Here is a 111,411-nt window from a genome sequence, read left to right on the forward strand (position 1 = left end):
CAGTGGCAGCCGGGCTCGGTGCAGCGGATCGGGGTGATCGGGCCGAGGATGCTTTCGTCAGCGGCGCTTGTGGTGTCGGTCATGGGGTGTCTCCTGGACGTGGGTGGCGGGGTGGTGGCGGTGGCCCGGGGCGGGTGTCGCCCCGGGCCGGGGTGGGGTGGGTCAGGCGGTACGGTGGTGCGGCGCCCGACCGGCTTCGACCCGGTCGGGCGTACTGCGTGTCACGTCATGCACTAGCCGGAGTCACAGGCGCCGTCTGCTTCGTCGAACATGGGCAGCAGGTCGACGCCGTCGGGGATGGCCTGGCGCAGCGGCTTGTTGAACCGGGTCAGGTAGACGTGGTCCTTGCCGAGCGCGTCGCGCCGCTTGTTGAGGAGGTCTTCGAGCTGGCACGACTTCTCGAAGAGCTCGGGCTCGTTGCGGCGCATGTCGTGCCAGGTCTCGGGCCGGTGGAACGGGCAGAAGTAGCAGCTGCTCTTCGGCGGAACGGGCAGGCCGGCGTCACGGATGATCTGGGCGCAGTCGGTGCGGCGGAGGCCGAGGTCGAGGAGCGGGTAGACGATCTCCTCGTGCGGCTCGCACCGCCGGTTGTTCGCGCGGTGGATCTCGTCAAGGCTGATGCCGATCCCGATGGTGGCCGGGTTGTCCTTCGTGGCGCCGCGGCGCTTCAGCTCCCGGCCGATCACCTTGATCTTGAAGTCGGCGGTGCAGGACCGGGTACCGGGCGCCCCGTTGGACATACGCACCGGAATAGCCAGCGAGCGGGAGCCCTCCTTCGTGAGCTGGCCGTGAAGCGTGCGGGTCTCGCCGCTGCGGACCATGACGCGGTCGAGGAGCACGAGTTCGATGCCGTGCTCTGCGGCGTAGGGGCGGGCGTACTCGTCGAGGTAGCGCAGGGTGGCGGGGTGCTCGCTGTCGTCGCCGACGTTCGCCATGAGGAAGGTGCGGAAGTCGATGCGGCCCTGCGCGGCGAGGACGAGGAGCGCGGTGGACTGGACGCCGCCGCCGTAGCTGATCGAGCGCACAGGGGGTGCTATGGCTGGTGCGTTCACGGTGCTGCTCCTGGTGAGGTCGAGTTGCCCGGGGACGGGTTGCGGAAGGCGCTGAGTCACGCGGGCTGCTGTGTCGCTTGGTGGGCTGCCGTGCGGGCCGGGTGCACGTCGTGCCGGCGGATATGGGTTCCGCTGTGGCTGGTGCACAGCTGGCCGGGCTGGCTCCGGCAGGTGGGGCAGGCCACGGCCAGGGCGGGGAAGTGGGTTGGGCGGTTGGGCATCGGGTGCTCCTGAGTGTTGGTGAGGGGGCTGGTTGGGGTGGGTTATGCGGCGGGGTGCCGGGGGGTGTCTGGGTGGCTGCCGGTGGTGGGGTCGCAGCCGAGGTGGGTGTCGTATCCGCGGTTGGCCCAGTCGGTGTTGAGGGGGGTGTTGCAGATGGTGCAGAGGGGGGTGTTGGGGGGTGTTTTTTCTCCCCTGTCTCCCGCACCTCCCCCCTCCCTAGAGGGGGAGCGGGGGGAGGGAGGTGTCTGTGTGCCCTTCCCCGGGCCTCCCCCGGGGTTTGGGGGGATGTTTGACCTGGGGTTTTGGGTGGGCTCCCCGGAACTCCCCCCAAGATCGGGGGGAGTTTGGTTGAAAGTTGAAGGGGGGAGGTCTGGGGGGAGGTCATTTCGGGCATCCTGCGCCTCGTCGAACGTGCCCTTCCGCTTGCGCTGGCGGACCGCTTCCTCGACCTTGTCCTTGCGCAGCTGATAGCCCGCGTCAGCGATCTCCTTGCGGATCCGGGGCACGCCCCACTCGATCGGGATGCGCCGCTGATCGAGCCACCTGACGATCCATTCCGGGGTGCCCTCGGCGGGCGGTCGCTCCCGGGAGTCGAAGGATTCGAGGACGACCGAGGTGACGGGCCGGCCGTCGGGCTTGTACTCGCCGTCGAGGCTGACGACCTTCAGCCCGAACTGGAGGTCGCTGCCTTCCTCGCTGTCCTTCTGCTTGCCGACCTTCATCGTCACGACGATGTTGGAGGCGTTGTCGCCCTTCTTCGAGACGTGCATCTCGGACTGGAGGGCGCCCTTGGCGGCGGAGGCGCCGCGCCCGTGCTCGCCGATGTGCCCGGTGTGGTGGATGAGGAGGACGCACGCTTCGGTGGCCCGGCGGAGGTCGTCCATCCGCTCGATGACGATGCCGAGCTCCGTGTTGGAGTTCTCCTCGACGCCGACGGACACGCGGGCCTGGGTGTCGATGACGATCATCGCGGGCTGGAGGCGGCGCATCGCCTCGATGAGGGTGTCCCACTCGGGGCCGCGGGCCTGGACGGGGCGGGGCAGGAAGAGAACGCCGGTCATCTTCAGCCCGTAGTGCTTCTCCCAGGCGCGTACGCGCTGGCGGATACCGCGGGCACCCTCGGCGACGAGGTAGACGACGGTGCCCTGCTTGACGTACTGGCCGTGCCACTTCATGCCGGTGCCGACATGGCCCGCGATGTCGATGGTGACGAAGGACTTCATGTGCCCGGACGGGCCGATGATCCGGGCGAGGGTGTCCATGTGGAGGAGGTCCCCGACGAGGGGTTCCAGGGTGGGCATGTTGTCGAGGCTGGACGCGTCGAGGAGCTCGGCGAGGAGTGCGTCGGCGGGGTCGCCGGAGCGGCCGGCGGCACGTTCCTTCTGGAGCTTGAGGTAGTCGTCGATGAAGGTGACGGCGCCGCCGGGCTCGGCGTCGGGGGCGGTGGCCTGCTGGACGATGCGCCGGCCGAGGTCGGCCTCGGCGCGGAGGTCTGCGGCTTCGCGGACCTTCTCGGCCCAGTACTCGGGGTCGCCGCCTCCGGCGTGGTCGGCGACCTGGGTGATGTAGGTGAGGCCACCGGCGCGGGTGAGGTGCTTGCGCTTCTCCAACTCGATGCGGAGGGAGATGGGGGTGATGGGCGCGCCGGTGTCGTAGAGGTGGCCGAGGGCGTCCCAGATCAGTTCGTGGGCGGGGCGTGCGAAGTCGGAGCCCTGGAGGATGGTGCGGACGGCGGGGATGTAGCGGGGTGCGAGTACGCACCCGCCGAGAACGTCGAGCTCTGCCTCCATGTCGGCCCGGGCGGGACCGTCGTGGTCTGCCTGGTCGCGCGGGTTCATGTGGCGGACGTTCTCCACGGTGGCGGCTCCTGGTTCAGAAGAGAGTGCTGGGCTCGGCCGGCGGGCACTGGTGGTCGGTGACGTGGGGGTGGGGGCAGTCGGCGGGGTGTGGGGTGTGGATCCAGGTGAGCCGCGGTGGGGTGCGGTCGCTGGTTCGCAGGCACCAGATGAGCCGGTGTGGGGTGCGGAGCGCGGTCTGTTCGGCGGCGGTGAGGGGGGTGCCGTCGGTGGAGACCTTGAGGGCGATGGTGTTGCCGACCCATTGGGTGATGAGGGGGGCGGAGCAGGAAGGGCAGCGGGAGTCGGCGCTGCCCTTCCTGCTCGCGCGGGGGGCCATGTCAGGTGGCCGGGGTGCCGTTCATGACCGGCTGGTCGATGTCCTCGCCGATCGCGGTGACGACGTCGGCGAACGCCTTGGTCCGGATGTCGCCCGGGCGCTCCAGCTTGTAGCCGAGCTGGAGCCCGTTCGCGCCGATGCGGTACCGGAGGCGGGCAGTGAGCCGGTAGCCCTCGGACCCCTCGAAGGGGACGAGGCCGATGGTGAACACCTCCGGGACGGCGAGCTGGCCCTTCTGCCCGGCCTTCGCGGTGCCGGTCTCGACGTACTGGAACTGCCGCTGCCCGCTGCTGAGTCGGCTCGCGGACTGGAACTCGACCTTGCTGGTGGCCTGGAAGGACTGGGCGATCTCCAGCATCTCGGCGGCCGACGGTTCCAGGAGCTCGGGGAGGTGGTCCTCAAGGAACTCGGCGAACGTCTCCTGGTCCATGAGCTTGCCGTCGCGGGCTGCCCACTGCTTCCACGTCTCGGTCTCGCGGAGGGAGAGGCGGAGGACGTGCTGGTTGAAGCGGGGGGCGTCGGCCTGGTGGGCGTCGAGGACGGCTGTGACGGTGAGCCGGTCGGCGTCGGCGTACACCTCGCTGTCGGGGTCGGCGTGCTTCTCGAAGTAGGCGTGGAAGGACGCGGCGTCGCGGACGGTGGTGGTGCCGGTCTTGCGGTCGGGCGCCTGCGCCGGGCCGGTGAGGTCGACTTCCTTGATCCCGGTCGGGGTGTGGAAGGCGTAGTAGTTGCCGGGCTCCAGCTTGGCCGGCGGGGCGGAGCGGAGCGCGGTGTCGACGATGGTCTGCGCTTCGCCGTTGGTGGAGGAGAGCTCGGTGTAGGTCATGGTCAGGCGTCCTTGAAGGTCTGGTTGGCGGGTGCGGTGCGGAAGTCCATGGCCATCTGGCGGGGGTCCTCGCGGACGGGCAGGCCGTCGTCGTCGAGGAAGTAGAGGGACTTGACCGGGGTGGGCTTCGGAGCCTTGACCGCGGACTCGACACCGATCGGGAGCGGCGCGGACTCGACGCCGTTCGCGGGCGGCTCGACGACGATGGTGATCGTCATGGAGCCCTTCTTGCCGTGGGCGCGGACGGCCTCCAGCAGAATGTGGAACTCGGTGCTGAGCTCTTCCTCGGTGCGGCCGTTGAGGTGGGAGGCGAGGAACGCGGCAACGGGCGCGGTCTCGGTGATCTCGCCGGTCTCGGGGTTGGTGCGCTCGGTCATGCGGCTTGGGCTCCCTGCTGGTTGGCGCTGCTCGGGTGGCAGCTGGTCGAGTGGGTGATGCGGATGGTCTGGGTGAACGCGGTGACCGCGGCGGCGCCGACTACCGGGCCTTCGACGGTTCGGCAGAGCAGGCACTCGTACTTCGCCTTGGGGTGCTCGGCCCAGGTGCCGCCCTTGAGCTGGCGGCCGAGGGCGACGGTGAGGACTCCGGTGATCTGCCGGCCGCCGGGCAGCGGGTAGCCGCTCATGCCGCGATCTGGTCGGGCGCCTGGTCCGCGGCCGGGGCGGCGGCCTGTCGGCGCATCGCTCCGTCGGCGAGGTGCGTGCCGGTGATGCAGCCCTTGATGCCGCAGGTGACGGAGATCCGTCCCTCTGGTTCGCGGTGGTGGGTGAGCAGCCACGACACCTGACGCGGGGTCCGATTGCGGTTGTTGTAGGCGAACGAGCTGTGCTGGAGGAGCCAGCGGGTGTGGCCGTCGGCGTCGACCTCGCTGCGCTCGGCGAAGAGTTCGGCGACGGGGCGCCCCTTGCCGCGGGGGTAAAGGACGGCCTCGATGGCCTGCTCGCGCGTCATGGTCCGGTTGTTTTCGACGCGGCGCTGGACGCGGTGGCGCTCCTGCTCGGTGAGCCCGCCCCAGATGCCGTACGGCTGGCGGGTGTTGAGGGCCCAGGTGCGGCAGGTGGCGATGACGGGGCAGCGGGCGCAGATGGTCTTGGCGTGGTCGATGACGGGGACCCAGCCGCCGGTGCTGCCGTCGGGGAAGAACTGGGAGGGCTCTTCGGTGCGGCAGGCGCCGTGGGCCATCCAGGTGGGACGTGAGCTGTCACTCATGCGGTGCCTCCGAAGATCGCGTCGTAGGTGGTGGAGAGCTGGTCGCGCATCGGCTTGTCGGCGACGCAGGCGGGGGCGATGCACCCGGCGAAGTCGCAGCAGGCCTTGACGTAGCCGACCGCCTCGCGGCCGTACCGGAGTTGGAAGGCGACGGCGCGCGCCGAGTAGCGGACGCCGCGGTGGGTGAGGACGGGGGTGCCGGAGTGGTTGACCGGGCCGGTCCACCGCATGTGGGTCTGGCCGGCGGCCTGGGCGTATGCGGCCCAAGCACCCGCGAGGGTGGGTGCCGAGGCCGGGGTGGGCGGCAGTCCGAGGTGGCGGCGGTGGAGGGCGGCGGTGCGCTTGGACACGCCGAGCTCGCGGACGATGGCCCGGTCGGAGAGGTCGGCGAGCAGCAGGGCGACGACGTCGGGGCGGAGATTCACTCGGCCACCGCCACGGTCTCCGGCCAGGCGCACCCGGCGAGCGCCTTCAGCGCACGCTCGGGAGCCTCGGCGAGAGGGTGCCCGAGGTGGTGCAGGCCCATGGCCAGCGCCGTGTACGCGTCGGCCTGGTCGTACCGGCCGACGCCCTCGGTGTGGTGCCCGTACCGGTCGGCGACACCGGAGCGAACCTCGCCCTTGGTGGCGTTGCCGCGGCCGGTCGCGAACATCTTCAGCGAGCTCGGAGGGACGACGCCGTACGGGATGCGGTGCCGGTAGCAGTACTGGCGGACCAGGATCCGCAGGCCGGCCAGCTCCTCATGCCCGGCCATCGCGCCGTGCCCGAAGGACGGGCCCTCCATGACGACCAGGTCGGCGGCCTTGATGAAGTCGCCGACGGCGGTGGCCAGGTAGTGGAGGCGGTCGTCGCCGCGCCGCTTCGTGCGGACGATGTCGGTCCAGCCGACCCCGGCCACCCCGGTGCAGGTGAGGGAGAGGTCGAGGCCGATGACGAGGGGGCGGGTGGACACCGCGGCCGGGCGGGTGGTGGTCAGCCCGGCCGCGGGGGTCTGGTCGAACAGGGTCTGCGCGGTCACGTCAGGTCCCCCCTTGTGGCGAGCGGCCGGTCCGAACGGCGGTGCTGCCACATCGCGCCCTCCTCGACGGCCGGGGTGGTGATGCCGCAGGCGTCGTCGAGGCGGGCCTGAAGCCGGTCTGCGCGGCGGGTTTCGGCGGTGAGTGCCTGCCGCAGCTGGGCCACGGTGCGGGCGAGGCGGGCGATGCGCCCGGTGTAGGTGAGCGCGTCCCGGAGCGGGGCCGGAGGCCGTACGGCTTCGAGCTGCTCGGAGAGGTGGACGTTGCGGGCGGCGGTGCGCTTGGCCGCGCCGAGGAACTCGGCGGCGTCCTTGCGGGCGGCGTCGCGCTGCTCGGTGAGGGCCTCGACGCGGACCTGGAGGTCGGCGATGCGCTGCCGGTTGCGGGATCCGAACATCACGCTTCGCTCCTCTGCGCGGGGAGGATCAACGGCCACGAGCCGTCGATGACCTTGTCGGGGGCGCCGCCCTGTTCGGGCGTGGCCTTCGTGCGGAACCACGCCTGGAGGCTGGCCTGCTGCTCGGCCCGCCAGGTCTTCTGCGCGGCGAACAGCTGGCGCGGGCCGAGGTCGTTGAGGCGCGGGTACTTCGCGAACTGGGCCTCGGCGATCAGCAGCGCGGCCAGGGCGTCGGCTTCGGCGGTGTGCCAGTCGGTGAGGTCGACGCCGTACCGCTCGGCGGTGGGCTTCAGCTTCCGCATGCCGGTGCCCTTGACGTACCGGTCGACCTGCTTGTCGATGACGTGCGGGTCGACCAGGGTCGGGAGGGTGGCGCCGAGGCGGTCGCCCATCATCGGCAGGCCGTGGCGGGCCAGCTCGAAGTTGAGGACGGTCCAGTCGTAGGCGGTGTTGAACGCCACGAGCGGCATGCCGTATTCGATGGCCCGCGCCATGGTCTCGGCGATCTCTGCGAGCGCGGCCTTCGGGTCCTGGCCGTCGGCCTGGACCATGGCGTCGGTGATGCCGTGGACCTCGGTGGTCTCCGGCGGGATCGGGATACCCGGGTTGATGAGCCACGTCTGGACGCGGTCGGGGGAGGCGCCGCCCCGGGCGACGAGCGCGGCGGTGACGATGCGGGCCTCGGTCGGGTCGGGGGCGGTGGTCTCGGTGTCCCAGCCGATGCGGCGGATATCGAGGAAGCTCATGCCTGGCCGCCCTTCAGCGTGGTGAGGAAGGTGCGGAGCGCGCCGGCCGACGCGGTCGCGGGGAGCTGGCCGCCGTTGGCCTTGGCGAACTCGGACTCGACCTCGTCGGTCGTCATGCCGTGCACCCCGGCGGCAGCGATGATGCGGAACCACAGGTCTTCGACGTCGTCGTCGTGGACGATCTCGGCGTCGACTGCCCCGTCCTCGTCCGGCGGGGCGTCGCCGTAGTCGGCCGGGTTGAGGATCCGCTGTGTGTCGTCCGGGTGCGGGCTGTCCTGCCCGGCCTCGGCGTCCGCCTTGGCCTGCGCCTCGGCGGTCTTCAGCACCGCAGCGCGGGCCTTGAACATGGCGGCTGTTGCGTCGTCGAGGTGACCGGCCTGGTTCGTTTTCGTCCAGAGCGCGCCGACCTCGGCCGCCGTGGTTGCCTGCGCAGCGAGCGCCGCGTAGTCAGGGCGTCCGCCGGTGATCGCGACCCGCTCGGGGCCGGACGCCACAGCCCAGGTGCCGGTGACGTCCCCGGCCATCAGCGCGGTCGGGGTGATCTCCACGTCCAGCGTTGGGACCATGAACCGGGCCGGTCCCTCGTCCCGCTGGACCAGCTTCTCCTCCATGCCGAGCCACCCGGGGACGTATCCGCCGGCCTGCGCCAGCAGCTCGGCCGCCGGGGGCAGGGTGACGGCGGCGTTGTAGCCCTTCGAGACGAGGAGCCACTGGCCGAGGGCCGGGACGTCGCGGAGCATTACGTTCACGCGGGTGGTGATGGAGCACTGCCGGTTGCCCGGGTTGCACATGCAGGGCCGGTCGGACTTCTGCTCGGTCTGGCCGTCGCAGCGGCGTTGGCACTTCGATCCGGCGTACAGCTCGTACCACTGGGACACGGAGTTGCGCGGGGGGATGAGGACGGGGAGCCGGTTGGTGGTGGAGTACACCTCGAACTCGGCGGGGCCGCCGCTGGCTGGGGTCCAGGGCTGGACCTCGCCGCCGTACAGCTCGGCGACGGAGGCGAGGATCTCGCGGGACGCGGAGGTGAAGCGGAAGTGGTTGAGCTTGGCGGGGCGGGTGTAGGCCTTGCCCGCCTTGGTCTTGCCGGCCACGACGTGGCCGATGCGGATCTCTCCGAGCTGACGCATTCGCATCTGGAGGTCGAGGATGGGCATCAGGCGGCCTTCTGTTCTGTGGCGGTGGGCAGGGCGAGGGCCTGGCCGACGACGGTCTTGGACAGGCCGGACACCCAGTCGGCGGCCTGCTGGACGATGCGGAACGCGGCGAACACGTCGTCGCCGCACGCGACGGGGATGAGCCGGTAGCCCTCCGGCCGGAGGTGGAGGACCACACCCGTGGAGTACGAGGCGGGCATCGGCACGGTGGATCCGTCGCGGAGCCACGCGACTTCGGCCTTGCGGTACGCGGACATCTGGAGCGACGCCTCGGGGTAGACGCCCTTGACGTCGAGCTCCCCGCCGGTCTTCGTGTCGCCCATGAGCAGCGTGTCCGCAGGGACGGTGGTGCCGAGGTAGGCGCTGAGCGCCTCGGCAATCAGTGGGGACCGCAGCAGGTAGTCCAGGGTCCCGGCGTACCCGGCGGTGCGGTTGCCGACGACCATCTCCGACGCCTCGAAGGTGACCTGCCACTCCTCGACGAACCGCAGGAAGTTCGCCAAGTACGGGGCCATCTCCTCGTCGTCGACCAGGTTGACGGGCATCGGCTCACCGAGGACGTGAGCCTCGATGATGGAGTGGACCGCCGACCCGATGTCCGCGCGCTCGTCCTTCTTCCGCAGCGGGGCGCGGCGCAACCAGTCGTACGTCTCGGTCCGGGTCTCCGGCCGCCGAGATGCGGCAACGAGCTGCGGCAGGTGAGCGAACGCGGTCTCGGCAACGAGGTTCGCGGCCCACCGGGAAAGGACGTCGCCCTTGGTGGAACCCTGCGACAGGATCGTGGTGACGCGGCGGTACTTCTCGCCGGTGACCTTGTCGCGGTACCAGCCCTGCGAGGGCTTGGGGATGCGGTCGGGGCCGGTGGGTGCCGGGGCTGCCTTGCGGCGGCGGCCGGCGGCCGGGGCCTGAGCCCCGGCCAGCGCGGTGTTCGTCATGACGAGACCTCCGTCATGCAGTGCCGCTCCCAGCCCGCGACGAACGTGTCGAGACTGGCGTCCGGCGTCGTCATCCCCAGGCGCTTACCGCACTGGCAGGAGCCGTGCATCTCGCAGTCGCCGTACTCGACGATCAAGGCGTGACCGCCCGCGAGAGTCTCGCGGAAGTCGGGGTCGGGCGGGGTCTCGCGGGGCTCCTTGTCGGCGCGGCCGAGGAGAGCACTGGCCCCGGTCTCGTCGTATCCGGCGCGCTGGAGAGCGGCGAGGATCTCGGTGCGTGCGCTCACAGCTGGCCTCCAGCCGGGGTGTAGACGCGGCGGCCGTCCCGGTCGTCGGCGGTGAGGACCCCGCGGGCGACGAGCGCCCGCAGGTCCTTCCGCGCGGTGTTCCGGTGGCAGGAGAACGGCGACGCGGCGAGCGCGTGCTCGGCGCGCTGCGTCGTCCACACACCGGGCGTTGCGGCGATGACTCGGGCGAGCCACACCCGCCGGGGAAGCGCGGCCATACCCTCGGTGCGGCCGGTGAACGCGTGGCCGTACGCGGCCTCGTGACGGGCGGCGATCTGCCGGGCGGCGTCGCGGCCGGCCCACATCTCACCGCGCTCGATCTGGCCGAGCACCCGCTGCTGGTCGGTCATGGGAGTCATGCCGCACCTGCCTCACGCTGGCGCGGCAGCGCGATGACCGTGCCCGCGCCGTTCGAGGAGAGCAGCAGCTCCGCCACCCGCTTCACCTGCGGTCCGTGCAGACGGAGGTGCGTTCCACCCAGCTGATCCAGTAGCTCATCGACGAGCCGGTCCCGCTGGTGCTCGGCGTGCGAGTCCTCGCGCGGGTTCGACAGGGCGTCGATCTCGCGGAGCTGGTCGCCGATCGTCTCGGGGTCCTCGGTGAACTGCTCGGCCAGCTCCAGCACCAGGTAGAAGAGGAAGTGGTCGAGGTGGAGGACGGCGCCGCCGGGGATACTGCTGACGTTGACGCGGGTGGGGCCGGAGTAGGCGCCGCCGAGGATGCGGGGGCGGGCGGTGGTGAGGAAGCGGAAGAACCGCATCGCACGGAAGATCTTCATCGGGTGCCTCCGAGGAGCATGAGGAGCGCGGCGGCCGTGAGCGGCAGAGCGCGAACGGCGCGGGGGGGCGAGGTGGGTGGCGTCGGCGAGGAGCAGCACCGGGATGGACCCGGCGGCGAACACCGACACGGCAAGGCAGATGAGTGCGGGCAGCGGGTGCGCCATCACGAACCACCAGGCCGCTGGACGAGCGGGATGTTGCGCTCCACGCGGAACTCGTCCACTGCCGCGCGGCAGCACACCGGCTCGCCCTCGACGCTGTGCTCGTCCTGGTTCGTCGAACCGTCGGCGGCCTCGTCCGCGGTGAGCGACTCGAACTCCGACCGGCAGTACGTGCAGAGCTCGATCTCGTCGGCGGTGAACGCGACGCTGAAGCCCGGCCACTCGTCCGCCAGCAGCTTTCGAACCGACGACCAGACGGCGAGGCGGAGCACCTCGGTCTCGTGCGCGTAGTCCGCAGCGGTCCAGTGCGGGTTGACGGGCGGGGTGATGATGAGGCGGCCGTTGATCCGTGCGGTCTTCTTCACAGCGCACCGCCCGACGCCGTCGCGTCGTCGAGGGGGCACCCGCCACGGTGCTCCGGGATACGACATCCGGTGTCGTCGGCCGGGGCCCCGCAGCTCGGGCACTCAGCGCTCTCGACATCGCGGGTGAGGATCCAGCGGCTCGCCTTCTGGTCCCACTCGATGTGCTCGTCAACGAGGGCGTTCAGTCCGGCAACCGCGCGCTCCCAGGGGGAACCTGCCTCCAGCTTGGCGACCCGGGCACGCAGCCGGGCGTTCTCGGTCTCCGTGTCGAGCAGCCGCTTCAGGACCGGGCCCATCCGCTCACCCATGTACGAGGTGAGGTTCATGCAGTACAGGTCCTCCCACGACGGGTGCTCGTGGTTCCGGACGTTCGCAACCGACTCAGCGAACGAGCCGATCAGCGCGTCCGTCGCGTGCTGCACGTTGCCGATCTGTACGGCGATCGCCTTGCGCTGCTCCGATGTCATCGGTGCCGGGCCGGTGTCCCCGGTCGGCATGGGCAGGGCGCCCAGCTCAGCCACCGCAGCCGCCAGCTCGTCGCGGGCGGTCACGCCGCCACCCGCGCATCCGTGCCAGCCGCGACGCCCTCGGCGGTGAGCAGCGCCCACGCCTGGACCTTCACGCCGTCACGCTCGGCGTTCGCCTCCGTGTACTCGCCCCCGTTGAGGTGCTTCTCGACCGAGACCACCAGGCCGAACTGGGCGGCGAACCGCAGGACCGCCGCCGGGTCGCGGTGGAAGTAGACCTTGATGAGCGGCGTGGCCGGCGCGAAGTGAGAGGCCTCGACGTTCACGCTCGTTGGCACGGCGGTGGTCTCGCTGAGCAGCGTCTCCGCCAGCGAGAGGGCGGCCATGTAGCTGTTGCGCTGAACCGGACCGGTGCTGGTCGGGCGGGTAAGATTGATGCTCACGGTGTCCTCGATCTCTGTGTGTTGAGGGTTTGCCGTTGGGGCGTCGGGCCGGGCATGGCCGGGCGCCCCTGTGGTTTCTGGGGGTCAGGCGGAGGCGAGCTGCGGCACGGCCGCGTCGGCGAACTCCGGGTCCTGCTCTGCCATCCACGCGGCGACCTCGACGAGGTCGAACCGCTTCTGTCGGCCGGCGAACGGGGTGACGGGCATCCCCTGGCTGATCCACTTCAGGACCGTCCAGTCGGAGACGCCGTAGTACGTCTCCAGCTGGGGCTGGCTCAGGAGGGGAAGGAGTCCGGCCGGAAGGGCGGTGAGGCGCTCAGTCTTCTTCGGCATCGGAGCTTGACCTTTCTACTGTCGCAGTCGAATGTGATGGCATGCGGCTGAACAGGCGGTGCATGCGGTCATCGAGGGCCTCGGTGATCAGCCACGCCGTCCGGAGCTCGGTGCGCTCCCGGGCGGTGGTGCCTCGGCCGGTGAGCCTGGCGATGGTGGCCGGGCTGACCCCCCGCCCGTCCGGGTCGACCTGCTTGGTCTTCTCGGAGAGGTCGTCGAGGGTCAGGTGCTGCCGCTTGAGTGCGTCGCGGAGTGGCTGGCCTTCGTCGGTGCGGGTCACCTTTGGCATGGTCACCTCGGGTTGTTGTTGACCACCTCGCTGCGAGGTGATGCGACAGTTCTACAGTCGCAGTCGCAGCCGTGTCAACGAGAACTTCCGAGAAGTTCCGAGATCTTCGGAGGCGGGTACCGATCTTCGAACGCCTGTTCTATGGTGGTTGGCATATGCAGGCACGCTGGCGTGTGACGGGGAGGTCACGCGCTGCATTAATACGCGCCGTGGTTCTACTTTTACTTGCGAAAAGTAGAGGCGGACGGGCAATCTTGAATCCGTGACCACCGACGATGCCCCCGGCGAGGACTTCGCGCAGCTACTCGCGCGCCTGAAGGACGAGTACGGCGTGAACGACAGCCACATCGCGTCAGCCATCGGCGTGTCCGTGTCCACCGTCAACACCTGGGTGCACCGCAAACGGCAGCCCCGACCCGACGCACTGCACAAGCTCGCCGCCAGGTACCCCAAGTTCACCGCGGACGAGATCTTTGCCGCCGCCGGCCGAAAGACCCTGGGCCCGCTCAGCCCCTCCGCCGAGGAACGCCTCCTCGAACTCTTCCGCGGACTCACCGCCGAGCAGCAGGAGATCAAGGAGCTGGAGCTCCGGGCGCTGAACGAGCACAACCGTTCCACCCTGTCGTGAGTCTCCGTTAAACGGAGTTACTCACTCCCCGTACATGACTGGGCATCAGGTCTGATCAAGATGGTCGCATATTCGACCATCAAGGGGTACGGTCGATCGCACGGCCGATGCCCTCCCCCTTCGGTCGCAGGTTCCTGTCCCTGCCTGCGTACACGGGGGTTTCCATGTGCATGCGCGTCCGCTTCGCTCCGATCGGGTTCCTGCCCCCCTTCGACGCGGCGACCCAGACGATCACCCTCCCGCCCGGCCTTGACGTGGCACACACCGTCACTGCCCTGCGGGCGGTTCTCTCCGAATTGGCAGTGCCGCAGCCCCGGTTCGGTGCAGTCTGCTTCTGCGGGGAGCCGCTCAACCTGAGCCCCCGCATTCCAGAGCAGCGGAGGAGTGACAACCAGGTGGTCAAGCATGGGTAGATCAGACATCTATCAGGTCGGCAGTCGCACGTGCGGTTGCGTCGACTGCATCGAGGAGTACCCGCCCACGCAGCACGGGCCGCGTCCGCGGCGGGAAACGTGCGCGGGCCCGTGGCGGGTCCGGTACCGGGCGGCGGACGGGAAGCAGCGGCAGAAGACCGTGGGCACCCGCAAGGACGCCGTTCTGCTGGCGAAGGGAGTGGGTCATGGCGCGTAGAGCGACCAACAACCCCCGGCAGCTGCGGAGCAAAACCTGCGGCTGCACCGAGTGCGTCGAGCAGTACCCGCCGGAACAGCACGGCATGCGGAAGCGAAGGCGCGACTGCCTCGGCTCCTGGCAGGCCCGCTACCGGGACCCGGCCGGGAAGCAGAAGGCGCGGAACTTCAAGAAGAAGGGCGACGCGGACGCCTTCCTCGACAAGGTTCGCACCCGCGTCCGCTCCGGTGACTACACCGACCCGAAGCGCGGCCAGATCACGCTCGACGACTGGTGGAAGCTGTGGTGGGAGGGGCAGCCAGAGCGGCGTACGACGACGGTGAACCGGAAGCTGTCGAACTGGAACGCCCACATCAAGCCCCGGTGGGGTGCGTGGCGGCTGTGCGACCTGGAGCACCAGGAACTCCAGACGTGGATCACGAAGGAGGTGAAGGGCTACCACACCCGCAAGAAGGTGCTGGAGCTCCTGCGCGCCGTGCTCCGCGCCGCCGTCCGTGACGGCCGGCGGATCCCCCACAACCCGGCCGCCGAGGTGGAGATTGGCGAGCCACCGAAGAAGCACGCCGACGATCTGCGTCCGCCGACCCGGGCTCAGTGTGCCCAGATCCGTGAGCACTGCCCGATGGCCTATCAGCCGCTGCTCGTGTTCCTGGAGGAGACCGGCATGCGGTGGGGCGAGGCGACGGGGCTGCGGTGGGGTCACGTTGACCTGGAGGGTGAGCACGCGAAGGTAAAGGAGGTGCTCAGTGAGGACAAGGGGACTCTGTTCCGGCAGGACGCGCCGAAGACCGAGCACGGTTTCCGTACGGTGCCGCTGACCCCGGCGGCGGTGGCCGCTGTTCAGACGATGGTCGACACGTGGCGTCCCACGGCGCGCGTCTCCCCCATCGGAGACGGCCGGAACCTACATCCCGAGGAGCTTGTCTTCCGCGGCCCGCAGGGTGGCGTGCTGACCCGTCACAATTTCCGGCGCACCTGGATTCCCGCCATCCAGGCCGCTGGCCTGGCCCGGGAGGTCGTGAGCAAGGAGACGGGGCGGACCGAGTGGTGGCCGCGGGTGCACGATCTGCGGCACGTGTTCGCCACCCGGCTCAAGGATCTAGGTGTTCCGGAGAGGGACGTGCAGACGGTGATGGGGCACGAGCGCGGGTCGAAGGTGACGTGGCTGTACCAGCACTCTGGAGAGCAGGTCGCGGCCGAGGTGCTCGCAGTGATGGCGCCGCCGACAGAGCCTGTTCGAACGCTTTCGGTGGTGCAGTCGGCGTGAGTCCACATCGAATCCACAATCCCCCCTCGGAAGTTCTCGGAAGGTCTCGGAAGTTCCTGTAGTTGCAGGTCAGCCCCCTAGTCTGAGCTTCTCGGAAGTTCTCGGAAGTTCTCGGAAACCCTCGCTTGCGGTTTACGTTTTCTCCTAAAGCGGGTGTCGCAGGTTCGAATCCTGCCGGGGGCACAAAGTGAAGGGCCGGTTCAGAGGCTTGATCCTCTCGAACCGGTCCTTTGTCGTGTGCGCGGCCGTGCCACGGATGGTGCCCAGGACGTACGCGAGCGCCGCTACATTCCTCGGATGAACATCGAGGAGCAGGTGAGCTGCGCGTTCTGTATGGAGACCACCGACATCGGCGTGTCCGGTGACGGCGTCACACTGGAGATCACGCGGGCCGGGGAACGGAGCAGGCAGTTCGTCTGGGCCCACCTGAGCTGCCTGGACGAGCGGCTCCACAGGCAGATCACCCGGGGGCCGTGGCTCGATGAATAGGTGAGCGGGACCATCACGGGTGCCAGGACGTGACGGTGATGCCAGACTCCCGGCATGGACATGGGGCGTGAGTCGCGGTGGGAGAAGGATGCGATGACGGTGGAGATCGTCTTCGCCCTGGTGACCGCTGCCGCCCTGGCCGCGGCGGTCTTCGCCGTCGCTCTGGCCCTGACTCTCGTCCTCGGCCTCTCCGGTCCGGCGTCCCGAGGCGTACTGACGGGGGGAGCCCTGGCCGGCGCGGCGGCCGGGCTGTGGCGTCTGGTGCGGGTGCTGTACCGCTTCGACGTGGAGCGCCGTAAGGGCCACTGACGGCAAGGCGGCATCGGTACTCGTTCAGCGGCTGAGGTGCTCGGGCGGACCGTGCGCATCGTCGCCTGAGGTTCCGACGTCAGTCCTCGTGCGGCAGTTTCGGGCGGGTGACCGGTACGACGGTGAGCAGGTCGTCCAGTCCCTTGAAGTCGTCGGGATTCGTGGTGAACAGGGGAAGCTCCTCGGCCACGGCGATGGCGGCGATCATCAGGTCGGCCACCCGGCGGCGCGGCTTGCGGCCCGCGCTGATCACCGCCGCGCAGATGCGGCCGTAGACGCGTGCGGCGTCGGCATCGAAGGGGATGGGGTCGAACTCGTTCTCGGCGCGCTGGAGGACGTCGAGCCTGCGGGCGCGTTCGACGTGTTCGTCGTAACCGCTCTGTTCGTCGTTGCGACGGACCTCGTGCGGGCCGGCGGACAGCTCCGCCAGGGTGATCGCAGTGATCGCCATCTGGTCCGGGAGTTCCTCCGGGACCACCCACCGGCGCAAGATCATGATGTTGGTATCGAGAATTCCTCGCTCGTACGTCGAGCGGTCAGCGGGCATAGGGGTCGTCCAGGTAGGTGTCCGCCGTTGCGTCCTGGTCGGCGCGGAAGGTCTCGGAGTCGACGCCCGGAGCCGTCCTGGACATCGCTGTGAACTCCTGGCGGGAGACGAACCGCCGTCGTCGCCGCAGCGGGATGAGCTCACCGACCGGGTGCCCGTCGCGCGTGACGGTGAACGACTGGCCGCCCTGTATCGCGTCCATGATCTCTCGGGACCGGTTGCGCAGATCCCGCTGGGTGATTTCGGGCTGAACGCTCATATCACCACCGTAGCACCCTGTGCCACCGTGTGGCACGAGAGCGTCCCACGCCTGCCGCGCCGGGCGGACGGGCGCCCTGACCGGTATTGCTGCCGGCGTGGACCCCGTCCGATGGCCTCCGCGGCGCACAAGGTACTGCCGGGCCTACCGGGCGTTCAGGGTGGTCTTCAGGCTCATCAGGCGCTCGTGCCATGTGCAGACCAGCTCGTGGAAGCCGCCCGCGCTCCGGCTGCGAGCCGAGTGCAGCCGGGACTCCGCGAGGTTCAGCCAGCCGCGCCGCCCGCTCTCGCCCGGGAACGGCACCGCCGAGTCGGCGAGTTCGGCGGCCCAGGTGATGGTCTGGCCCCGCAGGAAGGCGGTGTCGACCTTCTCGCTCCTGCTCTGGCTCGTCTCCATCACCCTGCGTCCGTCGAAGCAGTTGTACGCACGCCAGGCGTCGACCAGGGCCTCCCTCTGCCCCCGCCGCTCCGCGCTGAGGATGGAACGGCGCAGATAGAGACTTCCCAGGGACTTCAGGACGTCGGTATCCGTGAAGTTCTCCTCCAGCAGGTCGTCGACCGCGAACGAATCGGACGGGTCCGTGGTGTCGTCCCACTCCTCCGTGTCCGCGTAGGCCGTGTCCTCGACGCCGGGCTCCCCTCCCGCCGGCTCCGCCGTCCCGTTCCGTCGTTCGTTCAGATGGCGGCCCATGTTGCCGACGTAGTCGTCGCCGATGAGCTCGGAGAACTTCGAGTCGGCCAGATCCCAGTCGACCGGCCTGTCCAGTTCGAGGGCGATGCGCGCCGACAGCAGCGACACCCGGTGGGCCTGCGAGTGGAGCCCGGCCACCTGCTGGAGGTAGTCCGCCGCCGTGCGCAGCGCGGTCACCCGGGCCTCGGCGGGCATCCCCGGCTCGTGGAGCGCCTGGCTCAGCAGGCACTCCGAGGCGTCGATGAGACCACGGCGGAAGCGGTCCCCGTCCCGCTCCTCCCGGGCCACCTTGGCGTACAGCTTCGCCGCCTCGCCGTACTCCCAGATGTACCGGTGGTACTTGGCGCGGGCCCGGTCGACGTCCTGGTTCCGGGGGAACGCCTCCTTCGCCTCGTCCAGGAGCTGCCACACCGGCGCGTGGTCCACCTCCTGCGGATGCTTGGCGAAGATCGCGGTCCAGTGCTGGTACTCACGGGTGAGCCTGTAGCGGGCGTCGTACAGCCCCCATGTCTTGCCGTAGACCCGCTCGTGGGCCTGGAGCGTCTTGGAGCGGAGCCGGTGCACCTGGTCCGCCCGCACATGCTCGGGAGAGCGGCCCGTGTTCCATCGCGCGTGCAGGGCCATCGACTTCGCCGCGACCGGGAGGCTGCCCTCCCTGCGCCAGTCGCTGTCCAGGCACCAGAGGTGCAGCAGGGCCAGCAGCTGGTTGCCGTACCGCACCTCCTGGCCGCTCTCCAGCCAGGCGCGGACCTCCTCGACGGCCGCGGCGTACTCCGGGAGCAGGGTCCGTCCCCGGCCGCCACCGAACCAGTCCTGCTTGGTACGGAGCAGCCGGAGCCAGGTCCTGTACACCTGCCCGGAGGGGAACGCCTTCGCCACCTGACGGGCGATGTGGATACCGCGCTGGAGGTTCTGCCGTGCCGCGGGCAGGTCGTTGCGCTCCCGCAGCGCATAGGCCAGGAAGGCGTAGGCCTCGGCGAGTTCGATCATGTGATCCGCGTCGACGGCGCTGGCAGGACCGGTCTGCGCCGCGTTCCCCGTGTCCCGGCTCTGAAGCAGGGCGAGCACCTCCCGGGCGCCCGCGTACTGCAGCTCCGAGTCGGCGTGACGCGAGTGCACCTGGCGCAGGAAGCCGACGGCCTCGGACAGCAGGGACATCGCCCACTCGTCCCTGGGGCCCCAGGCCTCCTCCAGCGCGAACATGGTCTTCTCCGCGAGGTCCAGACGCTCCCGGTCGTCCCGGATCTCCTGCGCGTACGCGTGCCCGCTCATCAGGAGGTTGTGCGTCCACTGCTGGAGACGGTCGGGCATCCCGACAGCCAGCAGCGTGTTCTCGCGTGCGAGGCCGTACGCCGAACGCAGGGCCAGACGCCGCTCGCCCGCCGTCACCGCCGTCGCCCGGCGCAGCCCCGCCAGACGGTAGTTGAGCCAGTTCCGGGTCTGGCGCGCCCGTGCGTCCGGCGCCGGGGGCAGCGCGTCGAGGAGCCGCTCCACCAGCACGAGCGTCCGGCCGGCGCCCTCCCTGTCGTCGGCCGTGACCTGGGCGGCGCCCGTGTTGAGCGTCCAGGAGATGGACCAGAGCAGGTGGTTCAGCCGGAATTCGTCCCGGTTCTCGACGGCGGCCGCCAGTTGCCGCGCCAGCCTCTCCCGGGCGGGGACGATCTCCGCGAACACGCGGTACCGCCGCGCCCCGTGGAAGCCGCACTGGTCGACCGCGCGCAGCACGTGCCAGGGCGTGGCCTCGCCGCACGCCTCCAGCAGGGACACGGCGTACTCGAAGACGGCGAGGAACCTCGTCCCCGACTCGGGATCCGACGCCGAGGCGCGGGAGGCGAGGTTGAGGCGCCCGGCCGCGGCGTACAGCTCGCCGATGCGCTCCCACGGCCGCAGGTCCCCGCCGCTCGCGGAGGACCCCGGGCCGCCCGCCTCGGAGGTGACCGGGACGGCTGCCGTGTCCGGCGGGACGGACGTCAGCCCGGCGGGCGGGGCCGCGTCGATCGTCTGCGCCACCGGAAGCAGGAGCGCGTCGGTGTACTGGCTGTTGACGTACAGGCCGAGCAGATAGCGCAGCCCCGCCAGCGCGTCGGGGACATGGCAGTCCAGCCATCCCGTCGCCCTGCGCAGCACCTCGATGACCTGCGGCACCTCTTCCGAGGACCCGTCGGCCCGCCCGTCCGGCAGCACCGCGGACGCGAGCAGCCGGGACGCCGCCGTGAGCCGCTGGTCGAGATCGTCGAGCGCGCCGCTCACTCCGGTCTCGGCGGCGGAACGCACCGTACGACGCAGTTCGGACCTGAGCGCCTCCCGGCTGACCGGACTGATCTCCAGGCAGGGCACCGGGGGTGCGGCGTCGGCGGCCGGCCGCCATGGCACGAGGACGCCCTTGTTGAAGAGCACCCGCAGCACGTTGTGGGGCAGGCCGACCACCTGCAGGACGTCGACGGGCAGAGGCAGGTCGTTCATCACGCCCCATACGGTGAGGACGGCGTGCGCCTCGGTGCTCTCCGCACTCTCCAGCATGGACCAGGCCTTTTCCAGTGCACCGGCGATGGTCGGCTCAGCGGCCTCCATCAGCGCCTTGTCGAAGTCCTCGGGCGGGACTTCCTGTGCCGCCCCGGAGGCCGTGTCACGCCCTGCGAGGAAGCTGTCGAAGTCGTCGTCGCGGTGGTCACTGGCCACCAGACGGACGGCGCGCTCGACGATCCCGGGGCGGCGGACTATCTCGTCGTAGCTGACGAGTTGCAGCGCCTCGACGTCCGTGACGAGATTCTCCGCGGTGAGCCAGTCGCCGATCAGCCGCAGCGCGTCGGGTGTGGTCAGCGCGGGTACGGGGAAGGGCTGCGGGCGCCAGCGCCCCTCGTCGAACTCGACGGGATCGGTGCTCTCCACGATGACCGCGGCCCGCTTGAAGACATCGTGCCTGAGCAGCTCGTCGAGCTCATGCTTGAGTTCGGTGCGGCCCAGATCGATCTGGGAGGCCTTGATCACGAGGATCAGGCTCCTGCCCTTGACCTGCCGGGGCAGCACGAGGTCGAGCAGGCGATCGGTCCTGGGCTCGGAGACCGCCGAGATCTCGCTGTCCTCCAGGGTCTGGTGCAGCGCTCGCGCGATCGCCTCCATCAGGGGTCTCTCGGCCGCCGAGCTGGGCTCGATCTCCAGCACCACGGGCGGGAGGGACAGCTGGCTCCAGGTGTCCGACTGCGCGACGAGCGCGGTGAGCAGGGCGGACTTGCCCACCTGCTCCGGGCCGGTGACGGGCAGGACGCGGCCCGTGCGCACCAGCCGGCCGGCCTTGCCCAGCAGCTCGTCGCGGCCGATGAAGGGAGTCGGCATCGGCAGCGGGTCCGGGCCCAGATACCGGATCTTCTCGGCGCGCGAGGAGCCCCGGGCACCATCGCTCGACGGCGGCCCCGAGAGCTCGGCGGCCTCGTAGGACTCCACGTACCCGCAGTTCTTCACCCAGGGCAGCTCGCCCACCGGAGAGCTGTTGGTGACCGGCGGGGGATACCCCTCATCTTCGAGCAGCACGGTGATCCGGGCCAGGAGCTGCGCCGGGCTCCAGAACTCCTGGTCGGCGGGGCCGCCCTTCGCGAGGCAGCTGATGAGGGCGCGGCCGAAGGCCGTGAACTCCTGCCCCTGGGGCGACTTGGCCGTCCTGTTCGCCTCGCAGGCCGCGATGACATGGCAGCCCTCCGGCGGTTCACCGGCGACGTGCTGCTCGAAGGGCAGAGAGCCCATGGCCAGCCCGGCGTGGCAGCAGTCGATCAGCACGATCTTGCTCTTCGCGCGTCCCGAGTTCACCGCCTCCATCAGCTCGGCGAAGTCGAGCATGGTGCTCGGCTCGCCGGCCTTGGAGTACGGGAGCGGCAGCAGGAGCCGGCTCTTGCCGTTGACCCCGTGACCCGCGAAGTAGAGGACGAAGGTGTCCTCGGCCGCCTGGGAGGCCTCCCGGACCACTTCCAGCAGTTCCTCGCGGGTGCAGTCGTTCGCCATGACCAAGTCGCTGTGGCCGAAGCTGATCCCCCACACGTCCTGATCGCGCAGCAGACCCCTGATCTGCTTGGCCGTGCGCTCGACCGCGTCGAGATCGGTGAAGGCGCCGTCGGTGAAGGTGCCGGACGCGATCAGAACGGCTCGCGATGCGTCGGCCCTGGGCAGCTCGGTCGTCATGAACTACTCCAGCGAACCGCGCAGTTCACGAAGAGCGGCTTCGGCGGTCTCGGGATCGCGCGCCTCGATGGTCACCGTCCTCGTGCCGTCGGGAGCGTCGACGCGCTCGATCCGGAGCGCCGGCCTGTCCTCCACCGGGCGGGGGTCGTTCCCCGATCTCCAGTAGTCGATGATCGACTGCGCCAGTACGCCGATGAGCCCCGAGTCGATCGTGAACTGCAGGCAGTCCATGAGCAGCCCCATGTCGCCGGGGCGCGTGGGCGCGTGCTCGCGCGCGATCAGCACACGGCGCAGCGCGCGTTCCGATCGGAGCCACTCCTCGAGCGCCTCCAGGTCGTGCGCGTTCGCGTCCACAAGACGAAGCTGGATCTGCACTTGCCCCCCTGAGCCACGATCCGTCAAGTACCGAACGTTACCAGCCGAGATGCGGCATGAGAGCTGCTTCACATCGTTTTCCGGCCACCGGGGGGGCGGCCACCGGACGGGCGTACGGCGGCCGGAGAACCGCCTCCGCGCATGACGTGGTGCGTCAGCGGCAGGACGCCTTGACCTGCGCCGCCGCGTGGTGCGCGCCGACCAGCGCCGTGTCGCCCCAGTCCCGGCCCCGGTCGGTCAGATGCACGGCAAAGGTGTCGCCCTTGACCGGGTAGGTGCCGACGGCGACGGCGCTCCCCCGGTGCTCGGGCTGGCGCACCGAGAAGCCCGTGTAGGCGGAGTCCGGGTCGTGCGGGTCGGAGAGGACCCGGTAGACGGAGGGGTCGCCCGCCACGTCCTTGTCGCGGACGCTGCGGGGCACGAAGACCGTCAGGGCGCACTCGCGGAACCCGTCGCCGAGCCGCCAGGACCAGACGGCGCTGCTCCCCCGCTCCTCCGCCGGACTCCCCGACATGGGGACGGCGCTGAACCGCCCGTCGCACGAACTGCCCTCGAAGCCGCCCGACTCCACCGTGTACCAGCCCGCGTCGCCGCTCTCGAAGCGCCCGTGCTCCGCGTAACCGCCAGTGGTGCAGCCGGGTCCGGCCCACTCCGAGAAGCGGTAACGGCCCGTCTGGGCAGGGGGCTCGGACGGGGCCTCACCGGGCAGCCCCGGGTCTGCGGGGACGATCCGGGTGGGTGCCCCGCCGCCGATCGGTGCCGGTACGGCGCCCGCGCGGCCCGCGGCCTCGGGGCGCCCCGCGCCCTCCCCCGCTCCGGTGGCGAGCAGGGACACGGCGGTGGCCAGGCTCCCCACGGCCACCACGACCCCCGCCGCGAGCAGTGCCTTCCGTCGCCGGGGCAGCACGGAGACCCGGCCCATCAGCGTCTCCCGCGCGATCCAGGAACCGCTGCCTCCCGGCGAGCGCGCCACGGAACCGCACCGGGGGCAGGCCAGGCCCGGCAGCCGGCCGATGTGTTCCGTGCCGCACTGTTCGCACCTCATGGCAGGACACCTTGCCAGTGCCGCCCTCCCCGAGGGAGAGGTACCGCACGATCAGCGAAGTTCCTCCGGACACGGCGTCCCCGGCTGGAGCTGATAGGGGGCCGCCAGCCGGTAGACCCCGGGGCGCGGGGCCAGGAGTTCCGTCCACTCGTCGCCGTCGCCGTCCTCGTCCACCTTGATCAGGCAGCCATGGGCGTTGGTGAAGTCCTTGGGGGCGTTCCCGTCGTCCGCCGAACGCTTCTTGGACTCCTCGGTCTCCTGCGGACGCTCCACGCTCTTGCCCTCGCCGTCCACGAGGGCGAGCCAGCGGGAGTAGGGGATGCGGATCAGGACACGGCCCGCCGACCGCACCCGGATCGTCAGCTCGTCGGCGCCCGCCTTCTCCACCGTCGCGGGCGGATCGGCGAGCGGCACCGGGTCCATGACCCGGAACAGCTTCCAGTTGGCGTCGCTCCAGACCGCCCGCAGATACGGCAGGCCCTTCTCGACGAGCCCCGCCTCCTGCTCCGCCCCGGAGTCCGGCTTCCCGGTGGGCAGCACCACGTAGTGCACGGCCCAGCGGTCCAGCCACTCCCGGTAGTTCACGGCGTCGAGGGTGTCGTCGTAGAAGAGCGGGTTGCGCTTCATGTCGGCCTGTCTGTTCCAGCCGCGCGCCAGATTCACGTACGAGTCGAGCGCCGACGCCTCACGGTGGCTGCTGGCCGGGACCACCTCGACCCGGCCCCGCTCCGCACCGGCCTTCTGGAGCTGGTTGACCAGGGGGGCCAGCTCGCGGTTCCAGGAGGCGGTGGGGGCGGTACGGACGATGTCGTCGACGCCCTTGAAGCCGATCCAGAAGTTCAGGCCGGCGAAGGCGATGACCAGCGCGTACCAGCGGCGGGTGCGCGGTGCCGTGTACGGGAGCGCGGCGAACAGCACGACCCCGGCGAACAGCATCGCCATGCGCGAGACGTTCGAGCCGATCTGCGAGTCGACCACATAGGTGAGGAGCGTCCCGACGCCGTACACCGCGGCGGCCGTGCGCACGGTGTACCAGTCCCGGGGCACGAGCACGAACACCAGGACGGCGAAGGCGAACGGCAGGGACAGGGTCCCGAGCGACATCGGCTGCGTACCGGAGAAGGGGAACAGCCACGCCGACAGCACCACGACCACGACCGGCGGCAGGCCGATGGCGTACGCCCCGGGGCGCCGTTTGTTCAGGAAGAGCGCGGCGGCGACCACGCCGAGGAAGAGCCCGGCCACCGGACTGCCCGCCGTCGCCAGCGCGGCGAGCGGTGCGGCGACGACGGCCTTCGCCCAGCGCCGGTAGCGCCAGCGGTGGGGCCAGCAGAAGACCGCGGCCACCGCTCCCAGGGCGAACATCATGCCGAGCCCGAACGTCACGCGCCCGGACAGGGCGTTGCACAGGTACGCGAAGACCCCGGCGAGCGCGCACGCCAGGGGATTGCGGACGGCGGGCACCCTGACCAGGATCAGCGCGGTCAGCGCCGAGGACACTGTGCCCGCGATCATCATCGTCGTACGGACCCCGAGCACCGACATCAGATACGGCGAGACCACGCTGTACGAGACGGGGTGCATGCCCCCGTACCAGGCGAGGTTGTACGCCGTGCCCGGGTGGCGGCCGACGAACTCGGCCCAGGCGTCCTGGGCGGCGATGTCGCCGCCGCTGTTCGCGAAGAAGAAGAACCAGAGCAGATGCGCGACCGCGGCGATCGCGGCCGTCAGCAGCACGGGATGGCGCAGGACCCGGCTCCGTATCGAGCGGTCCGGCCCGCTGTCGCCCCTGTCGGGCTGGGCCGGAATCCGGAGGGAGACCCCTTCGGTCAGCGGACCGTCCTTGGCCCGTGTCGGCTCAGCGGTGGTCACTGCGACTCTCCCCGTCCTTGCCCGGGCCTGCCGAACCGTCGATGCACCGCACGGCCTCATCCGTACCGAAGGACGCGTCCCGGCGCCCACTCGTTGCCCCTGGGACGCTAGCACGCGGTGTTTTCCCCGCGCTGCCCCATACCTGCCGACGGCCCCTGCCCCTCCGGGGGCCGGAGGGGCAGGGGCCGTGCGGGCCGGTCAGGTGATGCGGGTGAACTTGTCGCCGAAGCCCGGCTCCGTCATCCCGCTCTGGAGGGCGACGGGGACCGTGACCTTGCCCGTGCCGGTGCCGACCGTCACCTCGCCCACGACGGTGCCCGCCGCGGCCTGCTGCGCCGGGGTCTGCCCGCCGTCGGTCATCTTGAGATCGACCTCGAGCCCTCCCCAGCCGACCGCCTTCAGGTCCTTGGTGGCGACCACGGGCGTCCGGGTGCCGAAGCCGTTGTCGACGTAACCGACGACCTGCCCCTTCTTGACGACGGTGGCGGAGTCGACGCCCTTCTGGGCGGCCTTGATCAGCTTGAGGCTGCTCTGCAGGGCGCGCTGGAGCTTGGCGTCCAGGGTGCCGTCGACATCGGCGCCCATGACCGCGCCGATGATCCGGCGGGACTTGCCGTCGATGACCGTCTCGGCCGTCCAGACGAGGTTGCCGCCCGCCGGGGTCGAGGAGCCGGTCTTGATACCGCTGACTCCCGGCTGGAGCAGGATGTTGTTGTTGTTGTAGATCGTCTTGCCGATGCCGGGGATCTCGGCCTGCGGCATGTTCACGATCTCGCGGAACACGTCGTTCTGCATGACGGCCTTGGCCAGCTTGAGCTGGTCGGCCGGGGTGGACCGGGTGGTGGACTCGAGACCGCTCGGGTCCGTGTACACGGAGTCCGTCATCCCGAGGTCCTTCGCCGCCGCGTTCATCTTCTCGACGAACGCCTTCTCGGTGGTCGCGTCCCAACGGGCCAGCAGTCGGGCCACGTTGTTCCCGGAGGGGATCATCAGCAGCTGGAGCATCTGGCGCTCCGTGTACTTCTGGCCCTCCTTGATGGACGCCGTCGACTCGTCCGGACGGTTGGCCTCCTCGCCGGCCTTCGCGTCGACCACGATCTGGTCACCGTTCTCCTTGCCGGTGATCGGGTGGCCCTGGAGGATCACGTACGCCGTCATGATCTTCGCGACGCTCGCGATGGGCGCGGACTTCTGCGCACCGTACGAACCGATGGTGCCGACGCCCTCGACCTCGACGGCACCCTGTCCCTCGTCCGGCCACGGCATGTCCAGCTTCTCGCCGCCGAAGGTGTACGTCGGGGAGGCGGAGAGCGTCAGCGTGGGCTCGGGGAGCGGGCGTACCGCCTGCGCGATCGCAAAGATGATCACGACGAGCAACAGCAGCGGCGTCCAGATCTTGACCCGCCGGACAGCGGTGCGGACCGGTGTCTCCGGGGGCGGCGGGGTGTTCGTGAGCTCGGCGAGCAGGTCGAGCGGAGGCTTGGGCGGCATGGGCTGCTGCCTGGTCCGCTCGGCCTCGGTGAGCCCGGCCCCGGGGGCACCGGGGGTGCCGGGGGCCGCCGAGACGTCCGGGGTCACGGTGGGGCCGACGACGGGCGCGGGGCGTACGTCGTCCGAGCGCAGCGGGACGAACTTGCTGGTCCGCTCGGCGGGGGCCTCGGGGGCGTCGGAGCTCTTGGCCGCCCAGGTGGGCTTCCGGGTGCTCTCCTCCGGGGCGCTCTCCTTCGAGGCGCTCCCCTTCGAGGCGCTCTCCTTCGGGGGGATCTTCAGCGCGGTCGTGGGCTGGTCGACCTGCTGGGGCCGGAGCGCCTTGAAGACCGTGGTCGGATGATCGATTCCTCGCTGGTCACTCTCGGGCTCGGCCTCGTCGGAGAGCTCGGCCTCGCCCCGCGCGGCGGGGGCAGCCGCCTTGTCGTCGACGCTCGGCTTGCCGGCGTCGACCGCTGCATCGCTCTCGTCGACCGAGTCGGACGTGTCGGTCTCAGCCGTGTTATCGGCCTTGTCGGCCTTGTCGGCCTTGGCCGTCTCGTCCTGCGCCGAGGACTCCTCGCGGGTCTTCGGGATGCGCGGGGCCTCGGCCGGGGCGCCGCCGCTTCCGGCGGGGGTGGTGCCGGCCGGTGCGTCGTCCTCGCCGGCCGGGACCGCGTCGGCCGCGGCGTCGTCGGCCGGGTCTTCGCTCTCGGCGTCCGACGGAGCGTCGACGACGGCGTCGGCCGCCTTGCCGTCGCCCTCGGCAGCCTTGCTCCCGCCGTCGGCCCTACCGCCCTGACCTGCTTCTTCGGCATCGTCCCCGGTCGCGACCCATGCCGCGACAGCGGCCCGCAGCCGGGAGTCGGTCGGCGCGGAACCGGAGGGGGAAGCGGAACCGGCCTCGGGCTGCTCGTCCGGCTCAGCGCCGGGCTCGGGCGCGTCGGACTCGGACGCGTCAGCGTCGGCACCCGCAGCGGGCTCGGCATCGGCGTCGGAAGCGGCCTGCGGCTCGGCGTCCGCCCTCACGTCCGCCTCCGCCCCCGCGTCCGGCTCCGCGTCCGGCTGCGAACCGGCCTCCCCGCCGTCACCCGCCTCCGCGGTCACGTCCACCGCGTCCGCGCCCGCTGGCGCCGCGTCCGCCGTCGCGGGCGCTCCCTCCGCCTCGTCGGCCTCCGGAGCCTCCACGGGGCCCTCAGAGGCCCCCTCTGCGCCCTCCCGGACCCCCTGAGCACCCTCGGGCGCCCCGAACTCCTCGGAGCGCGGCAGACGGAAGACCGCCGTCGCGTCGTCCTTCGCGGCGTCCGTCGCCCCGCCCGCCGTACTCCCGCCCGCCGAGGCGACCGGTTCACGGAGGACGGCGAGACGCGGATCGCGTTCCTCGGCCGTCCCCGAAGCCGTCCCCGACGACTTCCGCTGCTCCGACCTGTCGGGGGACTCGCCCGCCACCGATACCTCCTTGATGAGCCGCGGGGACTAGCCCGCACTGTCCGAACCATGTACCAGTGTCCTGTGTGAACCCCTGGCCGAGCCGCTAGACGAGAACGACATACCTAACGGTTCCCTTACAAAGCACCCAGGCACTCTCGACAGACCAATGTGAGAGGGGTCACCCTGTCATTCATCCACGCGGGGAGGCATGGATGGGCAGGAGCCGCAGAACAATTCCGGAGGAGCTTCTGCTGCTCGCTCTGGACCCGACCACGGGTACCACAGCGCAGCCGCAGTCGCTCGACCTCGGCCTGGCCGGGGCACAGCTAGTAGAGCTGGCTCTGGCAGGACGGATAGCCCCTGACGGGGATCGTATCGCCGTGGTGATGCCACGGCCGACAGGAGATCCAACTCTGGACTCCGCACTGGAACTGCTGCGCCGTCGTGGCAGTCCGGTTCGGGCGGTCCACTGGATCGGCGGGCCCCGACTGGGACTTCGCCAGATCTATCTCGCCCATCTGGAGCGGTGCGGCATGGTTCATGCCGTGGCGGGCCAGATGTGCGGAGTGCTGCCGACGACTCGCTACCAGGCGACGGACACGGCGATCAGCCGGGACATCAGAGCCCGGCTGGACAGTGCGATCCGCACCGGTGTACCGCCGGACCCGCGGACCGCGGCGCTCGCCGCACTGGCCCACGCGGTCGGACTCGGCAAGCACCTGTACCCCGGGAACGAGGGGCGCTCTTCGCGCTCCCGGCTCCGGGACCTGATCAGACACGACCCGATGGGCGGTCTCGTGGCGCATGCCGTGATGGACGTCCAGAACGGTGTGGCCGTCCAGCCGCGCCGCAATCAGCAGGCGGCAGGTGTGCCGTTGCAGCCGCAAGCGCAAGCGCGACGCGGAAGCATGGCGCACACCTCGGTCCACTGACAGCACGACCGCGCGGACAGTTGCGCGGAGTACCGAATACCGCCGCACCGACGTCCCCATGACCCGGTTCGGGAGCCGCACCAGGCGCGGGGCAGCCGGATCCACCGGCTGCCCCGCGCTGTTGCGTGCGCTGATCGCGTGTGGCCATTTCCCAGCGCGGCCGGTGCCCCGGGTGGCAATCTGCTGAGCAAGCAGATACGCACAGCTACAACAGCTGCATAGCCGGAGGTGCCGTCCCCGTGCCGACCAACGTCAATCCCACAGTCAGGCGACGCCGGCTGGGCCAGGAACTGCGCCGCCTCCGTGAGATCAAGGGCATGACGGCCGAGGAGGTCGCGGAGCGCCTGCTCGTCTCCCAGTCGAAGATCAGCCGCCTGGAGAACGGCCGGCGTTCCATCAGCCAGCGCGACGTGCGCGATCTCTGCGGGGTGTACGAGGTCGAGGACCACCGGGTCGTCGACTCGCTCATGCAGATGGCCAAGGACTCCCGCCAGCAGGGCTGGTGGCACGCCTTCGGCGACATCCCGTACAGCGTGTACATCGGGCTGGAGACGGACGCGGCGTCACTCCGGGTCTACGAGTCGCTGATCGTTCCCGGTCTGTTGCAGACACGCGAGTACGCCCAGGCGGTCATCGAGGGGATGTGGCCCGAAGCCACGCCCAGCGAGATCGACAAGCGCATCCAGATCCGCCTCAAGCGCCAGGACCGCCTCACCGATCCGGTCAACCCGTTGCGCTTCTGGGCGGTGATCGACGAGGCGCTGCTGCGGCGGATCGTCGGCAATCCGCAGACGATGCAGGCCCAGTTGCTGCATCTCGCCGAACTCAGCGAGCTCCCGCACGTGACCCTTCAGGTGCTCCCGTACGACGTGGGCGCGCACCCCGGCATGTACGGAAAGTTCGCCATCCTCGAGTTCCAGGAGGCGATGGACGCCAGCGTCGTCTACTTGGAGGGAGTCACGAGCGACCTGTACCTGGAGAAGGCCAATGACGTCCAGAGCTACGCGGTGATGTACGAGCACCTGCGGGCCAAGGCCCTGAGCGCGGAACAGTCACGCGACTTCATCGTCGCGGCTGCCGAGAGTTGCCACGCATAAGCAATTGTTACGGCACGAACGAAATGGAAGGGCGCAATATACGCCTGCACAGCACTTGCCAGGAAGGTCCCCAAAGAATGATTCACCCAAAGGGGTGAACGGCGCTCACCTTCGATGATGTCTCAGCGTAGCGTCGCCCCTGGAGTCGCTGACTCGCAGCGACTAAGACACAGGGCTCAACGGCCGCTCGATCATCGGAGGCATGCTGATGAAGCATGGCAAGCTGACAGAATGGACCAAGTCGTCCTATTCCGCTGTTAACGGGGATTGCGTCGAGATCAAGGCTGCGGGACGCAACACCGTGGCGGTGCGGGATTCCAAGGACCCCCAGACCGGGGTCCTCGGATTCACCGCCCCTAGCTGGACAGCGTTCCTGTCGGACATCAGCCGGTCTTCTCAGCGCTGAGACCGGCCCGGGGGCCGGTCACGTCACGAGACCGCCAGCCACGCCCTCTCGACTGGTCGCCGTCCTGGCCGAGAGGGTCGCTGCTCACTCAGGAGCGACCGAAAGACTGCGGGTCTTGACCGTCACAGGGTCATCAGCACCCAGCACCCGCTCGCACAGCGGAAGATTCAGGCGCGCGAGCGCCTGAGCCTCCGCCACCTCGCCGAAGGCCGCCAGAGAAGCGGCCAACCCCGTTCGATTCGTGAGCAGGTACGGGTGCTCCGCCCCCAGGGAACGCTCCTGCCCGCTCACCACGATCCTTGCCAAGGAGATCGATTCCTCCAGCGCCCCGCGCGCGGCCAGGATCCAGCTCAGAAGAACCGTCGCCGAGAGAACCAGTGGGTGTTCGGCACCCTGTACGCGCCGACGACCCGCCAGGGCCATGCGTGCAATCGGTTCCGCCTGCTCAAACCTGCCGAAGTGGTAGAGCCCGAAAGCGAAATTGTGGTGACTCACGACGGTCGCCAAAGCATCGGCACCAAGGACCTCCTCACAGAGCTCCATTGTTTCGGGCCCCGCAGAATCGAATTCCTCCACGGCACCTGCCATGGCCAGATATTCGATGAGCAATGCCCGGGCATAGAGGGTTTCGGAATGATTCTCTCCGAAAACCCTGCCTCGAACTTCCTGAGCTCTCCTCAGAGCGGCGACGCATTCCTCGAGCCGCCCCAATTGCCCCAGGGGCTCGTGGTAGGAAAGGACGCTCTGCAGGGTCTCCGGGTGTTCCTCACCGAGAACCCTTTCCCGCCCATCCAGTACTTTCCGATGAATACGTTCGGATTCCTCGAACCGTCCCAGCCTGAAGAGGGCCAAGGCCATGTCGTGTTGGGCACCGAGGGTGTGCGGGTGATCAGCCCCCAGGTGCGTTTCCGAGACCTTGGATGCCGCCTGAGCCACGTGCAGGGACGCGTAGTAGTCGCCGCCGGCGAATGCGTGCCGAGACAGCAAATTCGCGATGCCGACCACGTCAGCACCGGTGGCGGGGCCCTCCACCAGTCCCAGCATCCTCATCACGTGCGGAACAAGACCACGTACGCGGTCCAGTCCCGCTCCCCCGCTCACCTCGGCGGGAATCTCCGCTTCGAGCAGCCGCGCCGCCCCCTCGGTCAAGAGCGTCCGCTGCTCACTCGGCACGGCGGCCGCGACGCTGTCGAGCAGGACTCCGTGGGCCTTGACGCACCGCACGGCGCCGCCCCCCTCACCGACGTCGACAAGCGAGATCATGGAGTGGTCCAGGAGGCCTCGGAGCGCGGGCTCGACCCGGTCGCCGGGCAGCGGCGGATCCACGGCTCCCAAGTCGACAGCGCCTACGGACAAGGGGCGCAGCAGGGACAGCGGAACCGGATCGGAGCTCCAGCAGGAGAGCAGACGAAGGAGTGAAGCGCACTCGGGAAGGCCGTCGTCGGCCAGGGAACTCAGCGAGATCTCCCAAGTCCGCCCCACGAGTTGCCGGGCATTGCCCTCCGAACTTCCCGGCTCCGCTCCTCGGTCGATCAGTTCGGTGGGGTTCTCGTCGAGGTGTCGCCGGTAATCACTCATGGACCAGTTCTCCAAAAGCTGACGGGACAGAAATGATCCAGCCAAAGCCAGGGCGAGCGGGAGGCATTCGAGCCTCCGGGCCACCATCTCCGCCTCGCGCGGGGTACCGGTGGTCGGAGCGAGATCGTGCAGCACGAGTGCCGCGTCTTTCACCGGCAGCACGCCCACGGGGTGCAGCTCTGCCCCGTTCCATACGCGCGAGCCGCCCACGCGCGTGGTCACGACGACCGTTCCGCGGGTGCTGGATCTGAGCCATGCGCCTTCTTCGAGGGCTGCAGGATCATCTGCGTTGTCCAGAACCAAGAACCATGGCTGTGCCGAGTAGTTCAGGTAATGCCAGACGAGATCGGACGACGCCCGCCGCCCGTCATGTGCGGCGGCGAGCTCGGAAGTCTCCGCACCGCGATCAGCGGCCACGGCAAGCATTCCAGCACGGAGCGTGGCCCGCTCGGAGGCATTGACCCATAGGCCTATGCGATCGTCCCTGCCGGAGACGTTGTTGAAGAGGGTCTGCGCCACGGCGGTCTTGCCGCAGCCGCCCATCCCGTGCAGCACATGGACACCCCCGCCACCGTGCTCCACCGCCTCCGTCAGCCTGGCCATCAGATCGGTGCGGTCCCGGAGGATGCGCGGAGCCCTGCCCACGAGAGGGGTGCGGACGGAATCCGGCGCTGAAGTGCCGTAGGCCCAGGATGGTTGCGGCCGCACCACCGTTCGCCGCGCTGACGGCCCGAAGAGAGACACACCCGGCTCAGGTGCCTGGTGGTAGTGGTTCTCGGTGACGTACTGGTCGCCGGTCGTCTGATAGACACGGCCCTGCCCCGACGCCCGCCCGTGCACCGGGCGTTCGGCCTGCGGCTCGGGACCGCTCATCGCTCGGTGATGTGCTGATCGCGCCCCGCCTGGTAGACGCGGCCGCTCCCGGACGCTTCGGCACGCATCTGCACACTGTGCGGCGCGCCGTCCGCCTCGGGATCGAGCTCCAGCAGAATCCTGCGCAGGTCCTCGGCGATCTCCGGCCTCTCGCTGAGCAGACGTCGTACGCGGCCCGTCCACGCGTCGCGAAGCTCCTGCTCGGTCAGCTCGTCGCCGGTTTCCCTGGCCGTGAGCAGATCGTCGCGTGTCGCGTCCAGTTCGCCCTGAACACCGTCGGCGCGCGAGGGGTTGGCCCGTTGCCAGAGGGAGACGATGCCGTCCCGGGTCCTCTCCCAGGCGTCGGTGGCCATGAGTGTGACCACCGAGGCTCCCGCAGCCCGAGCCAGTTCGATCAACTGTGCGTCCATCCGCGCCCCCCAGTCCGTCGGCGCCCCGTGCAGCACCTGGTCAGGACAACCACACTATGCGTGGCGGCTCTCCGCTGTCAGGTGGAACCCGGGGAGAGGCAGCCCACCCTTACAGCGGCCAGGAGCGGCACACCGACCGCCCTGCGGTCGGCGCCGTCCGACAGGCTCAGTTCTCCCCCTTTTCCGGCCGCACGGGACCCGCATCCCGTGCGGTCGTTCTGCGTTCTCGGGCGTTCCTTGGTCTGTAGCGTCGGTCTCTGCACAGCCTGACGAAGTGCCCGCTCATCGTGTGGCCGTGGTCACGTTCACGACAACGCCCCGCAAGGTCAAGAACAAGTAAAATCGTTCGTCTTGCTGATCCGCGTTCACATCTCTGACCGAGAAAACCTTGACCGAGGGCCCGGACAAGCGGTTCAATCCCCGAAGCCCCGCTCCCGCACGGGGACCCGCTGAACGGCCGTACTGACGAAGTGCGTTCCCGTTCACAAGGCGGACCCCTGGAGGGGGCACATGAACAGTCTCGACTGGGCCGTGCTCATCGGCTACTTCGGTGTGATGGTCGCGATCGGACTCTGGTCGCACAAACGCGTGGACAACGTCAGCGACTTCTTCACGGCCGGCGGCAAGATGCCGTGGTGGCTGTCGGGCATCTCGCACCACATGTCCGGTTACAGCGCGGTGATGTTCACCGGTTACGCCGGTATCGCGTATCAGTACGGCGTCACGTCCTTCGTGACGTGGTCGCTGCCGATCGCCATCGGTATCGGCATCGGAGCGAAGCTCTTCGCGCCCAGGCTCAACCGGCTGCGCTCGCGGCTGCACGTCGCCTCGCCGCTGGAGTATCTGAAGAACCGTTACAACGTGCCCACCCAGCAGGCCCTGGCCTGGTCCGGGCTGCTGCTGAAGATCGTGGACGTCGGCGCCAAGTGGGCCGCCATCGCCACGCTGCTCTCCGTCTTCACGGGCATCACCCTCACCCAGGGCATCTTCATCACCGGCATCATCACGGCCGTCTACTGCACGGTCGGCGGCCTGTGGGCCGACGCGCTCACCGAGCTCGGGCAGTTCATCATCCAGCTCTTCGCCGGTCTGGCCATGCTGGTGATCGTCATGAGCAAGCTGGGCGGCTTCAGCTCGCTGTGGACGGTCTGGGACAAGCTGCCCGAGGGCCACACGGAGCCGACTGCCGGCCCGTACACCGTGACCTTCCTGCTGGCGTACCTCTTCATCAAGACCTTCGAGTACAACGGCGGCATGTGGAACCAGGCCCAGCGCTACATGGCCACGGACTCCGCACGGTCGGCGACCCGTTCCGCATACCTGTCCGCCGCTCTGTGGCTGATCTGGCCCGTGGTGCTCTTCTTCCCGATGTGGGTGGCCCCGCTGCTCGTCGAGGCCAAGAAGCCCGACGCGTCGGACAGTTACGCCCTGATGACCGAGCAGCTGCTGCCGCACGGTCTGCTCGGACTGGTCGTCGTCGGCTTCTTCTCGCACACGATGGCCATGTGCTCCTCCGACGCCAACGCCATCTCGGCGGTCTTCACCCGGGACATCGCGCCGGTCTTCTCCAAGGCGGCGCGCACCTGGAGCAACCGCAGCGGTCTGCTGGCCGCGCGGCTGTCCACGCTGGCCTTCCTCGGCCTGTCCATGGCACTGGCGACCCAGATCAACTCGCCGACGTTCAAGGACATCATCTCGGTCGTCATCAAGTGGGTGGCCGGTCTGATGGGCCCGATCGCGATCCCGTTCATGCTGGGCCTGCTGCGCAGGTTCCGGAGGTCCGGCCCGACGGCGGCGCTCACCAGCTGGGCGGCGGGGCTGCTCGCCTTCTACTTCACCAACTACAACTTCGACGGTTCGGTGAAGACGGACGTCGCGTTGCAGTACCAGGTGGCGCTGCCGCTCGCGATCTCGCTGGTGCTCTACGTCGTCATCGGCTTCATCAAGCCCGAGGACACCCCGGAGCGCGACGCGTTGATCGAGCAGATCAACTCGGACGACGGGGGCCCCGCCGGCGGAGCGGCGGCCGCGGGCATTCCGCTGCAGAAGGGGTCCGAGGGCACGGGTGTCCACGAAGGCGTGAGGGACTGACCCGTCCCCGGACGTCCCTGTGCGTGGGGACGTGCCGGGGACACAGGAACGGTGGGCGGGCGCGGCGGCGTCCGCCCACTTCTGTCTTCCGTCCGGTTCCCGCTCAGTCGCGCGGGTAGCGGGCCAGCCAGCCGGGCGCCACGGCGGCCGGGCCGTGCAGGGCGGGGCCCTGGGTCATCTCCATCGCGAAGTCGTCGGAGAGTTCGAGGAGCGTCGAGCGCCCCTCCAGCTCCGCGAGCCAGGCGGGCGGCAGCGCCGTCTCCCCGTGCAGCGCCCCCAGGAGCGCCCCGCAGACCGCCCCCGTTGCGGCCGAAGGACCGGAGTGATTCACCGCGAGCCGCAGACCATGGCGTACGTCCTCGCCGACCAGCGCGCAGTACAGCGCCACGGCGAGCACCTCCTCCGCGGAGTCCGTGTCACCGAGCGCCTCGATGAGCGCGGGTCCCGGAATCCCCTGGCGTACGGAGCCGAGGGCCTGCCTGAGCCCCTCGGTGACCTGCTCGCTGCCCGCCCGTTCGGCGAGCAGGGCCAGCGCGTGCTGGACCGCACCGTCCAGGGTCTCGCCGCGGGCCAGCCCGTGCACCATCACGGCGAGGGCTCCGGCCGCGAGCTGGGCCGTGGCGTGGCCGTGGGTGTGGGCGGCGCACTCGACGGCCAGCTGGAGCACGAGCTGCGGCTCCCAGCCGACGAGCAGCCCGAAGGGCGCGGAGCGGGTGAGCGCGGCCGAGTCCCGCGCGGCGGGGTTCTTGGGGACGGCGAGGGTGCCCATCGTGGCGTCGCCGAAGCCGGCCAGGCACTCCCGGGTGGGGGCGCGGCGGGCGTACAGCCACTCCTCCCTGGCCAGCCATCCGTTGTCCTTGCGGCGCTCGTCGGGCCCCCAGGCACTCTGGGTGGCGGCCCAGCGCAGATGTGCGCGGTGCACGTCGGTGGGCGGGTGCCAGGCGCCGGTGTCACGGCGGACCTGGGCGCGGATCAGCCCGTCGACGGTGAAGAGGGTCAGCTGGGTGACGGCGGTGACGGCGCCCCGTCTGCCGTGCGCGGGGACGAAGTCGCTCACCCCGTCCACACCGTGTGCGGCACGTATCGCCTCCAGGGTCAGCCCGGAGACGCCCGCGCCGAGCGCGTCCCCGATGGCTCCGCCCAGCAGTGCTCCCCGTACCCGGCTCCGGAAGTCCTGCTGCTGGACACGGCCCCAGACAGCTGTGGTCCCTGTGCTCACCGTGCCCCTTCCGTCCGGCCCACCGTGTGCGACTGCGCAAGCACTGTAATCGAACGGAAGGCGCGGCTCAGGGGGCAGAACGGAATGTACGGACTGGTGGGCGAGAGCCCGTGTGCGCGGCTTTCCTCATGGTTTCCGGCGCGGCCTTCCGGGGCGGGTCGGGGCACGGCTCGCACAGATGGGCCCCACCTAGTTCTTGACCTACAGGTCCAATAAGGTCTACCGTCCAACCCATGGCACGGCCCAAGCAGTTCGATCCGGAAGTCGCCGTCGATCAGGCCATGGAGGTGTTCTGGCGCAAGGGTTACGGCGCCACCACCCCCCAGGACCTGGTGGACGCGCTCGGCATCGGCAAGGGCAGCCTGTACAACACGTTCGGAAGCAAGCACGCCCTCTTCGAGCAGGCACTCCGCCGGTACCGCGACAGCCAGACCCAGGCGCTGGCGGAGATGATCGAGGCACCCGGCCCGGTCAAGGAGCGCCTGCGCAAGGTCCTGACGCTCCTCGCGGAGATGGACCTCGCCGACCCCGACCGCCGCGGCTGCATGGCGGTGAACACGGCGGCGGAGCTCGCCGGAACCGACGAGACGGCCGCCGACATCGTCCGCCGCACACTCGACATCACCGAGGGAGCGTTCCGCGCACTGGTCGAGGAGGGGCAGCGCCGGGGAGAGATCACCCCCGACCGCGACCCCGCCGCCCTGGGCAGCCTGCTGCTCAACACCACCGTCGGCATGCGGCTCATCGCGCGTGTCGCCGAGGGCCCCGACCGGCTCGCCCGTGTGATCGACGCGACGATCGACTCGCTCTGACCCGGCACCACACCCGTCCCACCAGGGCCGGGTCTTCTTTTGGACTCATTTTGTACCCACAGTTACAGAACTGGAGACACGCCATGGATCTCAACCTCACCTCCAGGACCGCGGTCGTCACGGGTGCCGGCCGGGGCATCGGGCTCGCCACCGTCCGGACGCTGGCCTCCGAGGGCGTACGCGTCATCGGGTCGGCCCGCACCATCACGCCCGAGCTGAAGGAGACCGGAGCGCTGACGGTGTCGGCGGACCTCGGCACCGCCGACGGCGTCGCGGCCCTGATGGCCGAAGCACACAGGGAGTTCGGCGCCATCGACCTCCTGGTGAACAACGTCGGAGGCGGGGACGACGTGGAGCCCGTCGGCTTCCTCGACACCGACGACACGCAGTGGACCAGCACCTTCGACATCAATCTGCTGAGCGCCGTCCGTGCCACCCGCGCGGCGCTGCCCGGCCTGATCGAGCGCCGCGGATCGATCGTCAACGTGTCGTCCGTCAACTCCCGGCTGCCGGCGGCCGGCCCGGTCGCCTACAGCGCGGCCAAAGCGGCTCTCACCGCCCTCGGGAAGTCGCTGGCCGAGGAGTTCGGCCCTCAGGGGGTACGCGTCAACACCGTCTCGCCCGGTGTGGTGCGCACCGCCATCTGGGAGGACCCGGACGGCTTCGGGGGCAAGGTGGCGGCAGCCGCCGGGGCGGAGCACGCCGCGTTCCTCGAACAGATACCGCAGGCCTTCGGCATCACGACCGGACGCATCACCGAACCGCGTGAGGTCGCGGCCCTGATCGCGTTCCTGCTCTCGGACGTGGCCGGAAACATCACCGGTGCCGACTTCGTCATCGACGGTGGGACGGTCAAGTCGCTCTGACCCCGCTTTCACCCGCCCGGGGCGCCGAGGTCCTCCCGTACGGAGAGGTCTTCCGCGCCCCGGGACGCCCGCCCCCGCCTGCACTCCGCGACCCGCAGCACATCCCGCAGGGCGCCCTGTCGATCACCGGACTGTCCGCGCCCACGCGGCTCACCCCGCGGCGTCCAGCGTCGGGTAGTCCGTGTAGCCCGTCTCCCCGCCCACGTACATCATGTACGCGTCCCGGACCTGGTTGACCGGGCCGCCCGTACGCATCCGGCGGATCAGGTCGGGGTTGGCGAGGAAGGGGCGGCCGAGCGCGATCACGTCGGCCCCGGCGGCCAGCAGCCGTTCGCCGTGGGCGGCGCCGCCGTCGTCCGGGATGCGGTCCTTCGGCAGCACGGGGTTGGCGATCAGGGTGCCCGGCCAGTCCTTGCGGATGCGCTGGAAGACGGGGTCCTCCGGGTCGGCGTATCCCACATGGAGGTAGGCCAGGCCGCGGTCGGCGAGGGCGGCGAGGAGTGCGGGGTAGATCTCCTCGGTGTCACCCTCCACCATTCCGTTGACCGTGCTCCACGGCGAGATCCGCAGGCCCACCCGCTCGGGGCCGATCTCCGCCGCCACGGCCTCGACGACCTCCACGACGAAGCGGATGCGGTGCGCCACCGGCCCGCCGTAGCCATCGGTCCGCCGGTTGGTCCCCTGGCCCAGGAACTGGTGGAGCAGATGGCCGTTGGCGCTGTGCACCTCGACGCCCTCGAAGCCCGCCTCGATCGCGTTGCGCGCGGCGGAGGCGAAGTCGGCCACGGTGGACCTGATGTCCTCGGCGGTCATCTCACGGGGTACGACCGAGGGCACGCGCCCGGCCGGGGTGTGGATCGTCTCGGGCAGCGCGATCGGCGAGGGGGCGACGGGCGTCAGTCCGCTGGTGTCGGGGTGGCCGGCGCGCCCGCCGTGCTGGATCTGGAGGAACATCCGCCCGCCCTCCGCCCGGACGGCCTCGGTCACCCGGCGCCAGCCCTCGACCTGGGCGGGGCTGTGGATCGCCGTGATGTTCGGATAGGTCTGGCCCACGGGGTTCGGCGTGGACGCCTCGGCGATGATGAACCCCGCCGAGGCGCGCTGGGCGTAGTAGGTGGCCATGAGCGGGGTGGGTACGCCCTCGGCCGTGGCACGGTTCCGGGTCAGCGGGGCCATCACGAGGCGGTGGGGAAGCGTGAGCGGGCCGAGTACGACGGGCTCGAAGAGCTTCCTGGGGGAAGTGGCTGCGTTCGTCATGCCGGAACGGTAAGAATTGACACCGGTGTCAGGTTCAAGTCCGGAGGCGAGAAAACCCATGCGAATCGGCGAACTGGCCCGGCTGACGGGCGTGAGTGAGCGCTCCCTGCGCTATTACGAGACCCAGGGGCTGCTGACCGCCGACCGTACCCCGGGCGGCCACCGCGACTACCCGGACTGGGCGGTCGACCGCGTGATCCGTATCCAGGAGTTCTACGCGGCCGGACTGTGCAGCTCGAAGATCGCCGCGCTGCTGCCGTGCGTCCGGGACTCGGACGGCGGCCCCTCCGCGATCGCCACCCCGCGCCTGGTCGGCGACCTGTCCATGGAGCGCGACCGCATCGACCGGAAGATCGAGGAGCTGCGCCGCTCCCGGGAGGTGCTGGACGACGTGATCGCGACGGCGGCCGGCGAGAACGGAAGCTGAGCGCGCTCCGCGCCCCAGGACGCACCACGGGGTCCTGCCCCGCACCCGAGCGGGACGGGTACGGGGCAGGACCGTGCGGCAGGAGGGGCCGCGTCAGCCCTCCAGCACCGGCAGCAGCTCCGGCAGGTGGCCGTCCGAGGCCGTGGCGGCCTTGACGCGCTCCTCGGGCACCTCGCCGTACAGCGTCGTACGCGGCTTCGCCGGGCGGCCCGCCAGGTCGGCGATGGCGACGAGGTCCTGGATCGAGCGGTACGAACCGTAACTGGAGCCCGCCATACGGGAGATGGTCTCCTCCATCAGCGTCCCGCCCAGGTCGTTGGCGCCCGAGCGCAGCATCTCGGCCGCGCCCTCCGTGCCGAGCTTGACCCAGCTCGTCTGGATGTTGGTGATGTGCGGGTGGAGCAGCAGGCGGGCCATCGCGGTGACGGCGCGGTTGTCGCGGTCGGTGGGTCCGGGGCGGGCGATGCCCGCCAGGTAGACCGGGGCGTTGGTGTGGATGAAGGGCAGGGTCACGAACTCCGTGAAGCCGCCCGTCTCCTGCTGGAGGCGGGCCAGCGTCCTGAAGTGCCCGAGCCAGTGGCGGGGCTGGTCGACATGGCCGTACATCATCGTGGAGGAGGAGCGCAGGCCCGTCTCGTGCGCCGTCCTGATGACCTCCAGCCAGGTGGCGGTGGGCAGCTTCCCCTTGGTGAGGACCCAGCGGACCTCGTCGTCCAGGATCTCCGCCGCGGTGCCGGGGATGGAGTCGAGCCCGGCCTCCTTGGCGGCGGTCAGCCAGTCGCGGATGGACATGCCGGTGCGGGTCGCCCCGTTGACGACCTCCATCGGCGAGAAGGCGTGGACGTGCATCCCGGGCACGCGCTCCTTCACCGCGCGCGCGATGTCGAAGTACGCGGTGCCGGGCAGGTCCGGGTGGATACCGCCCTGCATGCAGACCTCGACCGCGCCGACGTCCCACGCCTGGGCCGCCCGGTCGGCGACCTGGTCCAGGGAGAGGGTGTAGGCGTCGGCGTCCGTACGCCGCTGGGCGAAGGCGCAGAAGCGACAGCCGGTGTAACAGACGTTGGTGAAGTTGATGTTCCTGGTGACGATGTAGGTGACGTCGTCACCGACCACGTCGCGGCGCAGGGTGTCCGCGATGCGGCACAGCTCGTCCAGCGCCGGGCCGTCCGCGTGGAGCAGGGCGAGGGCCTGGTCGTCGGTGAGCTTCGTGGGGTCGTCGGCGGCCTGGCTCAGCGCCTGGCGCACGTCGGTGTCGATCCTGGACGGGACCATGCCGGGGGCGGCGGCCTCGCGCAGGGCCTCCCAGTCGCCGTACACCTCGTCGAAGTCGTCGCGCCGGTCACCGGTGCGGCCCTCCGTGTCGATGGTGCGGTGCAGATCGGTGCGGCCGGAGGCGTTGAAGCCCTCGTCGGGCTCCTGCCAGGGCAGCCCGGCCGGGATCGCGCCCTCCTTCGCCAGGCCCGTCTCCGGGTCGGCGAGCGCCCGCACGTGCGGGAGGAGGCGCGGGTCGAGCCAGGGCTCACCGCGCTGGATGAACTCCGGGTAGATGGTGAGGCGTTCGCGGAGCTGGAAGCCGGACTCGGCGGTGCGTGCGGCGAGTTCGTCGATGTGCGGCCAGGGGCGCTCGGGGTTCACATGGTCCGGGGTGAGCGGTGAGACGCCGCCCCAGTCGTCGATGCCCGCGCCGATCAGCAGGGCGTACTCGGCGTCGACGAGATTCGGCGGGGCCTGGATGCGGGCCGAGGGGCCGAGGATGTGGCGGGCGACGGCGATCGCCGCGGCCAGCTCCTCCAGTTCGGCGTCCGGCATCCCGCGCATCGCGGTGTCCGGCTTGGCGCGGAAGTTCTGGACGATGACTTCCTGTATGCCGTGGTAGGCGCGGGCCGTCTTGCGCAGCTCGAAGAGGGAGTCGGCCCGCTCCTCGTACGACTCGCCGATGCCGATCAGGATGCCCGTGGTGAACGGCACGTTGGACCGGCCCGCGTCCTCCAGCACCCGTAGCCGGACGGCCGGCTCCTTGTCCGGGGAGCCGTAGTGCGGTCCGCCCTTCTCGGACCAGAGCCGGGTGGCCGTGGTCTCCAGCATCATGCCCATGGAGGGGGCGACGGGCTTCAGCCGCTGGAGGTCCGTCCACGTCATCACACCCGGGTTCAGGTGCGGCAGCAGTCCCGTCTCCTCCAGGACGCGGATCGCCATGGCGCGTACGTACGCGAGGGTGTCGTCGTAGCCCTCCGCCTCCAGCCACTCGCGGGCCTCGGGCCAGCGGTCCTCGGGGCGGTCGCCGAGCGTGAACAGGGCCTCCTTGCAGCCCATTTCGGCGCCCTTGCGGGCGATGTCGAGGATCTCGTCCGGCGACATGAACATCCCGTGCCCCGCCTTGCGGAGCTTGCCCGGCACGGTCACGAAGGTGCAGTAGTGGCAGGTGTCACGGCAGAGCCGGGTCAGCGGGATGAAGACCTTGCGGGAGTACGTGATCACACCCGGCCGGCCCGCGGCTTCGAGGCCCGCGTCCCTGACCCGGGCGGCGGACGCGGCGAGGTCGGTCAGGTCCTCCCCCCTGGCCTGGAGCAGGACGGCGGCCTCGGCCACATCGAGGGCGACGCCGTCGCGAGCCCGCCGCAGGGCACGCCGCATGGCGTTGGTCGTGGGGCGCTGAGCATCGGTCATGAACCGAGCATACGAGCGCGGCACCCGGTCCGGACCAGGGCCTCTGTCCGGCGTAACCAGCTGTTCACCGCTGGCGCCTTGGCCGTTATATACCGCTTGCCCCGTAGGCTCGGAGAGGTGATGGAAACGATCGTCTTCGACATCGGAGAAACCCTCGTCCGCGACGACCGCCTCTGGGCCTCGTGGGCCGACTGGCTCGGGGTCCCGCCGCACACGGTCAGCGCGCTGGTCGGCGCCTCGGTCGTGCAAGGGCGTGACGCCGCCGACGCCCTGCGGGTGCTGCGCCCCGGCATGGACGTCACCGAGGCCTATCACGCCCGTGCGGCGGCGGGGCGGGGCGAGCACCTGGACGAGACGGACCTCTATCCCGACGTCCGCCCCGCCCTGGCCGAACTGCGCGCGCTCGGGCTGCGGGTCGTCGTCGCGGGCGACCGGACGGCGCGGACGGGAGAGCTGCTGCGGGCGCTGGACCTGCCGGCCGACCTGGTCGTCACCTCGCAGGAGTGGGGCGCGGCCAAGCCGGACCCGGAGTTCTTCGCCCGTGTGCTGGAGGTGTCGGGCGCCGCTCCCGAGGCCACCCTCTACGTGGGCGACCACCCGGCAGACGACCTGTTCCCCGCGAGGTCGGCGGGCTTGCGCACGGCGCACATCCGGCGTGGCCCGTACGGTCATTGGTGGGCGGACCACCCGGACGTCCTGGAGACGGCGGACTGGCGCGTCGACTCCCTGACCGAGCTGCCGGCGCTGCTCGGCGGACTCGGGCGGCGCGAGATCCCGGTCGCGGAGTCGCAGGGCTGAGCGCCCCCTCGGAGCCGAAGGCCGACGAGGGGCCGGGCGCCACGGAAGGGCTGCGCCTCACGGAGGGGCCGGGCGCCACGGAAGAGCCGAGCGGCCCAGAGGGGCCGGACACCCCGCAGGGGCCAGGCGCCACGCACGGGCCGGGTGTCAGTCCTCGTCGCCGCGGAGCGAGAGCCGCAGCCGGTCGCTTGCGAGCCGCATGTGCTCGGCCATCGCCGCGTCCGCGCCCTCCGGGTCCCCCGCCCTGATCGCGTCGAGCACGGCGCCGTGCTCGTGCAGCGTCCCGCTGACCGTTCCCTCGATGTCGCCCGCCCGCTCCATCCACACCTGGAGCAGGGCCCGGATGGAGTGCAGGATGTCGCTGAGCACCGTGTTGCGGGCGATGTTCGCGGTCTCCAGGTGGAAGGCGATATCGGCGTCGATGAACGCCTTGACGTCCGTCCCCGCCTCCCGCATCCGCTCCAGGTGCTCCTCCAGCCGCTCGACGTCCGCCTCGGACGCGCGGTCGGCGGCCAGCCGCGCCGACATGCCCTCCATGAAGGTGCGGACCTCGACGAGGTCCTGTGTGCGGCGCTGACCCAGCATCAGGCCCCAGTTGATGGCGCGCGGCAGGAACTCCGAGGTCCCCTCGCGGACGTACGAGCCCGAGCCCGGCCTGATCTCGATGATGCCCAGCACGTCCAGCGCCGAGAGCGCCCCGCGCACGCTGGAGCGCGCGACGCCCAGGGCGTCGGCGAGCTGACGCTCGGCGGGCAGTCGCGTGCCCGGCTTCAGGTTGCCGTCGGACAGATGATCAAGGAGCCGCTTGGCCACCTCACTGACCGAGGACTCCCTGACGACGGGGCGCAGAAGTGACGTGAAATCGGGCTCTTCGGGCTGCGTGGACACGCTGACCAGTACATCAGACGGGGCGGCGGAACCCCGGAGCGGGCGGACGATAACGCGCTCATCGGTCCAGGAGAAGAGCTCAGGGGAGCGACCTACGTCACTTTGGTAAATTGGTGACCAATTTAGGATCCGGGGCTAGCTTGGAGTTGTTCACCGGCCGGAAACACGACCTTCCACGGTTCGCCTTCACCGGCCGGAGTAGACACAGAACCGGACAAAGCGGTCCGCAAGCGAGGAGTCTTCCATGGGCGCGACTGCGCATTCCGCGATCGAGAGATCAGCGATCAAGAAGGTCTCGATCCGTCTCGTCCCCTTCGTGGCCCTGATGTTCTTCGTGAACTACCTGGACCGGACGGCCGTCTCCTTCGCCGAGCCGAACGGCATGGGCCAGGACCTCGCACTCACCGCGGCGCAGTTCGGCTTCGCCTCCGGCGTCTTCTTCATCGGCTACATCATTCTCGAAGTGCCCAGCAACATGGCCCTGCACAAGTTCGGCGCCCGGCGCTGGCTGGCCAGGATCATGGTGAGCTGGGGCGTCGTCGCCCTCCTCTTCACCTGGGTGCAGAACAGCGAGCAGCTGTATACGCTCCGCTTCCTGCTCGGTGTCGCCGAGGCCGGGTTCTTCCCCGGCGCGATCCTCTTCCTCAGCCAGTGGGTGCCCTCCCGGCACCGTACGAAGGTGCTCGGCCTCTTCTATCTGGCGCAGCCGCTGACCACCGTCATCGGCGCCCCGCTGGCCGGCTGGTTCATCAACCAGCACGGGCTCTTCGGCCTCGAGGGGTGGCGCGTGATGTTCCTCGGCGTGTCCGTCCCGGCCATCCTGCTGGGCGTCATCGCCTGGTTCTACCTGATCGACAAGCCGGCCGACGCGAAGTGGCTGACCGCCGAGGAGAAGACCTGGCTGACGGACGAGCTGGCCGCGGAGAACGCCGGCAAGACCGGTGCCGACGAGGAAACCGGCCACGGCAAGCAGGCACTGAAGGCCGCCTTCACCAACGGCCGCGTCTGGACGCTCGCCCTCATCTACTTCGGCTTCATCTACGGCCTGTACGCCCTCGCCTTCTTCCTGCCGACGATCATCAACGGCTTCCAGGAACAGTTCGGCACGACGTTCAGCGTCATGGACAAGGCCCTGATCACGGCCATCCCCTATCTCCCGGCCGCGATCGTCCTCTACTTCTGGTCCCGCCACGCCACCCGGCACGGTGTCCGCACCTGGCACATCGCGGGCCCGGCGGTCGTCGGAGGGATCTCCATCCCGCTCGCCCTCTACATGGGCTCGCCTGCCGCCACGGTCGCCGTCATCACCGTCACCGCGTGTGCGATCTTCGCCGCGCTGCCGGTCTTCTGGTCCGTCCCCTCGCAGTTCCTGACCGGTGCGGCAGCCGCCGCCGGTATCGCCCTGATCAACACCGCGGGCAACGTGGCCGGCTTCGCCGCCGGTTATGTCACCGGCTGGCTGAAGGACTTCAGCGGTGCCTACTACCTGCCGCTGTTCCTGGTCGGGGCCTTCATGCTCATGTCCGCCGCGCTGATGCTGTGGCTCGCCAACCGGTCCAAGGGCCAGGGCGCGAACCACGGCCGGCCTCTCGCAGAGGTTCGCTGATGACCCGCCTGTCCAACGACCCCGCCGCCTTCGCCGACGAGGCGCTCGAAGGCTTCGTCGCCGCCCACCCCCGCCGGGTCCGCCAGGTCCCGGGCGGGGTGGTCCGGGCCACCCGGACCGCTCCCGGCCAGGTCGCCGTCGTGGTCGGCGGCGGCTCCGGCCACTACCCGGCCTTCTCCGGCCTGGTCGGCCAGGGCCTCGCCCACGGCGCGGCGGTCGGCAACGTCTTCGCCTCGCCCTCCGCCCACCAGGTGAGCCAGGTCGCGCGGGCCGCCGAGACCGGCGGCGGCGTCCTCCTCGCATACGGGAACTACGCGGGCGACGTCCTGCACTTCGGCCAGGCGGCCCAGCAGCTGACCGCCGAGGGCATACCCGCCCGCACGCTCGGCGTCACGGACGACATGTCCAGCGCCTCGCCCGACGAGGCGCACAAGCGCCGTGGTGTCGCCGGTGACCTGGTCGTATTCAAGGCAGCCGCGGCGGCGGCCGAAGCGGGGCTCCCGCTGGACGAGGTGACCAGGATCGCCGAGCTGGCGAACGCCCGCACCCGGTCCTTCGGGGTCGCGTTCTCCGGCTGCACGCTGCCCGGCGCGGACCACCCCCTCTTCACCGTGCCCGAGGGCCGGATGGCCGTCGGCCTCGGCATCCACGGCGAACCCGGCATGGGCGAGCAGCCCGTGCCGACCGCCGACGAGGCGGCCGAACTCCTCGTCTCCACCGTGCTCGGCGAACTCCCCGAGGGCGTCGCCTCGCCGCGCGGGCAGCGGGCCGCCGTGATCCTGAACGGCCTCGGCTCCGTGAAGTACGAGGAGCTGTTCGTCGTCTACCGCAGGGTCGCCCAGCTCCTCGCCGAGGCCGGGGTGGAGGCCGTGGACCCCGAGGTCGGCGAGCTGGTCACCAGCTTCGACATGGCGGGCGTCTCGCTCACCCTGTGCTGGCTCACCGACGAGCTGGAGCCCCTGTGGACGGCCCCGGCCGACGCCCCCGCCTATCGCAAGGGCGTCGTCGAGGCCGCGGACCTGGTCACCGAGGACGCCACGGCACAGGACACCGAGGACACCGTCCCGCCCGCCTCCGACGCGTCCCGGGAGGCGGCCCGCACCGTCCTCGCGGCCCTGCGCGCCCTCAAGGAGACCGTCGACATCCACGCCGACGAGCTCGGCCGGATCGACGCGGTCGCCGGTGACGGGGACCACGGGATCGGCATGCGGCGCGGCTCCACCGGGGCGTACGAGGCCGCCGCCCGCGCCGAAGCGCTCGGCGCGGGCGCGGAAACGCTTCTGCACCGGGCCGCCGACGCCTGGGCCGACCGTGCGGGCGGCACCTCCGGAGCCCTGTGGGGCGTGATCCTCCGGGCCGTCGGCGCCTCGCTCGGCGACACCGAGCGGCCCTCCGCGCCCCTGGTGGCCTCCGGGGTCGCCCAGGCGGCGGCGGGCGTGATGGAGCTGGGGAAGGCGGAGGTCGGCGACAAGACGATGGTCGACGTCCTCGTCCCCTTCTCCTACGCGCTCACTGCCGCCGTCGAGGCGGGGCAGCCGCTCGCCACCGCCTGGGACACGGCCGCGCACTCCGCGCACGCCGCCGCCGAGGCCACCGCGGACCTGCTCCCCCGGATGGGCCGCGCCCGCCCGCACGCCGAGAAGAGCCTCGGCACTCCGGACGCCGGAGCCCACTCGCTCGCCCTGATCGTCCGCGCCGTGCACGGCGTGTTCGCACCCACCCTGGAGAACCACTGATGTCCGAGAAGCTCCGTATCGTCGTCGGCTCCGACGACGCCGGCCACGCGTACAAGGAAGCGCTCAAGAAGGACCTGGAGGCCAGCGGTCTGGTCGCCGCCGTCACCGATGTGGGCGTCGACGCGGACGGGCACACCGCCTATCCCAAGGTCGCCATCGCCGCCGCCGAGATGGTCGCCCGCGGCGAGGCCGACCGCGCCCTCCTGGTCTGCGGCACCGGCCTCGGGGTGGCCATCGCCGCCAACAAGGTCAAGGGAATCCGGGCCGTCACCGCGCACGACTCCTTCTCCGTCGAGCGCGCCGTCCTCTCCAACAACGCCCAGGTCCTCACCTTCGGCCAGCGCGTCGTCGGGCTGGAGCTGGCCCGCCGGCTGGCCGCCGAGTGGCTGACGTACCGCTTCGACGAGGCGTCGGCCTCCGCCGCCAAGGTCGCGCTGATGGACGACTACGAGAACAAGAACGACGAGAACCAGCAGGAAGCCGCAGCCTGATGTCCGCCGCGCAGAACGCCGCGCAGAACCCCCGGGTCACGATCGGGGTGAGCCTGAAGATGTACTTCGGCCACCACGACACCCTCAACTGGGCCCGCGCCATCGCCTCCCTGGCCGCCCGGCACCCTGCCGTCACCGGCGGCACGGCCGAGCTGTTCGTGCTGCCCGCCTTCCCCGCGCTCGTCCCGGTCACCGGCATCCTGGCCGGTACCGAGGTGCGGACCGGGGCGCAGGACCTCGCCACCGAGGACTCCGGTCCGTACACCGGCGAGGTCAGCGGCGCCCATCTGCACGAGATCGGTGCCCGCTACGCCGAGGTCGGCCACGCCGAGCGCCGCCGGCTCTTCGGCGAGGGCGACACGGTCGTCGCCGCCAAGACGGCCGCCGCCCTGCGCAACGGCCTCACCCCGGTGCTCTGCGTCGGCGAACTCGACCAGGTCGCCCCGGCGGAGGCCGCCGCCCGCACGGTCGCCGAGGCCGAACGCGTCCTGGCCACGGCGTCCCAGGAGGGCCCCCTCGCCCCGGTGATCCTCGCGTACGAGCCGCAGTGGGCCATCGGCGCGCCCCGGCCCGCCTCCCCCGGGCACATCCGGACGGTCTGCGAGGCCCTCACCACCTGGCTCGCCACCCAGCCCGCCCTGGCCGGCAGCCGCGTGATCTACGGCGGAAGCGCGGGCCCCGGCCTGCTGACCGAACTGGGCACGGGCGTCGACGGGCTGTTCCTCGGCCGCTTCGCCCACGACCCGGCGGCGGTGGAACGCATCCTCGACGAGACGCTGGAAGGCGAGACGCCGGAAGGCGCCGCGCCGGAAGGAGCCCTGGCATGTCCTACGGCCTGAGCACCTACGCCTACTTCTGGCGCATCTCGGACAAGGCGCCCCGCCCCCTCACGCTCGACGAGATGCTCGCGCAGACCCGGGAGCTGGGCGGCGAGGTCTTCCAGATCTGCGACTACCCGCCGATCGAGACGTACGACGACGAGCGGCTCGACGCCCTGCGCGCCACGGCGGCCGGCCACGGCATCACGCTGGAGCTCGGCACCAGGGGTGTGCGCACCGAGCACCTCACCGCCTACCTCCGGATCGCGCGGCGTCTGGGCGTCACCCTGGTCCGCTCCATGCTGAACACGGCGGACCACCGGCCGACGGTCGCGGAGGCCACCGCCCTGCTGCGCGAGGCCGTCCCCGCCTACGCGGCAGCGGGCGTCACGCTCGGCCTGGAGACCTACGAACAGGTCTCCACCGACGACCTGCTGGCCGTCGTACGCGGTGTGGACAGCCCGCACCTCGGCGTCGTCCTGGACCCGGGCAACAGCGTGGCCCGGCTGGAGCGGCCGGTGGACGTCGTCGAGGCCACCGCCCCCCACGTGGTGAACATCCACGTCAAGGACTTCTCGTTCTCCCGCCGCGACGGCTGGGTCGGCTTCACCTTCGCCGGCTGCCCTCTCGGCGAGGGCCTGCTCGACTACCGCCACATGATCGACACCGTCGGGGCGGACGAGCGGGGCATCAACCAGATCGTGGAGCACTGGCTCCCCTGGCAGGGCGATTTCGAGGAAACCGCCCGCCTGGAGGACCAGTGGACCCGGCACAGCATCAACACCCTTCTGAGGAGCAAGTAATGGCCACCGGATCCAGGACCGTCGCCGTCATCGGGGCCGCAGGCAAGATGGGCCAGCGCGTCTCCAACAACCTGGTCGAGAGCGACTTCACCACCCTCTTCGCCGAGAACTCCCCCAAGGGCCAGGAGCTCGTCCGCGAGCTCGGCCGCGAGCTGACGGACAGCGCCGACGCCGCCGCGCAGGCGGACGTCGTGATCCTGGCCGTGCCGGACGTCGTCCTCGGTACGGTCTCCGAGCAGCTCGTCCCGGTCATGAAGCCCGGCGCGATCCTGCTGACGCTGGACCCGGCCGCCGCGTACGCCGGTCTGCTGACCCGTCGCGCGGACGTGCACAACGCCGTCGCGCACCCCTGCCACCCGTCGGTGTTCCTGGAGCGCACGACGAAGGAGGAGTGGGCGGACACCTTCGGCGGCATCGCGGCCCCGCAGGAGGTCGTCGCCTCCTTCGAGCCCGCCGCCGAGTCCGCCGACCCGGCCGCCCAGGAGCTGGCCGAGGCCGTCATCTCCACCATGTACGCCCCGGTCGTCGAGGTGCACTGGGTGACGGTCAAGCAGCTCGCCGTCCTGGAGCCGACCCTCGTCGAGACGATCGCCTGCATGGTCGGCGCCCTGCTGACCGAGGCCCTCCACGAGACCGTCCACACGGTGGGCGTCCCGGAGAAGGCGGCCCGCGCCATGCTTCTCGGCCACACCCAGGTCGCGCTGGCCAACACCCTCAAGGGCTCGAACCCGTTCTCCGACGCGTGCCTGATCGCGATGGACTACGGCCGCGAGTCGATCGTCCGCGACGACTGGAAGAACGTCTTCCGGGACGACGAGCTCGACAAGGTCATCACGCGGATGCTCAAGATCAAGGAGATCAAGCGCTGACCCGGTCCTGACACCGGCACCACCGCTCAGGCCGCCGCGAACCGGGCCGGGCTCTCCATCAGGGGTGGAGGGCCCGGCCCTTCCGCGTGCCCGGGGGCGCCGAGCCGGCGTACACCCGTGACCGGCACGTGATCACCGCACCGTAACCTCACTCCGTCCAGGGGGAATTCACGGGGTGCACGACCACGGCGGGGGCGGCACATGGGATACGGACGCGCGGCGACAGCCGCACTGGCCGGAGGGATCGTCCTCACGGCACTGCTGTGGTGGGCGGGGGCGAGCGATGAGGTGCTGCGCCTGCGGGGCAGTACCCGTGTGTTCGGTGCCGAAGGCGTCGGAGACCTCCAGCGCTGGCTCGCCCCCTGGTCGTACGACACCGCGGAGTGGGTCCGCGAACGTGTCGAGCTGCCGGGCGCGACCGACAGTGGCCGCTATCTGTCGCTGTACACGACCGCGATGCAGATCCGGTTCTTCGCGCTGTTCGCCTTCTTCGTGCCCGGCGCACTGCTCCTCGTCCGCAGGCTCCCCCCGGTGAACGGCCGGATGCCCGCGGCGCTTCTCGCGCTGTGGGCGTGGGGGATGGTGGCGGGCACACTGGCCGTGACCGTCTCCGCGCCGTGGATGGTCGCCGCGGCGGGGCGCGGAAGCTACCGCTTCCTGCCCGAGCTGTCCTCCCAGATCTCCTCGGGGCGGCAGGTCCTGGTGCCCCTCGCGCTGCTCGCGGCGGTGGTTACCGCACTCGTGGCGCGGGCGACCGCCCAGGGGGCGGGCCCGCTGCCGCGCGGGGAGGCTCCCGCTCGCGCCCGTACGGCGGCCACGGCCGGCACCGTCGTCGTCGCGCTGTCGCTGGTGATCCTCTCCTACCAGCGGGTCGCGGCGGAGATCCAGGGGATCACCGTCACCGGGCGCCTGCTCTCCGAACCGGGCGACCTGCTGCGCCAGTGGCTGCTGCTCGGCGGCTGGTCGGGCCCGGCGGGCACCTCCTTCGGCCGCTGGCTCCTGTACCGTGCCGCGGACGCCCTGCTCCTGGCCGTGGTGTGGTGCGGCCTGCGGTGGCTGCCCGGCCTGCTGACCCGGGTCTCCGTGTGGGCGATGGCGGCCGGCGGTCTCTGCGCCACGGTCATCGGACTGCTGGCGAGCCAACTGATGTACGCCGTCGTCGAGATGACCAGCTCCTACGGCCTGGCCTACGGACCGCTGCGGGTCTTCGCGAACCTCGGCAACGGCGTCCCGGCCGCCCTGGTCTGGGGAACGGTGGCCGGCCTCACCGCGGTCATGACCCTCCGCCTGGCCGGAGGCCGTACGCCCCCACCGGCCACGAGCCCGGGTCCGGCACCGGGTCCACGTCCGGCAGAACTGCCGGACCGAGCCACGGAATGAAGCCGGCCCCCGTCCGGCGAAGACGCCGGGCGGGGGCCGTGGTTGCGGGCCGCGGGGGTGGCGGTTCCGTGAGGTGCCGCCTACTTCCCCAGTACCGCCTGCATGACCTTCTTGGCGATCGGGCCGCCCAGCCCGCCACCCGAGATGTCCGAGCGGGAGATGTCCATCGCCGTCGGGTCGATGAACACCGCGACCGCCACCGACCGGCCGTCGGACGTCTTGCCGTACGAGACGAACCAGCCGTACGGGACTTCCTTGGTGACGTCGTCGCCGCGCTGGGCGGTACCCGTCTTGCCGCCCACCGTCACGCCGTCGATCAGGGCGCGCTGCGCACTGCCCTCCTTGGCGGTGAACTCCATCATCTCCTGGACCTTCTTCGCCGTCTCCTCGGAGACCGCCTGGCTCTTGAGCTCGGGCTCGTGCTTCTCCAGGGTCGACAGGTCCGGGCCGCGCAGCTCGTCGACGATGTACGGCTGCATCAGCTTGCCGTCGTTGGCGAGGGCCGCCGTGACCATCGCCATCTGCATCGGGGTGCTCGTGAGGCTGCCCTGGCCCATGCCGGTGAGGGCGGTGCCGGGCTTGTCCAGCTCGGCCGGGTAGAGGCTCTTCGTGGCGAGCATGTCCCCGAAGGTGTCGGAGTAGACGTCCTCGTTGAAGCCGAACTTCTCGGCCGTCTCACGCATCCCCTCGTCACCCACCTCCAGCGCGGCGTCCAGGAAGACGTTGTTGCAGGAGTACTGCATGGCCGTCTTCATCGACGCCTTGCTGCACGTCGCGTCGCCCGCCTCGCTGCTGATCGTGCTCGACGACAGCGGCAGCTTGTACGGGGAGGCCGCCTTGCTCGGCGCGTTCACGTCCGTGACGACACCGTGCTCCAGAGCGGCCGCGGCCGTCAGGATCTTGAAGGTGGAGCCGGGCGGGAAGGTCTCGCGCAGCGGGCGGTTGGCCAGCGGCTTGCTCTTCGCGTCGACCAGGGACTGGAACTTGTCGCCCTCCTTGAAGGAGTTGCCCGCGAAGACCGAGGGGTCGTACGAGGGCGTGGAGACCAGCGCGAGGACCTTGCCGGTGGCCGGGTCGAGGGCGACGACCGCGCCCCGGGCGTCGAGATCGGTCAGCCCCTTGTAGGCCGCCTCCTGCGCCTTCGCGTCGATGGTGGTGATCACATCGCCGCCGCGCCGTTCCTCACCGGTGAGGATGTCCTTGGCGTGCCGGAAGGCGAAGCGCTCGTCCTGGCCGCTGAGGATGCTGTCGTACGTCTTCTCCAGGAGGGACATGCCCTGCGCCTGGGAGGCGTAGCCCGTGACGGGGGCGTACATCGGGCCCTGCTTGAAGGTGCGCTGGTACTTGAAGTCGGTCCCCTCGACCTCCTTCGAGCCCGTGATCGCCTTGCCGTCCACGATGATGTCGCCGCGCGGGGTCGCGAACTGGGTGATCTTGACGCGGCGGTTGTGCTCGTGGGTGGCGAGCTCCTCGCTCTCGGCGAACTGGAGCCAGTTGGCCCGTATCAGCAGAGCCAGCATCAGCAGCCCACAGAAGATGGCTATGTGCCGCAACGGCCTGTTCATCGTGCTCCCGCTCCCAGGCAGCCAGGCACACACGCACACGGGCCGCACCATCGATGTCCGGAGGTGATAGATGCGATTTTAGCGCCGATGGTTCCGCCGGAGGATCACGCCGCCGGAATCCCGGAACGGACCGCGAGCCACCGCACCGGCCCGCACCGGAACCCCCGGACGGCTCGACGGCCGCCCCTCAGAGGTACGCGGCGTAGGCGTCCAGCGCCCGCAGCACCTCCGGCTCCCCCGCCGGGGGCAGTTGGAGCACGACCTCCTCGACGCCCAGTTCCGCGAAGTACTCCAGCTTCCCCGGGGAGGGCACCACCGCGTACGGGACCACCTGGAGCTGCTTCGGGTCGCGCCCCGCCTCCTCCCAGGCCGCACGCAGCTTCGGCACGGACTCCGACAGGCCGCGCCCGCCGATCGGCAGCCAGCCGTCCGCCTCCCGGGCGATCTGCGCGAACAGCTTCGGCCCGGCCGCCCCGCCGATCAGGGTGCGCGGTCCGCTCACGGGACCGCGCGGCTTCTGCACCGGCTTCGGATAGGCGTGGCTCGCCCGGACCGAGCCGAACTCGCCCTTGTACGCCGTCGGTTCGTCCGCCCACAGGGCCCGCATCAGGGCGAGCCGCTCGCTGCCGAGCGCGCGCCGGGTCGGCCACTCCACACCGTGGTCGGCGGCCTCCTCCACGTTCCAGCCGAAGCCGATGCCGAGCGTCAGACGGCCGCCCGAGAGGTGGTCGAGGGTGGCGGCCTGCTTCGCGAGGTCGATGGGGTCATGCTGGGCGATCAGCGTGATGCCCGTGCCGAGCGCCAGCCGCTCGGTGACCGCCGAGGCCTGCCCCAGCGCGACGAAGGGGTCGAGCGTGCGGCCGTATTCGGCCGGCAGCTCGCCGCCCGCCGGGTACGGCGTCTCCCGGCTCACCGGGATGTGGGTGTGCTCGGGCAGATACAGCCCGGCGAATCCCCGCTTCTCCAGTTCACGCGCCAGCCGAACCGGCGTGATCGTCTCGTCGGTGAGGAAGATGGTTGTGGCGATCCGCATGCGAGGCACCTCCGTCGTCGTCCGTGACGGCTCCAAGTCCGTGACGGCTCCCACGGTATGCGTTCACGCAGGCCACCCGCGATGCCCAGGACCCCGTTTCGGCCGCAACTCCCGCCGGTTTCCAGCCGGAAGCGGCTCCGGCCCCGGGCTCGTACGCCCGCGAGGAGCCGGCCGCCCCAGGGACCGCTTCGACGCGCCGGGAGGCCGGCGCGCCGGCTGACCGCCTCAGTCGGCAACCACGAGCGCCGGGGTCTCCTTCGTCAGCACCTCGCCGCGGAAGAACGCCGGGCCGCTGCGGCGCATGGCCTCCATGAGCACCACTCCGAGCAGCAGCAGTCCGACACCGATGACGAAGACCGAGCCGACGCCGAACACCGAGGAGCCGGAGCCGTAGGCCGGGTCCCACATGTCGTACAGCGTCTTGCCGAAGACCGCCGTGAGCAGGATGCCGCCGACGACGGGGAACAGGCCCTTGAAGACGAGGTCGCGGGCGGAGCGGGTGAGTTCGGCGCGGAAGTACCAGGCGCAGGCGAAGGCGGTCAGCGCGTAGTAGAAGCAGATCATCAGGCCCAGCGCGTAGATCGTGTCGACCAGGACGTGCTCGCTGACCAGGGTCATCACCGTGTAGAACACACCGGTCGCGACGCCCGCCACGACGGTGGCCTTCCCGGGCGTCCGGAAGCGCGGGTGGACACGGGCGTACGAGGCGGGCAGCGCCTCGTACGCGGCCATCGCCAGGACCGTGCGCGCCACCGGGATGAAGGTGGTCTGAAGGCTCGCGGCGGCCGAGGCCAGCACCGCGAGGAAGAGCAGGATGCCGAGGCCGGGGCCCATGACCGGACCGGCGAGGGCGGCGAAGACGTTGTCGGAGGTGTCCGGGTTGGCGAGGCCGAGCCCCGAGTCACCGGTGCCCACGGCCATCTGGGCCGCGATGCCGGTGGCGAGGTAGGAGCCGACCAGGACGACCATCGCGATGAGGGCGGCGCGGCCGGGTGTCCTGTCGCTGCCCGTGGTCTCCTCGTTGGCGGTGAGACAGGTGTCCCAGCCCCAGAACATGAAGATCGAGAGGGACAGGCCCGCCGTGAAGGCGGCGAAGGACTGGACCGCGAACGGGTTCAGCCAGGACCAGGAGAAGTCCAGCGAGGTCCCGGCGAATTCAGCGCTGCCCGCCTTGCCCACCGCCATGGTCACGAAGACGGCGAGGACGACGAGCTGGAGCGCCACGAGGGTGTACTGGATGCCCTTGGTGGCCGTCATCCCCCGGTAGCTGACGGCCGTGGCCGCGGCGATCAGGAGCAGGCAGGTGAGGATGTGGACCGGCTTGCTGTCGTCCAGGGCCGCGACCGCGTCGCTGCCGGAGATCTCGCCGGCCAGCAGCCAGAAGTAGGAGGTCGCGACGCCCGCGAGGTTGGACAGGACGATGATCGTCGCGATGACCAGGCCCCAGCCGCACATCCATCCCAGGCGGGGCCCGAAGGCCTTCACGGTCCAGGTGAAGGAGGTGCCGCAATCCGGCACGGCCTTGTTGAGCTCGCGGTAGGCGAAGGCGACCAGCAGCATCGGGAGGAACCCGGCCAGGAACACGGCGGGCATCCGCACCCCGACCTCGCCCGCGGTGGAGCCGAGGGTGGAGGTCAGGCAGTACACGGGGGCGACGGTCGAGATGCCGAGGACGGCGCTGCCCATCAGCCCGACGGAGTTCCCGCCGAGGCCCTTCTCGCGTACGCCGCCGTCGGCCGGGGCACTTGTCCGTACCGTGTCTCCGGCCTGTGGCCGCGCGTCCAGCTCAGTCATGGGGAGGACGCTATGCGCTGCGGTTTCCACATCCGGAGGATGAGACTCCGACGTCTCACCCTTGACTCATCGCCACACAACGGCAATTGAGTGAACACATCGAAGGCGTACAGCGAACAACGCCTTGCATTCAACGACCCGGAACGCATCGGCTTTGTGTACGGGAATCGCACCACCGCCCGATTTATGACGGTTCAAAAATTTCCCGTCGCCGACGGCGGGCCCTCTGACGAAGGCCCGTCCGCCGACGCGGCCGGGAACCCTACTTGCGGTACAGCTCCTCGATCTCCGCGTCGAAGTCCCGCGCGATGGCGTCCCGCTTGAGCTTCAGCGAGGGGGTGAGATGGCCGCTCTCCTCGGTGAAGTCCTGCGGCAGCACCGTGAACTTGCGGATGGACTCGGCGCGTGAGACCAGCCTGTTGGCCTCGTCGACCGCGCGCTGGAGGGCCGAGCGCAGCTCCTCGTCCTGGACGAGCTCCTTCATGGGGATGCCCTCCTTCTTGCGCATCCGGCGCCAGTGGGCGAGGCCGTCCGCGTCCAGTGTGATCAGGGCGCTGATGAACGACCGGTTGTCGCCGACCACCATGCACTGGCTCACCAGCGGATGGGCGCGCAGCCAGTCCTCCAGCGGGGCCGGGGTGACGTTCTTGCCGCCCGAGGTGATGATGATGTCCTTCTTGCGGCCGGTGATCGTGAGGTAGCCGTCCTCGTCCAGCGCGCCCAGGTCGCCCGTCGGGAACCAGTTGTCCTGCAGATACGGGACGGCCTCGGCCCGCTCGGTGTCCCAGTAGCCCTGGAAGACCTGACCGCCGCTGAGCAGGACCTCGCCGTCCTCCGCGATCCGCACGGCGGTGCCCGGCAGCGGCCAGCCCACCGTGCCCAGCCGGGGCTTGAGGGGCGGGGTGACCGTGGCCGCCGCGGTGGTCTCGGTCAGCCCGTAGCCCTCGAAGATCTGGATGCCGGCCCCCGCGTAGAAGGCGGCGAGCCGGGACCCCAGCGGGGAACCGCCGCAGATCGAGTACCGGACATGACCGCCCAGCGCGGCACGGATACGCCGGTAGACCAGCGGGTCGTACAGGGCGCGGGCGGCGCGCAGGCCGAGGCCCGGCCCGGGGCCCGTGCCGTGTTCGGCGGCCTCGACCGCCTCGCCGTACCGCTGCGCGATGCGGGCCGCGCGGTCGAAGGAGGAGGCGCGGCCCATCTTCTCCGCGGTGGCCCGGCCGGTGTTGTAGACCTTCTCCAGGACGTACGGGATGGCCAGCAGGAACGTCGGCTTGAAGCCGGCCAGGTCCGCGAGCAGGTCCTCGGTCTGGATGGACGGCGCGTGCCCCAGGCGTACGCGGGCGCGCAGACAGCCGATCGCGACCATCCGGCCGAAGACGTGTGAGAGCGGCAGGAAGAGGAGGGTGGACGCGGGCTCCTTGGACACCGACTTGAAGACGGGGTGGAGCAGCTCGATGGCGTTGTCGACCTCGGCGAAGAAGTTCCCGTGGGTCAGCACACAGCCCTTGGGCCGGCCGGTGGTGCCCGAGGTGTAGATGAGCGTGGCGGGGCTGTCCGGCTCCAGGGCGGCGCGGCGGGCGGCGACGGCCGCGTCCGGGACGTCCTTGCCGAGCGTCTTCAGCCGGCCTATGGCGCCCGTGTCGAACTGCCAGAGGTGCGTGAGGTCCCCGAGCTGCTGGCGCTCCTGACTGACCAGCCTGCCCTGCTCCTTGGACTCCACCGCGCAGGCGACGGCTCCGGAGTCCTGGAGGATCCAGCGCGTCTGGAAGGCCGAGGAGGTGGGGTAGATGGGCACGGTGACCAGCCCGGCGGCCCAGGCCGCGAAGTCGAGCAGCGTCCACTCGTAGGTCGTACGGGCCATGATCGCGACCCGGTCACCGGACTGGAGCCCCTCCGCGACCAGGCCCTTCGCGACGGCCAGCACCTCGTCGGCGAACGCCGCCGCGGTCATGTCCTGCCAGCGGCCGTCCGCCTGCTTGCGGCTGAGGACGGCCTCGGCCGGAGCCTCCCGGGCGTTGTCGAAGGGGATCTCGGCAAGCGATCCGCGCCGCACGGGCGGCGCGAGCGGCGGCACGGAGACCTCCCGTACGGTGCCGTCCGCCGCCCTGACCTTGGTCGGCTCGACCAGGACGGGAACGGCGGGCGCGGCGGTTGCTGCGGCGGGTGCGGGCGTGGACACGAGCGGCTCCTCGGCATGGGGTCCGGCGGCGGTCCCGTCCCTGGGGCCGGCACCGGTGCGGCTTCTGGATGCGTGGGGTCGTTCACGTACGGGTGGGCGGGTCCTGCTGATGTCGTCGCGGGGGCTCAGGGGCGTTCCAGGATCGCGGTGACGCCCTGGCCTCCCGCGGCGCAGACCGAGATCAGGCCCCGGCCGGGGCCCTCCCGCTCGGCGAGGAGTCCGGCCAGCGTCGCCACGATCCGGGCCCCCGTCGCGGCGAAGGGGTGTCCGGTCGCGAGCGACGATCCGACCACATTGAGCTTGTCCCTGTCGACGGGGGCGAGGCCCTGCTTCTCCCAGGCCGCCAGCGTGGCGAGCACCTGGGAGGCGAACGCCTCGTGGATCTCGAAGAGGTCGAAGTCCTCGATGCCCAGCCCGGCCCGCTCCAGCATGCGCGGCACGGCGTACGCGGGCGCCATCAGCAGCCCGTCCTCACCGTCCACGTAGTCCACGGCGGCCGTCTCGTACAACGACAGGAAGGCCAGCGGCCTCAGACCGCGCGCCTCGGCCCACTCCTCGCTCGCCAGCAGCACGGTGGCCGCGCCGTCGGTGAGCGGGGTCGAATTGCCCGCCGTCATCGTGGCGTCGGGATGCCCCGCGCCGAACACCGGCTTCAGCGTGGCGAGTTTCTCCACCGTGGAGCCGGGGCGCAGGTTCTGGTCGCGGTCCAGACCGAGGTACGGGACGACGAGGTCGTCCAGGAAGCCCCGGTCGTACGCCGCGGCGAGCCGCTGGTGGCTGGTGGCGGCCAGCAGGTCCTGGTCCTCGCGGGTCACCCCCCACTTCCGGGCGGTGACCGCCGCGTGCTCGCCCATCGAAAGCCCGGTGCGCGGTTCGGCGTTGCGCGGGATGTCCGGGACGAGGTGACGGGGCCGGACGGCGGCCAGCGCCTTGATCCTGGCACCCGCCGACTTCGCGCGGCGCGCCTCCAGCAGAATCCTGCGCAGCTGGTCGTTGACACCGAGGGGCGCGTCGCTCGTGGTGTCCGCGCCTCCGGCGATCGCCGAGTCGACTGCCCCGAGGGCGATCTTGTTCGCCGCGGCGATCACGGCCTGAAGACCGGTGCCGCACGCCTGCTGGATGTCGTAGGCAGGCGTACGCGGGTCCAGGGCGGAGCCGAGGACGGTCTCGCGGGCCAGGTTGAAGTCCCGGCTGTGCTTGAGGACCGCGCCGGCGACGAACTCTCCGACCTGCTGCCCGCCCAGGCCGAACCGCTCGACGAGACCGTCCAGCGCGGCGGTCAGCATGTCCTGGTTCGACGCTCGCGCGTAGGGACCGTCGGAGCGGGCGAAGGGGATGCGGCTGCCGCCGATGACCGCGACCCGGCGCGGCTGCGGAAGCGGGAGGGGAATCAACTCGACCAACTCATCTCGACATCTCCTGACCCTTGAGTAACCTTACTCCGGAGTAAATCTACGACCGAGCAGGAGTCCAGACAATGGCCGACCGCTATCTGCACTTCACCGGCACGGCGCCCGGCCGTTTCCTGACGCGCAGGCTGGGCCTCCCGCAGCCCGCGCCGCTGCGCCGCTGGACGCTGGAAACCCCGTCCCTCGACGGGCCGTTGCTGCACCTCACCGCGGGGAAGCCGGCCCACCCCGGCGCGCTCGGCCCGGTGCTCACCGCGACCGGCCTGAAGGTCACCGAGCAGGCCGACCGCCCGGCGGGCATCGTCCTGGACGCGACCGGAGTCACCACGGCCGCCGGGCTCGCCGACGTACACGCCGCGCTGCACCCCGTCGTGCGCTCGCTGGCCACCGGGGGCCGCGTCGTCGTGCTCGGCACCGTCCCGTCCCCCGACGACCACCACCAGGCGGCGGCGCAGCAGGCCCTCGAAGGGTTCGTACGCTCCCTCGGCAAGGAGATCGGCAAGGGCGCCACCGTGCAGCTGGTGCGGCTCGCCCCCGGCGCGGACCCCGCGTCGGCCGAGTCCACCCTCCGCTTCCTGCTGTCGCCCCGCTCCGCCTACGTCAGCGGCCAGGTCGTCGAGCTCAGCGCCGACGCGCCCGGCGAGGTCGCCGACTGGGCGGCCCCGCTCGACGGGCGTACCGCGCTGGTCACCGGCGCGGCGCGCGGCATCGGCGCGGCCGTCGCCTCCGTCCTCGCCAGGGACGGCGCCCAGGTGATCTGCCTGGACGTACCGCAGGCGCGGGAGGAGCTCGCCCGCACCGCCGACCGGCTCGGCGCGACCGCCCTGCCGCTGGACATCACCGCGCCCGACGCAGCCGAGCAGATCGCCGCGGCCGTCCCCGGCGGACTCGACGTGCTGGTCCACAACGCGGGCATCACCCGTGACCGCCGGCTCGCCAACATGGCGGCCGACCGCTGGGCCTCGGTCATCGACGTCAACCTGGACAGCGTCCTGCGCACGACGGACGCCCTCATCGGCTCGGGCACCCTGCGCCGGGGCGGCCGTATCGTCGCGACCGCGTCCATCGCCGGGATCGCGGGCAACAACGGCCAGACCAACTACGCGGCCAGCAAGGCGGGCATCATCGGCCTGGTCCGCTCACTGGCCCCGCGCGCCGCCGCCGCACACGGCATCACCGTCAACGCCGTCGCCCCCGGCTTCATCGAGACGAAGATGACGGCCGCCGTGCCGCTCTTCATCCGGGAGGCGGGCCGCCGGATGAACTCCCTCTCCCAGGGCGGCCTTCCGGTCGACGTGGCCGAGACCACCGCCTGGTTCGCCCAGCCCGCGTCCGGCGCGGTCAACGGCCAGATCGTGCGGGTCTGCGGCCAGAGCCTGCTGGGGGCCTGACCCATGACCGGCCTCGGCATGTCCCTCGTACGGGGAGCCGTCACCTCGCCGTTCAAACGGGCCGGACGCGAGGGCGCCACGCTGCCCTCCGGCCCCGAGGTGCTCCCGCCCGCCCGCATCGCTCCCGGCCCCCTCGCCGCGTACAGCAGGATCTGCGGCTTCACCGAACCAGGCGTCCTGCCGCTCACCTACCCGCATGTGCTGGGCTTCCCGCTCGCCATGCGGCTGATGACGGCCCGCGCCTTCCCCCTGCCGGTGCTTGGGCTGGTCCACACCTGGATCGAGATCACCTCGCACCGGACGCTCCTCCTCCAGGACGAGCCCGAGCTCACGGTGTACGCCGCAGGTCTGACACCGCATCGGCGCGGTACGGAGGTGACGATGACGACCGAGGCGCGGCTCGCGGGCGAGCTCGTCTGGGAGTCCCGCAGCGGCTATCTCTCCCGGCACGCGACCACCGCGCGCTCCCCCTCACCGGCCCCGGCCACCACCCCCGGGGAGCTGCCCGCCGTGGCGCGGTGGAGGCTGCCGGCCGACCTGGGGCGGCGTTACGGCGCCGCCTCGGGCGACCGGAACCCCATCCATCTGTACCCGGTGACGGCACGGCTGTTCGGCTTCCCCCGGCACATCGCGCACGGCATGTGGACCCTGGCCCGCTGTGTGGCGGCGGCCGAGGAGGAGCCCGGCCGCGTCCGTGGGATCAGGGCGGACTTCAGGGCGCCGGTCCTGCTGCCCTCCACCGTGACGTACGCCGCCGAGGGCACGGCCTTCCAGCTGCGCGGCGGCGACCGCATCCACCTCACCGGAAGCCTGGCCCGCTCACCGGAGGCGTGACCCTGAGGCGCTCCGGGAGGGCCGGCTCAGTCCTCCCGGGGCGCCCAGCCGCGCCCGTGCATGAGGTTCTCCAGGCCCGCCCAGGAGAAGTTCATCAGGGTGGCGGCGGCCTCCTTGGCCGAGACGCCGGGCGTGACGTTCGCCCACCCCGCGAGCGCCTCGGCGGCCCCCACGAGTGCCTGCGCGAGACCCGCCACATCCCGGTCCGGCAGCGCGCGATCACGGTGCGCCTCGCGTGCGGCGGCCCCGATCAGACCCGTCACGAACGCAACGATCTCCTTGCGCAGCGCCCCCACCTCGCTGACGAACGGCTCACCGTGCGAGCTCGCCTGCTGGTGCAGCACCGCCCAGCCGTCAGGGTTCTCCGCCGTGTGCGTGAAGAACCCCCTCAGCCCTTCCCACAGTTGCCGGTCGGCGGGCAGCCCCGGCTCCACCGCGGACTGCACCGCGTCCACCAGCGCCTTTGCCTCGCGGCGGATGCACGCGGTGAAGAGCTCCTCCTTGGAATTCAGGTACAGATAGACCAAGGGCTTGGAGACACCCGCCAGTTCGGCGATCTCGTCCATCGAAGCGGCCCGGTATCCGCGCTGCCCGAAGATCCGCACGGCCGCGTCCATCATCTGCTGCTCACGCACCGCACGCGGCATCCGTTTGCTCTTCACTGCACTCACGTCGGACATCCCTCCCGCCCCCTCTGCGCTACTCCTCGGTAAGAGTACGGCTCGGGATGATCCCCTGCCGTACGCACGGAGCGCACCCGGACACGATGGCCGGTAGTGGTCCACCGGTCCTGACGGGCACTCCCGTACGTCTCAGGGCCCCCACGGGATCACTCCCGCGGCTGACGCGTCCACCCGATTCCGCCTCCTAGTGTCCCTCGTATGACGATCGGACTCCGCAGAACGACGGCAGCCGCGGCCCTCGCCGCCATGGTCCTGCTGGCCGCCCCCGCCGCCACCGCGCACGCCTTACCGGGCCCCGGGACGGCACCCGCCCCGGCGGCGACCGCCACCGCCACCGCGCTCGAACTGCCCCGCCCGACCGGCCCGCACGCCGTCGGCACCGAGGTGCTGCACCTCGTCGACCACAGCCGCACCGACCCCTGGGTCCCCGCGGCGGGGTCCCGGGAGCTGATGGTGGCGCTCCACTACCCCGCCCGCCCCGGCAGCGGCGGCGCACGGGCCCCGTACATGAGCACCGAGGAAGCGCGGCTGATGCTGGTGCAGCGCGGGCTGGAGGACGTCGTGCCCGCCACCACCGTCAGCTCCACCGCCACCCGCGCCCGCCTGACGGCCCGCCCCGCCCCGGGCCGGTTCCCCCTGGTGCTGCTCTCCCCCGGCTTCGGGCAACCGCGCGCCACCCTGACCTCCCTGGCCGAGGACCTGGCGAGCCGGGGCTATGTCGTGGCGAGCGTCGACCACGCCTACGAGTCCAGCGGGACGTCCCTCCCGGGCGGGCGGGTGCTCACCTGCGCCGCCTGCGACGCGGACAACGCGGCCCCGGACGAGGCGGCGGCACGGGCCGTGCGGAAGAAGGTCTCCACCGGGCGGGCCGCCGACCTCGCCTTCGTGCTCGACCGGCTGACCGGGCCCCGTCCCGCCTGGGACCACGCCCGCACGATCGACCGGCGCCGGGTCGCGGCGGCCGGCCACTCCATCGGCGGCAGCGCGGCGGCCTCCACGATGCTCGCCGACCCCCGCGTGGACGCCGGGATCAACATGGACGGCACCTTCTTCGAGGAGATCCCGGTGACGGGCCTGGGCAGCCGCCCGTTCATGATGCTCGGCACCCGGTCCGGCCACAGCCCCGGCACCACGGACAGCTCCTGGAACGACGGCTGGAAGCGGCTGGACGGCTGGAAGCGCTGGCTGACCGTCCAGGACTCGGGGCACTTCACCTTCACCGACACCCCGTACCTGGCCGAACAGGCGGGCCTCCCGGTGGACCCGACGGCCCCCCTCTCCGGCGTCCGTTCCACGCAGATCACCCGGACCTACGTCGCCGCCTTCCTCGACCAGCACCTGAAGGGCACCGCCCGGCCGCTCCTGGACGGCCCGGCACCGGACAACCCCGAGGTGTTCTTCAACAACCCCTGACCGGCACCGGGGCCCGTGCGCTCAGGCCCGGCGGGGCTCGATCACCGCATGCGGATCGCGGAGCCAGACACGCTGCCCCCGGTCGGTCACGGTCAGCCCGAACTGTTCGTGACCGGGCCGGCCGAGGGCGTCGTACTCCAGCCAGGCCTGCTCGATGTCCTCCCAGAGGAGCCCGGGGCCGTACTGGAGGACGCCCCCTCCGGTCTCGGCGGTGGCGGCGGCCCCGTCCTCCCGGGTCGCCCACACCCGGGCCCCGTCGGCGGTGTCCTGGTGGACGAGCCGTACGCCGGGCAGCCGGGCCCCGGCGTAGAGCGCGAACCCGAGCGTGAGGAGCAGGGCCGGGTCCACACCCGCCGCCCGCGCCCGGCCACCCGCCCCGTCGACCTGGTGCCGGCCCGCGCGGTGGGACCGCATCGGCATGTACGACGCGCCCCCGCAGAACGGCCCGAGCGCGCTGCCGTCGTCCCGCACATGCAGCTGGACCAGGGCGCCGGACCAGAAGTCCCGCGCGAGCGGGGCGACGACGACCCCACCGGTCCTGACCTGCCGGACGAGGGCGTGCGGGACGTACCGGAGCGCGCAGGTAGCGATCAGCCGGTCCACCGGCCCCAGACCGGGCCACGGCTGCGCTCCGTCCCCGATCCGCAGATGGGGCCGGTATCCCGCGCCCGCCAGGAACTCCGCCGCCTGCCGCGCGACGGCGGGGTCCAGCTCGACGCTGTGGACCCGCTCGTCACCGAGCCGCTCACAGAGCAGCGCGGCCACATGTCCGGTGCCGGTACCGATCTCCAGCACACGGTGCCCGTCCTCGGCCTGGAGCAGCTGGAGCATCCGCGCCACCATCGACGGCTGACTGTTGGACGAGGTCGCGATGCCGGGCCCGCCCTCGGCCCCGTCGTCGAGCTGGGTCACGACCGGCTCGTCACTGTTGACCAGGGCCAGCCAGTGGTCCGGCCCGGAGACCGGCTCACACCGGTCGGGAAGCTGCCGCCAGATCTCGGCCGGGATGAAACGGCTGCGCGGCACGGCGTCGAAGACCTGCCGCCAGCGGCCACCGAGCAGCCCTCGGTCGGCGAGGTCCTGGACCAGGTCCGGATACGTGCGCCCGCCCTGCGCCGCGCTCACGACAGCGGGACGCGCCGGGGCCCGCTGCCGTCCGGGGACGGCGGGGTCGAGGGTTTGTCGGAGGGCGCGCCGCCGTGCTTGCCGTCGTCGGCTCGTGCGGTGGTCATGGTGTTTCTCCTTCGTCGGTGGTGGGCGCTCGGCGGACCTGTCGCCAGTTACCTCCGAGCCGGGTGGCAGTGGGGCAGGCGGCCCCGGCGCGGCACGTCACGCAGTGGAAGGTGTGCGAGACATAGGCGGTGTACTCGGCGTCGCCCGCGCGTGCTCGACGCTCCGCCATCGCCCGGTGGGTCATGGTGCACCCACAGGCGTGACGCCGGAAGCGGCGAGCAGGTGAGCGACGCGGTGCGCGCACTCCCTCTCGCGCCCCTCCTCGCCGATCTCTGAGCCGAAGCTGGTGACGTAGCGCCCGTCCACAGCGACAATCTCCTCGGTGAGAAGACCGTGAAACGGGTTACTGGCGTGCAGCCGAAGTTCGGGTTCGAGGGCGACGACCTGCAGACCGTGCTCGCGCAGGTACCCCGCCAGCCTTTGCAGGTCGGTAGCGTCCATGTCCTGACCGTCTCAACTGCGGCGGCCCAACGGGATATGACAACCCATGACACGGAGTTGATCTTGCGTAAGGTGGCGATCACAGGCACCCGGAAGACGGGGCACAAGCCCCTCGCCGAGTACACCGACCTGTTCGAGCAGTACCTCGCCCCTTTCGCGCCGGGGGCGCATTTCTACATCGGTGGCGCAGTGGGCATCGACTCGCTCACCCTGCTGTTTCTCGCGGGCCGGACGTCCGCGCACATCACGATCGTGGCGCCGGGCACCATGCGCCAGCAGCCCGCCGAGGCACAGCAAGCCGTCGCCCGTACGAGGGAACGCATCACGGAGATCGTGGAACTGGGCGCGGCCGAGCTGCGGACCACGGCCTACCACGCACGGAACCGCTGGATGGTCGACCGCGTGCAGATGACCATCGGGTTCCCCCATTCCACGGAGCCGTCGACAGGCACCTGGCAGACGATCAACTACGCGGCCGAGCAGGGAAAGCCGCGACTGATCGTACCGGTGTAGCCACCCGCCGTCGCGATGTGCGTCACCATGGCGACATGAGTGACCGGGCCGCGGGAGCGGCAAAGCTCAAACGTCTGCGGCACAGCCGTGGACTTTCTCTCGCCGATGTCGCGAGGGCACTCTCCCGGCTCGCCGAAGACCTGCGTCACCCACGGCTCCCAGCGGTGCCGAGTGTGCAGAGATCGGTCGCCCGTTGGGAATCCGGGGCTCCGACGCTGCCCGACGAGCGTTACCAGTTCCTGCTCGCCCACCTGTACGCCCGCAGCCCGGCCGGGCAGATGTCACTCGGAGCCGGGTCCGATCTGGCAGAACTGCTCAGCGCGCTCCTCGACCTCGGTGAGAGCGAAAGTCGCGTCGCCGCTCTGCGTACCGTCCTCGTCCGTACAGCGACGGACACCGGGGGCATGCTCGCCTTGCTGGCACCGGACGTACAGGCCGGGCTGTCCGCGGCGCTGGCCGACCCGCGCCAGGCGGACGAAGAGACCGCCGCAGGTCTCGCGGCGGTCGTGGACGACGTCAATTCCCAGATCGGCGCGGTACCGATGGTCCGGCTGCAGGTTCTGCTCGCCCCTGTGGTCGACGCGTGCCGCCGTCTCCAGGCGGGGTCGCTCCCCGGCCCGGTGGCCGGCCGGGTACGCGCGGTGGCCGTCGCCGCCTGCACCTTGGCCGGGCGGCTCGCCTTCGAGACCCGTGACGACGAGGCGTCCCGGGCTCTGTACGCTGCGGCGACCGTGCAGGCAGCGCAATTGGGAGACCCGTGGCGGCGTGCGTCCGTGCACATGAGCCACGCCCTCGTCACTCTCTACTCGTCGCCCGGACTCGCCGAGGCGCAGGCGCTCGTCGACCAAGCCGTGCGCGCGGCGCGTACCGGGGGCAGCCCCCGGGTCCGGGCTCGGGCTCACGCACTGCAGGCCGAGGTCGCCGCGCGCGCCGGGCTGGAGCGCCAGGCTCAGGCGGCGCTGGGTCTGGCGTGGTACGACGTCGAAGGCGGGATCGACGGCGACCCGTCGGGCAGCAGCTTCTCGGCCGGGCACCTCAGGGGTTTCGAGGGTGTCTGCGAGCTGTACGTCGGCGATCCCTCCCTGGCACACGCCCGATTCGCGGCGGCGGCAGCCTCGCTTGTCGCGCCCCGTGAACATGTGCAGCGTGCGATCGTGACGACGGATCAGGCGCTCGCCCGGATCCGGATGGGCGAACCCCGGTCGGCCGCCGACCTCCTGCACGAATGTGTGCTGGCGGCCGTCACCACCGGCGGGCGAGTCCCTGCCATCCGTCTGCGCCGGGCGAGGGCAGAGCTGCGCCCCTGGCGCCGGGAAGACTTCGTCGCCGACCTGGACGACCACCTCATGGACGTACTGGGCAGCTGACCCCCGGACACACGAAACCGCCCCGCCCCCGGCCGGAGCCGGGAGCGGGGCGGTTCTGCCGCGCCGGGGCGCGGGTGTCGCTAGGCGGTGGCGGGCACGGCCGTGGGACGGGTGTCCTCGGGCTCGGGCTCGTCGACCGGGGAGGACGACGCCGAGTTGTACGCGTCGTGGTCGAGGATGTTCTCGCGGGCCGCGACGATCACCGGGACCAGCGCCTGACCGGCCACGTTCGTGGCCGTCCGCATCATGTCCAGGATCGGGTCGATGGCCAGGAGCAGGCCCACGCCCTCCAGCGGGAGGCCCAGGGTCGACAGGGTGAGGGTGAGCATGACCGTGGCGCCGGTGAGGCCGGCGGTGGCCGCCGAGCCGATCACCGAGACGAACGCGATCAGGATGTAGTCACCGATGCCCAGCTGGACGTCGAAGATCTGCGCGATGAAGATCGCCGCCAGCGCCGGGTAGATCGCGGCGCAGCCGTCCATCTTGGTCGTGGCGCCGAACGGGACGGCGAAGGAGGCGTACTCCTTCGGGACGCCGAGGCGCTCGGTGACCTTCTGGGTGACCGGCATCGTGCCGACCGAGGAGCGGGAGACGAAGGCCAGCTGGATCGCGGGCCAGGCGCCCTTGAAGAACTGGAGCGGGCTGACCTTGGCGACCGTGGCGAGCAGCAGCGGGTAGACGCCGAACAGCACCAGGGCGCAGCCGATGTAGACGTCGGCGGTGAAGGTCGCGTACTTGCCGATCAGGTCCCAGCCGTAGTCGGCGATCGCGTAGCCGATGAGGCCGACGGTGCCGAGCGGGGCGAGGCGGATGACCCACCACAGGGCCTTCTGGAGGAGCTCCAGGATCGACTCGCTGAGGGTGAGGATCGGCTTGGCCTTGTCGCCGAGCTGGAGCGCGGCGATACCGGCGACGGCGGCCATGAAGACGATCTGCAGGACGTTCAGCTCGGTGAAGGGCGTGATGACGTCCGTCGGGATGATCCCGGTGAGGAAGTCGAGCCAGGAGCCGGCGTGCTCGGGCTTGGCGCCGTCCTTCGGGGTGAGGCCGGTGCCGGAGCCGGGGTTGGTGACCAGGCCGATCGCGAGGCCGATGGCCACGGCGATCAGCGACGTGATCATGAACCAGAGCAGGGTGCGGGTGGCGAGCCTGGCGGCGTTGTTGACCTTGCGCAGGTTGGTGATCGACACCAGGATCGCGAAGAAGACGAGGGGCGCGACGGCCAGCTTCAGCAGCTGGACGAAGATGTGGCCGACCTGGTCGAGCGTGGTGTAGAGCCACTCGATCTCGAAGCTGCGGGTGAGCCAGCCGAGGAGTACACCGAGGACCAGACCGGCGACGATCTGGATCCAGAACGGGACGCTCGGTATACGGAAACCGGAACCGGACGGCTTACCCGCCGTGGTCTCGGCGGGGGGCGCGGAATTCGCGGACACGGACACACTCCAGACGGGACGCATCGGGACGTACGGAGACAGACGTACGGACGTGCGGTTGAACAGGGGGACGGGGGTGCGGCGCCCGCGTCAAGGGCGGCGCCGCTGCATGATGCCGGTTCAGACGTTGCGGCAACAGACCGCGGACATACAGCGGCAGAGATCGACATGCAGGCGCACCACGAGCGGGACGCCCGAGGCGTGGTGGGTGCGCACTGCTGTAATCATGTCGAACACGTTAACACTGAAACTTTGAGAACCTCAAAGCTCCACTTCTCGATCACATTCGGATGTAAGAGGGCGCAAGAGGTCCGGACATGCGTGAACCCCGGTGCGGGAGCGTCTGCTCCGATACCGGGGTTCTGTGCGTACGGTCGCGTGTGTGAGGAAGCTTACGCGGGCCTTACCGGGCCACGCTGTCCTCACGGGTGCGGTTCGCGTCGAGCCGGGCCTTGGTCCGGTCGACCTTCGAGATCAGCTGCTCGGACATCTCGTCGCGCTGCTTGCGCAGCAGGATGAAGCTGAGGGGGGCGGAGAGCAGCAGGCCGAGGAGGATGACCCAGACGGCGTTGGAGCCGCCGACGCCCGAGGGCAGCACACCGAAGTGGACCGCCACACCGGCGACGAAGAAGCAGCCGACGAAAATCAGCAGGCGCATCGCGGTGTACCGGATCGTTGCGCTCGGCTTGGCAGCGGACACGGCTGGCCTTCTCTCTACGTCCGGTGTTCCTGCGTGCAGTCTGGAATCGTGCCCGACCAGTGAAGCATGCCCCGAATTCGATCAGTTCGCAGGGTTGCCCCTGACGCCGTCCGCTCACCTCACGAGGGGGGCCCGGAACGCCGTCCGGCCAGCTCACGAGGGGGCCCGACGCTCCGCGCGCCGCTACCGGAAGAGCGGGAGCAGCATGATGATGTCGTCGCGGTCGTCGCCCTCGGCGACGCGGATGGCGCCGGGGACCCGGCCCACCTCCTTGTATCCGCAGGAGGCGTAGAAGCGGTCCGCGCCGGTGCCTCCGCGGCAGGTGAGCCGGATGGCTTCGATGCCCTCGATGTCCCGGGCGGCGTCGGCGGTTGCCGCCATCAGGTCGCGGCCGTAGCCCTTGCCCTGGTGGCGCGGGTGGACCATCACCGTGTAGGCGCCGATCCAGTGCCGCATCAGCCGGTGGGTGTTGTGGGTGAGGAAGGCGGTGGCGGCCACCGTGCCGTCCTCGTCGCGGCCGACGACCAGGCGGGTGCGGCCCTCGACCATCCCGGCGAGGTGCTTGACCAGCTCGGGCCGCACCTCGTCGGCGGTGACGGGCGGCACGAAGCCGACGGCTCCTCCGGCGTTGCTGACATCGGCCCAGAGAGCGGTGATGTCGTCCCGCAGGGTCCGGTCGAACGCCGGGTCCACTTCAAATGTAAGTGCCATGGAAGCAGGTTAACCATTACCGCCCGCGCGCCTCACATGTGTCCAGCACGCGAGAAAGCCCCGGCCTGGGGACGGTGGGCCGGGACTTTCGGACAACGGGACGCCCCGGCACCCACGCGGGGTGCCGGGCGTACGGCGTCAGACCCGCATGGGCTGAGGCGTCTCGCGACGGCCGGCGTCCGGGCCCGGGTACTCCCGCAGGATCTCGTACCGGGTGTTGCGCTCCACGGGCCGGAAGCCCGCGTCCCGGATCAGGTCCAGCAGATCCTCACGGCCGAGCTTGTTCGGCGTGCCGTAGTCGTCGGCGTCGTGGGTGATCTTGTACTCGACGACCGATCCGTCCATGTCGTCGGCGCCGTGCTGGAGCGCGAGCTGCGCGGTCTGGACGCCGTGCATCACCCAGAACACCTTGACGTGCGGGACGTTGTCGAACAGCAGCCGCGAGACCGCGAAGGTCTTCAGCGCCTCGGCGCCGGTCGCCATCGAGGTCCGCGCCTGGAGGGTGTTGCGGACCTTGCCGTCCTTCATGTCCACGAAGTCGTGCTGGTAGCGCAGCGGGATGAAGACCTGGAAGCCGCCGGTCTCGTCCTGCATCTCCCGCAGCCGCAGCACGTGGTCGACGCGGTGACGGGGCTCCTCGATGTGCCCGTACAGCATCGTCGCCGGGGTCTTGAGACCCTTCTCGTGCGCGAGACGGTGGATGCGCGACCAGTCCTCCCAGTGGGTGTTGTGGTCGACGATGTGCTGGCGGACCTCCCAGTCGAAGATCTCCGCGCCGCCACCGGTCAGCGACTCCAGACCGGCCTCGATCAGCTCGTCGAGGATCTCGGAGGCCGAGAGCCCCGAGATCGTCTCGAAGTGGTGGATCTCCGTGGCGGTGAACGCCTTGAGCGCCACCTCCGGCAGGGCTTCCTTGAGCGCGCTCAGGGAGCGGGGGTAGTAGCGCCACGGCAGCGTGGGGTGCAGCCCGTTGACGATGTGGAGCTCGGTGAGGTTCTCGCCCTGCATCGCCTTCGCGAGCCGGACGGCCTCCTCGATGCGCATCGTGTACGCGTCCTTCTCGCCCGGCTTGCGCTGGAACGAGCAGTACGCGCAGGACGCGGTGCACACGTTGGTCATGTTGAGGTGACGGTTGACGTTGAAGTGGACGACGTCGCCGTTCTTCCTCGTACGCACCTCGTGAGCAAGCCCGCCGAGCCATGCCAGGTCGTCGGACTCGTAGAGCGCGATCCCGTCCTCGCGGGTCAGCCGCTCGCCGGCCCGGACCTTCTCCTCCAGCTCGCGCTTGAGTCCCGCGTCCACTAGGGCGCCTCCCATATATCTACGTAACAGACTCCGGCAACCGTACTCCCCCGCCCCGCGGGCGGAGGCACCCCCATGCGCGGCTCAGCGGCTACGCCTCCTCGGGGAGTTCCCCGACCCGGTTCTCCCACTTGGTGGAGAGCACGACCGTCGTACGGGTACGGGAGACCCCCTTGGTGCCGCTGAGCCTGCGGATGGTCTTCTCCAGCCCGTCCACGTCGCCGACCCGGACCTTGAGCATGAACGAGTCGTCGCCCGCGATGAACCAGCAGTCCTCGATCTCGGCGAGGTCCTTCAGCCGGTGCGCGACGTCCTCGTGGTCCGCCGCGTCGGAGAGTGAGATGCCGATCAGCGCGGTGACGCCCAGTCCCAGCGACGCGGCGTCGACGGTCGCGCGGTAGCCGGTGATGACCCCGGCGGATTCCAGCCGGTTGATGCGGTCGGTGACGCTGGGCCCGGAGAGCCCGACGAGCCGCCCCAGCTCGGCATACGAGGCCCTGCCGTTCTCTCTGAGGGCCTGGATGAGCTGCCTGTCCACCGCGTCCATATGACTGAAACCTTCCATTGTTCAGCAGTACCGCGAGTTTACGTGTAGAATTTAAGGCACAACAGGGGTTACACCCTGCAAATCTTTCTCATCAGCCAAGAAACGCTTTCGAATCTTCAGGAGTGACCGACACCGTGTACTCGATCGAGATGGCCTACGCCCGGATGCGCGAGCTGCAGGACCTGGCCAACCGCTCGCGTGCCCATCAGCCCGCCGCCGCCCTGCGCGTCGACAGGACCCGCGCCCCGCGCGTGGGCAGGAAGAAGCGCTGACCCCACCGCGTCAGTCCCGGGAGGCGCCACCGAGCTCCCCCTCCCACCGGCGGTACAGCTGGTGCGGCACTCCCGCCGCGTCCAGCACCCGCCCCGCGACGAAGTCCACCAGATCCTGGATGTGCGTCGCGCCCGCGTAGAACGCCGGAGAGGCGGGCAGCACCACGGCGCCCGCCTCGTCGAGCGCGACCATCTGCTTCAGCGTCTGACCGCTGAGCGGGGTCTCGCGCACCGCCACGACCAGCTTCCGCCGCTCCTTGAGCGTCACGCTCGCGGCCCGCTGCAGCAGGTCCTTCGAGAGCCCCAGCGCCACCCCGGCCACGCACGCCGTCGACGCCGGCACGATCAGCATCCCCTTCGCCGGGTACGACCCCGAGGAGGGCCCGGCCGCGAGATCGCCCGCCGCCCAGTGGCGTACGCCGTCGATGTCCGGCCGGAAGGTGTCCGGCTTCCCGTCCGCGCCCCGCGCCAGCCAGGCCCGCAGATCGTCCTGCCAGTGGGCGTCGCGGAAGGCGATGCCCGTCTCGTCCAGGAGCGTCAGCCGCGAGGCGCGGCTGACGACCAGGTCGACGCTCTCCCCCGCGGCCAGCAGTCCGCGCAGCACCGAGGCCGCGAAGGGTGTGCCCGATGCGCCCGATACCCCGACAATCCAAGGCATGCGCTGCTGCTGACTCGCTGAAGTCCCGGCTCTCACACCGCCGAGCCTATCCGGCACCCCGGCCCAGGAACTGAGCGAGGGCCCCCGCACGTTGCAACGGATGAGGGAACAGCCATGGACAGGGGGTGACCATGACGGGCACACGCACCGGCGTCACCGCACGGACCGTCACGGCCGGCGCGGTCATGCTGGGCTGGATCGCGCTGCTGTGGGTGCTGGAAGGCATCGACACGGCGACGGGGAACGCCCTGGACACCTACGGCATCAGCCCGCGCGAGGCGTCCGAGCTCGCCGACATCGTCCCGTCCGCGTTCCTGCACAGCGGCTGGGAGCACGTGGCGTCCAACAGCGTCCCGCTGCTGGTCCTCGGCTTCATCGCGGCCCTCGGCGGGATACGCAGATTCGCCGCCGTCGTCCTCGTGGTGATCGTGACGTCCGGCCTCGGCGTCTGGCTCACCGCCCCGCCGCACACGGTGACGCTCGGCGCGTCCGGTGTGGTCTTCGGCCTGCTCGGCTATCTGCTGGTCCGCGGCTTCGTGGACCGGCGCCCGCTGGACATCCTGGTGGGCGTGCTCATAGCCGCCGCCTACGGCTCCCTGCTCGTGGGCGTGCTGCCGACCGACTCCGGCATCAGCTGGCAGGGTCATCTCTTCGGCCTGGTGGGCGGGGTGGCGGCGGCATTCGTCTTCCGCCGCCCCCGCCGCCCGCGGGACCCCGCGGGCTACGTCACGGTGTGAGGGGTCACCTCACGGCGTGAGGCCCCGCACCAGCAGGTCGAGCAGCGCGCAGGCGAACAGCGCGATCCCGATGAAACCGTTGACCGAGAAGAACGCCCTGTTCAGCCGGGACAGGTCGTGCGGCCGCACGACGCGGTGCTCGTACACGAAGGCGACGGCGACGATCGCCATGCCGATCCAGTAGAAGACCTCCGCGTCCGTCGCGAGGCCGAACCACACCAGCAGCCCGGTCGTCACCACGTGGCAGACCCGCGCGCCCCACAGCGCGGCGGGGATGCCGAAGCGCGCGGGGAAGGAGAGCACACCGTGGGCCCGGTCCGCCTGCACGTCCTGGCAGGCGAAGATCAGGTCGAAGCCGCCGATCCAGATCCCGACGGCGAGCCCCAGGATCACCGCGTCCCACGACCAGCTCCCGGTCACCGCCAGCCAGGCGCCGATCGGGCCGATGGCCTGGGCGAGGCCCAGGATCGCGTGCGGGAAGTTCGTGAACCGCTTGCCGTACGGGTAGACCACCATCGGCACGACGGCGACCGGCGCCAGCGCCAGACAGAGGGGGTTGAGCAGGGCGGCGGCGCCGAGGAAGACGACGACGGCCACGATCGCGCCGACCCACGCCGACTTCACCGAGACCGCGCCGGTCACCAGCTCACGGCCGGCGGTCCGCGGATTGCGGGCGTCGATCTCGCGGTCGATGATCCGGTTCGCCGCCATCGCGAAGGTGCGCAGACCGACCATCGCGACGGTGACGAGCAGCAGCCTGCCCCAGTGGATGTTGCCGTCCAGCTGGAACATCGCGGTCAGCGCGGCGATGTAGGCGAAGGGCAGCGCGAAGACCGAGTGCTCGATCATCACCAGCCGCAGGAACGCCTTGGTCCTGCCGGGCGACTGAGGCACCGCGGCGGCTGAGGCGGAGGCGCTCACAGGCCGTACTCCTTCCACCGGCGGTCGACCTTCGCCGCCGTGTCCGGGTCGGACTCGACCATGTCCGGCCAGCCCCCGTCCCGGGTGTAGCCCTCCTCGGGCCACTTCTTCGTCGCGTCGATGCCCGCCTTCCCGCCCCAGAACTGCTGGTAGGAGGCGTGGTCGAGGTGGTCGACCGGCCCTTCGGTGACGGTGAGGTCCCGGGCGTAGTCGGTGTTGCCGAGCGCCCGCCAGGCGACCTCGTGCAGATCGTGGACGTCGCAGTCGGAGTCCACGACCACGACCAGCTTGGTCAGGGACATCATGTGCGCGCCCCAGATGGCGCTCATGACCTTCTGGGCGTGCTTCGGGTACTTCTTGTCGATCGAGACGATCGCGCAGTTGTGGAAGCCGCCCGCCTCCGGCAGGTGGTAGTCCACGATGTCCGGAACGATGATCTTGAGCAGCGGCAGGAAGAACCGCTCGGTGGCACGCCCCAGCGGGCCGTCCTCGGTCGGCGGCCGGCCGACCACGATCGACTGGATCAGCGGACGCTTCCGCATCGTCACGCAGTCGATCTTCAGCGCGGGGAACGGTTCCTGCGGGGTGTAGAAGCCGGTGTGGTCGCCGAACGGCCCCTCGGGCAGCATCTCGCCCGGCTCCAGCCAGCCTTCGATGACGACCTCGGCCTGGGCCGGGACCTGGAGCGGGACGGTCTTGCAGTCGACCATCTCGATCCGCTTGCCCTGGACGAAGCCGGCGAAGAGGTACTCGTCGATGTCCCCGGGCAGCGGCGCCGTGGAGGCGTACGTGACCGCGGGCGGCGCTCCGAAGGCGATGGCGACGGGCAGCTTCTCACCGCGCCGGGCCGCGACCTGGTAGTGGTTGCGGCTGTCCTTGTGGATCTGCCAGTGCATGCCGATGGTGCGCTTGTCGTGGCGCTGGAGGCGGTAGAGCCCGAGGTTGCGGATGCCCGTCTCCGGGTCCTTGGTGTGCGTGAGGCCGAGGTTGAAGAAGGAGCCGCCGTCCTTCGGCCAGGTGAAGAGCGCGGGCAGCTGGTCGAGGTCCACGTCGTCGCCGGTGAGGACGACCTCCTGGACGGGGGCGCTGTCGGACTTCACCTTCTTCGGCGGGAGGTGGGTCACCGCGCCGAGCTTCCCGAACGCCTCGCGGATGCCGACGAAGCCCTGGGGGAGCTCCGGCTTGAGGAGACCGCCGATCTTGTCGCTGATCTCCGCGTAGGACTTCAGCCCCAGCGCCTTGAGCAGCCTCCGGTCCGTCCCGAAGACGTTCATGGCCAGGGGCATGGACGCCCCCTTGACGTTCTCGAAGAGGAGCGCGGGCCCGCCCGCCTTGTTCACCCGGTCGACGATCTCGCCGACCTCCAGATACGGGTCGACCTCGGCCTTGATGCGCTTGAGATCGCCCTCGCGCTCCAGAGCCCGGAGCAGGGAGCGAAGATCGTCGTAAGCCATAACGCCCAGTATCGGCCACCCGCTACCCTGGGCCCGTCACCGGGGGCGGGACTGCGCCTCCTCATCTCTTCTCGGGGGATCCCTCACGATGCTCAGGGCCTTGATCTATCTTCTGCCGCTGGCGCTGACGATCTACGCGTTCATCGACTGCCTGAACACCCCCGAGGACGAGGCCAAGCACCTGCCGAAGGTGGCCTGGGTCTTCATCATCCTGCTGTTCTGGATCGTGGGCCCGATCGTCTGGCTGGCCGCGGGCAAGCTGCGCAACGCCCCGGCCGGCGGCCGCACGCCCTCGGAGTGGCACCGGAACCACCGCACCACCTGGGTGGCACCCGACGACAACCCGGACTTCCTGAAGTCTCTGAAGGACGAGAACAAGAAGGACGAGTCGCTCCTCAAGGACTGGGAGGCGGACCTGCGCCGCCGCGAGGAGGAGATCAAGCGCCGGGAGAACGGCGCGGGCCCCGACGACGCGGCCGGTCCCGCCACGTCATGAGGTGACGGGCCGCCGCACGGCGGTCACGAGGACAGCAGCCGTCCCAGCCGGTCGAGCAGGGGCAGCAGCGCGGTGCGCTCCTCGGGGGTGAGGGCCTCCAGTGCGCCGTGCACCACGCGCATCTCGGCGCGGATGCGGTGCGCCAGCTCGGTGCCCTCCGCGGTGCGGGAGGCGACCTTGGAGCGGCGGTCACCGGGCGCCGGGGTGCGCGTCACGAGGCCGCGCGCCTCCATGCGCCCGATGAGCCCGGTGGCGTTGGACGCGTCGCACACCAGATGACTGGCCAGGGCGCTCATGGGCATGGGCTCGCCGAGCGCGATCAGCGCCCGGGCCTGCGAGGTGCTGAGGCCGTGGCGCGCCGCGACGGCGGTGAGGTCGTCGTGGTGGCCGCGGACGACGACCGCGAGGGGTTCCAGCAGTTCGTCCGGAGTAGGGACGGCGCGGGGTGCCGGTTCCGTCGTCATGGTCGGTCATCCTTCGATCGGTGCACACGCTTCAGAGGCCCGGGGCCTTCGACGCCACGCACCCGCATTCATTTGACATGCTCAACTTTGGGCCGTTACATGAACGGTATTGCTTGAGCATATCAAGCTTCACTGTTCACGCGCCTCGCGTCTCGTAGGGAGCACCCCCCATGCCCTCCGTACTCTTCGTCCTCACCGGTGCCGACCACTGGACACTCAACGACGGCACCACCCACCCCACCGGCTTCTGGGCCGAGGAACTCGCCGCCCCCCACCGCGTCTTCACCCAGGCCGGCTACGACATCACCGTCGCCACCCCGGGCGGCGTCGCCCCCACCGTGGACGCGGCCAGCCTCGCCGCCGAGGCCAACGGCGGCCAGGAGCAGGCCGACGCCATCGCCTCGTACCTCGCGTCCATCGACGAGACGCTCCGCATCCCCGCCCGGCTCGAGGACACCGTCCCCACCTCGTACGACATCGTCTTCTACCCCGGCGGCCACGGCCCCATGGAGGACCTGGCCGTCAACGAGGCGTCCGGCAGGCTGCTCACCGCCGCCCTCGACTCGGGCACCCACGTGGCCGTCCTGTGCCACGCCCCCGCCGCCCTGCTGGCAGCCCGGCGCGAGGACGGCAGCTGGCCCTTCGCCGGCTACCGCCTGACCGGCTTCAGCAACGCCGAGGAGACCCAGGCGGGCTTCGCCGCCAAGGCGCCCTGGCTGCTGGAGAACCGTCTCGTCGAGCTCGGCGCCCAGTACTCCGCCGCCGAGCCGTGGGCGGTGCACACCGTGCACGACCGCAATCTGCACACCGGCCAGAACCCCGCCTCCTCCGAGCAGCTGGCCCGCGAGATCGTGGCAGCCCTGTGAGCGCCGGAGCCCGCGCAGCCGAGACGCCCGCCGATGTCGTCGCCCGCCTCCGCGCCGCCTTCCGCACCGGACGCACCAGGGAGCTCGACGAGCGCACGGACCGGCTGACCCGGCTGCGCGCGCTCCTGACCGAGCGCGGCGACGAGCTGGCCGAGGCCCTCCACACGGACCTCGGCAAGAGCCGCAAGGAGGCGTACCGGACCGAGATCGACTTCACGGTCCGCGAGATCGACCACACCCTGGAGCACCTGGCCGGCTGGCTGCGCCCCGAGCCCGCCCCCGTACCCGCGGTGCTCGCCGGGGCCACGGCGAGCACCGTGCGCGACCCGCTCGGCGTCGTACTCGTCATCGCGCCCTGGAACTACCCGGTGCAGCTGCTGCTCGCGCCCGTCGCCGGGGCGCTGGCCGCGGGCAACAACGTGGTCGCGAAGCCCAGCGAGCTGGCACCCGCCACCTCCGCGGCCATAGCCCGACTGCTGCCCGAGTATCTGGACCCCGACACGGTCACCGTGGTGGAGGGCGGGGTCCCGGAGACCACCGCGCTGCTCGCCGAGCGCTTCGACCACATCTTCTACACGGGCAACGGCACGGTCGGCCGGATCGTGATGACCGCGGCGGCCCGGCACCTCACCCCGGTCACCCTGGAACTGGGCGGCAAGTCGCCCGTCTTCGTCGACCGCGGCACTGACCTGCGGACGGTGGCGGCCCGGCTGGCCTCGGGGAAGTTCCTCAACGCCGGCCAGACCTGTGTGGCCCCCGACTACGTCCTGACCGACCCGGAGACCGCGCCCGCCCTGGCGGACGCGCTCGCGGCGGCGGTCGAGGGCCTGTTCGGGCCGGACGCGGCCGGCCACCCGGAGTACGGGCGCATCGTGAACGAACGTCACTTCGACCGGCTCGTCGGCCTTCTCGGCTCCGGCCGCACGGTGACCGGCGGCGCCCACGACCGCTCCACGAAGTACATCGCGCCGACCGTCCTGGCCGACGTCCCGCCCGACGCCCCCGTGATGCGCGAGGAGATCTTCGGCCCGGTCCTGCCGATCCTCACCGTGGACGGACTCGACGAGGCCATCGCCTTCGTCAACGACCGGGACAAGCCGCTGGCGCTGTACGCCTTCACCGACGACCCGGCCGTCCGGGAGCGGCTGCTGGCCGAGACCTCGTCCGGCGGTGTGGGCATGGGCCTTCCGCTGGCCCATCTGACCGTGTCGGACCTGCCGTTCGGCGGGGTCGGCGAGAGCGGCATGGGCAGCTACCACGGCCGGTACTCCCTGGACACCTTCAGCCACCGCAAGGCCGTCCTGGACACCCCGCTCGGCTGACCCCCGTACGCACGCCGGGAGGGCGCGACCGCACCGAAGCGGTCGCGCCCTCCCGGTTGTGTCCGTACCCGTCAGACTCCGGCGTAGGAGTGCTTGCCGGTGACGAAGATGTTGACGCCGTAGTAGTTGAAGAGCCAGCAGCCGAAGGCGATCAGCGCCAGGTAGGCGGCCTTGCGCCCCTTCCAGCCCGCCGTCGCGCGCGCGTGCAGATAGGCGGCGTACGCGACCCAGGTGATGAAGGACCAGACCTCCTTGGGGTCCCAGCCCCAGTAGCGGCCCCAGGCGTCGCCCGCCCAGATCGCGCCCGCGATGATCGTGAACGTCCACAGCGGGAAGACCGCGGCGTTGATGCGGTACGAGAAGGTGTCCAGGGACTTCGCCGCGGGGAGCCGCTCCAGGACCGAGGTGGCGAACTTGCCGGGGGTCCCGCCGTTGGCGATCTTGTTCTCGTAGCTGTCCCGGAAGAGGTACAGCAGCGTGCCGACGGCCCCGAGGTAGAACACGGCGCCGCAGATGATGGCCGTCGAGACGTGGATCCACAGCCAGTAGGAGTGCAGCGCGGGGACCAGCTGGTCGCTGTCGGTGTAGAGCGTGGTGGTCGCGATGCCGAGGTCCAGCAGGACCGTGGTGACCAGCATCAGCCCGATCCAGCGGACGTTCTTCTTCAGCGCCAGGAGGATCAGGTAGGCACCGACCGCCACCGTGGAGAAGGTGATCGAGAACTCGTACATGTTGCCCCAGGGGGCACGCTGCACGGACATGGCGCGTGCGACGACGCCGCCCGCCTGGACCGCGAAGGCGACCACGGTCAGGGAGACCGCGATCCGCCCCCAGAGATCACCCTTGAAGGTGCCGCCCGCCGCACCGGGGCCGTCCGGGACGTCGCGCGTGCCGGCGGCCGAGCGCGTGACGATCCTGGGGCGGTCCAGCACGGCGGTGCCGCCCTGCTGCGCGACCTGCACCGTGACGGCGGGAGTGCCGGCGGCCGAGTCCTTCTTCAGCGCGGCGGCCGTGCGGCCGACCTTGCTGCGGCTGCCGAACACCCACTCCGCGATGTGGGCGAAGAAGGCCAGGGTGTAGACGGCCATCGACGAATAGATCAGCGTGTTGCTGATGTTCGCCAGATTCTCGTTGGTTGCGGCGGCGAGATTCACTTCTCAGCCCCTTCGGCAGGTTCTTCGGAGGGTTGTCCGGGCTCGGGTTCGGGTCCGGGCGCGGTGGGCGCCACGGTGTTGAGCGCGATCGCTAGACCGCCCAGCTCCTCGGGGAGCTTCGCGGACTCGCTGCGGCCCAGGCCTGCCATCTCGACGACGGTGACCCCGCCGGCCCCCCGCACGGCCCGCACCCACACCCGGCGGCGCTGGATGAAGAGCGATCCGGCGAGACCGACGATGGCGGCGACGGCACCGGTGAGGGCCCAGCCGGCGGCGGGCTGGCGCGCGATCTGGAAGCTGGCCCACTCCTCGACGCTCTCGAAGGTGATCGAGCCGGCGCCGTCGGGCAGCTTCATGGACTCGCCGGGGCGGAGCCGCTTCTTGAGCTGGTCGCCGTTGCTGTCCTTGAATTCCTTCATCTTGGACGTGTCGAGCTGGTAGACGTTCTGCGGCAGCCCGGAGTCCACGCCCAGGCTGCCGTAGTAGCCGTTGAGCGCGAGGACCGGGTAGTCGAGGCCGGGGTACTGCGAGAACATCGTGCCCTTGCCGTCGCCGGCGAAGGTCGGGACGAAGAACGCCTGGAAGCCCAGCTGTGACTTCTCGCCGTTCTTGTCCTTGTAGCCGTCCATCACCTTGATGGCACCGGTCGAGGTGACGTTGTTGTCGATGGGCAGCAGAGGCACTGCGCTCCGGTAGACCTCCTTGCCCCTGCCGTCCTTGACGGAGATGACCGGGGCGTAGCCGTGCGCGTTGAGGTAGACCTTCGTGCCGTCGACGACCAGCGGCTTGTTGACCTCGATGACCTTCTTCTTCGGCTTCCCGTCCGCGCCCTCGGAGTAGGTCACCCGGGCCTCGTAGGTCCGGGCCGTGCCGCGCTGGGGACCGCTGCGCTCGTACGTGCCGACGAAGTCCTCCAGGTCGAAGCTGAAGGGCGTGAGGTCGTCGGTGTCGAAGAGCGAGCCGGACTTGAAGTCGTCGTACTGGGTGATCGTGTTGGCGAAGCCGTCACCCTCGACGACCAGCTTGCCGCCCTCGGACTTGAAGAGCTGCCCGCACGCGAAGGCGATCAGCATGACGATCAGCGCGATGTGGAACATCAGGTTCCCGGTCTCGCGCAGATACCCCTTCTCGGCGGCCACCGCGTCGCCCACCTCGTGCGAGCGGAAGCGCCGCTTGCGCAGGATGGTGAGCGCGGCGGCGCGGACCTCCTCGGGAGCGGCCTCGGTGCGCCAGGTCGTGTAGGCGGGCAGCCGGGTCAGCTTCCGGGGCGCGCCGGGCGGGCGCCCGCGCAGCTGGCCGATGAACTGGCCGGTGCGCGGGACGATGCAGCCGATCAGCGAGATGAACAGCAGGATGTAGATCGCGGAGAACCACACCGAGCTGTAGACGTCGAAGAACTGCAGCGCCTCGTAGACCGGGGTGACCGTGGTGTGGGCCTCCTTGAAGGTCTGCACCTTCAGCTCGTCCACGCTGTTCTGCGGGATCAGCGAGCCGGGGATGGCGCCGAGCGACAGCAGGAAGAGCAGGATCAGGGCGACCCGCATCGAGGTGAGCTGCCGCCAGAACCAGCGGGCCCAGCCGATGACGCCCATGGCGGGCACGGACGCGGTGGACTCTTCGCGCGGGGCGGTGGAGAGCTGCTCTCCGGCCTGGCCGAGGTCGCGCTCGTCCGTGGTGTTCAGGTTGCTCATGAAAACTCAGATCCCCACAGTGAAGCCGTCGGACCAGACTCGCATCTCCTGCATGAGCGCGTCCCAGGCGCCTGTCAGCAGGAGCACTCCGGTCACGATCATCATGCCGCCGCCGATCCGCATGACCCATGCGTAGTGGCGCTTGATCCAGCCGAACGCCCCGAGCGCCTTGCGGAACGCGACCGCGGCCAGGACGAAGGGCACTCCGAGGCCGAGGCAGTACGCCACGGAGAGCAGCGCACCGCGCCCCGCCGTCCCCTCCTGGAGGGCCAGCATGTTGACGGCCGAGAGGGTCGGGCCGAGGCAGGGCGTCCAGCCGATCCCGAAGAGGGCGCCGAGCAGCGGGGCGCCCGCCAGCCCGGTCACCGGCTTCTTGTGGATGCGGAACTCCCGCTGCGTCATCCACGGCATCAGGCCCATGAAGAAGATCCCCATGAGGATCATCAGCACGCCGAGGACCTTGGACAGCGTCCCGCTGTACTCCTGGAGGGTCTGCCCGAAGTAGCCGAACAGCGCCCCGCTGGAGACGAAGACGACGGTGAAGCCCAGCACGAACAGGGAGGCGCCCGTCACGGTCCTGCCCCGGCGGGCGTCCGCCAGATCCGTGCCGCTGACCCCGGTGACGTAACTCAGGTATCCCGGTACGAGCGGCAGGACGCACGGGGAGAAGAAGGAGACGAGCCCACCGAGCAGGGCGATGGGCAGAGCCACCAGAAGGGCACCGCTGAAGACGGTGTCGTTGAATCCGATTGCCGCGGCCAGTTGGAGCACGGCGTCACTTCTCCGCGATCAGCGGGTCGATCATCTTGCGCAGCTTCTCCGCGTCAAGGGCGGCGAGCGTGCGGGCGGCAAGCTTCCCGTCCCGGTCGATGACCACGGTCGACGGGATGGCCTGGGGGTTCAGCGTGCCCTTCGGGAAGCGGAGGAGCAGCTTCCCGGTCGGGTCGTAGATGCTCGGGTAGGTGACCCCGAAGTCCTGCTCGAAGTTGACCGCGTTCGTCCTCTGGAGGTCCCGGGTGTTGATGCCCACGAACTGGACGCCCTGGTCCGCGGTCTCCTCCGACACCTTCTGGAAGTGCTTGGCCTCGGCACGGCAGGGGCCGCACCACGATCCCCAGAAGTTCAGGACGACGACCTTGCCCTTGTAGTCGGTGACGTCGAGCGCCTTGCCGTCCAGGGCCGTGCCGTCGAGCTTCGGCGCGTCGGTGCGTTCACCCTTGGCGACGGTGGAGATACCGCCGCTGCCGGTGACGAAGTTCGTGTTGCCGCCGCCGCCCGCCTTGGTGCCGTCACCACTGCACGCGGACAGGGTCAGTGCGCCGGCCACCGCGGTGGCGGCGAGCAGGGTGAAGCGGCGTCGGGGTGCGCGGCCAGAGCTCATGTGAAAAGTTTCGCATGGCAGTTCCGGGGATCTTCCGCACCCCCCTCGCTGCCCGTAAAGCCCCTTGTCAGGCTTGTTTAAAGAAGGTGTTCCAGCCGCCGTCGGGCGCCTGTCCGACCTGAAGCGTACGAAGCTTCGCGAGCACCGCCGGATCCTGCACGTCGAGCCAGTCGACGAACTGCCGGAAGGAGACGAGGCGCACATCCGGCTTGCCGGCGATCCGCTTGAGCACTTCTTCCACGGCGTCCATATAGATGCCGCCGTTCCACTCCTCGAAGTGGTTGCCGACGTAGAAAGGCGCGCGATTCGTCTCGTAGGCACGCTCGAACCCGGCCATATACGCGTCGGTGGCCTGGGTGCGCCAGCCCGGATAACGCGACGGCATGCCGTTGGTCGAATTCTGCGACTGGTTGGCGAGGATGTTGTAGTCCATGGAGAGGACTTCGAAGGTGTGGCCGGGGAACGGAATGCCCTGGAGGGGAAGATCCCATACTCCCTGGCGCTTCCCGGGCCACATCTGGGTGCCGCCGGGCGAGCTCGCGTCGTAGCGCCAGCCCAGCGCTTTCGCGGTGGGCAGCAGATTGTCCTGGCCGAGGAGACAGGGGGTGCGGCCCCCGATCAGTTCCTTGCGGTAGTCGAACGGCAGCGGGTCGACATCCGTCCAGCCGGAGTTCGTACGCCATTCGGTGACGAAGGAGACCGCCTGATCGATCTCGCTCTGCCATTGCGCCGGTGTCCAGTTGCCGACGGAGCCGGAACCGCCGCAGAAATGCCCGTTGAAGTGCGTACCGATCTCGTGCCCGTCGAGCCAGGCCTCGCGGACGTACTTCAGTGTCTGCTTGACGTGGTCGTCGGTGAGATAGCCGATGTCCGAGGCGCCCCGGGGGTTGTTGGGCGGGCGGTAGAGGGACTTCTTCGACTCGGGCAGCACATAGAGCCCGGAGAGGAAGAAGGTCATCGCCGCTTCGTGTTCCCTGGCGAGTTCGAGAAAGCGCGGGAAGAGGCCGTTGCCCACTTCCCCCGCCCCGTCCCAGGAAAAGATCACGAACTGCGGGGGCTTCTGGCCGGGTTCGAGCGGCACGGGAGCCGCAGGCTGATTCGGCTGCTTTCCGGTGTCGGCGGTGGAGCCGTCACCGATCAGCCTGATCTTTTTCCCGGGTGGTCCCCCACCATTCCCATGGGTCCCTTTGCCACCCTTGGCACCCTTCTCGGGTTCCGGCCGCCCGCCGTCCGAAGAACCGAGGGAGCCGCAGCCGGTCATCGACAGTGCGGCTGCGGCTCCGAGCCCGGCCCCGAGCAGGCCCCTTCGGTTGATTTCGCGCATAGCGTCCCCATCTGCGGTCGTATTACCTCAAGGCCATACAAACTGGCGATGGCTTAGATGAGGAAAACAACACGGGGGTTCCGCTGATAATCATAAAAGTTGTCACGTGAACAGACCCTTACAGGTGCTGCACACGACAGACAGAACAGCGCGCCGGAAGGGGCCCGGCACGCCGCCCGGGGACGCTACGCGCCGAACGCCTTGGACTTGCCCTTGACCGGCTTCGCACCGGCGAGCAGATGCGCGGGCACCAGGTCCCTGGCCGGCTCGGTGTACCCGACGGACACGATCGTGTCGCCCTGGTACGTGAAGCTCGTCAGCGAGGCCAGGGTGCACTGCCGCTTGCGCGGGTCGTGCCAGAGCCTGCGCCGCTCCACGAAGCTCCGCACGATCCAGATCGGCAGCTGATGGCTGACGCAGACCGCCTCGTGCCCCCGCGCCGCGTCGCGCGCCGCGTCCAGGGCCCCCATCATCCGGACGACCTGCTCGATGTACGGCTCGCCCCAGGACGGCTTGAACGGGTTGGTGAGGTGCTTCCAGTTGTCGGGCTTGCGCAGCGCGCCGTCGCCGACCCCGAAGGTCTTGCCCTCGAAGACGTTGGCCGCCTCGATGAGACGCCCGTCGGTGGCCAGGTCCAGACCGTGCGACTTGGCGATCGGCGCGGCCGTCTCCTGGGCGCGCTCCAGCGGGGAGGCCACGACATGCCTGATGTCGCGCTTCTCCAGGTGCTCGGCGACCCGGTCGGCCATCCTGCGGCCGAGCTCGGACAGGCTGTAGCCGGGACGGCGCCCGTAGAGCACGCCCTCCGGGTTGTGCACCTCGCCGTGGCGCATCAGATGGACGACGGTGATGTCCCCGTCCCCGTGCTCGCTCATGCCGTGGCCTCCGATGCGGCGCGGGCGGCCGCGGGCAGCGCCGCGGCGATCCGCTCGATCGCCCGCGCGTCGTGGGCGGTCGAGACGAACCAGGACTCGAACGCGGACGGCGGCAGATACACGCCCTGCTCCAGCATCGAGTGGAAGAAGGCGGTGAAGCGGAAGGCCTCCTGCTTCTTCGCGTCCTCGTAGTCACGGACGGGCTCGTCGGTGAAGAAGACGGAGAACATGTTGCCCGCGACCGACACCGTGTGCGCGACGCCCTCCTTGGTGAACGCCTCGCCGACCAGGGAGCGCAGCTCCGCGGAGACCGCGTCGACCTTCTCGTACGCCGCGTCGTCGAGCAGCCGCAGCTGGGCGAGGCCCGCCGCGGTGGCGACCGGGTTCCCGGAGAGGGTGCCCGCCTGGTAGACGGGGCCGGCCGGGGCCAGGTGCGCCATGACGTCGGCGCGGCCACCGAAGGCCGCGGCCGGGAAGCCGCCGCCCATGACCTTGCCGAAGGTCATCAGGTCGGGCCGCACCCCGTCGAGTCCGTACCAGCCGGCCTTCGACGTACGGAAGCCGGTCATCACCTCGTCGGAGATGTACAGCGCGCCGTTGGCCGCGCAGATCTCCTTCAGCCCGGCGTTGAAGCCGTCCAGCGGCGGTACGACGCCCATGTTGCCCGGCGACGCCTCGGTGATCACACACGCGATCTCGCCCGGCTGCGCGGCGAACGCGGCGCGCACCGCCTCCAGGTCGTTGTACGGCAGCACGATCGTGTCGCCCGCCTGCGCCCCGGTCACGCCGGGCGTGTCGGGGAGGCCGAAGGTGGCGACCCCGGAGCCGGCGGCGGCCAGCAGCGCGTCGACGTGCCCGTGGTAGCACCCGGCGAACTTCACGACCTTGGCGCGGCCCGTGAAACCACGGGCGAGCCGGATCGCGGACATGGTCGCCTCGGTGCCGGACGACACCAGGCGCACCTGCTCCACGGGCTCGATCCGGGCCACGATCTCCTCGGCGAGCGCGACCTCACCCTCACCCGGCGTACCGAAGGAGGTACCGCGGGCCACCGCTGCCTGGACGGCGGCGATGACCTCGGGGTGCGAGTGGCCGAGAATCATCGGCCCCCACGAACACACGAGGTCGACATACTCACGGCCGTCGGCGTCGGTGAGGTACGGACCCGTACCGGACACCATGAACCGGGGCGTACCGCCCACGGCACGGAAAGCACGCACGGGGGAGTTCACGCCACCGGGCGTCACAAGGGACGCACGGTCGAAAAGCGTCTGCGAAACTGGGGCTTCGTATGAATACGCCACTTTGGTCCTGATCTGCGATTCGAGGTTCGGGGGGCCTGACCGGAATTCCCGGCCGCCGGTGAGCAGGGAGCGCGCTCTCCCCGTATGAGGCTCGTACAACGAAAGGGCGTCAGTCTCCTCGCGTCTGCGAAACTGGGGCGTCATAGGGAAAGCTCACACATGCCATGGTGTCAGAGGCATCGACGGTCTTGCGGACAGGTGTTTCACCGCACGCCCGTGGGGGAGGTCACTGACGATGATCGGGTTGCGCGGCGGGGCTGTGTCTCCTAAGAAGTAGTCGGGTGGATGAGATATGCATCGCGGTGGCGGAGTGGGCGAAGGGACCGACGACCTGGGGCCCGAGCCTGCCCGGCGAGGGCGGCACCGGCGCGAGGCCGAGCGCGTACGGGACGCTCAGACGGGCGGCGTCGAAGGTTCGGGGAGCAGGAGCAGTGGACGGGTGGGGGTGACCTACAAATACTTCGGTGCCCCTGACGGGGCCACCGCCGCACGTGTGCCCATTTCCATGCGCCCCGAGGAGCTCGGGGGTGACGAGCTGGGCATGGGCGGCATGTTCAGCAAGATCAAGCCCGAGACGGTGGCGGCCATGGTCCTCACCGGCATACAGGGCATACCCCTGAACAAGGTCCCCCCGCTGGAGCTGGTCGTCCTCCACCCCGACTACGCGGTCGTCAAGCTGCCGATGACGGTCGTCGACCCGCTGCGGGACGTCGGCGAGGAATCGGTCGGCGCCGCGGCCTTCATCTGGTCCACGGTCCCGGACCGCGGCGGACCGCGCGACGCGTTCAACGTCTACCAGCTGCTCCACGAGTGGCAGGACTTCTCCCACCGGCTGCACGACGCCGGGCACCAGGCGTACTGCCTGGTGTGGCCCTGACACGGGCCATCCGAGCGGGGCGGGGCGCCACGGCGAACCCTCCGGACGCCGCCGCGCGTCACGCGGCCGGGAGTCCTCCAGGCACCGCTGCGGTCCTGGGAGCGGACCGGCCCGTCCGCATGCGCGTGTGACTCCCTCGCCCCCTCCGGTGTCCGTCCCCCGCATCACACCGTCCGGCACCGCTCCCCGGGGGCCCTGTCACCACGCGTGCCCCCGCCACTTCCGCGGTGTAGGAAGATGTGACGCATGTCGGCAGATGAACTGCGTGTGGTCGTGGAGACCACTGACGACGGTGTCGTCGTGATCCGTGTCCGAGGGAGCCTCGACGGATGGTCGGACTCCTCCGGCCTGGTCGAGGCTCTGGAGAAGGCCGCCCAGGGCGGCGGACGGCTGACCGTGGCCGATCTGTCCCGGCTGGAGTTCGCCGATTCCACCGGCCTGCACGCCCTGCTGAACGCCCAGCGCAGGCATTCCGAGTCGGGGGTGCGGCTGGTGCTGGCGGGCCCGCTCGGCACGGGAGTACGCAGGCTCTTCGAGGTCTCGGGCACGGCCGGTGCCTTCAGCTTCGCGGACACGGTGGACGCGGCGCTCACATGCTGACCCCCGTGCCCGGGGCCGCCCCGTTCACCCGCCGCCCGGACGGGGGACGAATGACTCCCGCCCCGCCGGGCAGGCGCGGAGTGTCATGAGCGGGGAACGAGAGGGACTGCGCGGCGGCGTGAGTCCGGCCGATGGGCCGGAGGAGGCCGCCGGCACTCCTGCCCCGGTGGCACCGGCGGACGAGGGTACGGAGCATCCGGCCGGCATCGGGCTCGTGGAGCCGCCGGCGGACGGCAGCGGGCCGGACGCCCCCGTGGACGCGGAAGGCCCGCCCGGCGTGCCGCGGAACGCGGCTGCCGCGCGCGCCGTCGTCACCCGGCTCCTGGAAGCGTGGTTCAGCGGACGGGACGGAGAGGTTCCGGCCGACTTCGTCGTGGCGGACGCGCTGTTGGTGACCTCGGAACTGGTGACCAACGCCGTCAGGCACGGCGGCGGGCTCACCGGGTTCACGGCGGAGATCACCGACGACGGACTCCTCCTCACCGTCGGCGACGCGAGCGCCGAGGCGCCGGTCGTCACGGAACGCGACCCGGCCACGGCTCCCATCGGGGGCTACGGCTGGCCCCTGGTGCGCCGTCTGACGGAGTGGGTGTCCGTCACGCACCACCTCGGCGGCAAGAACATCGTCGCCCTGATCGCCCTCACCTGAGCAGGGTGTCCGTGCGGGCGGGCCGGGGCAGTTGGCATACTTTCCCGCATGGTCCGTGAGCCTCTCGACAACTCCACGCCCGCCGCGTCACCGGTGGTGGCGGCCGAACGTGAGATCAACGGCTGCTGGGTCGTCCGGGCGCAGGGCGAGATCGACTGCGACAGCATCGATCCGCTCTTCATCGCCATGTGGCAGGCCGTGGCCGGGCACGAGGTCGTCGTACTGGACACGTCCGCGGTCACGTTCGCCGACTCGTCCTTCCTCAGCCTGCTCATCGAGACGCACCAGCAGACCCAGTTGCGCGTAGCCGCCCCGGGTACCGCCGTGACACGGCTCCTGCGGACGGCAGGTGTCGACCGGGTGATCCGGACGTATCCCACGCTCGACGCGGCCCTCGGCCCGCCCTCGCCCTCCCGGTCCGCGTGACGCCGCTTCAGCCCGAAGGGACGGTCGGCGGGCCGTCCTCCGCGTGAGCCTGCCCGTCGAGCCGGCCGGAACCCTGCGGCCCGAAGATCTGGCGGATGCCTGTGACCTCCAGGATCCTGCGCAGGAACGCGGGCTGGTTCACGAGGTGCAGCACCACACCGGCGGACGACGTGCGGCGGTGGATCATGAGGAGACTCGAGACGCCCATCGAGTCGCACAACCGGAGCCGCTCACAGTCCAGGATCAGGTCGCGCAGGCCCGGGTCGGCCGAGAGACAGGCCTGGACACGCTCCACCAGCTGCTCGCACGTGTCGTGGTCCAGGTCACCCGACAGACGCAGCAGGACGCTCCCCGGGCCGGCCTCAGCGGTCAGGGAGAAGGGTGGACTGTTCAGATCGGTCATCCGAGGCTCCGGTGGTATGGCCGGCCCCTGCCAGGAGGGCGTCCAGCGCCGTGCGCGCCTGGTCGAGCAGCCGGGTGGATCGGGGGAAGTCCTTGAGCTCCGTCCCCAGGACGTCGAGGACCGGCAGCAAGGAGCCCGCCGGGACGCCGCGGGCACCGAGGATGCCCGCGGTCCAGGTCAGGAAGCCGGCGAAGAGGTCGTCATCGTCCATGTAGAGGGCCACGCCCAGGTACTCGACGATGTGGGAGATGTCCTGCGCGGTGTGCTCGCGCTGCTGCTCCGTGTAGGACGCCGCCTCGGGGAAGCGGCTCTCGAGCTGGGCCAGCACCTCACGTACGAGCTGGGGCCTGCTGCGGACCACAAGGGTGTACTCCTGGTCGTCAAGGTGCGGCAGGTCGTCTATCTGCTGCCTGCCGACCGCCATAGCCGGGACCTCGATGCCGTCCGCGATGCGGCGCGCCGCGGAGCGTGCGTCGGGTGCCCAGGCGTCCGCGCCCAGGCGGCGCGCGTGCCGGCCGGCAGGCCCGAAGGCCGCCCCGCCCGCCAGCACGGGCACGCCCACGGCCTGGCAGGCGGTGATCGCCGCGTGCGCGGCGGGCAGCCGGGTGGGGATCGAGGAGGACAGTGCGACGACGTCCGCTCCGTACGTGTGCAGGTGGGCGATGAGGTGCGGCGTGGGCACCTGGGCGCCGAGGAAGTCCACCTGCCACCCGCGCAGTGTCAGCACCTCGGCGAGCAGACGCGCCGGCAGCACGTGCCACTCCTGGTCCACACAGGCCACGGTGACCCGCCCCAGGCTCGGCGTGGCGCGCGCGGCGGGGTGACGGTGGGCGAGCGCGGCGATGATCCGCTCGGCGATGGCACTCGCCGCGTGTTCCTGCGCGACGCTCAGGCGGTTGGCCGCCCACTCGGCGCCCACCCGCGCCTGCACGGGGGCGATGACGTCCAGCAGCGCGGTCTCCGCGTCGAGTCCGTCGTCGAGCGCGGAGAAGAGCAGGTCGGCGGCCGCGCGTTCGTTCCGGCTGGTCACCGCGGCCCACAACTCGGCCTGGAGGCCGCGCAGCCGGGGCGCGGCAGGTATGTACGCGTTCATGCGGTGTACCTGCCCCGGGTGTGCCCGTCCACCGCGCTGAGGTGGGTGGTCGGCGGGGCGGTGATCGCGACGAGTGCCATGTCGTCGTGTCTGCCGTCGTGCAGCCACTGGGACGCGAGCATCTGCACCCGCTCGACCACGGCCTGGCCGGGCATGCCCGCGCACTCCCCCACGACGCGCATCAGCCGCTCCTCGCCGAACAGTTCGTCACCGAGAGGGCCGCCGCGCGCCTCCGTGACTCCGTCGGTGTAGAGCAGGCAGGTCTCGCCGGGATCGAGGTGGATCTCCACGGTGCGGGCCTCGATGTGGGGCAGCGCCCCGACCAGGGTGCCGCGGGTGTCGATCTCTTCGACCCGGCCGTCGTTGCGGACCACCAGGGGGGAGGGGTGGCCGGCGGAGGTGAGGCGGAGCCGCACCCTGTTCTCCACGCGCTGGACCGAGGCCAGCACCAGGGTCGCGAAGCGGGTGTGGTGCGAGTTGAGGAGCGCTCCGTTGAGCAGCCGCAGCATCCGCTCGTGGTCGCCCGCCATCGGTGTCAGCGCCTGCAGGGTGTTACGGATCTTGCCGGTGAGCACGGCCGCGTCGAGGCCCTTGCCGCAGACGTCGCCGAGGACGGCGAGCGAGGCCTCCTCCTGCGTACTGCCCGGATGCACGTCGTAGAAGTCGCCGCCCACCCGGTCCCGTGCGGAGGCGGGCTGGTAGCCGCCGGCGAACTCGACGCCGTTCACGCAGTGCAGCTGAGGGGGCAGCAGGTCCCGCATGAGGGTCCGGGTGATGTCGCTCTGCTCCGCGTACAGCCGCGCGGCGGAGAGGGCGGCGCCCGCCCGGGCGGCGAACAGCCGGGCGAAGACCTCCTCGTTCGCGTTGAACTGGGCGGAGTCGGCGCTGCGCAGCAGCACCAGGACCCCGGCCGGGACGCCGTGGCCGGGAAGGGGGGTGACGGCGGCCGACCCCACGGAGCCGGTGAAGTCGTCCGGGATGAGCCAGTCGGGAAGCGCCCCGGGGTCGATCCACCGGGAGGGTACCGGCGGGAAGCCTTGAAGGGCCTCGCTCAGGCCGGGCACCTGGGAGGGATCGGCCGCCACCGTCGCGCGGACCGCGGCCCGGCCCCTGACCGCGTACGCCATGGGCAGCTTCCGGCCCGCGGCGGGAGCGACGACCACGGCGGCGTCGGCGAGGTGCTGGGAGGCGAGTTGGGCGGTGGCGCGCATGCAGCGGTCCGTGTTCAGCGACGCCAGCAGGACGTTCGAGGCCTCGGCCAGGAAGGTGGTGCGCTCCCGTTCCGTGGCGAGCGCCTGCTCGGCGAGCCGTCGGTCGGTGTCGTCGACCAGCCACCACACCACGTTCCCGTCCACGCCGGGGGTCGGATGCGCCTCGAAGCTCTGGGCTCCGATCTCGCCCCGGTACACGGGCCGGTGCGGTTCGGCCGCCGGAGATCCGGCGGGAGCCACCGTCTCGTCATGAGCACGGGCCAGCCAGTACGGCACCGCCTGCGACAGCGTGATGCCGAGGGCCGCGCCTTCGAGCAACGAGGCGGCGATCGGGTTGAAGTCGACGACGACTCCGGAGCTGTCGGCGACGATCACCGGGTACGGGGCGGTGCCCCAGACGCCGGATGCGGACCGTTGGTGAGTCTTCGTGGCGATGTGTTCCTTCGGAGGAGCCATGAGGGGGGACCCGCCAGGGGCGAGTCGCACCACCTTCCAACTGGACGAAAATTACTTTCCCTTCGGCAACCATTGCCCATGCGCCCTGCGGATGGCAAGCCACCCCCTGCGCCGCCGGGCCCCTCGGCGGCGCAGGAGGCAGGCGCGGCCCGGCCCCTGGAAGGCCCCGCACATCAGACCTGCCGGAATTCTTCACCGGGCACACACGTTCCAGGACGTCCCGTGCCCACGGGCGAGAGCGGGGCGGCCTCTCAGCCTGCCCCGGGGCGCCCGTGCCAGTCGAGGCACACGACCAGCGCGTCGTCCACGACCGGACCGCTGCCCCGGTGCCCCAGCAGCGCCTCCAGTACGGCCCGCGGCACCTGGGACGCCGGCAGGAGCCGCGTGTCGGTGATCGCCCTGGAGAGTGCCCGCAGGCCGTACTTCTCCCCTGATGGCGACAGGACGTCGTACACGCCGTCGCTCAGGAAGAACAGCCGGTCACCCGGCTCCACCTCGAAGTCCTGCACCGTGTAGACCGTGTCCTGGAACATGCCCAGCGGCATCTGGGCCTCCAGTTCGACCGCTTCGACGGCCCCTCCCCGCAGCCGCCAGATACGGGGCGACCCCGCGTCGATGATCTGAACGCGCCCGGTGGGCAGATGGAAGCGGAGCAGCAGGGCCGCCAGGTGGCGGCTCCCGTGGTGCTGGCCGAACACGGCCTGATCGGCCAGGTACGCCTGATCGACGAGATCCAGGCCGGCCCGCCGGGCGTTGCGCAGGGCGTTGACCGCCAGATTGGTGAGCAGCGCCGCGTCGATGCCCTCGCCCATCCCGTTGTTGACGGTCAGTACGAGATCGTCGGCCGACGCGGACCAGTCGTAGCTGTCACCGTGAACGGCGTAGGCGGGCTGGAGCTGGGCACCGATGCTGTACTCCTCGCGGGCGCAGGACCGCCCCGGCAGGAGCTGCCACTGCATCTCCGCGGCCAGGGTCAGACGCTCCGCCCTGCGGGCCCGGAGGAACAGGTCGGTGTCCCGTTCCGCGACGACGACCTCGTGGGCCAGCGCCTGCGCGCAGGCGCTCAGATCGTCCAGCGCGTCACCGCCGGGGCCCGCACCCTCGCTGTCGGGCAGGGTGACACTCAGCACTCCCAGCCGGTCACCCCGCACGGTGACGGGCAGGTGCACGGTCGTGGTCGAGGCCACCGGGTCGTGGACGCAGTGCGGCTCCTGCGCACCGAACGCCCTTCCGGCACCGCCGTCGTGAACCGGTATCGGCCCACTGGAGTGATGCATCTCACCTACGGGCTGGAGCCAGGATGTCGCGTAGTCCGCGAGCAGCAGCTCCACCCCCAGGGCATGGTGTCGCAGCTCGATCCGGGTGCGCAGCACCTCGACGATCCGGTGGGGCGCGGCCTCACGCAACAGGCGTTCGACCGCGCTGGGTCTGTCCACTTGTACAGGTCTCGCTTTCGTTGACATATCTTCGATTGCACGGTTGCTCACACCGGCCAGCCGGCCCGGCCCACAGAGCCCACTCGGAGTGTCACATGAGCGAGGATCCCGTCCCGGACCCCCAGGACGTACCGGACACCTCCCTCGATGCCGGGCACTTGCGGGAACTCCTCGAGAACGCGTGGGAACGCGGCCGGGAGGCCTTCGACACGGCACCGGTCTCGCCCACCCAGACCCGGGTGCTGTACGTCGTCGAGCGGGAGCCGGGCATCAACATGCGCGACCTGGGGCGGCACCTCGCGATGGCGGCCCCCTCGGTGAGCCGCCTCTGCGACCGGCTCCAGGCCGCCGGGTTCCTCCGCAGGACACCCCGGGTGGAGGACCGCCGCGAGATACAGCTGCGGCTCACCGATGTCGGCCAGGCGCACCTGCGCGCCCTCCGGCACCGGCGCGAGCAGTACCTCCGGCAGACCATGGACGGCATGCCACCGGCCGCACGCCATGCGCTGACCGCCGGTCTCAGGGCTTTCTGCGAGGCGTCCGGCCGATCGCCCCGGACGGCGAGCGGCCAGCCGCACGAACGTCGGCGTAGCGCGTAGCCGGCCGCACGGCAGGGGCCCGCACCGAGGTCGGGCGTGCAGGCGGCCCCGCCGGTGCGCGGCGGAGGAGCCCCGTCGGCCGGGCGTCCAGGCGGCGCGGAGGAACCCGTCGGCACCGCGCGGGCGGTGCCTGTCAGGTGCTGCCGGTGAGTTCACCGCTCAGGGAGCTGTGGAGGCGGGCGCTCCGCTCGTTGAGCCCGACGATCTCCACGCTCTTCCCGCGCTGCTCGTACTTCGTGGTGATGGCGTCCAGGCTCGCGACGGCCGAGGCGTCCCAGATGTGCGCGGCGGTCAGGTCGATCACGACCCGGCCGGGATCGGCGGTGTAGTCGAACCGCCCGACCAGGTCGTTGGACGAGGCGAAGAAGAGTTCGCCGGTCACCGAGTAGGTGATCCGGCCGCCGTCCTGGTCGATGGCGGTGGTGACATCGGCGAGGTGGGCGACCCGCCTGGCGAAGATGACCATCGCGGTGATCGAGCCGACGACGACACCGACGGCGAGGTTCTCGGTGGCGACGACACAGACCACCGTGATCACCATGACCGTGATCTCACCGGCCGGCATCCGCTTGAGGGTCCTGGGCGCGATGGAGTGCCAGTCGAAGGTCGCGAAGCACACCATGATCATGACGGCGACGAGGGCCGCCATCGGGATACGGGAGACGAGCGGCCCGAACGCGATGCAGAGCACCATCAGGAAGACACCCGCCATGAAGGTCGAGAGCCGGGTGCGGGCACCGGAGACCTTCACGTTGATCATGGTCTGGCCGATCATCGCGCAGCCGCCCATGCCGCCGAGGAAGCCGGTCACGATGTTGGCGATCCCCTGGCCGATCGACTCCCGGGTCTTGCTGGAGTGCGTGTCGGTGATCTCGTCGACCAGCTTGGCCGTCATCAGCGACTCCATCAGGCCGACCATGGCCATGGCCAGGGCGTAGGGCGCGATGGTGGTCAGTGTCTCCAGGGTGAAGGGCACGTCCGGCAGGCCGGGCACCGGCAGGGACGAGGGCAGCTGCCCCTTGTCACCGACCGTCGGTACGGCGATGCCCGCGGCCACGGTGATCGAGGTCAGGATGACGACGGAGACCAGCGGGGCGGGGACCGCCCTGGTGATCCGCGGGAAGAACACCATCAGGGCCATACCGCCCAGGACCAGCGGATACACGGGCCAGGGGACGTCGCTGATCTCGGAGACCTGGCCCATGAAGACCAGGATCGCCAGCGCGTTGACGAAGCCGACCATCACGCTGCGCGGCACGAACCGCATCAGCCGGGCGACGCCCAGGGCGCCGAGCACGATCTGGAAGACGCCGCCCAGGATGACGCCCGCCACCAGATAGCCGAAGCCGTGCTCCCGGTTGAGGGGGGCGATGACGAGCGCGACGGCGCCCGTCGCGGCGGAGATCATCGCGGGCCTGCCGCCGACGAAGGAGATGACGACGGCCATCGTGAACGCGGCGAACAGGCCCACGGCGGGATCGACACCGGCGATGATCGAGAAGGAGATCGCCTCGGGGATCAGCGCCAGACCCACGACGAGACCGGCCAGGGTCTCCCTGCGGAAGACCTTCGGGGACAGCCAGGGCGGCCGGGAGAAGCGGAGCGGACCTGCCAGGGGCAGTACGGATGAGGGCAAGAGAAGCGTGACCTGTCGTTGCTCGGGCGCACCCGGTCGACCGGGGGCATGTGTGACATGCGGATCGGATCGGTGAGCGGCTGCGAGAGACGCGCGCTCCACGGGGCACCGGAATCGGCCGGAGGCATCGTCGGCCCCGGTATCCGGGCGACGAACAACTCTACCCTAACGTTAGAGTAGGGATGGAAACGCCGTCCTCCCGTGGTCACGGCGGGAGTCGAAAGGGCACAGTGAACAGCCAGCACATGCAGATCGGCGAGGTCGCACGGCGCACCGAGCTGTCCCTGCGCACGATCCGGCACTACGAGGAGTCCGGGCTCGTGGTCCCCTCGGCCAGGTCGCGTGGCGGGTTCCGGCTGTACACCGAGGGCGATGTGGCCCGGCTGATGGTCATCCGCCGGATGAAGCCGCTGGGCTTCACGCTGGAAGAGATGCGGGACCTCCTGGAGGCGGTCGACCGCCTCGACGCCGGCGACGAAGCCGGCGGGGACGAGCACGACGCGCTCCTGGAGCGGGTCCGGGCGTACGAGCGGGCGGCGGCCGAGCAGGTGGCGAAGCTGCGGACCCAGCTGGCACGGGCCGAGGAGTTCGCACTGACCCTGCGCACCCGGCTGGAGCCGAGCGGCCGGCCGGACGGGGTCCGGGACGGTTCGCCGGACGACCTGGAGCGCACGGGCCCGCCGGACCAGTGACACCGGAGCCGTGGAGTGGGCCGTACGACGCCGATGACGTGAGGCGTGCGGCGGGAGACACCTCGGAGGCGCGACACGGAGAGACACGCCACCTGTGACAGCGGAGCCGCAACGCGGGCCGTACGACGCCGGGACACGGTTTCGAGGTCGCTCTTCGGCCATTCATTGGCCGAAGAATGATCTTCAGCCGAACGGGCCACCCTGCCGATGCAAGGAGCACCGACTTCCGAGGAGGCCGCCCGGCATGGATGACCTGCTGCTGACCCTGGCCGTCCCGGCCGTGGTCCTCGCCAGTGGGGTGTACGCGGTCTGCGACTGCCGGCGCCAACGCCGGAAGCCCCCGCCGTACGCCCGCCGGGCAGCCGTCCTGGCCGCACGCGAAACGGTGGACCGGGCCGAGGCGGTCGTCGACCGGGCGTACGCCGCTCTCGGCAGGCTCTACGCCGACCCGGCCACCCCCCACCCGGCGGACGGCTCCCCCACCGTCAGGGGCGGGGCGGGCTCCAGCCGGGATCGCGGCCCGTTCCGGCCAGCATCCGCTCGAAGGCCGTAGCCCCGGGCGGCGGCGGGAACGCCTCGCCGAACACCCCCATCTTCCGGGCCTGAGGAGCCATTTCGGCGAACGCGGGTTCCATCTCGGCCACCGAGTCCGGGTCGGGCGTGAAGTCCTGGCCCGTCGCGCGGGCCAGGTCCCAGGCGTGGACGGTCAGATCGCCCAGCACCATGAGCCCCACCGTCCTGGCGGGCAGCCCCATGCCTCCGCTCACCCCTTCCTCCGTGCCCGGCTCCGCCCATGCCTTCACCAGCAGTGCCGTCTCGTCACCGAAGCGGCCTCGCCAGTCCCCGGTGACGAACTCCGGTGTCCGGCTGAAGTCGACGGGCTCCTTGGCCGCCAGGACCTGGAAGTTCGCGACCACCCCGAAGAGATGGTTGAGCAGGGCGCGTACGTCGTACTCGCTGCACGGCGTGGCGCGGGACAGCTGGTCGTCACCGATTCCCCGTACGACGGGACCCGCCTTCGCGGCGGCTCCCTCCAGTAGTTCACTGATCGTCTTCATGCTTCCGACGATGCACCCCGGCAGACCCGGTGTCTTGAAGAAACGCGACAGCGGCACGGTGGCAGCCGTTCTACGATCCGTACATGGCCGGACCCGGACGCGAGACACGGGGCATCGTGCATGCCCCTGACCTGTTCACCCGCGTCCGCTTCCGCCTCCGCGATCCGGCCCCTGAGCTGCGGCCCCATGTGGAGCACTACTGGCTGATCGACTGGGACCTCGAAGAGCCGTACACCTCGCAGGTGGTGCCGCACCCCTGCGTCCACCTGGTCTTCCAGCGCTCCGATTCCGGCAGCGCGGCCGAGCGCGCGGGCACGGCCGAGGTCTACGGCGTCGTCCAGGGGCTGTTCAGCCAGCGGCTGGAGGGCAGGGGACGGGTCTGCGGCGTGAAGTTCAGGCCCGGCACCTTCCGGCCGTTCGCCCCGGGCCGGCCGGTGTCGGACTGGACGGGACGCAGGGTCCCCGCCGACGAGGCACTGGCGGCCCCCGAGGGCGGACCACCGGCCTCCGTGATCGCGCCGGACGTGCTGGGCCCCCCGGACGAGGACGCCCGGGTCGCGGCACTCGACGCGTATCTGCTGCCGCTCCTGCCCACGCCGGACCCGCAGGCGGAACTCGCGACGTCGCTCGCCGAACGTGCCCGCACGGACCGCTCCCTCCTCCGGGTCGACGCCCTCGCCCGGGCGGGAGACCTGTCGGTGCGCTCGCTGCAGCGGCTCTTCTCCGGCTATGTGGGAGTCGGACCCAAGTGGGTCATCCTGCGCCACCGCATCCACGAGGCGCTGCAACGCGCCGAGAAGGACCCCGAACCCGACTGGGCGCGACTCGCCGCCGATCTCGGCTACAGCGACCAGGCGCACCTGGTCAGGGACTTCACGGCCACGGTGGGAGTCCCTCCGACGGCCTTCGCACCGCACTGAAGCCCGTCCGTTGTCAGTGCCGGGTGCGAGACTCGGCCCATGGAAACCAGTGCGCGCCGGTCCGCCCCGGCCCTCGTGGAGATCGTGCCCTGGGCGGCGGGCGATCTCGGGCTGCTCCGGCTGGCCAATGCCCCGGAGCTGATGGCCCACCTCGGTGGCCCGGAGACCGAGGAGCAGCTGATGGTCCGCCACGAACGCTATGTGGCACTGAGCGCGGACCGGACGGGCCGGGGCAGGATGTTCCGGATCAGCCTGGCCGCGACCGGCGAGCCGGTGGGCACGATCGGTTACTGGGAGCAGACCCGGCAGGACGAGCAGATCTACGAGACGGGGTGGGCGGTCCTGGCCGGCTTCCACGGGCTCGGCATCGCCTCGTCGGCCACCGCCGCAGTGGTGGAGCACGCACGGGAGGCGGGCAGGCACCGCTATCTGCACGCCTATCCGTCCGTCGACAACGGCGCGTCGAACGCGGTGTGCCGCAAGAGCGGCTTCGTCCTGCTCGGCGACTGCGACTTCGAATACCCGCCCGGCAACCCCATGCGGGTGAACGACTGGCGGCTGGACCTCGCCACCCCCTGACCGGGACGCCGGAAACCCGTCGCCGCGCTGCCCCCCGGATGGCATCCTGACCAGGTGAACGGACCCGAGATCACCCTCGAAGTAGCCCCGGAACTGCGGCTCTTCGTCGCCCACGACCGCCGCGTGGGACGCACCGCCGTCACCACCGACGGCTCGTCGACCCTCGGCCATGTCGTGGAGTCGCTCGGCGTCCCGCTCACCGAGGCCGGACAGCTCCTCGTCGACGGCCACCCCGTCCCCGCGTCCCACATCCCCGGCGCGGGCGAGCTGGTCGAGGTGCGGGCCGTGCGCCGTCCGCAGCCGGTGCCGGGCGCGCCCCTGCGCTTCCTGCTCGACGTACATCTGGGCACGCTCGCGCGACGGCTGCGGCTGCTGGGCGTGGACGCGGCGTACGAGAGCGAGGACATAGGCGACCCCGCGCTGGCCGCCCTCTCCGCGAAGGAGCGGCGCGTCCTGCTCTCCCGTGACCGGGGGCTGCTGCGGCGCAGGGAGATCTGGGCGGGGGCGTACATCTACAGCGACCGCCCCGGGGAGCAGCTGCGCGACGTCCTGGGCCGGTTCGCGCCCGTGCTCGCGCCATGGACCCGCTGCACCGCGTGCAACGGGGAGCTGGCCGAGGCGGACAAGGACTCCGTGAGCGCCCGCCTGGAGCAGGGCACGCAGGCGTCCTACGACGTGTTCGCGCAGTGCACGGCCTGCGACCGGGTGTACTGGCGGGGTGCCCACCACTCCCATCTGGAGGCCGTCGTGGCGGACGCCGTGGCCGAGTTCGGCGGCGCGGGCAGCGAAGCCCCCACGGCCTGAGACGCTCCACTCCCCCTCGCTTCGGCCGGCGCCCGGTGGGACTTCACACGGCCCGGCCGGGCTTGGCGTCTGCTCCCCCGCGCTCCAGGGCTGCTCGGCCGTGATCCACGGCTGCTGCACCCCCGTGCTCTACGGCTGCCGGGCCGCGCTCCACGGCTGCCGGCCCGTGCTCTACGGCTGTTCGGCCGTCAGATAGCGCTGGACCGTGGGGGCGAGCCAGCTGATGACCTCGTCCCGGGACATCGCGGCGGCGGGCTCGATGCGCAGGACGTACCGCGCGAGCGCCATGCCCAGGATCTGCGAGGCGACAAGCGCCGCCCGGCGGGGCGCGTCGGCCGGATCGGGGCAGACACCGGCGGCCACGGGACCGAGCTGCTCGGCGAAGACGGCCCGCATCCGCTCGGCTCCCGCTTCATTGGTGACCCCGACCCTCAGCAGGCCCGTCAGCACGTCGTCCTGCTCCCAGCGGTCCAGGAAGTGCCCGACGAGCACCGCACCGATGTGCTTGCCGGGAAGGGCGCCGAGGCCGGGCAGCCGCAGCTCGATCGCGGACGCGGCGGCGAAGAGCCCTTCCTTGGAGCCGTAGTAGCGCATCACCATCGACGGATCGATCCGGGCGTCACGGGCGATGGCCCGGATCGTGGCGCGCTCGTACCCGTCGGAGGCAAACCGCTCACGGGCGGCTTCGAGGATCGCCGCCTTGGTGGCGTCGGAGCGGCGTGGAGCGGGAGAAGGGGTGCGCGCTGTCATGCCAACGATCGTAGGCCAACAACCGTTGACACGCCACATCCTCCCGCCTTACAGTTGCCAACAAGCGTTGACCAACAAACGTTGGCCAACAGTCGTTGGTATTCGCTCGGGAGACCGCCATGACCGGCACATCCAGCTCGGAATCCAGCTCCACCGCCATCGACATCGTCGTCGTGGGCGCCGGCCCCACCGGCATGCTCCTGGCGGGCGACCTCGCCGCCCAGGGCCTCTCGGTCACCGTCGTCGAGCGCCGCCGGCGCGAGGCCGGCACCCTGACCCGCGCCTTCGGCGTGCACGCCCGCACGCTGGAGCTGCTCGACTCCCGGGGCCTCGCCGACGCGCTGGTCGCGACCGGCACCACCCTCGACGAGCTGCGGCTCTTCGGCCGGCTCTCGCTCGACCTCTCCCGGCTCCGGACCCGCTTCCCGTTCCTGCTCATCACCCCGCAGTACGAGGTGGAGAACCTCCTGCGGGAGCGCGCGCTCGAAGCGGGCGTGGATTTCCGTTACGGGACGGAGCTGCTCGGCCTGAGCCAGTCAGCGGACACCGGCACGGTCACCGCGGAGATACGCGACGCCGAAGGGGTCCGTTCCACCGTCGAGGCCGGATACCTCGTGGGCACCGACGGCGTGCACAGCTCCGTCCGCAAGGCCCTCGGGCTCCCGTTCCCCGGCGAATCGGTGATCCGGTCCATCGTCCTGGCCGACGTACAGCTCGCCGAGACGCCTCCCGGACTGCTCACGGTCAACGGCGTGGGTGACGCCTTCGCCTTCATCGCCCCCTTCGGCGACGGCTGGTACCGCGTCATGGGCTGGAACCGCACCCGCCATGTCGACGACAGCGAGCCCGTCGAGCTCGAAGAGCTGCGCGAGATCGCCCGTCGCGCCCTCGGCTCCGACTACGGGATGCACGACGCCCGCTGGCTCTCACGCTTCCACAGCGACGAACGCCAGGTGCCCGCCTATCGCGTGGGCCGGGTCTTCCTGGCCGGAGACGCCGCCCATGTCCACTCACCGGCGGGCGGCCAGGGCATGAACACCGGCCTCCAGGACGCGGCGAACCTCTCCTGGAAGCTCGCGGCCGTGCTGCGCGGGCAGGCCGCCGACCCCGAGGCCCTGCTCGACAGCTATCACGCCGAGAGGCACCCGGTCGGCTCCCAGGTCCTGCGCGCCAGTGGCGCGATCGTGCGCCTCGCGATGGCACGCACACCGCTGCAGCGGTCCGTCCGCTGGGCCGTCACCCGCCTGCTGTCCGTCGTGCGACCGGCCTCGGACAAGGCCATGGGCCGGATCTCCGGCATCGGCATCGCGTACGGAGCGCCGAAGGGCAGCCACCGTCTCGCGGGCACCCGTGCGCCCGATGTCCAGCTCGCCGAGGGCCGTCTGCTGGAGCTGCTGCGCAAGGGCGGGTTCGTGCTGATCACACCTCCGGACACGCCCGCCCCGGCCGGTGCGGCGCCCCTCGTCCACACGCACTGGACGAGCGACCGCACCACCACCCTGCTCGTCCGCCCCGACGGATACGTCGCCTGGGCGAGCGAGCGCCCCGACCCCGAGGCCCTGGAGCAGGCCCTCACCCTGAGCCGATGACCGCCCTCGCGGACCCGCCGGGGCTCCCCGATGACCGGCCTCCCGGGCCCACCGGTTCAGAACGCGTATCTGTCGCCCGTGGCGGGGGCCAGTACCTCGTGGGTGTCGTTCCGCCGGTTCCGGTCGCTCGCACCGCCGTTCCACAGCGTGTCCACCCGCACGACCACCTCGGCCGGGCGGCCCGCGAGGCGGAGGCCGACGGTGGTGCGCCGCGCCTCACCGGCCGCCGGCAGCGGTCCGGTCGCGCAGAGCACGGTCCGGCTGTCGCCGCGCAGGCAGCCCGGGGGCAGTTGCTGTGCGGCCGCGAGCGGCACGGAGAAGCGCAGCCTGACCGTCACGTCCGCGAGCGGGGACGGCCCCCGGTTCCCGGTCCTCAGCAGGACGCCGAGCCGGTCGCCCCAGAGCGAGACCCGGCCGTGGTGGGCCGTGTCCGCCTCCGGAGCGATCCCCCGGGGCGCCGGTTCGGCGACGGCGGACAGCCCGGGGCCGCCGAGCACCACGGCGGCCGTCAGCGCCGTCGCGACAGACATCTTCAGCACTGCTCTACGCGTCACTCCCATGCGCAGAACATACCGATAGCTCCCAATCCTCCTTATTTAAAGACCGGTTCGCCGCGCCTCCCCCACCCGCACGGCCCACCCCCGCACCGAGCCCGACGGCTCCCGCACGGCACCTGCGCACCGGCCGCGCGCCCACCCCGCTCCGTCGCCCGGGCCCGCCAGGACATGACCGGATCACCGATCCCGCCGGGCCGGCACGGCTGTGGCCGTGCACGACCCCGCAGACCGTGCACGCCCCCCACGGGCCGTGCACGACCCCCGCGGGCCGTGCACGACCCCCGCGGGCCGTGCACGACACCCGCGACCACTGAACGGGCCCCCGGAGCGCCCGCCTATCCTGGCCCCGTACCGATCAGCTGTCCGAGGAGTTCGCATGGCCGCCACCCCCATCGCCGTCATCACCGGCGCGAGCAGCGGCATCGGTGCCGCGACCGCCAGGCAGCTGGCCGCCGCCGGATACCGCGTGGTGCTCACCGCCCGACGCAAGGACCGCATCGAGACGCTCGCCGCCGAGCTCACCGACGCCGGCCACCAGGCGACGGCGTACGCCCTGGACGTCACGGACCGGGCGGCGGTCGACGAGTTCGCCACCGCGTTCCGCTCCCTGGCCGTACTGGTCAACAACGCGGGTGGCGCGCTGGGGGCCGACCCGGTCGCGACCGGCGACCCCGCCGACTGGCGCCAGATGTACGAGACCAATGTGATCGGCACGCTCAACGTCACCCAGGCGCTGCTGCCCGCCCTCACCGCGAGCGGCGACGGCACGATCGTGGTCCTCTCCTCGACGGCGGGCCTCTCCACCTACGAGGGCGGTGGTGGTTATGTGGCCGCCAAGCACGGCGAGCACGTCTTGGCGGAGACCCTGCGCCTGGAGATCGTCGGCACCCCGGTCCGCGTGATCGAGGTCGCGCCCGGCATGGTCAAGACCGAGGAGTTCGCCACCACCCGCTTCCGCGGCGACACCGAGAAGGCCGCCAAGGTCTACGCCGGTGTCGACGCCCCGCTCTCCGCCGACGACGTGGCCGACACCATCACCTGGGCGGTCACCCGCCCCAGCCACGTCAACATCGACCTCCTGGTGGTCCGACCCCGCGCCCAGGCCTCCAACTCCAAGGTCCACCGCACCCTCTGAGACGGCACCCGCCGGCACACTCGGTACACGAGAGCCCCGGGCCGCCCCTCATGAGCGGACCCGGGGCCCTGCCTGCCACCTCGGCCGACACTCCGGCCGGGTCGTTCACGGGCGCTCCGGGCTCAGCCCTTCACGCACACGACCTGCTTGAGCTTCGCGACGACCTCGACCAGATCGCGCTGCTGGTCGATGACCTGCTCGATCGGCTTGTACGCGGCCGGGATCTCGTCCACCACACCGGAGTCCTTGCGGCACTCCACCCCACGCGTCTGGTCCTCCAGGTCCTTCGTGGAGAACCTCCGCTTCGCCGCGTTCCTGCTCATCCGCCGCCCCGCGCCGTGCGACGCGGAGTTGAACGACTTCGCGTTCCCGAGGCCCTTCACGATGTAGGAGCCGGTCCCCATGGACCCGGGAATGATCCCGAACTCCCCGGAGCCCGCGCGAATCGCACCCTTCCTGGTGACCAGCAGATCCATGCCCTCGTACCGCTCCTCCGCCACGTAGTTGTGGTGGCAGGAGATGACCGGTTCGAAAGTGACCCCGGCCTTCTTGAATTCCTTCCGGACCACGTCCTGGAAGAGACCCATCATGATCGAGCGGTTGTACTTGGCGTACTCCTGCGCCCAGAACAGGTCGTTGCGGTACGCCGCCATCTGCGGGGTGTCGGCGATGAATACCGCCAGGTCACGGTCGACGAGACCCTGGTTGTGCGGAAGCTTCTGGGCCTGCCCGATGTGGAAATCGGCGAGCTCCTTGCCGATGTTCCGGGACCCCGAGTGCAGCATCAGCCACACCGACCCCGCCTCGTCGAGGCAGAACTCGATGAAGTGATTCCCCGATCCGAGCGTTCCCATCTGCTTCGTGGCACGTTCCTGGCGGAATTTGACGGAATCGGCGATCCCGTCGAAACGCGACCAGAAGTCGTCCCAGCCCGCCGTCGGGAAGCCGTGCAGCCTCCCCGGCTCGACCATGTGGTCGTGCATCCCCCGGCCCACCGGAATGGCCTGCTCGATCTTCGAGCGGAGCCGCGAGAGATCGCCGGGCAGGTCGTTGGCCGTGAGCGACGTCTTCACCGCGGACATCCCGCAGCCGATGTCCACGCCCACCGCGGCCGGACAGACCGCACCGTGCATCGCGATCACGGAACCGACCGTCGCCCCCTTGCCGAAGTGGACGTCCGGCATGACGGCGAGACCCTTGATCCAGGGCAGCGTGGACACGTTCCGCAACTGCTGCATCGCGACGTCCTCGACCGACGCGGGATCCGCCCACATACGGATGGGAACCTGCGCACCCGGTACCTCTACATACGACATAACTCCTCGATTCCCCCGAAAAAGACTGAAAGCGCAAAACTGGCGCCAAGGTCGCCATAAAGGTCGGCCGACCGGCATGCACAGCGGCGCGTGCGATACACATTGTGTCCATCGGCCGCCATCGAGCGGCAACCCGTTTTCGTACCGAAGGGAGCCTGGGACCGTGCGAAACATGGCGTACGTACCCGGCGTCGCGCTTCTCGTAGCGCTCGTCGCCGGCTGCAGCGCCGGCTCCGACGCCGACGACCCCGACGCCGACAGCAAGCCCGGCAGCCCGACGGTCACGGCCGCGCCCCCCGGGAAGTACCGGACGCTGCCCGAATCCTGCCGTGCCGTGCCGCGTTCCACCCTCAAGGACCTGCTGCCGGGCGCCGCCGACCTGTCGGAGGAGCAGCAGGACAAGGTTTACGAAGGCACGGCCACCGTCACCTACGACACCGACCGCAAGGTCGGCTGCCGCTGGAAGTCGGACGCCCCGGACGCCTCCCGGAACCTCTCCATCGACTTCGAGCGCGTCGTGTCCTACGACCCCGCCGTGAGCGACGACGACCGCGCCCGCGAGGTGTACGCCAAGAAGCAGGACGCCGCCGCCCTCCCCGCCTCCGACGGTGTCACCCCCAGCGAGACCCCCAGCGGGTCGGCCTCCGGCTCTCCCAGCAGCACGGCGTCCGGCTCCCCGGGCGGCACGTCCTCCGCCTCCCCCTCCGCCGACCCGTCCGGCAGCACCACCGGCACGGACCCCGATGAGGACCTCCGGCCGCGGCTCCTCGACGAGCTCGGGGATGCCGCATTTCTGAACGATGAGCTCACCCGTGCGGGTTCCACCGCACAGCACCGCACCGTGAGCGTGGTATTCCGCACATCGAACGTCATCGTGACCGTCCATTACACGGAGCAGCCCGCCGACGTCACCGGGGTACCCGACAGCCGCGAACTGCAGGAGAAGACCCAGGCCCTGGCGCGGAAGCTGGACGAGACCCTCAGCGACTGACCCGCCCCCGACAACCACCGGCCGGGGTCCGTCGCGCTCCCTGCGGCCTCCGGCCGAAGGCGGCATCCGGTCGCCGTCCGTCGTACCGTGGCCCCCGACCGGTGTGACGAACCGGCCGCCGTGACGCCCCGCAGGGCCGTGACGGACCGGCCGACGCGACGACCGGCCGATGTCACGGCCCACCCGGCCGTGACGACCGCCCTGCCGACCGATGTGACGTACCGCCCGACCGCCCGCACGACCGAGACCCGCCGTGCCGTCCGAGTGAAGGAACCATGCACCGATCAGCCCCGCGACTGTCCCGCATACTCGCCTGCGCCGCCGTTCCGGTGATGCTCGTCGTCGCCGGCTGCTCGTCGGACTCCGGCGACTCGAAGGACTCGGGCTCCTCGACCGCTCCGAGCGCGAAGAAGACGGAGCCGACCGTCGAGCCCGCGAAGTTCGCGACGCTGCCCGACGCCTGCTCCTCGATCCCCAAGAAAACCATCGAGGACCTGGTTCCCAAGGCCAAGAGCAAGGGCGGCACACCCGGCAAGTCCAGCGACACCGCCACCCGCGGCGGCTGCTCCTGGAACGGCCTGGACGACAACGGCGTCAAGGGCTCGCAGTACCGCTGGCTCGACGTCGGCTTCACCCGCTTCGATTCGGACCAGTCCCTGGGCAGCGGTGCCAAGCGGGCCACGGACGAGTACACGAAGCAGGTCTCCAAGGCCCAGGCGACCGAGGGTGCGAAGGGGGCCGCGGCCAAGCCCGCCTCCGGCATCGGCGAGCAGGCCACTTCCGTCACGTACAGCCTGACGAAGTCCAAGGAGGACTTCGAGTACGCGACGGTCATCGCCCGCACGGGCAACGTCGTCGTCAGCGTCACCTACAACGGTGCCGGTTTCGCCGGCGCCAAGACGCCCTCCGCCGCCGACATCGTCAAGGACGCCCAGAAGGCCGCCGCCGAGGCCGTCGCCGCGGTCGAGAAGCCTGCGGCCTCCCCGTCCGCCAAGGCCTCGTCCTCCGCGAAGGCGACGTCGAAGGCGACCGCGAAGGCGACCGCCAAGACGACATCCAAGGCGACCGCGAAGACGACGTCGAAGGCGGCCGCCAAGTCGTGACCAACGCCCGGCAGGGGCCCGAACTCCCCTGACCAGAGGGCATTTCACGAAGCCCGGTACTCCCGCGAGTACCGGGCTTCGCCCCCTCCCCGCGCAACATCCCCGGCCGGCATGTGCCAGGCTGTGCCCGCGCCGGATGCCGAAAGTGGAGCCGGTTCATCGAAGTCGGGAGGGGATCGCGGGTGGCCGCAATGCAGCTGACACGCACACACCGCGTGCTCATCGGGGTCGTCGTCGCCGGCGCCGTGCTCATCGCCGCGATCGGTTTCGCGGGCTCGTACGCCGCGGTACGCGAACTCGCGGAGGAGAAGGGCTTCGGCCAGTTCTCGCTGGTCTTCCCGATCGGCATCGACGCCGGTATCTGCGTACTGCTCGCGCTGGACCTGCTGCTGACGTGGATGCGCATCCCGTTCCCGCTGCTGCGTCAGACCGCCTGGCTGCTCACCGCGGCGACGATCGCCTTCAACGGCGCCGCCGCCTGGCCCGATCCGCTCGGCACCGGCATGCACGCGGTGATCCCGATCCTGTTCGTCGTCGCCGTCGAAGCCGCGCGGCACGCGGTCGGCCGGATCGCGGACATCACGGCGGACAAGCACATGGAGGGCGTCCGCCTCACCCGCTGGCTGCTCTCCCCCGTCCCCACCTTCAAGCTGTGGCGCCGGATGAAGCTGTGGGAGCTGCGCAGTTACGAGCAGGTCATCAAGCTCGAACAGGACCGGCTGATCTACCAGGCGCGTCTCCAGGCCCGCTTCGGCCGCAACTGGCGGCGCAAGGCCCCCATCGAGTCGATGATGCCGCTGCGCCTCGCCAAGTACGGCGTCCCGCTCGCCGAGACCGCCCCGGCCGGCCTCGCCGCAGCGGGCATCGAACCGGCCCTGCTGCCGCCCGCCCCGGCAGAGCTCGAAGCCGAGCAGCAGCCCCAGCTGCCGTACGCCCCGCAGAACCAGCAGACGCAAACCCAGCAGCCGCAGATCCCGCAGTCCCAGAACCCGCAGTCGCAGGACCCGCAGCAGGAACTGCTGGAAGAGCTGGACCCCTCGCAGCAGCAGCTGCCGCACCAGCAGCAACAGGCCGCCCAGCACCCCCAGCAGCACCCCCACCAGGGCCCCGGCTCGCACGACAGCCCGTGGTTCGCGGCCCCCCAGGTGCCGGAGGACGCGTACGAGAGCGCGTACAACCCGACGTACGTCGAAGGCCTGGAGCCGACCCCGGTGATGATCCCCTCGGGCCCCGGCGGCCGCACCCGTCCGCTCGGCAACGTGGGCACGATCGGCGCGTTCCCGCACCCCCGCGCCGCCGAACCCGAGCCCGGCCGGCAGCACGAGCAGCAGGAGCAGGCAGGACCCCAGGACCCGCAGCGCGAGGACCAGGCCCAGCAGGACGACCCCGCCGAATGGGCCGAGGCCGAGATCGAGTTCAGCGAGATCGCGTACGAGGTGTTCACCGCGTACACGCACCAGCACCAGGACTACCCGAGCGCCGAGGTGCTCGACATACACCTCTCGGACGGCCACAACGTCCGCCACCCGCGCAGCGCCGCGCTGCTCCGCCGGCTGCTGCCCGGCTTCAAGCAGCGCTTCGACAACGAGATGGCCGCGGACCACATCGCGTAACCGAGCGAGACCACATCGCGTAGCAGCCGGATCGGACACGAGAAAACGGGCGGGCCGCACAGAGCGGCCCGCCCGTTCTCACACCCGGGGTGTCACGCGCCCAGCAGCGTCCGCACCCGGTCCGCCCCCACCGCGAGCAGCAGCGTGGGCAGACGCGGCCCGGTGTCCCGGCCGACGAGCAGCCGGTACAGCAGGGCGAAGAAGGAACGCTGGGCGACCTTCAGCTCGGGCGTCGGCTTCGCGTCGGGCTCCAGGCCCTCCATCACCTTCGGTACGCCGTAGACGAGCGTGGTCAGCCCGTCCAGCGACCAGTGCGAGTCGAGCCCTTCCAGCAGCAGCCGCAGCGACTCGCGACCCTGCTCGTCCAGGGAGCCGAGCAGCTCCTTGTCCGGCTCGTCGCGGACGATGGTGCGGGCGTCGGCCGGGACCTGGGTGGTGATCCAGTTCTCGGCGCGGTCGAGCCGGGGCCTGGCCTCGTCGAGCGAGGTCAGCGGGTTCTCCGGGTCGAGCTCGCTGAGGATGCGCAGCGTCTGGTCCTCGGCACCGGCGGTGATGTCGGCGACGGACGCCAGCGTGCGGTAGGGCAGCGGGCGCGGGGTGCCGGGCAGCTCCCCGGCGGCCGTGCCGACGGCCCGGGCGTAGGCGGCGGCGTCGGCGGGCAGCACCGTGCCGTCGGCCACCTTGCGGACCAGCGAGTCCCACTCGTCGTAGAGCCGCTGGATCTCCTGGTCGAAGGCGATCTTGAAGGACTGGTTCGGCTTGCGGCGCGCGTACAGCCAGCGCAGCAGCGGCGCCTCCATGATCTTCAGCGCGTCGGCCGGGGTCGGCACGCCGCCCTTGCTGGAGGACATCTTCGCCATGCCGGAGATCCCGACGAACGCGTACATCGGGCCGATCGGCTGGACGCCGTCGAACACCTCGCGCACGATCTGGCCGCCGACGACGAAGGAGGAGCCCGGCGAGGAGTGGTCCACGCCGCTGGGCTCGAAGATCACGCCCTCGTACGCCCAGCGCATCGGCCAGTCGACCTTCCAGACCAGCTTGCCGCGGTTGAACTCGTTGAGCCGGACCGTCTCGGCGAAGCCGCAGGCCGAGCAGGTGTAGTTCAGCTCGGTCGTGTCGTCGTCGTAGGACGTGACGACCGTGAGGTCCTTCTCGCAGTTGCCGCAGTACGGCTTGTACGGGAAGTAGCCCGCGGTGTTGGAGCTGCCGTCGTCCTCGTCGGCCGCGCCGGAGCCCTCGGCGGCCTCCAGCTCGGCCTCGTCGACCTTCTTCTGCTGCGGCTTCTTGCCGCCCTTGGCCCCCGCCGCGCCGTCCTTCTTGGTGCGGTAGCGGTCCAGGACGGCGTCGATGTCGGCGCTGTGCCTCATCGCGTGCAGG

The 111,411-nt window shown here is 70.7% G+C and carries 113 protein-coding genes and 1 tRNA gene (1 of these 114 cut by a window edge); 45 read left to right on the forward strand and 69 right to left on the reverse strand.

Translation table 11 applies throughout. The features are described from left to right. Positions 1–233 precede the first annotated feature (233 nt). From ACWCQM_RS11810 to ACWCQM_RS11915, 22 genes are all read right to left on the reverse strand, one after another. A complete protein-coding gene (locus tag ACWCQM_RS11810; RefSeq protein WP_450915139.1) occupies positions 234–1,052 on the reverse strand; it encodes a phosphoadenosine phosphosulfate reductase in 819 nt (272 codons plus the stop codon). Positions 1,053–1,108: 56 nt separating this feature from the next. Then, positions 1,109–1,273 carry a zinc finger domain-containing protein gene (locus ACWCQM_RS11815; protein ID WP_450915140.1) on the reverse strand — a complete coding sequence of 55 codons (165 nt, stop codon included), beginning with the start codon at positions 1,271–1,273 and terminating at the stop codon, positions 1,109–1,111. Between the two features lie 42 nt (positions 1,274–1,315). Then, the gene (locus ACWCQM_RS11820) at positions 1,316–3,130 is read right to left on the reverse strand and encodes an AAA family ATPase (RefSeq protein WP_450915141.1); all 1,815 of its coding nucleotides are present in this window, start codon (positions 3,128–3,130) and stop codon (positions 1,316–1,318) included. A 16-nt stretch (positions 3,131–3,146) separates the two neighbouring features. Continuing rightward, entirely contained in the window at positions 3,147–3,449 is a 303-nt protein-coding gene (locus ACWCQM_RS11825) for a hypothetical protein (RefSeq protein WP_450915142.1), read from the reverse strand. A gap of 1 nt (position 3,450) precedes the next feature. Further along, positions 3,451–4,275: a YfdQ family protein gene (locus ACWCQM_RS11830; RefSeq protein WP_450915143.1), complete on the reverse strand. Its 825-nt coding sequence runs from the start codon at positions 4,273–4,275 to the stop codon at positions 3,451–3,453. Between the two features lie 2 nt (positions 4,276–4,277). After that, positions 4,278–4,652: a hypothetical protein gene (locus ACWCQM_RS11835; protein ID WP_450915144.1), complete on the reverse strand. Its 375-nt coding sequence runs from the start codon at positions 4,650–4,652 to the stop codon at positions 4,278–4,280. Then, positions 4,649–4,900 (reverse strand): hypothetical protein, encoded by a 252-nt coding sequence (locus ACWCQM_RS11840; protein WP_450915145.1) that lies wholly within the window; start codon positions 4,898–4,900, stop codon positions 4,649–4,651. Before ACWCQM_RS11840 ends, ACWCQM_RS11835 begins: the two co-directional genes overlap by 4 nt. Continuing rightward, positions 4,897–5,484, reverse strand: a complete 588-nt coding sequence (locus ACWCQM_RS11845) for a WhiB family transcriptional regulator (RefSeq protein ID WP_450915146.1) — start codon at positions 5,482–5,484, stop codon at positions 4,897–4,899. The genes ACWCQM_RS11840 and ACWCQM_RS11845 overlap by 4 nt, the downstream gene beginning before the upstream one ends. Continuing rightward, positions 5,481–5,909 (reverse strand): hypothetical protein, encoded by a 429-nt coding sequence (locus ACWCQM_RS11850; RefSeq protein WP_450915147.1) that lies wholly within the window; start codon positions 5,907–5,909, stop codon positions 5,481–5,483. The genes ACWCQM_RS11845 and ACWCQM_RS11850 overlap by 4 nt, the downstream gene beginning before the upstream one ends. Next, on the reverse strand, positions 5,906–6,502 hold the full coding sequence (locus ACWCQM_RS11855; RefSeq protein ID WP_450915148.1) for a hypothetical protein: 597 nt from the start codon (positions 6,500–6,502) through the stop codon (positions 5,906–5,908). The genes ACWCQM_RS11850 and ACWCQM_RS11855 overlap by 4 nt, the downstream gene beginning before the upstream one ends. After that, complete coding sequence (locus ACWCQM_RS11860) at positions 6,499–6,900, reverse strand: hypothetical protein (protein ID WP_450915149.1); 402 nt, start codon at positions 6,898–6,900, stop codon at positions 6,499–6,501. The genes ACWCQM_RS11855 and ACWCQM_RS11860 overlap by 4 nt, the downstream gene beginning before the upstream one ends. Beyond that, positions 6,897–7,643 (reverse strand): exonuclease domain-containing protein, encoded by a 747-nt coding sequence (locus ACWCQM_RS11865; RefSeq protein WP_450915150.1) that lies wholly within the window; start codon positions 7,641–7,643, stop codon positions 6,897–6,899. Before ACWCQM_RS11865 ends, ACWCQM_RS11860 begins: the two co-directional genes overlap by 4 nt. Beyond that, positions 7,640–8,800, reverse strand: coding sequence for a recombination directionality factor (locus tag ACWCQM_RS11870; RefSeq protein WP_450915151.1), 1,161 nt, complete (start codon positions 8,798–8,800; stop codon positions 7,640–7,642). Before ACWCQM_RS11870 ends, ACWCQM_RS11865 begins: the two co-directional genes overlap by 4 nt. Continuing rightward, entirely contained in the window at positions 8,800–9,735 is a 936-nt protein-coding gene (locus tag ACWCQM_RS11875) for a hypothetical protein (protein WP_450915152.1), read from the reverse strand. Before ACWCQM_RS11875 ends, ACWCQM_RS11870 begins: the two co-directional genes overlap by 1 nt. Continuing rightward, positions 9,732–10,022, reverse strand: coding sequence for a hypothetical protein (locus tag ACWCQM_RS11880; protein ID WP_450915153.1), 291 nt, complete (start codon positions 10,020–10,022; stop codon positions 9,732–9,734). Before ACWCQM_RS11880 ends, ACWCQM_RS11875 begins: the two co-directional genes overlap by 4 nt. Then, on the reverse strand, positions 10,019–10,381 hold the full coding sequence (locus ACWCQM_RS11885) for a hypothetical protein (protein ID WP_450915154.1): 363 nt from the start codon (positions 10,379–10,381) through the stop codon (positions 10,019–10,021). Before ACWCQM_RS11885 ends, ACWCQM_RS11880 begins: the two co-directional genes overlap by 4 nt. Next, on the reverse strand, positions 10,378–10,800 hold the full coding sequence (locus tag ACWCQM_RS11890) for a hypothetical protein (RefSeq protein WP_450915155.1): 423 nt from the start codon (positions 10,798–10,800) through the stop codon (positions 10,378–10,380). The genes ACWCQM_RS11885 and ACWCQM_RS11890 overlap by 4 nt, the downstream gene beginning before the upstream one ends. A gap of 164 nt (positions 10,801–10,964) precedes the next feature. Continuing rightward, positions 10,965–11,327, reverse strand: a complete 363-nt coding sequence (locus ACWCQM_RS11895) for a hypothetical protein (RefSeq protein ID WP_450915156.1) — start codon at positions 11,325–11,327, stop codon at positions 10,965–10,967. Then, positions 11,324–11,878 carry a hypothetical protein gene (locus tag ACWCQM_RS11900; RefSeq protein WP_450915157.1) on the reverse strand — a complete coding sequence of 185 codons (555 nt, stop codon included), beginning with the start codon at positions 11,876–11,878 and terminating at the stop codon, positions 11,324–11,326. Before ACWCQM_RS11900 ends, ACWCQM_RS11895 begins: the two co-directional genes overlap by 4 nt. Beyond that, positions 11,875–12,237: a hypothetical protein gene (locus tag ACWCQM_RS11905; protein WP_450915158.1), complete on the reverse strand. Its 363-nt coding sequence runs from the start codon at positions 12,235–12,237 to the stop codon at positions 11,875–11,877. Before ACWCQM_RS11905 ends, ACWCQM_RS11900 begins: the two co-directional genes overlap by 4 nt. Before the next feature lie 84 nt (positions 12,238–12,321). Next, positions 12,322–12,570 (reverse strand): hypothetical protein, encoded by a 249-nt coding sequence (locus tag ACWCQM_RS11910; protein ID WP_450915159.1) that lies wholly within the window; start codon positions 12,568–12,570, stop codon positions 12,322–12,324. Beyond that, positions 12,554–12,859, reverse strand: coding sequence for an XRE family transcriptional regulator (locus tag ACWCQM_RS11915; RefSeq protein WP_450915160.1), 306 nt, complete (start codon positions 12,857–12,859; stop codon positions 12,554–12,556). The genes ACWCQM_RS11910 and ACWCQM_RS11915 overlap by 17 nt, the downstream gene beginning before the upstream one ends. Positions 12,860–13,121: 262 nt before the next feature. On the opposite strand from ACWCQM_RS11915, the gene ACWCQM_RS11920 reads away from it, so the two are divergent. From ACWCQM_RS11920 to ACWCQM_RS11940, 5 genes are all read left to right on the forward strand, one after another. Further along, positions 13,122–13,487 carry a helix-turn-helix domain-containing protein gene (locus ACWCQM_RS11920; protein ID WP_450915161.1) on the forward strand — a complete coding sequence of 122 codons (366 nt, stop codon included), beginning with the start codon at positions 13,122–13,124 and terminating at the stop codon, positions 13,485–13,487. Positions 13,488–14,106: 619 nt separating this feature from the next. Beyond that, positions 14,107–15,384 carry a tyrosine-type recombinase/integrase gene (locus tag ACWCQM_RS11925; RefSeq protein WP_450915162.1) on the forward strand — a complete coding sequence of 426 codons (1,278 nt, stop codon included), beginning with the start codon at positions 14,107–14,109 and terminating at the stop codon, positions 15,382–15,384. Between the two features lie 52 nt (positions 15,385–15,436). Then, a tRNA-OTHER gene (locus ACWCQM_RS11930) sits at positions 15,437–15,567 on the forward strand. Between the two features lie 114 nt (positions 15,568–15,681). Continuing rightward, positions 15,682–15,873: a hypothetical protein gene (locus ACWCQM_RS11935; protein WP_450915163.1), complete on the forward strand. Its 192-nt coding sequence runs from the start codon at positions 15,682–15,684 to the stop codon at positions 15,871–15,873. A 54-nt stretch (positions 15,874–15,927) separates the two neighbouring features. Next, entirely contained in the window at positions 15,928–16,182 is a 255-nt protein-coding gene (locus ACWCQM_RS11940) for a DUF6332 family protein (RefSeq protein WP_450915164.1), read from the forward strand. Between the two features lie 79 nt (positions 16,183–16,261). Here ACWCQM_RS11940 and ACWCQM_RS11945 read toward each other — a convergent pair whose 3' ends face one another. The 7 genes from ACWCQM_RS11945 to ACWCQM_RS11975 all read right to left on the reverse strand — a co-directional run bounded on the left by ACWCQM_RS11945 (position 16,262) and on the right by ACWCQM_RS11975 (position 28,056). Further along, positions 16,262–16,729, reverse strand: a complete 468-nt coding sequence (locus ACWCQM_RS11945) for a PIN domain-containing protein (protein ID WP_450915165.1) — start codon at positions 16,727–16,729, stop codon at positions 16,262–16,264. Beyond that, positions 16,719–16,988, reverse strand: coding sequence for a type II toxin-antitoxin system Phd/YefM family antitoxin (locus ACWCQM_RS11950; protein WP_450915166.1), 270 nt, complete (start codon positions 16,986–16,988; stop codon positions 16,719–16,721). Before ACWCQM_RS11950 ends, ACWCQM_RS11945 begins: the two co-directional genes overlap by 11 nt. Positions 16,989–17,132: 144 nt before the next feature. After that, positions 17,133–21,848, reverse strand: a complete 4,716-nt coding sequence (locus ACWCQM_RS11955; RefSeq protein ID WP_450915167.1) for a caspase, EACC1-associated type — start codon at positions 21,846–21,848, stop codon at positions 17,133–17,135. Positions 21,849–21,851: 3 nt separating this feature from the next. Then, positions 21,852–22,223 carry an effector-associated constant component EACC1 gene (locus ACWCQM_RS11960; protein ID WP_450915168.1) on the reverse strand — a complete coding sequence of 124 codons (372 nt, stop codon included), beginning with the start codon at positions 22,221–22,223 and terminating at the stop codon, positions 21,852–21,854. Positions 22,224–22,377: 154 nt separating this feature from the next. Continuing rightward, a complete protein-coding gene (locus ACWCQM_RS11965; protein ID WP_450915169.1) occupies positions 22,378–23,268 on the reverse strand; it encodes an adhesin in 891 nt (296 codons plus the stop codon). Positions 23,269–23,319: 51 nt separating this feature from the next. Continuing rightward, positions 23,320–25,140, reverse strand: a complete 1,821-nt coding sequence (locus tag ACWCQM_RS11970; RefSeq protein ID WP_450915170.1) for an MFS transporter — start codon at positions 25,138–25,140, stop codon at positions 23,320–23,322. 198 nt (positions 25,141–25,338) lie between these two features. Beyond that, the gene (locus ACWCQM_RS11975) at positions 25,339–28,056 is read right to left on the reverse strand and encodes a serine hydrolase (RefSeq protein ID WP_450915171.1); all 2,718 of its coding nucleotides are present in this window, start codon (positions 28,054–28,056) and stop codon (positions 25,339–25,341) included. A 194-nt stretch (positions 28,057–28,250) separates the two neighbouring features. Here ACWCQM_RS11975 and ACWCQM_RS11980 point away from each other — a divergent pair, with 194 nt between their 5' ends. The 3 genes from ACWCQM_RS11980 (at position 28,251) to ACWCQM_RS11990 (ending at position 30,473) form a co-directional block, all read left to right on the forward strand. Continuing rightward, positions 28,251–28,970: a GOLPH3/VPS74 family protein gene (locus ACWCQM_RS11980; protein WP_073753335.1), complete on the forward strand. Its 720-nt coding sequence runs from the start codon at positions 28,251–28,253 to the stop codon at positions 28,968–28,970. 239 nt (positions 28,971–29,209) lie between these two features. Continuing rightward, positions 29,210–30,067, forward strand: coding sequence for a helix-turn-helix domain-containing protein (locus tag ACWCQM_RS11985; RefSeq protein ID WP_450915172.1), 858 nt, complete (start codon positions 29,210–29,212; stop codon positions 30,065–30,067). 202 nt (positions 30,068–30,269) lie between these two features. Then, on the forward strand, positions 30,270–30,473 hold the full coding sequence (locus tag ACWCQM_RS11990; protein ID WP_450915173.1) for a DUF397 domain-containing protein: 204 nt from the start codon (positions 30,270–30,272) through the stop codon (positions 30,471–30,473). Positions 30,474–30,557: 84 nt separating this feature from the next. Here the strand turns inward: ACWCQM_RS11990 and ACWCQM_RS11995 are convergent, their stop codons facing one another. Beyond that, the gene (locus ACWCQM_RS11995; RefSeq protein WP_450915174.1) at positions 30,558–32,924 is read right to left on the reverse strand and encodes a tetratricopeptide repeat protein; all 2,367 of its coding nucleotides are present in this window, start codon (positions 32,922–32,924) and stop codon (positions 30,558–30,560) included. Beyond that, positions 32,921–33,334 (reverse strand): hypothetical protein, encoded by a 414-nt coding sequence (locus tag ACWCQM_RS12000; protein WP_450915175.1) that lies wholly within the window; start codon positions 33,332–33,334, stop codon positions 32,921–32,923. Before ACWCQM_RS12000 ends, ACWCQM_RS11995 begins: the two co-directional genes overlap by 4 nt. Before the next feature lie 510 nt (positions 33,335–33,844). Between ACWCQM_RS12000 and ACWCQM_RS12005 the strand changes: the two genes are divergently transcribed. Continuing rightward, positions 33,845–35,425: a sodium:solute symporter family protein gene (locus ACWCQM_RS12005; protein ID WP_450915176.1), complete on the forward strand. Its 1,581-nt coding sequence runs from the start codon at positions 33,845–33,847 to the stop codon at positions 35,423–35,425. Between the two features lie 103 nt (positions 35,426–35,528). Here ACWCQM_RS12005 and ACWCQM_RS12010 read toward each other — a convergent pair whose 3' ends face one another. After that, complete coding sequence (locus tag ACWCQM_RS12010) at positions 35,529–36,644, reverse strand: ADP-ribosylglycohydrolase family protein (protein WP_450915177.1); 1,116 nt, start codon at positions 36,642–36,644, stop codon at positions 35,529–35,531. Between the two features lie 233 nt (positions 36,645–36,877). Here ACWCQM_RS12010 and ACWCQM_RS12015 point away from each other — a divergent pair, with 233 nt between their 5' ends. Together ACWCQM_RS12015 and ACWCQM_RS12020 are read left to right on the forward strand one after the other, a co-directional pair. Further along, a complete protein-coding gene (locus tag ACWCQM_RS12015) occupies positions 36,878–37,456 on the forward strand; it encodes a TetR/AcrR family transcriptional regulator (protein ID WP_450915178.1) in 579 nt (192 codons plus the stop codon). 83 nt (positions 37,457–37,539) lie between these two features. Continuing rightward, positions 37,540–38,322 carry an SDR family NAD(P)-dependent oxidoreductase gene (locus ACWCQM_RS12020; RefSeq protein ID WP_450915179.1) on the forward strand — a complete coding sequence of 261 codons (783 nt, stop codon included), beginning with the start codon at positions 37,540–37,542 and terminating at the stop codon, positions 38,320–38,322. Between the two features lie 150 nt (positions 38,323–38,472). Here the strand turns inward: ACWCQM_RS12020 and ACWCQM_RS12025 are convergent, their stop codons facing one another. Beyond that, the gene (locus tag ACWCQM_RS12025) at positions 38,473–39,579 is read right to left on the reverse strand and encodes an alkene reductase (protein ID WP_450915180.1); all 1,107 of its coding nucleotides are present in this window, start codon (positions 39,577–39,579) and stop codon (positions 38,473–38,475) included. 58 nt (positions 39,580–39,637) lie between these two features. On the opposite strand from ACWCQM_RS12025, the gene ACWCQM_RS12030 reads away from it, so the two are divergent. After that, complete coding sequence (locus ACWCQM_RS12030; RefSeq protein ID WP_450915181.1) at positions 39,638–40,006, forward strand: MerR family transcriptional regulator; 369 nt, start codon at positions 39,638–39,640, stop codon at positions 40,004–40,006. 93 nt (positions 40,007–40,099) lie between these two features. Here the strand turns inward: ACWCQM_RS12030 and ACWCQM_RS12035 are convergent, their stop codons facing one another. After that, positions 40,100–42,676, reverse strand: coding sequence for a bifunctional FO biosynthesis protein CofGH (locus ACWCQM_RS12035; RefSeq protein ID WP_450915182.1), 2,577 nt, complete (start codon positions 42,674–42,676; stop codon positions 40,100–40,102). A gap of 120 nt (positions 42,677–42,796) precedes the next feature. Between ACWCQM_RS12035 and ACWCQM_RS12040 the strand changes: the two genes are divergently transcribed. Beyond that, positions 42,797–43,474, forward strand: coding sequence for an HAD family hydrolase (locus tag ACWCQM_RS12040; protein ID WP_450915269.1), 678 nt, complete (start codon positions 42,797–42,799; stop codon positions 43,472–43,474). A 147-nt stretch (positions 43,475–43,621) separates the two neighbouring features. Here the strand turns inward: ACWCQM_RS12040 and ACWCQM_RS12045 are convergent, their stop codons facing one another. Next, positions 43,622–44,362 carry a FadR/GntR family transcriptional regulator gene (locus ACWCQM_RS12045; protein ID WP_450915183.1) on the reverse strand — a complete coding sequence of 247 codons (741 nt, stop codon included), beginning with the start codon at positions 44,360–44,362 and terminating at the stop codon, positions 43,622–43,624. Positions 44,363–44,606: 244 nt separating this feature from the next. Between ACWCQM_RS12045 and ACWCQM_RS12050 the strand changes: the two genes are divergently transcribed. From ACWCQM_RS12050 to ACWCQM_RS12080, 7 genes are all read left to right on the forward strand, one after another. Then, positions 44,607–45,968 (forward strand): MFS transporter, encoded by a 1,362-nt coding sequence (locus ACWCQM_RS12050; RefSeq protein ID WP_450915184.1) that lies wholly within the window; start codon positions 44,607–44,609, stop codon positions 45,966–45,968. After that, the gene (locus ACWCQM_RS12055) at positions 45,968–47,704 is read left to right on the forward strand and encodes a dihydroxyacetone kinase family protein (protein WP_450915185.1); all 1,737 of its coding nucleotides are present in this window, start codon (positions 45,968–45,970) and stop codon (positions 47,702–47,704) included. Before ACWCQM_RS12050 ends, ACWCQM_RS12055 begins: the two co-directional genes overlap by 1 nt. Next, entirely contained in the window at positions 47,704–48,195 is a 492-nt protein-coding gene (locus ACWCQM_RS12060; RefSeq protein ID WP_450915186.1) for a ribose-5-phosphate isomerase, read from the forward strand. The genes ACWCQM_RS12055 and ACWCQM_RS12060 overlap by 1 nt, the downstream gene beginning before the upstream one ends. After that, a complete protein-coding gene (locus ACWCQM_RS12065; RefSeq protein WP_450915187.1) occupies positions 48,195–49,034 on the forward strand; it encodes a triose-phosphate isomerase family protein in 840 nt (279 codons plus the stop codon). The genes ACWCQM_RS12060 and ACWCQM_RS12065 overlap by 1 nt, the downstream gene beginning before the upstream one ends. Further along, entirely contained in the window at positions 49,019–49,816 is a 798-nt protein-coding gene (locus tag ACWCQM_RS12070) for a sugar phosphate isomerase/epimerase family protein (protein ID WP_450915188.1), read from the forward strand. Before ACWCQM_RS12065 ends, ACWCQM_RS12070 begins: the two co-directional genes overlap by 16 nt. Further along, positions 49,816–50,685 (forward strand): phosphogluconate dehydrogenase C-terminal domain-containing protein, encoded by an 870-nt coding sequence (locus ACWCQM_RS12075; RefSeq protein ID WP_450915189.1) that lies wholly within the window; start codon positions 49,816–49,818, stop codon positions 50,683–50,685. The genes ACWCQM_RS12070 and ACWCQM_RS12075 overlap by 1 nt, the downstream gene beginning before the upstream one ends. A 201-nt stretch (positions 50,686–50,886) precedes the next feature. Beyond that, positions 50,887–52,065, forward strand: a complete 1,179-nt coding sequence (locus ACWCQM_RS12080) for a hypothetical protein (protein ID WP_450915190.1) — start codon at positions 50,887–50,889, stop codon at positions 52,063–52,065. Between the two features lie 80 nt (positions 52,066–52,145). Here the strand turns inward: ACWCQM_RS12080 and ACWCQM_RS12085 are convergent, their stop codons facing one another. The 5 genes from ACWCQM_RS12085 to ACWCQM_RS12105 form a co-directional block, all read right to left on the reverse strand. Further along, the gene (locus ACWCQM_RS12085; protein WP_450915191.1) at positions 52,146–53,630 is read right to left on the reverse strand and encodes a peptidoglycan D,D-transpeptidase FtsI family protein; all 1,485 of its coding nucleotides are present in this window, start codon (positions 53,628–53,630) and stop codon (positions 52,146–52,148) included. A 187-nt stretch (positions 53,631–53,817) separates the two neighbouring features. After that, positions 53,818–54,663, reverse strand: coding sequence for an LLM class F420-dependent oxidoreductase (locus ACWCQM_RS12090; protein ID WP_450915192.1), 846 nt, complete (start codon positions 54,661–54,663; stop codon positions 53,818–53,820). Positions 54,664–54,888: 225 nt separating this feature from the next. Then, positions 54,889–56,457 (reverse strand): APC family permease, encoded by a 1,569-nt coding sequence (locus tag ACWCQM_RS12095; RefSeq protein ID WP_450915193.1) that lies wholly within the window; start codon positions 56,455–56,457, stop codon positions 54,889–54,891. A 262-nt stretch (positions 56,458–56,719) separates the two neighbouring features. Further along, complete coding sequence (locus tag ACWCQM_RS12100; RefSeq protein WP_450915194.1) at positions 56,720–58,639, reverse strand: AMP-dependent synthetase/ligase; 1,920 nt, start codon at positions 58,637–58,639, stop codon at positions 56,720–56,722. 125 nt (positions 58,640–58,764) lie between these two features. Further along, complete coding sequence (locus ACWCQM_RS12105) at positions 58,765–60,042, reverse strand: acetyl-CoA C-acetyltransferase (RefSeq protein WP_450915195.1); 1,278 nt, start codon at positions 60,040–60,042, stop codon at positions 58,765–58,767. Positions 60,043–60,116: 74 nt separating this feature from the next. Here ACWCQM_RS12105 and ACWCQM_RS12110 point away from each other — a divergent pair, with 74 nt between their 5' ends. Continuing rightward, positions 60,117–61,439 (forward strand): 3-oxoacyl-ACP reductase, encoded by a 1,323-nt coding sequence (locus ACWCQM_RS12110; protein WP_450915196.1) that lies wholly within the window; start codon positions 60,117–60,119, stop codon positions 61,437–61,439. 3 nt (positions 61,440–61,442) lie between these two features. Continuing rightward, positions 61,443–62,273: a MaoC family dehydratase gene (locus ACWCQM_RS12115; protein WP_450915197.1), complete on the forward strand. Its 831-nt coding sequence runs from the start codon at positions 61,443–61,445 to the stop codon at positions 62,271–62,273. Positions 62,274–62,299: 26 nt separating this feature from the next. Here ACWCQM_RS12115 and ACWCQM_RS12120 read toward each other — a convergent pair whose 3' ends face one another. After that, a complete protein-coding gene (locus ACWCQM_RS12120) occupies positions 62,300–62,920 on the reverse strand; it encodes a TetR/AcrR family transcriptional regulator (RefSeq protein WP_450915270.1) in 621 nt (206 codons plus the stop codon). A gap of 234 nt (positions 62,921–63,154) precedes the next feature. On the opposite strand from ACWCQM_RS12120, the gene ACWCQM_RS12125 reads away from it, so the two are divergent. Beyond that, positions 63,155–64,369, forward strand: a complete 1,215-nt coding sequence (locus tag ACWCQM_RS12125; RefSeq protein ID WP_450915198.1) for an alpha/beta hydrolase family protein — start codon at positions 63,155–63,157, stop codon at positions 64,367–64,369. A 21-nt stretch (positions 64,370–64,390) separates the two neighbouring features. On the opposite strand, the gene ACWCQM_RS12130 is transcribed toward ACWCQM_RS12125, so the two are convergent. Both ACWCQM_RS12130 and ACWCQM_RS12135 read right to left on the reverse strand, forming a co-directional pair. Further along, positions 64,391–65,494: a methyltransferase domain-containing protein gene (locus tag ACWCQM_RS12130; protein WP_450915199.1), complete on the reverse strand. Its 1,104-nt coding sequence runs from the start codon at positions 65,492–65,494 to the stop codon at positions 64,391–64,393. A gap of 288 nt (positions 65,495–65,782) precedes the next feature. Continuing rightward, positions 65,783–66,043, reverse strand: a complete 261-nt coding sequence (locus ACWCQM_RS12135) for a hypothetical protein (protein ID WP_450915200.1) — start codon at positions 66,041–66,043, stop codon at positions 65,783–65,785. Positions 66,044–66,079: 36 nt separating this feature from the next. On the opposite strand from ACWCQM_RS12135, the gene ACWCQM_RS12140 reads away from it, so the two are divergent. Then, positions 66,080–66,556: a DNA-processing protein DprA gene (locus ACWCQM_RS12140; RefSeq protein ID WP_267075111.1), complete on the forward strand. Its 477-nt coding sequence runs from the start codon at positions 66,080–66,082 to the stop codon at positions 66,554–66,556. A 35-nt stretch (positions 66,557–66,591) separates the two neighbouring features. After that, the gene (locus ACWCQM_RS12145) at positions 66,592–67,923 is read left to right on the forward strand and encodes a hypothetical protein (RefSeq protein ID WP_450915201.1); all 1,332 of its coding nucleotides are present in this window, start codon (positions 66,592–66,594) and stop codon (positions 67,921–67,923) included. An 80-nt stretch (positions 67,924–68,003) separates the two neighbouring features. Here the strand turns inward: ACWCQM_RS12145 and ACWCQM_RS12150 are convergent, their stop codons facing one another. From ACWCQM_RS12150 to ACWCQM_RS12170, 5 genes are all read right to left on the reverse strand, one after another. Continuing rightward, positions 68,004–69,359: a dicarboxylate/amino acid:cation symporter gene (locus ACWCQM_RS12150; RefSeq protein ID WP_450915202.1), complete on the reverse strand. Its 1,356-nt coding sequence runs from the start codon at positions 69,357–69,359 to the stop codon at positions 68,004–68,006. A 403-nt stretch (positions 69,360–69,762) separates the two neighbouring features. Beyond that, positions 69,763–70,059, reverse strand: a complete 297-nt coding sequence (locus ACWCQM_RS12155) for a DUF4229 domain-containing protein (protein ID WP_450915203.1) — start codon at positions 70,057–70,059, stop codon at positions 69,763–69,765. A gap of 183 nt (positions 70,060–70,242) precedes the next feature. Then, on the reverse strand, positions 70,243–70,770 hold the full coding sequence (locus tag ACWCQM_RS12160) for an N-acetyltransferase family protein (RefSeq protein ID WP_450915204.1): 528 nt from the start codon (positions 70,768–70,770) through the stop codon (positions 70,243–70,245). A gap of 138 nt (positions 70,771–70,908) precedes the next feature. After that, a complete protein-coding gene (mqnE, locus tag ACWCQM_RS12165; protein WP_031098411.1) occupies positions 70,909–72,072 on the reverse strand; it encodes an aminofutalosine synthase MqnE in 1,164 nt (387 codons plus the stop codon). A gap of 91 nt (positions 72,073–72,163) precedes the next feature. Continuing rightward, entirely contained in the window at positions 72,164–72,619 is a 456-nt protein-coding gene (locus ACWCQM_RS12170) for an Lrp/AsnC family transcriptional regulator (RefSeq protein ID WP_398086576.1), read from the reverse strand. 122 nt (positions 72,620–72,741) lie between these two features. Between ACWCQM_RS12170 and ACWCQM_RS12175 the strand changes: the two genes are divergently transcribed. Beyond that, positions 72,742–72,891 (forward strand): hypothetical protein, encoded by a 150-nt coding sequence (locus ACWCQM_RS12175; protein WP_450915205.1) that lies wholly within the window; start codon positions 72,742–72,744, stop codon positions 72,889–72,891. A gap of 10 nt (positions 72,892–72,901) precedes the next feature. Here the strand turns inward: ACWCQM_RS12175 and ACWCQM_RS12180 are convergent, their stop codons facing one another. Continuing rightward, on the reverse strand, positions 72,902–73,549 hold the full coding sequence (locus ACWCQM_RS12180; RefSeq protein WP_267075105.1) for a UbiX family flavin prenyltransferase: 648 nt from the start codon (positions 73,547–73,549) through the stop codon (positions 72,902–72,904). A gap of 131 nt (positions 73,550–73,680) precedes the next feature. Here ACWCQM_RS12180 and ACWCQM_RS12185 point away from each other — a divergent pair, with 131 nt between their 5' ends. Then, positions 73,681–74,286, forward strand: a complete 606-nt coding sequence (locus ACWCQM_RS12185) for a rhomboid family intramembrane serine protease (RefSeq protein ID WP_450915206.1) — start codon at positions 73,681–73,683, stop codon at positions 74,284–74,286. Positions 74,287–74,295: 9 nt separating this feature from the next. On the opposite strand, the gene mqnP is transcribed toward ACWCQM_RS12185, so the two are convergent. Together mqnP and ACWCQM_RS12195 are read right to left on the reverse strand one after the other, a co-directional pair. After that, positions 74,296–75,207 carry a menaquinone biosynthesis prenyltransferase MqnP gene (gene mqnP, locus ACWCQM_RS12190; RefSeq protein ID WP_450915207.1) on the reverse strand — a complete coding sequence of 304 codons (912 nt, stop codon included), beginning with the start codon at positions 75,205–75,207 and terminating at the stop codon, positions 74,296–74,298. Then, a complete protein-coding gene (locus tag ACWCQM_RS12195) occupies positions 75,204–76,661 on the reverse strand; it encodes a menaquinone biosynthesis decarboxylase (RefSeq protein WP_267075102.1) in 1,458 nt (485 codons plus the stop codon). The genes mqnP and ACWCQM_RS12195 overlap by 4 nt, the downstream gene beginning before the upstream one ends. An 88-nt stretch (positions 76,662–76,749) precedes the next feature. Between ACWCQM_RS12195 and ACWCQM_RS12200 the strand changes: the two genes are divergently transcribed. After that, on the forward strand, positions 76,750–77,157 hold the full coding sequence (locus ACWCQM_RS12200; RefSeq protein ID WP_450915208.1) for a PLD nuclease N-terminal domain-containing protein: 408 nt from the start codon (positions 76,750–76,752) through the stop codon (positions 77,155–77,157). 23 nt (positions 77,158–77,180) lie between these two features. Here ACWCQM_RS12200 and ACWCQM_RS12205 read toward each other — a convergent pair whose 3' ends face one another. After that, a complete protein-coding gene (locus ACWCQM_RS12205) occupies positions 77,181–77,621 on the reverse strand; it encodes a MarR family winged helix-turn-helix transcriptional regulator (RefSeq protein ID WP_450915209.1) in 441 nt (146 codons plus the stop codon). 170 nt (positions 77,622–77,791) lie between these two features. On the opposite strand from ACWCQM_RS12205, the gene ACWCQM_RS12210 reads away from it, so the two are divergent. Beyond that, entirely contained in the window at positions 77,792–78,487 is a 696-nt protein-coding gene (locus ACWCQM_RS12210) for a type 1 glutamine amidotransferase domain-containing protein (RefSeq protein ID WP_450915210.1), read from the forward strand. Further along, positions 78,484–79,809, forward strand: a complete 1,326-nt coding sequence (locus ACWCQM_RS12215; RefSeq protein WP_450915211.1) for an aldehyde dehydrogenase family protein — start codon at positions 78,484–78,486, stop codon at positions 79,807–79,809. The genes ACWCQM_RS12210 and ACWCQM_RS12215 overlap by 4 nt, the downstream gene beginning before the upstream one ends. Positions 79,810–79,880: 71 nt before the next feature. On the opposite strand, the gene ccsB is transcribed toward ACWCQM_RS12215, so the two are convergent. From ccsB to hemL, 7 genes are all read right to left on the reverse strand, one after another. Continuing rightward, positions 79,881–80,963: a c-type cytochrome biogenesis protein CcsB gene (ccsB, locus tag ACWCQM_RS12220; RefSeq protein WP_450915212.1), complete on the reverse strand. Its 1,083-nt coding sequence runs from the start codon at positions 80,961–80,963 to the stop codon at positions 79,881–79,883. Then, positions 80,960–82,654: a cytochrome c biogenesis protein ResB gene (gene resB / locus ACWCQM_RS12225; RefSeq protein ID WP_450915213.1), complete on the reverse strand. Its 1,695-nt coding sequence runs from the start codon at positions 82,652–82,654 to the stop codon at positions 80,960–80,962. Before resB ends, ccsB begins: the two co-directional genes overlap by 4 nt. Positions 82,655–82,660: 6 nt before the next feature. After that, positions 82,661–83,425 carry a cytochrome c biogenesis CcdA family protein gene (locus ACWCQM_RS12230; RefSeq protein ID WP_450915214.1) on the reverse strand — a complete coding sequence of 255 codons (765 nt, stop codon included), beginning with the start codon at positions 83,423–83,425 and terminating at the stop codon, positions 82,661–82,663. 4 nt (positions 83,426–83,429) lie between these two features. Further along, the gene (locus ACWCQM_RS12235) at positions 83,430–84,035 is read right to left on the reverse strand and encodes a TlpA family protein disulfide reductase (RefSeq protein ID WP_450915215.1); all 606 of its coding nucleotides are present in this window, start codon (positions 84,033–84,035) and stop codon (positions 83,430–83,432) included. A gap of 67 nt (positions 84,036–84,102) precedes the next feature. Beyond that, positions 84,103–85,359 (reverse strand): hypothetical protein, encoded by a 1,257-nt coding sequence (locus ACWCQM_RS12240; RefSeq protein ID WP_450915216.1) that lies wholly within the window; start codon positions 85,357–85,359, stop codon positions 84,103–84,105. A 185-nt stretch (positions 85,360–85,544) separates the two neighbouring features. Next, positions 85,545–86,234, reverse strand: coding sequence for a histidine phosphatase family protein (locus tag ACWCQM_RS12245; protein ID WP_450915217.1), 690 nt, complete (start codon positions 86,232–86,234; stop codon positions 85,545–85,547). After that, entirely contained in the window at positions 86,231–87,538 is a 1,308-nt protein-coding gene (gene hemL, locus ACWCQM_RS12250) for a glutamate-1-semialdehyde 2,1-aminomutase (RefSeq protein ID WP_450915218.1), read from the reverse strand. Before hemL ends, ACWCQM_RS12245 begins: the two co-directional genes overlap by 4 nt. Positions 87,539–87,830: 292 nt before the next feature. Between hemL and ACWCQM_RS12255 the strand changes: the two genes are divergently transcribed. The 4 genes from ACWCQM_RS12255 (at position 87,831) to ACWCQM_RS12270 (ending at position 90,090) form a co-directional block, all read left to right on the forward strand. Next, positions 87,831–88,415 carry a hypothetical protein gene (locus tag ACWCQM_RS12255; RefSeq protein WP_450915219.1) on the forward strand — a complete coding sequence of 195 codons (585 nt, stop codon included), beginning with the start codon at positions 87,831–87,833 and terminating at the stop codon, positions 88,413–88,415. A gap of 246 nt (positions 88,416–88,661) precedes the next feature. Further along, a complete protein-coding gene (locus ACWCQM_RS12260; protein WP_450915220.1) occupies positions 88,662–89,015 on the forward strand; it encodes an STAS domain-containing protein in 354 nt (117 codons plus the stop codon). A gap of 85 nt (positions 89,016–89,100) precedes the next feature. Then, on the forward strand, positions 89,101–89,664 hold the full coding sequence (locus tag ACWCQM_RS12265) for an ATP-binding protein (RefSeq protein WP_450915221.1): 564 nt from the start codon (positions 89,101–89,103) through the stop codon (positions 89,662–89,664). Between the two features lie 48 nt (positions 89,665–89,712). Further along, positions 89,713–90,090, forward strand: coding sequence for an STAS domain-containing protein (locus tag ACWCQM_RS12270; protein WP_450915222.1), 378 nt, complete (start codon positions 89,713–89,715; stop codon positions 90,088–90,090). Positions 90,091–90,097: 7 nt separating this feature from the next. Here ACWCQM_RS12270 and ACWCQM_RS12275 read toward each other — a convergent pair whose 3' ends face one another. The 4 genes from ACWCQM_RS12275 to ACWCQM_RS12290 all read right to left on the reverse strand — a co-directional run bounded on the left by ACWCQM_RS12275 (position 90,098) and on the right by ACWCQM_RS12290 (position 94,689). Further along, entirely contained in the window at positions 90,098–90,493 is a 396-nt protein-coding gene (locus ACWCQM_RS12275) for an STAS domain-containing protein (protein ID WP_450915223.1), read from the reverse strand. Then, complete coding sequence (locus ACWCQM_RS12280) at positions 90,453–91,586, reverse strand: cobalamin B12-binding domain-containing protein (protein ID WP_450915224.1); 1,134 nt, start codon at positions 91,584–91,586, stop codon at positions 90,453–90,455. The genes ACWCQM_RS12275 and ACWCQM_RS12280 overlap by 41 nt, the downstream gene beginning before the upstream one ends. After that, positions 91,583–93,253 carry a SpoIIE family protein phosphatase gene (locus ACWCQM_RS12285; protein ID WP_450915225.1) on the reverse strand — a complete coding sequence of 557 codons (1,671 nt, stop codon included), beginning with the start codon at positions 93,251–93,253 and terminating at the stop codon, positions 91,583–91,585. The genes ACWCQM_RS12280 and ACWCQM_RS12285 overlap by 4 nt, the downstream gene beginning before the upstream one ends. 251 nt (positions 93,254–93,504) lie before the next feature. Then, entirely contained in the window at positions 93,505–94,689 is a 1,185-nt protein-coding gene (locus ACWCQM_RS12290; protein ID WP_450915226.1) for a PP2C family protein-serine/threonine phosphatase, read from the reverse strand. Positions 94,690–94,784: 95 nt separating this feature from the next. On the opposite strand from ACWCQM_RS12290, the gene ACWCQM_RS12295 reads away from it, so the two are divergent. Then, positions 94,785–95,288 (forward strand): MarR family winged helix-turn-helix transcriptional regulator, encoded by a 504-nt coding sequence (locus ACWCQM_RS12295; protein WP_450915227.1) that lies wholly within the window; start codon positions 94,785–94,787, stop codon positions 95,286–95,288. 133 nt (positions 95,289–95,421) lie between these two features. Here ACWCQM_RS12295 and ACWCQM_RS12300 read toward each other — a convergent pair whose 3' ends face one another. Next, positions 95,422–96,924, reverse strand: a complete 1,503-nt coding sequence (locus ACWCQM_RS12300) for a SulP family inorganic anion transporter (protein ID WP_450915228.1) — start codon at positions 96,922–96,924, stop codon at positions 95,422–95,424. Between the two features lie 245 nt (positions 96,925–97,169). Between ACWCQM_RS12300 and ACWCQM_RS12305 the strand changes: the two genes are divergently transcribed. Both ACWCQM_RS12305 and ACWCQM_RS12310 read left to right on the forward strand, forming a co-directional pair. Next, a complete protein-coding gene (locus ACWCQM_RS12305) occupies positions 97,170–97,616 on the forward strand; it encodes a MerR family transcriptional regulator (RefSeq protein ID WP_450915271.1) in 447 nt (148 codons plus the stop codon). Positions 97,617–97,860: 244 nt separating this feature from the next. Continuing rightward, positions 97,861–98,169 (forward strand): hypothetical protein, encoded by a 309-nt coding sequence (locus ACWCQM_RS12310; RefSeq protein ID WP_450915229.1) that lies wholly within the window; start codon positions 97,861–97,863, stop codon positions 98,167–98,169. Here ACWCQM_RS12310 and ACWCQM_RS12315 read toward each other — a convergent pair. Continuing rightward, on the reverse strand, positions 98,102–98,674 hold the full coding sequence (locus ACWCQM_RS12315; RefSeq protein WP_450915230.1) for a TIGR03086 family metal-binding protein: 573 nt from the start codon (positions 98,672–98,674) through the stop codon (positions 98,102–98,104). The genes ACWCQM_RS12310 and ACWCQM_RS12315 overlap by 68 nt on opposite strands. Positions 98,675–98,757: 83 nt before the next feature. On the opposite strand from ACWCQM_RS12315, the gene ACWCQM_RS12320 reads away from it, so the two are divergent. The 3 genes from ACWCQM_RS12320 to ACWCQM_RS12330 are packed head-to-tail and all read left to right on the forward strand — an operon-like array spanning position 98,758 to position 100,977. Continuing rightward, positions 98,758–99,594, forward strand: a complete 837-nt coding sequence (locus ACWCQM_RS12320) for an AraC family transcriptional regulator (RefSeq protein WP_450915231.1) — start codon at positions 98,758–98,760, stop codon at positions 99,592–99,594. Between the two features lie 39 nt (positions 99,595–99,633). Next, the gene (locus tag ACWCQM_RS12325; protein WP_450915232.1) at positions 99,634–100,173 is read left to right on the forward strand and encodes a GNAT family N-acetyltransferase; all 540 of its coding nucleotides are present in this window, start codon (positions 99,634–99,636) and stop codon (positions 100,171–100,173) included. 54 nt (positions 100,174–100,227) lie between these two features. Then, positions 100,228–100,977, forward strand: coding sequence for a Mut7-C RNAse domain-containing protein (locus ACWCQM_RS12330; RefSeq protein ID WP_450915233.1), 750 nt, complete (start codon positions 100,228–100,230; stop codon positions 100,975–100,977). Positions 100,978–101,148: 171 nt separating this feature from the next. On the opposite strand, the gene ACWCQM_RS12335 is transcribed toward ACWCQM_RS12330, so the two are convergent. After that, entirely contained in the window at positions 101,149–101,727 is a 579-nt protein-coding gene (locus ACWCQM_RS12335) for a TetR/AcrR family transcriptional regulator (RefSeq protein ID WP_450915234.1), read from the reverse strand. A 119-nt stretch (positions 101,728–101,846) separates the two neighbouring features. Here ACWCQM_RS12335 and ACWCQM_RS12340 point away from each other — a divergent pair, with 119 nt between their 5' ends. Further along, entirely contained in the window at positions 101,847–103,316 is a 1,470-nt protein-coding gene (locus ACWCQM_RS12340; protein WP_450915235.1) for an FAD-dependent oxidoreductase, read from the forward strand. Between the two features lie 56 nt (positions 103,317–103,372). Here ACWCQM_RS12340 and ACWCQM_RS12345 read toward each other — a convergent pair whose 3' ends face one another. After that, entirely contained in the window at positions 103,373–103,846 is a 474-nt protein-coding gene (locus ACWCQM_RS12345) for a hypothetical protein (RefSeq protein ID WP_450915236.1), read from the reverse strand. Positions 103,847–104,249: 403 nt separating this feature from the next. On the opposite strand from ACWCQM_RS12345, the gene ACWCQM_RS12350 reads away from it, so the two are divergent. Next, on the forward strand, positions 104,250–105,008 hold the full coding sequence (locus ACWCQM_RS12350) for an SDR family NAD(P)-dependent oxidoreductase (protein ID WP_073753464.1): 759 nt from the start codon (positions 104,250–104,252) through the stop codon (positions 105,006–105,008). A 122-nt stretch (positions 105,009–105,130) separates the two neighbouring features. Here the strand turns inward: ACWCQM_RS12350 and ACWCQM_RS12355 are convergent, their stop codons facing one another. Then, the gene (locus tag ACWCQM_RS12355) at positions 105,131–106,324 is read right to left on the reverse strand and encodes an RtcB family protein (protein WP_267075070.1); all 1,194 of its coding nucleotides are present in this window, start codon (positions 106,322–106,324) and stop codon (positions 105,131–105,133) included. A 172-nt stretch (positions 106,325–106,496) separates the two neighbouring features. On the opposite strand from ACWCQM_RS12355, the gene ACWCQM_RS12360 reads away from it, so the two are divergent. The 3 genes from ACWCQM_RS12360 (at position 106,497) to ACWCQM_RS12370 (ending at position 110,031) form a co-directional block, all read left to right on the forward strand. Further along, entirely contained in the window at positions 106,497–107,315 is an 819-nt protein-coding gene (locus ACWCQM_RS12360) for a DUF3558 domain-containing protein (protein WP_450915237.1), read from the forward strand. 275 nt (positions 107,316–107,590) lie between these two features. Then, the gene (locus ACWCQM_RS12365) at positions 107,591–108,418 is read left to right on the forward strand and encodes a DUF3558 domain-containing protein (protein WP_450915238.1); all 828 of its coding nucleotides are present in this window, start codon (positions 107,591–107,593) and stop codon (positions 108,416–108,418) included. A gap of 182 nt (positions 108,419–108,600) precedes the next feature. Then, complete coding sequence (locus tag ACWCQM_RS12370) at positions 108,601–110,031, forward strand: DUF2637 domain-containing protein (protein ID WP_450915239.1); 1,431 nt, start codon at positions 108,601–108,603, stop codon at positions 110,029–110,031. Positions 110,032–110,123: 92 nt separating this feature from the next. Here the strand turns inward: ACWCQM_RS12370 and lysS are convergent, their stop codons facing one another. Further along, positions 110,124–111,411 carry the 3' portion of a lysine--tRNA ligase gene (gene lysS / locus ACWCQM_RS12375; protein WP_450915240.1) on the reverse strand. 473 nt of this gene lie beyond the right edge of the window, so the window shows 1,288 of its 1,761 coding nt (coding positions 474–1,761); its start codon lies beyond the right edge, outside the window; its stop codon occupies positions 110,124–110,126.

This window comes from Streptomyces sp. NPDC002125, assembly GCF_053593715.1.

Coding starts and splice junctions, on each gene's coding strand:
- ACWCQM_RS11945 (WP_450915165.1), bottom strand. CDS start 16,729: ATGCCCGCTGACCGCTCGACGTACGAGCGAGGAATTCTCGATACCAAC.
- ACWCQM_RS12055 (WP_450915185.1), top strand. CDS start 45,968: ATGACCCGCCTGTCCAACGACCCCGCCGCCTTCGCCGACGAGGCGCTC.
- ACWCQM_RS12005 (WP_450915176.1), top strand. CDS start 33,845: ATGAACAGTCTCGACTGGGCCGTGCTCATCGGCTACTTCGGTGTGATG.
- ACWCQM_RS11845 (WP_450915146.1), bottom strand. CDS start 5,484: ATGAGTGACAGCTCACGTCCCACCTGGATGGCCCACGGCGCCTGCCGC.
- ACWCQM_RS11995 (WP_450915174.1), bottom strand. CDS start 32,924: ATGAGCGGTCCCGAGCCGCAGGCCGAACGCCCGGTGCACGGGCGGGCG.
- ACWCQM_RS12120 (WP_450915270.1), bottom strand. CDS start 62,920: ATGCCGCGTGCGGTGCGTGAGCAGCAGATGATGGACGCGGCCGTGCGG.
- ACWCQM_RS11830 (WP_450915143.1), bottom strand. CDS start 4,275: ATGACCTACACCGAGCTCTCCTCCACCAACGGCGAAGCGCAGACCATC.
- ACWCQM_RS12050 (WP_450915184.1), top strand. CDS start 44,607: ATGGGCGCGACTGCGCATTCCGCGATCGAGAGATCAGCGATCAAGAAG.
- ACWCQM_RS11990 (WP_450915173.1), top strand. CDS start 30,270: ATGCTGATGAAGCATGGCAAGCTGACAGAATGGACCAAGTCGTCCTAT.
- ACWCQM_RS12325 (WP_450915232.1), top strand. CDS start 99,634: ATGGAAACCAGTGCGCGCCGGTCCGCCCCGGCCCTCGTGGAGATCGTG.
- ACWCQM_RS12355 (WP_267075070.1), bottom strand. CDS start 106,324: ATGTCGTATGTAGAGGTACCGGGTGCGCAGGTTCCCATCCGTATGTGG.
- ACWCQM_RS12245 (WP_450915217.1), bottom strand. CDS start 86,234: ATGAGCGAGCACGGGGACGGGGACATCACCGTCGTCCATCTGATGCGC.
- ACWCQM_RS11910 (WP_450915159.1), bottom strand. CDS start 12,570: ATGCCGAAGAAGACTGAGCGCCTCACCGCCCTTCCGGCCGGACTCCTT.
- ACWCQM_RS12075 (WP_450915189.1), top strand. CDS start 49,816: ATGGCCACCGGATCCAGGACCGTCGCCGTCATCGGGGCCGCAGGCAAG.
- ACWCQM_RS12315 (WP_450915230.1), bottom strand. CDS start 98,674: ATGAAGACGATCAGTGAACTACTGGAGGGAGCCGCCGCGAAGGCGGGT.
- ACWCQM_RS12035 (WP_450915182.1), bottom strand. CDS start 42,676: ATGACCGATGCTCAGCGCCCCACGACCAACGCCATGCGGCGTGCCCTG.
- ACWCQM_RS12345 (WP_450915236.1), bottom strand. CDS start 103,846: ATGTCTGTCGCGACGGCGCTGACGGCCGCCGTGGTGCTCGGCGGCCCC.
- ACWCQM_RS12125 (WP_450915198.1), top strand. CDS start 63,155: ATGACGATCGGACTCCGCAGAACGACGGCAGCCGCGGCCCTCGCCGCC.
- ACWCQM_RS12295 (WP_450915227.1), top strand. CDS start 94,785: ATGAGCGAGGATCCCGTCCCGGACCCCCAGGACGTACCGGACACCTCC.
- ACWCQM_RS12115 (WP_450915197.1), top strand. CDS start 61,443: ATGACCGGCCTCGGCATGTCCCTCGTACGGGGAGCCGTCACCTCGCCG.
- ACWCQM_RS11955 (WP_450915167.1), bottom strand. CDS start 21,848: ATGACGACCGAGCTGCCCAGGGCCGACGCATCGCGAGCCGTTCTGATC.
- ACWCQM_RS12110 (WP_450915196.1), top strand. CDS start 60,117: ATGGCCGACCGCTATCTGCACTTCACCGGCACGGCGCCCGGCCGTTTC.
- ACWCQM_RS12080 (WP_450915190.1), top strand. CDS start 50,887: ATGGGATACGGACGCGCGGCGACAGCCGCACTGGCCGGAGGGATCGTC.
- ACWCQM_RS11890 (WP_450915155.1), bottom strand. CDS start 10,800: ATGAAGATCTTCCGTGCGATGCGGTTCTTCCGCTTCCTCACCACCGCC.
- ACWCQM_RS12065 (WP_450915187.1), top strand. CDS start 48,195: ATGTCCGCCGCGCAGAACGCCGCGCAGAACCCCCGGGTCACGATCGGG.
- ACWCQM_RS12200 (WP_450915208.1), top strand. CDS start 76,750: ATGCTCAGGGCCTTGATCTATCTTCTGCCGCTGGCGCTGACGATCTAC.
- ACWCQM_RS12015 (WP_450915178.1), top strand. CDS start 36,878: ATGGCACGGCCCAAGCAGTTCGATCCGGAAGTCGCCGTCGATCAGGCC.
- ACWCQM_RS11965 (WP_450915169.1), bottom strand. CDS start 23,268: ATGAGGTGCGAACAGTGCGGCACGGAACACATCGGCCGGCTGCCGGGC.
- ACWCQM_RS12060 (WP_450915186.1), top strand. CDS start 47,704: ATGTCCGAGAAGCTCCGTATCGTCGTCGGCTCCGACGACGCCGGCCAC.
- ACWCQM_RS12350 (WP_073753464.1), top strand. CDS start 104,250: ATGGCCGCCACCCCCATCGCCGTCATCACCGGCGCGAGCAGCGGCATC.
- ACWCQM_RS12310 (WP_450915229.1), top strand. CDS start 97,861: ATGGATGACCTGCTGCTGACCCTGGCCGTCCCGGCCGTGGTCCTCGCC.
- ACWCQM_RS12205 (WP_450915209.1), bottom strand. CDS start 77,621: ATGACGACGGAACCGGCACCCCGCGCCGTCCCTACTCCGGACGAACTG.
- ACWCQM_RS12335 (WP_450915234.1), bottom strand. CDS start 101,727: ATGACAGCGCGCACCCCTTCTCCCGCTCCACGCCGCTCCGACGCCACC.
- ACWCQM_RS12320 (WP_450915231.1), top strand. CDS start 98,758: ATGGCCGGACCCGGACGCGAGACACGGGGCATCGTGCATGCCCCTGAC.
- ACWCQM_RS12180 (WP_267075105.1), bottom strand. CDS start 73,549: ATGCCTTGGATTGTCGGGGTATCGGGCGCATCGGGCACACCCTTCGCG.
- ACWCQM_RS11935 (WP_450915163.1), top strand. CDS start 15,682: ATGAACATCGAGGAGCAGGTGAGCTGCGCGTTCTGTATGGAGACCACC.
- ACWCQM_RS11940 (WP_450915164.1), top strand. CDS start 15,928: ATGGACATGGGGCGTGAGTCGCGGTGGGAGAAGGATGCGATGACGGTG.
- ACWCQM_RS12260 (WP_450915220.1), top strand. CDS start 88,662: ATGTCGGCAGATGAACTGCGTGTGGTCGTGGAGACCACTGACGACGGT.
- ACWCQM_RS12090 (WP_450915192.1), bottom strand. CDS start 54,663: ATGCGGATCGCCACAACCATCTTCCTCACCGACGAGACGATCACGCCG.
- ACWCQM_RS12235 (WP_450915215.1), bottom strand. CDS start 84,035: ATGAGCTCTGGCCGCGCACCCCGACGCCGCTTCACCCTGCTCGCCGCC.
- ACWCQM_RS12285 (WP_450915225.1), bottom strand. CDS start 93,253: ATGGCTCCTCCGAAGGAACACATCGCCACGAAGACTCACCAACGGTCC.
- ACWCQM_RS12340 (WP_450915235.1), top strand. CDS start 101,847: ATGACCGGCACATCCAGCTCGGAATCCAGCTCCACCGCCATCGACATC.
- ACWCQM_RS11885 (WP_450915154.1), bottom strand. CDS start 10,381: ATGACTCCCATGACCGACCAGCAGCGGGTGCTCGGCCAGATCGAGCGC.
- ACWCQM_RS12195 (WP_267075102.1), bottom strand. CDS start 76,661: ATGGCTTACGACGATCTTCGCTCCCTGCTCCGGGCTCTGGAGCGCGAG.
- ACWCQM_RS12020 (WP_450915179.1), top strand. CDS start 37,540: ATGGATCTCAACCTCACCTCCAGGACCGCGGTCGTCACGGGTGCCGGC.
- ACWCQM_RS12170 (WP_398086576.1), bottom strand. CDS start 72,619: ATGGACGCGGTGGACAGGCAGCTCATCCAGGCCCTCAGAGAGAACGGC.
- ACWCQM_RS12070 (WP_450915188.1), top strand. CDS start 49,019: ATGTCCTACGGCCTGAGCACCTACGCCTACTTCTGGCGCATCTCGGAC.
- ACWCQM_RS11825 (WP_450915142.1), bottom strand. CDS start 3,449: ATGGCCCCCCGCGCGAGCAGGAAGGGCAGCGCCGACTCCCGCTGCCCT.
- ACWCQM_RS12185 (WP_450915206.1), top strand. CDS start 73,681: ATGACGGGCACACGCACCGGCGTCACCGCACGGACCGTCACGGCCGGC.
- ACWCQM_RS12255 (WP_450915219.1), top strand. CDS start 87,831: ATGCATCGCGGTGGCGGAGTGGGCGAAGGGACCGACGACCTGGGGCCC.
- ACWCQM_RS12000 (WP_450915175.1), bottom strand. CDS start 33,334: ATGGACGCACAGTTGATCGAACTGGCTCGGGCTGCGGGAGCCTCGGTG.
- ACWCQM_RS12275 (WP_450915223.1), bottom strand. CDS start 90,493: ATGACCGATCTGAACAGTCCACCCTTCTCCCTGACCGCTGAGGCCGGC.
- ACWCQM_RS11835 (WP_450915144.1), bottom strand. CDS start 4,652: ATGACCGAGCGCACCAACCCCGAGACCGGCGAGATCACCGAGACCGCG.
- ACWCQM_RS12030 (WP_450915181.1), top strand. CDS start 39,638: ATGCGAATCGGCGAACTGGCCCGGCTGACGGGCGTGAGTGAGCGCTCC.
- ACWCQM_RS12095 (WP_450915193.1), bottom strand. CDS start 56,457: ATGACTGAGCTGGACGCGCGGCCACAGGCCGGAGACACGGTACGGACA.
- ACWCQM_RS11875 (WP_450915152.1), bottom strand. CDS start 9,735: ATGACGAACACCGCGCTGGCCGGGGCTCAGGCCCCGGCCGCCGGCCGC.
- ACWCQM_RS12135 (WP_450915200.1), bottom strand. CDS start 66,043: ATGGACGCTACCGACCTGCAAAGGCTGGCGGGGTACCTGCGCGAGCAC.
- ACWCQM_RS11925 (WP_450915162.1), top strand. CDS start 14,107: ATGGCGCGTAGAGCGACCAACAACCCCCGGCAGCTGCGGAGCAAAACC.
- ACWCQM_RS11865 (WP_450915150.1), bottom strand. CDS start 7,643: ATGAGCTTCCTCGATATCCGCCGCATCGGCTGGGACACCGAGACCACC.
- ACWCQM_RS12160 (WP_450915204.1), bottom strand. CDS start 70,770: ATGGCACTTACATTTGAAGTGGACCCGGCGTTCGACCGGACCCTGCGG.
- ACWCQM_RS12270 (WP_450915222.1), top strand. CDS start 89,713: ATGGTCCGTGAGCCTCTCGACAACTCCACGCCCGCCGCGTCACCGGTG.
- ACWCQM_RS12360 (WP_450915237.1), top strand. CDS start 106,497: ATGGCGTACGTACCCGGCGTCGCGCTTCTCGTAGCGCTCGTCGCCGGC.
- ACWCQM_RS11870 (WP_450915151.1), bottom strand. CDS start 8,800: ATGCCCATCCTCGACCTCCAGATGCGAATGCGTCAGCTCGGAGAGATC.
- ACWCQM_RS12040 (WP_450915269.1), top strand. CDS start 42,797: ATGGAAACGATCGTCTTCGACATCGGAGAAACCCTCGTCCGCGACGAC.
- ACWCQM_RS12280 (WP_450915224.1), bottom strand. CDS start 91,586: ATGAACGCGTACATACCTGCCGCGCCCCGGCTGCGCGGCCTCCAGGCC.
- ACWCQM_RS12140 (WP_267075111.1), top strand. CDS start 66,080: ATGACAACCCATGACACGGAGTTGATCTTGCGTAAGGTGGCGATCACA.
- ACWCQM_RS12265 (WP_450915221.1), top strand. CDS start 89,101: ATGAGCGGGGAACGAGAGGGACTGCGCGGCGGCGTGAGTCCGGCCGAT.
- ACWCQM_RS11840 (WP_450915145.1), bottom strand. CDS start 4,900: ATGAGCGGCTACCCGCTGCCCGGCGGCCGGCAGATCACCGGAGTCCTC.
- ACWCQM_RS12305 (WP_450915271.1), top strand. CDS start 97,170: ATGCAGATCGGCGAGGTCGCACGGCGCACCGAGCTGTCCCTGCGCACG.
- ACWCQM_RS11915 (WP_450915160.1), bottom strand. CDS start 12,859: ATGCCAAAGGTGACCCGCACCGACGAAGGCCAGCCACTCCGCGACGCA.
- ACWCQM_RS11815 (WP_450915140.1), bottom strand. CDS start 1,273: ATGCCCAACCGCCCAACCCACTTCCCCGCCCTGGCCGTGGCCTGCCCC.
- ACWCQM_RS11980 (WP_073753335.1), top strand. CDS start 28,251: ATGGGCAGGAGCCGCAGAACAATTCCGGAGGAGCTTCTGCTGCTCGCT.
- ACWCQM_RS12145 (WP_450915201.1), top strand. CDS start 66,592: ATGAGTGACCGGGCCGCGGGAGCGGCAAAGCTCAAACGTCTGCGGCAC.
- ACWCQM_RS12025 (WP_450915180.1), bottom strand. CDS start 39,579: ATGACGAACGCAGCCACTTCCCCCAGGAAGCTCTTCGAGCCCGTCGTA.
- ACWCQM_RS11950 (WP_450915166.1), bottom strand. CDS start 16,988: ATGAGCGTTCAGCCCGAAATCACCCAGCGGGATCTGCGCAACCGGTCC.
- ACWCQM_RS12085 (WP_450915191.1), bottom strand. CDS start 53,630: ATGAACAGGCCGTTGCGGCACATAGCCATCTTCTGTGGGCTGCTGATG.
- resB (WP_450915213.1), bottom strand. CDS start 82,654: ATGAGCAACCTGAACACCACGGACGAGCGCGACCTCGGCCAGGCCGGA.
- ACWCQM_RS12365 (WP_450915238.1), top strand. CDS start 107,591: ATGCACCGATCAGCCCCGCGACTGTCCCGCATACTCGCCTGCGCCGCC.
- ACWCQM_RS12210 (WP_450915210.1), top strand. CDS start 77,792: ATGCCCTCCGTACTCTTCGTCCTCACCGGTGCCGACCACTGGACACTC.
- ACWCQM_RS12240 (WP_450915216.1), bottom strand. CDS start 85,359: ATGCGCGAAATCAACCGAAGGGGCCTGCTCGGGGCCGGGCTCGGAGCC.